At 70.3% G+C, this 114,411-nt stretch carries 104 protein-coding genes and 2 pseudogenes (2 of these 106 running past the window's edge); 64 read left to right on the plus strand and 42 right to left on the minus strand.

Features of this window, described 5'->3' with window-relative positions:
* Positions 1-365 carry the 3' end of an oxidoreductase gene (locus AB5J55_RS27435; RefSeq protein WP_369273186.1) on the plus strand. It extends 466 nt beyond the left edge of the window, so the window shows 365 of its 831 coding nt (coding positions 467-831); its start codon lies off the left edge, out of view; its stop codon occupies positions 363-365.
* Positions 366-613: 248 nt separating this feature from the next.
* Positions 614-2,191, plus strand: a complete 1,578-nt coding sequence (locus tag AB5J55_RS27440; protein ID WP_369273187.1) for a S8 family peptidase — start codon at positions 614-616, stop codon at positions 2,189-2,191.
* A gap of 7 nt (positions 2,192-2,198) precedes the next feature.
* Here AB5J55_RS27440 and AB5J55_RS27445 read toward each other — a convergent pair whose 3' ends face one another.
* The gene (locus AB5J55_RS27445) at positions 2,199-3,410 is read right to left on the minus strand and encodes a serpin family protein (RefSeq protein WP_369273188.1); all 1,212 of its coding nucleotides are present in this window, start codon (positions 3,408-3,410) and stop codon (positions 2,199-2,201) included.
* A gap of 87 nt (positions 3,411-3,497) precedes the next feature.
* Here AB5J55_RS27445 and AB5J55_RS27450 point away from each other — a divergent pair, with 87 nt between their 5' ends.
* The 6 genes from AB5J55_RS27450 (at position 3,498) to AB5J55_RS27475 (ending at position 10,168) form a co-directional block, all read left to right on the plus strand.
* Positions 3,498-4,700 (plus strand): DUF4190 domain-containing protein, encoded by a 1,203-nt coding sequence (locus AB5J55_RS27450; RefSeq protein WP_369273189.1) that lies wholly within the window; start codon positions 3,498-3,500, stop codon positions 4,698-4,700.
* A 147-nt stretch (positions 4,701-4,847) separates the two neighbouring features.
* A complete protein-coding gene (locus AB5J55_RS27455) occupies positions 4,848-5,600 on the plus strand; it encodes a GntR family transcriptional regulator (RefSeq protein ID WP_369273190.1) in 753 nt (250 codons plus the stop codon).
* A 351-nt stretch (positions 5,601-5,951) separates the two neighbouring features.
* On the plus strand, positions 5,952-6,143 hold the full coding sequence (locus AB5J55_RS27460; protein ID WP_328879534.1) for an SPOR domain-containing protein: 192 nt from the start codon (positions 5,952-5,954) through the stop codon (positions 6,141-6,143).
* Positions 6,144-6,174: 31 nt separating this feature from the next.
* Positions 6,175-6,594, plus strand: coding sequence for a (deoxy)nucleoside triphosphate pyrophosphohydrolase (locus tag AB5J55_RS27465; RefSeq protein WP_369273191.1), 420 nt, complete (start codon positions 6,175-6,177; stop codon positions 6,592-6,594).
* 173 nt (positions 6,595-6,767) lie between these two features.
* Entirely contained in the window at positions 6,768-7,199 is a 432-nt protein-coding gene (locus AB5J55_RS27470) for an ATP-binding protein (protein WP_369273192.1), read from the plus strand.
* 260 nt (positions 7,200-7,459) lie between these two features.
* Complete coding sequence (locus tag AB5J55_RS27475; RefSeq protein WP_369273193.1) at positions 7,460-10,168, plus strand: SpoIIE family protein phosphatase; 2,709 nt, start codon at positions 7,460-7,462, stop codon at positions 10,166-10,168.
* Between the two features lie 34 nt (positions 10,169-10,202).
* Here AB5J55_RS27475 and AB5J55_RS27480 read toward each other — a convergent pair whose 3' ends face one another.
* The 5 genes from AB5J55_RS27480 to AB5J55_RS27500 form a co-directional block, all read right to left on the minus strand.
* Entirely contained in the window at positions 10,203-11,894 is a 1,692-nt protein-coding gene (locus AB5J55_RS27480) for a hypothetical protein (protein ID WP_369273194.1), read from the minus strand.
* Between the two features lie 102 nt (positions 11,895-11,996).
* A complete protein-coding gene (locus tag AB5J55_RS27485) occupies positions 11,997-12,767 on the minus strand; it encodes a succinate dehydrogenase/fumarate reductase iron-sulfur subunit (protein ID WP_369273195.1) in 771 nt (256 codons plus the stop codon).
* Positions 12,764-14,707, minus strand: a complete 1,944-nt coding sequence (locus tag AB5J55_RS27490; protein ID WP_369273196.1) for a fumarate reductase/succinate dehydrogenase flavoprotein subunit — start codon at positions 14,705-14,707, stop codon at positions 12,764-12,766. Before AB5J55_RS27490 ends, AB5J55_RS27485 begins: the two co-directional genes overlap by 4 nt.
* Before the next feature lie 20 nt (positions 14,708-14,727).
* Positions 14,728-15,549: a hypothetical protein gene (locus AB5J55_RS27495; RefSeq protein WP_369273197.1), complete on the minus strand. Its 822-nt coding sequence runs from the start codon at positions 15,547-15,549 to the stop codon at positions 14,728-14,730.
* A gap of 31 nt (positions 15,550-15,580) precedes the next feature.
* Positions 15,581-15,871: a hypothetical protein gene (locus tag AB5J55_RS27500; RefSeq protein WP_369273198.1), complete on the minus strand. Its 291-nt coding sequence runs from the start codon at positions 15,869-15,871 to the stop codon at positions 15,581-15,583.
* A 374-nt stretch (positions 15,872-16,245) separates the two neighbouring features.
* On the opposite strand from AB5J55_RS27500, the gene AB5J55_RS27505 reads away from it, so the two are divergent.
* The 7 genes from AB5J55_RS27505 to AB5J55_RS27535 all read left to right on the plus strand — a co-directional run bounded on the left by AB5J55_RS27505 (position 16,246) and on the right by AB5J55_RS27535 (position 27,505).
* Positions 16,246-18,555, plus strand: a complete 2,310-nt coding sequence (locus AB5J55_RS27505; RefSeq protein ID WP_369273199.1) for an ABC transporter substrate-binding protein — start codon at positions 16,246-16,248, stop codon at positions 18,553-18,555.
* Positions 18,556-18,855: 300 nt separating this feature from the next.
* Complete coding sequence (gene typA, locus AB5J55_RS27510) at positions 18,856-20,763, plus strand: translational GTPase TypA (RefSeq protein WP_369273200.1); 1,908 nt, start codon at positions 18,856-18,858, stop codon at positions 20,761-20,763.
* A gap of 436 nt (positions 20,764-21,199) precedes the next feature.
* Positions 21,200-22,234 (plus strand): ABC transporter permease, encoded by a 1,035-nt coding sequence (locus tag AB5J55_RS27515; RefSeq protein WP_369273201.1) that lies wholly within the window; start codon positions 21,200-21,202, stop codon positions 22,232-22,234.
* A 57-nt stretch (positions 22,235-22,291) separates the two neighbouring features.
* Positions 22,292-24,100 carry an ABC transporter substrate-binding protein gene (locus tag AB5J55_RS27520; protein WP_369273202.1) on the plus strand — a complete coding sequence of 603 codons (1,809 nt, stop codon included), beginning with the start codon at positions 22,292-22,294 and terminating at the stop codon, positions 24,098-24,100.
* A gap of 97 nt (positions 24,101-24,197) precedes the next feature.
* Positions 24,198-25,178, plus strand: coding sequence for an ABC transporter permease (locus tag AB5J55_RS27525; RefSeq protein WP_369273203.1), 981 nt, complete (start codon positions 24,198-24,200; stop codon positions 25,176-25,178).
* A 14-nt stretch (positions 25,179-25,192) separates the two neighbouring features.
* Positions 25,193-26,254 carry an ABC transporter ATP-binding protein gene (locus tag AB5J55_RS27530; RefSeq protein WP_369273204.1) on the plus strand — a complete coding sequence of 354 codons (1,062 nt, stop codon included), beginning with the start codon at positions 25,193-25,195 and terminating at the stop codon, positions 26,252-26,254.
* A gap of 132 nt (positions 26,255-26,386) precedes the next feature.
* Positions 26,387-27,505: an ABC transporter ATP-binding protein gene (locus AB5J55_RS27535; RefSeq protein ID WP_369273205.1), complete on the plus strand. Its 1,119-nt coding sequence runs from the start codon at positions 26,387-26,389 to the stop codon at positions 27,503-27,505.
* A gap of 257 nt (positions 27,506-27,762) precedes the next feature.
* On the opposite strand, the gene AB5J55_RS27540 is transcribed toward AB5J55_RS27535, so the two are convergent.
* Both AB5J55_RS27540 and AB5J55_RS27545 read right to left on the minus strand, forming a co-directional pair.
* Complete coding sequence (locus AB5J55_RS27540) at positions 27,763-28,245, minus strand: hypothetical protein (RefSeq protein WP_369273206.1); 483 nt, start codon at positions 28,243-28,245, stop codon at positions 27,763-27,765.
* Positions 28,246-28,318: 73 nt separating this feature from the next.
* Positions 28,319-29,224: a hypothetical protein gene (locus AB5J55_RS27545; RefSeq protein WP_369273207.1), complete on the minus strand. Its 906-nt coding sequence runs from the start codon at positions 29,222-29,224 to the stop codon at positions 28,319-28,321.
* Between the two features lie 245 nt (positions 29,225-29,469).
* Between AB5J55_RS27545 and AB5J55_RS27550 the strand changes: the two are divergent.
* Positions 29,470-29,573: pseudogene (locus AB5J55_RS27550) on the plus strand (IS5/IS1182 family transposase); the annotation flags it as partial.
* Positions 29,574-29,696: 123 nt separating this feature from the next.
* Here AB5J55_RS27550 and AB5J55_RS27555 read toward each other — a convergent pair.
* A pseudogene (locus tag AB5J55_RS27555) lies at positions 29,697-29,857 on the minus strand (transposase); the annotation flags it as partial.
* A 57-nt stretch (positions 29,858-29,914) separates the two neighbouring features.
* Between AB5J55_RS27555 and AB5J55_RS27560 the strand changes: the two are divergent.
* Positions 29,915-30,214: a hypothetical protein gene (locus tag AB5J55_RS27560; protein ID WP_369276494.1), complete on the plus strand. Its 300-nt coding sequence runs from the start codon at positions 29,915-29,917 to the stop codon at positions 30,212-30,214.
* 10 nt (positions 30,215-30,224) lie between these two features.
* On the opposite strand, the gene AB5J55_RS27565 is transcribed toward AB5J55_RS27560, so the two are convergent.
* On the minus strand, positions 30,225-30,965 hold the full coding sequence (locus tag AB5J55_RS27565) for a trans-aconitate 2-methyltransferase (RefSeq protein WP_369273208.1): 741 nt from the start codon (positions 30,963-30,965) through the stop codon (positions 30,225-30,227).
* Positions 30,966-31,015: 50 nt separating this feature from the next.
* On the opposite strand from AB5J55_RS27565, the gene AB5J55_RS27570 reads away from it, so the two are divergent.
* Positions 31,016-31,405, plus strand: coding sequence for a VOC family protein (locus AB5J55_RS27570; RefSeq protein WP_369273209.1), 390 nt, complete (start codon positions 31,016-31,018; stop codon positions 31,403-31,405).
* 34 nt (positions 31,406-31,439) lie between these two features.
* On the opposite strand, the gene AB5J55_RS27575 is transcribed toward AB5J55_RS27570, so the two are convergent.
* From AB5J55_RS27575 to AB5J55_RS27605, 7 genes are all read right to left on the minus strand, one after another.
* Positions 31,440-32,480, minus strand: coding sequence for an amidohydrolase family protein (locus AB5J55_RS27575; protein ID WP_369273210.1), 1,041 nt, complete (start codon positions 32,478-32,480; stop codon positions 31,440-31,442).
* Between the two features lie 53 nt (positions 32,481-32,533).
* Complete coding sequence (locus tag AB5J55_RS27580) at positions 32,534-33,289, minus strand: metallophosphoesterase (RefSeq protein WP_369273211.1); 756 nt, start codon at positions 33,287-33,289, stop codon at positions 32,534-32,536.
* Positions 33,290-33,449: 160 nt separating this feature from the next.
* The gene (locus AB5J55_RS27585) at positions 33,450-34,493 is read right to left on the minus strand and encodes an ABC transporter ATP-binding protein (protein ID WP_369273212.1); all 1,044 of its coding nucleotides are present in this window, start codon (positions 34,491-34,493) and stop codon (positions 33,450-33,452) included.
* 30 nt (positions 34,494-34,523) lie between these two features.
* Entirely contained in the window at positions 34,524-35,558 is a 1,035-nt protein-coding gene (locus tag AB5J55_RS27590; RefSeq protein ID WP_369273213.1) for an ABC transporter ATP-binding protein, read from the minus strand.
* A gap of 52 nt (positions 35,559-35,610) precedes the next feature.
* Entirely contained in the window at positions 35,611-36,591 is a 981-nt protein-coding gene (locus AB5J55_RS27595) for an ABC transporter permease (RefSeq protein ID WP_363034853.1), read from the minus strand.
* A 105-nt stretch (positions 36,592-36,696) separates the two neighbouring features.
* Entirely contained in the window at positions 36,697-38,454 is a 1,758-nt protein-coding gene (locus tag AB5J55_RS27600; protein ID WP_369273214.1) for an ABC transporter substrate-binding protein, read from the minus strand.
* 78 nt (positions 38,455-38,532) lie between these two features.
* On the minus strand, positions 38,533-39,561 hold the full coding sequence (locus AB5J55_RS27605; protein WP_369273215.1) for an ABC transporter permease: 1,029 nt from the start codon (positions 39,559-39,561) through the stop codon (positions 38,533-38,535).
* A 537-nt stretch (positions 39,562-40,098) separates the two neighbouring features.
* On the opposite strand from AB5J55_RS27605, the gene AB5J55_RS27610 reads away from it, so the two are divergent.
* The 5 genes from AB5J55_RS27610 (at position 40,099) to AB5J55_RS27630 (ending at position 45,839) form a co-directional block, all read left to right on the plus strand.
* The gene (locus AB5J55_RS27610; RefSeq protein WP_369273216.1) at positions 40,099-41,721 is read left to right on the plus strand and encodes an ABC transporter substrate-binding protein; all 1,623 of its coding nucleotides are present in this window, start codon (positions 40,099-40,101) and stop codon (positions 41,719-41,721) included.
* A 7-nt stretch (positions 41,722-41,728) separates the two neighbouring features.
* The gene (locus AB5J55_RS27615) at positions 41,729-42,652 is read left to right on the plus strand and encodes an ABC transporter permease (protein WP_369273217.1); all 924 of its coding nucleotides are present in this window, start codon (positions 41,729-41,731) and stop codon (positions 42,650-42,652) included.
* A complete protein-coding gene (locus tag AB5J55_RS27620; RefSeq protein ID WP_369273218.1) occupies positions 42,645-43,682 on the plus strand; it encodes an ABC transporter permease in 1,038 nt (345 codons plus the stop codon). The genes AB5J55_RS27615 and AB5J55_RS27620 overlap by 8 nt, the downstream gene beginning before the upstream one ends.
* A 149-nt stretch (positions 43,683-43,831) precedes the next feature.
* Positions 43,832-44,806, plus strand: coding sequence for an ABC transporter ATP-binding protein (locus tag AB5J55_RS27625; RefSeq protein ID WP_369273219.1), 975 nt, complete (start codon positions 43,832-43,834; stop codon positions 44,804-44,806).
* Positions 44,799-45,839: an ABC transporter ATP-binding protein gene (locus AB5J55_RS27630; RefSeq protein ID WP_369273220.1), complete on the plus strand. Its 1,041-nt coding sequence runs from the start codon at positions 44,799-44,801 to the stop codon at positions 45,837-45,839. Before AB5J55_RS27625 ends, AB5J55_RS27630 begins: the two co-directional genes overlap by 8 nt.
* Positions 45,840-45,967: 128 nt before the next feature.
* Here AB5J55_RS27630 and AB5J55_RS27635 read toward each other — a convergent pair whose 3' ends face one another.
* Entirely contained in the window at positions 45,968-48,082 is a 2,115-nt protein-coding gene (locus AB5J55_RS27635; protein ID WP_369273221.1) for a prolyl oligopeptidase family serine peptidase, read from the minus strand.
* A gap of 175 nt (positions 48,083-48,257) precedes the next feature.
* Here AB5J55_RS27635 and AB5J55_RS27640 point away from each other — a divergent pair, with 175 nt between their 5' ends.
* The 8 genes from AB5J55_RS27640 to AB5J55_RS27675 all read left to right on the plus strand — a co-directional run bounded on the left by AB5J55_RS27640 (position 48,258) and on the right by AB5J55_RS27675 (position 56,074).
* Entirely contained in the window at positions 48,258-48,452 is a 195-nt protein-coding gene (locus tag AB5J55_RS27640; RefSeq protein ID WP_328423806.1) for a hypothetical protein, read from the plus strand.
* Positions 48,453-48,497: 45 nt separating this feature from the next.
* Positions 48,498-49,370: an N-acetyl-1-D-myo-inositol-2-amino-2-deoxy-alpha-D-glucopyranoside deacetylase gene (mshB, locus tag AB5J55_RS27645; RefSeq protein ID WP_369273222.1), complete on the plus strand. Its 873-nt coding sequence runs from the start codon at positions 48,498-48,500 to the stop codon at positions 49,368-49,370.
* On the plus strand, positions 49,367-49,768 hold the full coding sequence (locus AB5J55_RS27650; protein WP_369273223.1) for a DUF6113 family protein: 402 nt from the start codon (positions 49,367-49,369) through the stop codon (positions 49,766-49,768). The genes mshB and AB5J55_RS27650 overlap by 4 nt, the downstream gene beginning before the upstream one ends.
* A gap of 246 nt (positions 49,769-50,014) precedes the next feature.
* Positions 50,015-52,405 (plus strand): hypothetical protein, encoded by a 2,391-nt coding sequence (locus AB5J55_RS27655; protein ID WP_369273224.1) that lies wholly within the window; start codon positions 50,015-50,017, stop codon positions 52,403-52,405.
* A 201-nt stretch (positions 52,406-52,606) separates the two neighbouring features.
* Positions 52,607-53,560 carry an ABC transporter ATP-binding protein gene (locus AB5J55_RS27660; protein ID WP_369273225.1) on the plus strand — a complete coding sequence of 318 codons (954 nt, stop codon included), beginning with the start codon at positions 52,607-52,609 and terminating at the stop codon, positions 53,558-53,560.
* On the plus strand, positions 53,557-54,297 hold the full coding sequence (locus AB5J55_RS27665; protein WP_369273226.1) for an ABC transporter permease: 741 nt from the start codon (positions 53,557-53,559) through the stop codon (positions 54,295-54,297). The genes AB5J55_RS27660 and AB5J55_RS27665 overlap by 4 nt, the downstream gene beginning before the upstream one ends.
* Positions 54,294-55,463 carry a sensor histidine kinase gene (locus AB5J55_RS27670; RefSeq protein WP_369273227.1) on the plus strand — a complete coding sequence of 390 codons (1,170 nt, stop codon included), beginning with the start codon at positions 54,294-54,296 and terminating at the stop codon, positions 55,461-55,463. Before AB5J55_RS27665 ends, AB5J55_RS27670 begins: the two co-directional genes overlap by 4 nt.
* On the plus strand, positions 55,460-56,074 hold the full coding sequence (locus AB5J55_RS27675; protein ID WP_369273228.1) for a response regulator transcription factor: 615 nt from the start codon (positions 55,460-55,462) through the stop codon (positions 56,072-56,074). Before AB5J55_RS27670 ends, AB5J55_RS27675 begins: the two co-directional genes overlap by 4 nt.
* A gap of 35 nt (positions 56,075-56,109) precedes the next feature.
* Here AB5J55_RS27675 and AB5J55_RS27680 read toward each other — a convergent pair whose 3' ends face one another.
* Entirely contained in the window at positions 56,110-56,961 is an 852-nt protein-coding gene (locus tag AB5J55_RS27680; RefSeq protein WP_369273229.1) for a tetratricopeptide repeat protein, read from the minus strand.
* A 39-nt stretch (positions 56,962-57,000) separates the two neighbouring features.
* Entirely contained in the window at positions 57,001-57,993 is a 993-nt protein-coding gene (locus tag AB5J55_RS27685) for a GNAT family N-acetyltransferase (RefSeq protein ID WP_369273230.1), read from the minus strand.
* A 140-nt stretch (positions 57,994-58,133) separates the two neighbouring features.
* On the opposite strand from AB5J55_RS27685, the gene fdxA reads away from it, so the two are divergent.
* Complete coding sequence (gene fdxA / locus AB5J55_RS27690; protein WP_007495984.1) at positions 58,134-58,454, plus strand: ferredoxin; 321 nt, start codon at positions 58,134-58,136, stop codon at positions 58,452-58,454.
* A gap of 118 nt (positions 58,455-58,572) precedes the next feature.
* On the plus strand, positions 58,573-59,667 hold the full coding sequence (locus tag AB5J55_RS27695; protein ID WP_369273231.1) for a bifunctional succinyldiaminopimelate transaminase/glutamate-prephenate aminotransferase: 1,095 nt from the start codon (positions 58,573-58,575) through the stop codon (positions 59,665-59,667).
* A 160-nt stretch (positions 59,668-59,827) separates the two neighbouring features.
* Here the strand turns inward: AB5J55_RS27695 and AB5J55_RS27700 are convergent, their stop codons facing one another.
* Positions 59,828-60,292, minus strand: a complete 465-nt coding sequence (locus tag AB5J55_RS27700; RefSeq protein ID WP_369273232.1) for an ATP-binding protein — start codon at positions 60,290-60,292, stop codon at positions 59,828-59,830.
* 375 nt (positions 60,293-60,667) lie between these two features.
* Complete coding sequence (locus AB5J55_RS27705) at positions 60,668-61,648, minus strand: heavy metal transporter (protein WP_369273233.1); 981 nt, start codon at positions 61,646-61,648, stop codon at positions 60,668-60,670.
* 93 nt (positions 61,649-61,741) lie between these two features.
* Here AB5J55_RS27705 and dapE point away from each other — a divergent pair, with 93 nt between their 5' ends.
* Together dapE and AB5J55_RS27715 are read left to right on the plus strand one after the other, a co-directional pair.
* Complete coding sequence (gene dapE, locus AB5J55_RS27710; RefSeq protein ID WP_369273234.1) at positions 61,742-62,821, plus strand: succinyl-diaminopimelate desuccinylase; 1,080 nt, start codon at positions 61,742-61,744, stop codon at positions 62,819-62,821.
* Positions 62,822-62,994: 173 nt separating this feature from the next.
* Entirely contained in the window at positions 62,995-63,753 is a 759-nt protein-coding gene (locus tag AB5J55_RS27715; protein WP_369273235.1) for a TIGR00730 family Rossman fold protein, read from the plus strand.
* Between the two features lie 125 nt (positions 63,754-63,878).
* On the opposite strand, the gene folP is transcribed toward AB5J55_RS27715, so the two are convergent.
* Complete coding sequence (gene folP, locus AB5J55_RS27720; RefSeq protein WP_369273236.1) at positions 63,879-64,739, minus strand: dihydropteroate synthase; 861 nt, start codon at positions 64,737-64,739, stop codon at positions 63,879-63,881.
* A gap of 145 nt (positions 64,740-64,884) precedes the next feature.
* Here folP and AB5J55_RS27725 point away from each other — a divergent pair, with 145 nt between their 5' ends.
* On the plus strand, positions 64,885-65,235 hold the full coding sequence (locus AB5J55_RS27725; protein ID WP_369276319.1) for a DivIVA domain-containing protein: 351 nt from the start codon (positions 64,885-64,887) through the stop codon (positions 65,233-65,235).
* Positions 65,232-65,819, plus strand: coding sequence for a DNA-3-methyladenine glycosylase I (locus tag AB5J55_RS27730; RefSeq protein WP_369273237.1), 588 nt, complete (start codon positions 65,232-65,234; stop codon positions 65,817-65,819). Before AB5J55_RS27725 ends, AB5J55_RS27730 begins: the two co-directional genes overlap by 4 nt.
* Positions 65,820-65,832: 13 nt before the next feature.
* On the opposite strand, the gene AB5J55_RS27735 is transcribed toward AB5J55_RS27730, so the two are convergent.
* The gene (locus AB5J55_RS27735; protein ID WP_369273238.1) at positions 65,833-66,636 is read right to left on the minus strand and encodes an enoyl-CoA hydratase/isomerase family protein; all 804 of its coding nucleotides are present in this window, start codon (positions 66,634-66,636) and stop codon (positions 65,833-65,835) included.
* A gap of 65 nt (positions 66,637-66,701) precedes the next feature.
* On the opposite strand from AB5J55_RS27735, the gene AB5J55_RS27740 reads away from it, so the two are divergent.
* Both AB5J55_RS27740 and AB5J55_RS27745 read left to right on the plus strand, forming a co-directional pair.
* Positions 66,702-66,866 carry a hypothetical protein gene (locus AB5J55_RS27740; protein WP_369273239.1) on the plus strand — a complete coding sequence of 55 codons (165 nt, stop codon included), beginning with the start codon at positions 66,702-66,704 and terminating at the stop codon, positions 66,864-66,866.
* Positions 66,867-67,012: 146 nt separating this feature from the next.
* Positions 67,013-67,180, plus strand: a complete 168-nt coding sequence (locus tag AB5J55_RS27745; RefSeq protein ID WP_003966491.1) for a DUF3117 domain-containing protein — start codon at positions 67,013-67,015, stop codon at positions 67,178-67,180.
* A 170-nt stretch (positions 67,181-67,350) separates the two neighbouring features.
* Here the strand turns inward: AB5J55_RS27745 and AB5J55_RS27750 are convergent, their stop codons facing one another.
* Complete coding sequence (locus AB5J55_RS27750) at positions 67,351-68,049, minus strand: O-methyltransferase (RefSeq protein ID WP_369276320.1); 699 nt, start codon at positions 68,047-68,049, stop codon at positions 67,351-67,353.
* Positions 68,050-68,284: 235 nt separating this feature from the next.
* Between AB5J55_RS27750 and sigE the strand changes: the two genes are divergently transcribed.
* The 5 genes from sigE to AB5J55_RS27775 all read left to right on the plus strand — a co-directional run bounded on the left by sigE (position 68,285) and on the right by AB5J55_RS27775 (position 74,034).
* A complete protein-coding gene (gene sigE, locus AB5J55_RS27755; RefSeq protein ID WP_369273240.1) occupies positions 68,285-68,983 on the plus strand; it encodes an RNA polymerase sigma factor SigE in 699 nt (232 codons plus the stop codon).
* On the plus strand, positions 68,980-69,951 hold the full coding sequence (locus AB5J55_RS27760; protein ID WP_369273241.1) for an anti-sigma factor: 972 nt from the start codon (positions 68,980-68,982) through the stop codon (positions 69,949-69,951). The genes sigE and AB5J55_RS27760 overlap by 4 nt, the downstream gene beginning before the upstream one ends.
* 426 nt (positions 69,952-70,377) lie before the next feature.
* Complete coding sequence (locus AB5J55_RS27765) at positions 70,378-72,507, plus strand: trypsin-like peptidase domain-containing protein (protein WP_369273242.1); 2,130 nt, start codon at positions 70,378-70,380, stop codon at positions 72,505-72,507.
* A gap of 183 nt (positions 72,508-72,690) precedes the next feature.
* Entirely contained in the window at positions 72,691-73,140 is a 450-nt protein-coding gene (locus tag AB5J55_RS27770) for a sec-independent translocase (RefSeq protein WP_369273243.1), read from the plus strand.
* A 228-nt stretch (positions 73,141-73,368) separates the two neighbouring features.
* Complete coding sequence (locus tag AB5J55_RS27775) at positions 73,369-74,034, plus strand: hypothetical protein (RefSeq protein ID WP_369273244.1); 666 nt, start codon at positions 73,369-73,371, stop codon at positions 74,032-74,034.
* 79 nt (positions 74,035-74,113) lie between these two features.
* Here AB5J55_RS27775 and AB5J55_RS27780 read toward each other — a convergent pair whose 3' ends face one another.
* The 3 genes from AB5J55_RS27780 to AB5J55_RS27790 are packed head-to-tail and all read right to left on the minus strand — an operon-like array spanning position 74,114 to position 77,187.
* Entirely contained in the window at positions 74,114-75,247 is a 1,134-nt protein-coding gene (locus AB5J55_RS27780; protein WP_369273245.1) for an Mrp/NBP35 family ATP-binding protein, read from the minus strand.
* 43 nt (positions 75,248-75,290) lie between these two features.
* Positions 75,291-75,902 (minus strand): DUF1003 domain-containing protein, encoded by a 612-nt coding sequence (locus AB5J55_RS27785; RefSeq protein ID WP_369273246.1) that lies wholly within the window; start codon positions 75,900-75,902, stop codon positions 75,291-75,293.
* A complete protein-coding gene (locus AB5J55_RS27790; RefSeq protein ID WP_369273247.1) occupies positions 75,892-77,187 on the minus strand; it encodes a CBS domain-containing protein in 1,296 nt (431 codons plus the stop codon). Before AB5J55_RS27790 ends, AB5J55_RS27785 begins: the two co-directional genes overlap by 11 nt.
* Before the next feature lie 210 nt (positions 77,188-77,397).
* Between AB5J55_RS27790 and AB5J55_RS27795 the strand changes: the two genes are divergently transcribed.
* A complete protein-coding gene (locus tag AB5J55_RS27795) occupies positions 77,398-78,141 on the plus strand; it encodes a hypothetical protein (protein WP_369273248.1) in 744 nt (247 codons plus the stop codon).
* A gap of 57 nt (positions 78,142-78,198) precedes the next feature.
* Here AB5J55_RS27795 and AB5J55_RS27800 read toward each other — a convergent pair whose 3' ends face one another.
* Positions 78,199-78,711, minus strand: a complete 513-nt coding sequence (locus AB5J55_RS27800) for a hypothetical protein (RefSeq protein ID WP_369273249.1) — start codon at positions 78,709-78,711, stop codon at positions 78,199-78,201.
* A 60-nt stretch (positions 78,712-78,771) separates the two neighbouring features.
* Positions 78,772-79,887, minus strand: coding sequence for a magnesium and cobalt transport protein CorA (locus AB5J55_RS27805; protein ID WP_369273250.1), 1,116 nt, complete (start codon positions 79,885-79,887; stop codon positions 78,772-78,774).
* A 508-nt stretch (positions 79,888-80,395) separates the two neighbouring features.
* On the opposite strand from AB5J55_RS27805, the gene AB5J55_RS27810 reads away from it, so the two are divergent.
* Positions 80,396-80,980 carry a suppressor of fused domain protein gene (locus AB5J55_RS27810; RefSeq protein ID WP_369273251.1) on the plus strand — a complete coding sequence of 195 codons (585 nt, stop codon included), beginning with the start codon at positions 80,396-80,398 and terminating at the stop codon, positions 80,978-80,980.
* A gap of 41 nt (positions 80,981-81,021) precedes the next feature.
* On the opposite strand, the gene AB5J55_RS27815 is transcribed toward AB5J55_RS27810, so the two are convergent.
* Positions 81,022-82,248 carry an MFS transporter gene (locus tag AB5J55_RS27815; RefSeq protein WP_369273252.1) on the minus strand — a complete coding sequence of 409 codons (1,227 nt, stop codon included), beginning with the start codon at positions 82,246-82,248 and terminating at the stop codon, positions 81,022-81,024.
* A gap of 158 nt (positions 82,249-82,406) precedes the next feature.
* Here AB5J55_RS27815 and AB5J55_RS27820 point away from each other — a divergent pair, with 158 nt between their 5' ends.
* The 3 genes from AB5J55_RS27820 to AB5J55_RS27830 all read left to right on the plus strand — a co-directional run bounded on the left by AB5J55_RS27820 (position 82,407) and on the right by AB5J55_RS27830 (position 84,779).
* The gene (locus AB5J55_RS27820; protein WP_369273253.1) at positions 82,407-83,048 is read left to right on the plus strand and encodes a DUF6758 family protein; all 642 of its coding nucleotides are present in this window, start codon (positions 82,407-82,409) and stop codon (positions 83,046-83,048) included.
* Positions 83,049-83,237: 189 nt separating this feature from the next.
* Positions 83,238-84,095 (plus strand): PHP domain-containing protein, encoded by an 858-nt coding sequence (locus AB5J55_RS27825; RefSeq protein ID WP_369273254.1) that lies wholly within the window; start codon positions 83,238-83,240, stop codon positions 84,093-84,095.
* Between the two features lie 78 nt (positions 84,096-84,173).
* Entirely contained in the window at positions 84,174-84,779 is a 606-nt protein-coding gene (locus AB5J55_RS27830) for a MarC family protein (protein ID WP_369273255.1), read from the plus strand.
* 103 nt (positions 84,780-84,882) lie between these two features.
* Here the strand turns inward: AB5J55_RS27830 and AB5J55_RS27835 are convergent, their stop codons facing one another.
* Positions 84,883-85,035: a hypothetical protein gene (locus AB5J55_RS27835; protein WP_093747204.1), complete on the minus strand. Its 153-nt coding sequence runs from the start codon at positions 85,033-85,035 to the stop codon at positions 84,883-84,885.
* A 217-nt stretch (positions 85,036-85,252) separates the two neighbouring features.
* Here AB5J55_RS27835 and AB5J55_RS27840 point away from each other — a divergent pair, with 217 nt between their 5' ends.
* Complete coding sequence (locus tag AB5J55_RS27840; protein ID WP_369273256.1) at positions 85,253-86,146, plus strand: NYN domain-containing protein; 894 nt, start codon at positions 85,253-85,255, stop codon at positions 86,144-86,146.
* Between the two features lie 62 nt (positions 86,147-86,208).
* Here the strand turns inward: AB5J55_RS27840 and AB5J55_RS27845 are convergent, their stop codons facing one another.
* Together AB5J55_RS27845 and AB5J55_RS27850 are read right to left on the minus strand one after the other, a co-directional pair.
* On the minus strand, positions 86,209-87,102 hold the full coding sequence (locus AB5J55_RS27845; protein WP_369273257.1) for an alpha/beta fold hydrolase: 894 nt from the start codon (positions 87,100-87,102) through the stop codon (positions 86,209-86,211).
* Positions 87,103-87,204: 102 nt separating this feature from the next.
* Positions 87,205-89,901, minus strand: coding sequence for a DEAD/DEAH box helicase (locus AB5J55_RS27850; protein ID WP_369273258.1), 2,697 nt, complete (start codon positions 89,899-89,901; stop codon positions 87,205-87,207).
* 300 nt (positions 89,902-90,201) lie between these two features.
* Between AB5J55_RS27850 and AB5J55_RS27855 the strand changes: the two genes are divergently transcribed.
* Positions 90,202-90,984, plus strand: a complete 783-nt coding sequence (locus tag AB5J55_RS27855; RefSeq protein WP_369273259.1) for a ferritin-like fold-containing protein — start codon at positions 90,202-90,204, stop codon at positions 90,982-90,984.
* Positions 90,985-91,168: 184 nt separating this feature from the next.
* Here the strand turns inward: AB5J55_RS27855 and AB5J55_RS27860 are convergent, their stop codons facing one another.
* From AB5J55_RS27860 to AB5J55_RS27875, 4 genes are all read right to left on the minus strand, one after another.
* Positions 91,169-91,438 (minus strand): hypothetical protein, encoded by a 270-nt coding sequence (locus AB5J55_RS27860; RefSeq protein ID WP_328879465.1) that lies wholly within the window; start codon positions 91,436-91,438, stop codon positions 91,169-91,171.
* A 183-nt stretch (positions 91,439-91,621) separates the two neighbouring features.
* Positions 91,622-91,849, minus strand: coding sequence for a DUF3107 domain-containing protein (locus AB5J55_RS27865; RefSeq protein WP_062711803.1), 228 nt, complete (start codon positions 91,847-91,849; stop codon positions 91,622-91,624).
* A gap of 140 nt (positions 91,850-91,989) precedes the next feature.
* A complete protein-coding gene (locus AB5J55_RS27870) occupies positions 91,990-92,631 on the minus strand; it encodes a TetR/AcrR family transcriptional regulator (protein WP_328879464.1) in 642 nt (213 codons plus the stop codon).
* Positions 92,632-92,913: 282 nt separating this feature from the next.
* Positions 92,914-93,138 carry a hypothetical protein gene (locus AB5J55_RS27875; RefSeq protein ID WP_369273260.1) on the minus strand — a complete coding sequence of 75 codons (225 nt, stop codon included), beginning with the start codon at positions 93,136-93,138 and terminating at the stop codon, positions 92,914-92,916.
* Positions 93,139-93,413: 275 nt separating this feature from the next.
* Between AB5J55_RS27875 and AB5J55_RS27880 the strand changes: the two genes are divergently transcribed.
* From AB5J55_RS27880 to moeZ, 12 genes are all read left to right on the plus strand, one after another.
* A complete protein-coding gene (locus AB5J55_RS27880; RefSeq protein ID WP_369273261.1) occupies positions 93,414-94,493 on the plus strand; it encodes an alpha/beta fold hydrolase in 1,080 nt (359 codons plus the stop codon).
* Positions 94,494-94,501: 8 nt separating this feature from the next.
* On the plus strand, positions 94,502-96,142 hold the full coding sequence (locus AB5J55_RS27885) for a DUF3152 domain-containing protein (protein WP_369273262.1): 1,641 nt from the start codon (positions 94,502-94,504) through the stop codon (positions 96,140-96,142).
* Positions 96,143-96,198: 56 nt separating this feature from the next.
* A complete protein-coding gene (locus AB5J55_RS27890) occupies positions 96,199-96,291 on the plus strand; it encodes an Ms4533A family Cys-rich leader peptide (RefSeq protein ID WP_369273263.1) in 93 nt (30 codons plus the stop codon).
* Between the two features lie 192 nt (positions 96,292-96,483).
* Positions 96,484-98,202 (plus strand): ABC transporter substrate-binding protein, encoded by a 1,719-nt coding sequence (locus AB5J55_RS27895; RefSeq protein ID WP_369273264.1) that lies wholly within the window; start codon positions 96,484-96,486, stop codon positions 98,200-98,202.
* A 4-nt stretch (positions 98,203-98,206) separates the two neighbouring features.
* On the plus strand, positions 98,207-99,202 hold the full coding sequence (locus tag AB5J55_RS27900; RefSeq protein WP_369273265.1) for an ABC transporter permease: 996 nt from the start codon (positions 98,207-98,209) through the stop codon (positions 99,200-99,202).
* Complete coding sequence (locus AB5J55_RS27905; RefSeq protein WP_369273266.1) at positions 99,199-100,242, plus strand: ABC transporter permease; 1,044 nt, start codon at positions 99,199-99,201, stop codon at positions 100,240-100,242. Before AB5J55_RS27900 ends, AB5J55_RS27905 begins: the two co-directional genes overlap by 4 nt.
* The gene (locus AB5J55_RS27910; protein WP_369273267.1) at positions 100,239-101,891 is read left to right on the plus strand and encodes a dipeptide ABC transporter ATP-binding protein; all 1,653 of its coding nucleotides are present in this window, start codon (positions 100,239-100,241) and stop codon (positions 101,889-101,891) included. Before AB5J55_RS27905 ends, AB5J55_RS27910 begins: the two co-directional genes overlap by 4 nt.
* A 212-nt stretch (positions 101,892-102,103) precedes the next feature.
* Positions 102,104-103,813, plus strand: a complete 1,710-nt coding sequence (locus AB5J55_RS27915) for a DUF3492 domain-containing protein (protein WP_369273268.1) — start codon at positions 102,104-102,106, stop codon at positions 103,811-103,813.
* Between the two features lie 413 nt (positions 103,814-104,226).
* Positions 104,227-105,393 carry a hypothetical protein gene (locus AB5J55_RS27920; RefSeq protein WP_369276321.1) on the plus strand — a complete coding sequence of 389 codons (1,167 nt, stop codon included), beginning with the start codon at positions 104,227-104,229 and terminating at the stop codon, positions 105,391-105,393.
* 393 nt (positions 105,394-105,786) lie between these two features.
* On the plus strand, positions 105,787-106,818 hold the full coding sequence (locus AB5J55_RS27925; RefSeq protein WP_369273269.1) for an NAD-dependent epimerase/dehydratase family protein: 1,032 nt from the start codon (positions 105,787-105,789) through the stop codon (positions 106,816-106,818).
* Positions 106,806-107,687: a spherulation-specific family 4 protein gene (locus AB5J55_RS27930; protein WP_369273270.1), complete on the plus strand. Its 882-nt coding sequence runs from the start codon at positions 106,806-106,808 to the stop codon at positions 107,685-107,687. The genes AB5J55_RS27925 and AB5J55_RS27930 overlap by 13 nt, the downstream gene beginning before the upstream one ends.
* Positions 107,688-107,750: 63 nt before the next feature.
* Positions 107,751-108,929: an adenylyltransferase/sulfurtransferase MoeZ gene (moeZ, locus tag AB5J55_RS27935; RefSeq protein WP_369273271.1), complete on the plus strand. Its 1,179-nt coding sequence runs from the start codon at positions 107,751-107,753 to the stop codon at positions 108,927-108,929.
* A gap of 175 nt (positions 108,930-109,104) precedes the next feature.
* Here the strand turns inward: moeZ and AB5J55_RS27940 are convergent, their stop codons facing one another.
* Positions 109,105-109,392, minus strand: a complete 288-nt coding sequence (locus AB5J55_RS27940) for a DUF3303 family protein (protein WP_274815459.1) — start codon at positions 109,390-109,392, stop codon at positions 109,105-109,107.
* A 514-nt stretch (positions 109,393-109,906) separates the two neighbouring features.
* On the opposite strand from AB5J55_RS27940, the gene AB5J55_RS27945 reads away from it, so the two are divergent.
* Positions 109,907-110,455: a tyrosine-type recombinase/integrase gene (locus AB5J55_RS27945; protein ID WP_369273272.1), complete on the plus strand. Its 549-nt coding sequence runs from the start codon at positions 109,907-109,909 to the stop codon at positions 110,453-110,455.
* Between the two features lie 201 nt (positions 110,456-110,656).
* Here the strand turns inward: AB5J55_RS27945 and AB5J55_RS27950 are convergent, their stop codons facing one another.
* From AB5J55_RS27950 to AB5J55_RS27960, 3 genes are all read right to left on the minus strand, one after another.
* Entirely contained in the window at positions 110,657-112,207 is a 1,551-nt protein-coding gene (locus AB5J55_RS27950; RefSeq protein ID WP_369273273.1) for an alpha/beta hydrolase, read from the minus strand.
* A gap of 135 nt (positions 112,208-112,342) precedes the next feature.
* The gene (locus AB5J55_RS27955; RefSeq protein ID WP_369273274.1) at positions 112,343-113,890 is read right to left on the minus strand and encodes an alpha/beta hydrolase; all 1,548 of its coding nucleotides are present in this window, start codon (positions 113,888-113,890) and stop codon (positions 112,343-112,345) included.
* Between the two features lie 131 nt (positions 113,891-114,021).
* Positions 114,022-114,411, minus strand: the end of a protein-coding gene (locus AB5J55_RS27960) for a lysylphosphatidylglycerol synthase domain-containing protein (RefSeq protein ID WP_369273275.1). Its footprint extends 2,439 nt past the window's final position; the window shows 390 of its 2,829 coding nt (coding positions 2,440-2,829); the start codon falls outside the window, past its right edge; the stop codon is at positions 114,022-114,024.

Genomic DNA, 114,411 nt, shown 5'->3' on the forward strand with positions numbered 1-114,411 from the left:
AGGGGCTGTCCGAGGGTCTCGCGGACGAGGTCGCCGAGTTCGGCATCAAGGTCCTGATCGTCGAGCCGGGCTCCTTCCGCACCGCGCTGTTCCAGTCGGGCCGGGCCGGGGTCAGCGCGGACAGCGGTCTGTACGCCAAGGTGAGCCAGACCCGCGGCATGGTCTCCGGCGGCGACGGCACCCAGCAGGGCGACCCGGCAAAGGCGGCGGCGCTGATTCTGGCGGCGCTGGAGGCCGAGGACACCCCGCTGCGGCTGCCGTTGGGCGACGACGGGGTCAGTGCCGTGCTCGGCCACCTCGACCAGGTCCGCGACGACGTCCTGACCTGGGAGAAGCGCACGCGCGCCACGGCGTTCGACAACTGACCGGGCTCGCCGGGGAGCAGGATTCGAGGACGGCCGGTCCGTTGGCCGGCCGTCCTCGCCTGCCGCGGCGCGCCCGGCCGAGTTGGCCGTGCACGGCCCTTGTGTAATTCCTGTGGAGCCCTCAATCTTTCGGCTGACGCACAGGTGCGGCAACACGCGGAATTGACATGTCCCTGCCTCTCTCTCGTCACTTCCATGCACCCGTGCACCCCCCACCAGCGCACCACCGATCGAGGAGGACCCCTCAGATGGCAGTGATGCGTAACTCCCGCAGAGACACCCGGCGAAGACTGTCCGCGCTCAGCATGGCGGCCACCGCGGCCCTCGCCGCGAGCCTCGTCTCCGCACTCCCCGCCGCGGCCGCTCCCGAGGGCCGTATCCAGTACGCGGGCGCGGCCAACGCCGTCGCCGACAGCTACATCGTGACCCTCAAGGCGGACCACGCCCGCTCAGGCTCCAAGGCGGGGCGGACCCTCGTCGAGGGGTACGGCGCCGGTATCGAGCGGACGTACAAGAAGGCCCTCAACGGCTACGCCATCGAGGCCTCGGAGGCGGAGGCCAAGGCACTCGCCGCCGACCCGGCGGTCGCCTCGGTCGTCCAGAACCGCACGTTCAGCATCGACGCCACCCAGACCAACCCGCCCTCCTGGGGCCTGGACCGCATCGACCAGAAGAACCTGCCGCTCAACAGCTCGTACACCTACCCGGACTCGGCCGGCCAGGGCGTGACCGCGTACGTCATCGACACCGGCGTCCGCATCACCCACGGCGACTTCGGCGGCCGTGCCTCCTACGGCTACGACGCCATCGACAACGACAACACCGCCCAGGACGGCCACGGCCACGGCACGCACGTCGCCGGCACCGTCGCGGGCAACGCCTACGGTGTCGCCAAGAAGGCCAAGGTCGTCGGCGTCCGCGTGCTGAACAACTCCGGTTCCGGTACGACCGCCCAGGTCGTCGCCGGCATCGACTGGGTCGCCCAGAACGCCGTCAAGCCGGCGGTCGCCAACATGTCCCTCGGCGGCGGCGCCGACACCGCACTCGACACGGCCGTACGCAACGCCATCGCCTCCGGCATCACCTTCGCCGTCGCGGCCGGCAACGAGTCGACCAACGCCTCCACCAGGTCGCCCGCACGCGTCACCGAGGCCATCACGGTCGGTGCGACGACCTCGACGGACGCCAAGGCGAGCTACTCCAACTACGGTTCGGTCCTGGACCTGTTCGCGCCCGGCTCGTCCATCACCTCGGCCTGGAACTCCAGCGACTCGGCGACCAACACCATCTCCGGTACGTCGATGGCGACCCCGCACGTGGCGGGCGCGGTCGCGCTCCACCTCGCCGACAACCCCTCGGCCACCCCGGCCCAGGTCGCCTCGGCGCTGACGTCCGCCGCCACGACCGGCGTCGTCACCAGCCCGGGCACGGGCTCGCCCAACCGGCTCCTGTACGTCGGCGGCGGTACGACCACCCCGCCCGGCCCGCGCTTCGAGAACACCGGTGACTACGCCATCGCCGACAACGCCACGGTCGAGTCCCCGGTGACCGTCTCCGGCGTCTCGGGCAACGCGCCCGCGGCCCTGCCCGTCGAGGTGCACATCGTCCACACGTACATCGGCGACCTCCAGGTCCAGCTGATCGCCCCCGACGGCACGGCGTACACGCTGAAGTCGTACGGCACGGGCGGCAGTTCGGACAACATCAACACCACGTACTCGGTGAACGCCTCCTCGGAAGCAGCGGCCGGCACGTGGAAGCTGCGCGTGAGCGACAACGCGAACTACGACACCGGGCGGATCGACGCCTGGGCGCTGCAGTTCTGATTGCGGATCAGTAGTCCTCCTCGTCCTCGCGGTACGGCTCCGGGTCCGTGACCCAGCCGGCCGCGAGGACGAGCCGTGAGTGACGGTGCAGGGCGAGGAAGCCGAAGGGGCGGTCGTAGACGGCCTTGACGGTGGTGGTCACCCAGCGGACAGGGGGCGGGGCGCCGCCTGCGACGCCGGCGAAGGCCGTCACCGCGGCCGCGCGGAAGCCCAGCTCGCCGAACCTCGCCATCGTGGACTGCCGGGCCGACCCGATGGCCAGGGGAAAGTCGCTGATGCCGGGAAAGTGACCACTGTTCGTGTCCATGGCCATCGCCAGGCCGAACACCCGGTGCAGCTCGAACAGATCGTGGTACGCGTCCATGTCGAACGCCACCGTCTCCACCTCCAGCGTCGGCGGTACGGGTCGGGTGTTCCGCTGCTTCACGACCGACAGTCCCGGCCCCACTTGCCCGTAGGGCAGTCGGGACCCCGGCACCACCGCGTACCTGCGCTGCAGGATGTCCACCCCTGCCCCCAGCACCTCCCCGGCCGTCATCCCCTCCTCGCCGAGCAGCAGATGGACGTCGATCGCGTTGTCGCCCAGGACCTTCAGTTCGGTGACATGGCCCGCCGGCGTGTCGGCGACCCCGACCCGGTCCAGCAGTGTGCTCCTGCGGTGCAGGCCCAGCAGTGTGCGGTCGCTCCAGGGGCCGGCCTCCGGCGCCGTCGGCCAGTCCCTGAAGCGCCGCAGCCACTCCGTACGCAACGCCAGCGCACTCGCCAACACCATTTCGGTGTCCCGGTCCAGCAGCACCGGCATCCCGTCGATCAACCCACCCGTCCGCTTCACCGCCCACGCGTCCAGCGCCGCCCTGTCGGCCTCCGCATTCCCCGTAAGCACCCCGTGCGCCTGCGCGGGAAGCCCCGCCTCCCACCGCTCCCGCAGCTCCAGCGTCCGCTTGGTCCACAACCCGAGCGCCGAGTCCAGCCCCCGCATCGCGCCCATCGCGTCCAGCAACTCCCGCGCCGCGCCCGCGGCTTCGTCCGCCGGCAACCCCACCGCGTCGGCCAGCTCCTCCCGCGCCGGGCCGCCCGCCCCGTCCGCCAGGAAGGCGAGGAGCGGCCACACACCCGCAGCCGAGAACACCGTGCCGCCCTCGGAAGCCGACGCCCACCGAGCCGTCAGCCCGTTGACCGCCCGAACCGTCGCATTCGTGACCCGCACCACGTCCCCCATCGCCGCACCCCACGCTTACGATTCGCCCAGTCGTACGCCAGTTCCCACCACCCGGCACCGCCGCCCGAACGCAGGAGCACGGTACTCGTGTCCACACCTCCGCCTCCCGGACCCCACCAGCCACAGGGGTCCCCCGGGCAGCCCCAAGGGCCGTACGCGCAGGGCCAGTACCCGCCGCCGTACCCCTACGGACCACCCGCTGCCCAGGGGCCGTACCCGTACCACCCCTACGGCACGTACGGCCGCTCCGTGCCTGTCAACGGCGTGGCCATCGGTGCCCTCGTCCTCGGCATCCTCTGCTTCCTGCCGGCTGTGGGACTGGTGCTGGGGCTGATCGCGCTGGTGCAGATCAGGCAGAGCGGCGAGCGCGGCAAGGGCATGGCGGTCGCCGGTTCCGTGCTGTCCTGCGTCGGGCTCGTGCTGTGGTCGCTGCTGGTGTCCACGGGCGCCGCCTCCAACTTCTGGGACGGCTTCAAGGGCGCCGCGAGCGGCGAGGGCACCGCTTTCGCGCTCGCCAGGGGTGACTGCTTCAACTCCTCGACCGGCAGCCTGGAGGGCGAGACCTACGACGTCGACGAAGTGCCCTGCGACGATCAGCACGACGCCGAGGTCGTGGCCGTCGTGAAGGTGCCGGACGGCTCCTTCCCCGGCGACGACGAGCTCGCGGATATCGCGGACGACAAGTGCTACGAGCACGCGGGCCTCTACGCCTTGGACGCCTGGGCCGTCCCGGACGGCGTGGACGTGTACTACCTCGTGCCGACCCGGCAGAGCTGGCGCTTCGGAGACCGTGCCATCACCTGCATGTTCGGCAGCACGGACGGCAAGCCCCTCGCCGAGTCGCTGCGCCGCGACTACATGACCCTCGACGGGTACCAGGTGAGGTTCCTGTCGGCGTCCAACATCATCGACAACGTCCTGTACGAGGAGCCCGAGGCCTACCCCGAGGAGGACCTGGCGGCGAACCGGGCATGGGCGAAGGACGTCCACCGCGTCCTCGGCGAGCAGATCGAGAAGCTGCGCACGCAACCCTGGCCGGAGGACGCCAAGGCGCCCGTCACCGAGTTCCTCGCGGAGATGGGGGACTCCCGCAAGGAATGGGGCAAGGCGGCGGCGGCCGACGACGCGGACACGTTCTACGCCCACTACGAAAAGGCGTACGGCTTTGTCGACGGCGCCACGACCGTCACCGCGCGCAAGGCTCTGGGCCTGGACACGACCGTGCCGACGTACGAGGACGACTCCGACAGCGGCGGCGAGGGCGGGAGTGGGGGCCGCCTCGATGTGTGAGAGCGCCCTATACGGAAAGAAACTGCCTGGGTAAAGCCCACCCCGGGCACAAGTCATCACATCGAGTGATTCTCTGGCCTTTGCTTGCACGGGACAACCCACGGTTGCCACGCTGTTGCTGTCTGTACAACCTGATGGGAGCGGCCAGTGACTTTCGGTGAGCAGCCGGCGTACCTGCGCGTCGCGGGTGATCTCCGCAAGAAGATCGTCGACGGTTCGCTGCCACCGCACACCCGGCTTCCGTCCCAGGCCCGGATCCGTGAGGAGTACGGGGTCTCGGACACCGTCGCCCTCGAGGCGCGCAAGGTGCTGATGGCCGAGGGGCTGGTCGAGGGCCGCTCCGGTTCCGGGACGTACGTCCGCGAGCGTCCCGTGCCCCGCCGGATCTCCCGCTCCGGCTTCCGTCCGCCGACCGGCGCCACGCCCTTCCGCCAGGAGCAGGCCGACGGCGAGACGCGCGGCACCTGGGAGTCCAGCAGCGCCCAGGCCGAGGCCAGCGTCGCCGTCGCCGAGCGCCTCGGCATCCGCCCCGGCGACCGTGTGATGTGCACGAGGTATCTCTTCCGGGACGCCGGTGAGGCGATGATGCTCTCCACCTCCTGGGAGCCGCTCGCCGTCACCGGCCGTACGCCCGTGATGCTGCCCGAGGAGGGCCCGCTCGGCGGCATGGGCGTCGTCGAGCGCATGGCGGCCATCGACGTCGTCGTGGACAACGTGACGGAGGAGGTGGGCGCCCGCCCCGGCCTCGCGGAGGAGCTGCTGACGCTGGGCGGCGTCCCCGGTCATGTCGTCGTGGTCATCCAGCGCACCTACTACGCGTCCGGCCGTCCGGTGGAAACGGCGGACGTGGTCATTCCGGCGGACCGCTACCGCGTCGCTTATCACCTACCGGTGAAGTAGCGCACATGTTCGTGAAGTAGCGCACACCTCCACGGCAGTTGCCCCCGGCAAAGCCTCAACTCCCACCCCATCACCCGCCGTTGCAATCTGGCCGTTTACGCAGGTCGTCGCGGGCGTGTGCAGCATGCCCGCGACCGGATGCATCGACGTCTCCGCACGGCGCATTCGATGCCGTGCGCCCCCTGCGACTTGGCTGGTTGCGTACCTCTTTGTGAAAAGGCGTATTCGCTGCGTAAAGGTTAGGCGTAGGCTCGGGCATATGCGGATTGCGGTTTCCTTAGCGGGCGGGGCACGGCACAGGCCGCGAGCGGGACTCGGGCGGTCGTGGGCGGGAAGGAGCAGTGGAGCGCGATGAACGACAGCACGATCACTCTTCCTTGGCTCGTGGTTCGGCAGGACGACAACGGCAATCGCTACCGCGTGGGCCGGTACGCAACGCGGGCGGAAGCCCAGAAGATCGCGGACAGCCTCGACAGTCGGGGGCACAAACAGCTGTATTGGGTCGAGCGCATCGCTCAGAACGGCGACAGCGGGGACCACTGAACTGCTTCTGCGCTCCCGTAGGCTCCGGCGCATGACGGAACGGATCGTGGTCGGCGCCGCATTGCTGGAGGCGGGACGTCTGCTCGCCGCGCGCCGCAGTGCGCCCGAGGAACTGGCCGGGCGCTGGGAGTTGCCCGGCGGCAAGGTCGAGCCCGGCGAAGCGCCCGAGGCGGCGCTCGTGCGCGAGCTGCGGGAGGAACTCGGCGTGGCCGCCGAGGTGCTCGAGCGGGTGCCGGGGGCATGGCCCCTGAAACCCCCCTACGTCCTGCATGTGTGGACCGCCCGCCTGCTCCCCGGCTCCGGGGACCCCGAGCCCCTCGAGGATCATGACGCGCTGCGCTGGCTGGGCGCGGCGGAACTCTGGGACGTGGACTGGCTGGACCAGGACGTGCCGGCGGTCCGGGAGGTCGCGGGACGGCTGGACGACGGGGCGTGCGAGCCGCAGGTCTGAGTCACCGGCCGAGCGGCCGACCCGAGGTCCCGAAACGGACCTGACAGGCTGACAGGCCGGATCACGAACGCCGTTGAGCGGCGTTGGGAACTCCCCGACGGCCTACCCGCTCGCACGGTACTGCCCTGTGAATATCGGGTATGTGCCAATCAAACCTATGAAACCGGACATGGGTGAGCTCGCTGGCCCGGGATGTGATCGGCGTGATCGACTCCGATGGCGACTGCGCCGAGTGGACCTTCCCCGCGGAGGCGGGTGCCGTCCGCGCGGCCCGCGCCGCCGTACGCGGCCGACTGCGCGAGTGGCGCCTGGACAGCCTCGCCGACGTCACGTCGCTGCTGGTCAGCGAGCTGGTCACCAATTCCCTGCGGCACGCCACCGGCCCCATCGGCGTACGCCTGGTGCGCCCCTCCGGCCTCGACGGGGTCCTCAGGGTCGAGGTCTCCGACCCTCTTCCGGACCCGCCCCGCGAACGGGTCGCCGACCTCGAGGACGAGAGCGGCCGCGGACTTCAGCTCGTGGCGCACTCCTCGCGCCGATGGGGAACCCGACCCGGCCGGAACACGGGCAAGACGGTGTGGTTCGAGCTCGCGGTACCGAAGTGACCCCCCGGCTCCCTCGGGTATGCGCACCCCTGCCTTTCGAACGAATGGTTCAGGCCAGTGGCAGTTGTCGCGATGCGTGATTCGACTGCGTGTCCGCTGGTTAGAAGACTGGAAGTGTTTCCGCTGCCGGGACCGAAAACCATCGGGAACGTGCTGTGATCGTGAACACCGTGTTGTGCGGGGCCGTAGTGCTGGATACTGCGGGCAGCCGCCACCCGGTGACCGGTGCCGGGCGCGGTGAGCTGGAGGGGACGGTTCGCGTGAGCGAGATACCAGCGAGGGCCTCGGGGTCCGACGACCCGTCGGACGGCGCGAGGGCTAAGGCCGCGGGAGAGGGGGCCCACGACACACGGGCCTCCCACAGGACAGGCGTCTCCCGCGACACACAGGGCTCGCAAGCCTCGCCGGACACACAGGCATCTCGCGACACGTTCGCCTCCGACGAGGCCCGCCCCGGTGACCCCGTCTGGCAGAGCAGCCCGCCCGGCTCGATCTACGACTACATCAAGGTCGCGTCCTTCTCCATCGGCCCCGACGGCCTGGTCGACCAGTGGAGCCTGCGCGCCGAGCAGCTCTTCGGCATACCGGCCGAGCGGGCCGTCGGCATGGATCCCATCGAGGCGTTCATCGACCCCGACCTGCGCGAGCAGGGCCAGCGCAAGATGGCCGAGATCCTGGACGGACGGGAGTGGACCGGCGTGGTCCCCTTCCGGATGCCGCAGGACGCCGAGGACCGGCCCGGTCAGGACGGCCTCGCCGAGGTGTACGTCATGCCGACGCGGACCGAGGACGGTGAGAAGGCCGCCGTCTGCATCGTCGTCGATGTCCGCACCCTGCGTCGGATGGAGACCGACCTCGCCGCCTCGCAGGCGATATTCGGTCAATCTCCGTTCGGCTTCCTGCTGATCGACCCCGACCTGCGGGTGCGCCGCGCCAACCAGCGGTTCGCCTCCCTGTTCGGCGGCACGCCCGACGACCATCGCGGCAACGGCGTCCACGACTATCTGCCGCGGCCGGAGGCCGAACGTGTCTCGGCGACCCTGCGCCGAGTCCTGGAGAGCGGCGACTCCATCACGGACATGCACGTCACCGGCTTTCTGCCCGGTTCGGACGAGCGCCGCCACTGGTCCGTCAATCTCTACCGTGTGCGCAGCGGCAGCGGGCGCCCCATCGGCATCGCCTGGCTCGGAACCGACATCACCGCCCGCCGCGCCGCCGCCCGCGAGGCCGCCGCCGCCCGGCGGAACCTGGCCCTTCTGAACGAGGCCGGTGCCCGCATAGGCAACTCCCTCGACCTGGAGACGACGGCCCGCGAACTCCTCGACGTCGTGGTCCCCGGCTTCTGCGACCTGGCCACCGTCGACCTCTACCAGGGCCTGCTGGCCGGCGACGAGACCCCGCCCGGCCTCGCCGACGGCAGCGCTGAGCTGCGCCGGGTCGCCTTCGCCAGCGCGGTCTCCGACGCGCCCTTCGTCGGTGGCGGCACCCCCGTCGCGGTCGGCGCCGTCCACCACTACCCCTTCAACTCGCCCTGCGCGGACGCCCTGCGCACCGCCCGGCCGCAGTACGTGCCCGGTGAGGAGGGCGGCCTCGTGCAGTCCACGCTCGCGGTGCCGATGGTCGCCCACGACACGGTCGTAGGACTGGCGCAGTTCGCCCGTACGAAGGGCAGTGAGCCGTTCGGCGACCGGGACCGCGATCTGGCGGTCGAGCTGGCGGCGCGTGCCGCCGTGTGCATCGACAACGCACGCCTGTACCGGCGCGAGCACGAGCGGGCGCTGATACTGCAACGGTCCCTGCTCCCGCCGGGCGACCCGGTCGCCTCCGGCCTGGACATCGCGTGCCGCTACCTGCCGGGCAACTCGTCCGCCGACCGGCCCAGCGAGGTGGGCGGCGACTGGTTCGACGTCATCGAACTCCCCGGGCACCGCACGGCGTTGGTGGTGGGCGACGTGATGGGCCGCGGGCTGCGTGCCGCCGTCGCGATGGGTGAACTGCGCTCCGCCGTACGGACGCTGGCGTTGCTGGACCTCGAACCGGCCGAGGTGCTCTCGGCGCTGGACGAGATCGCGCGCGGCCTCGGAGCGCCCGGCGGCGTCCAGCAGGCCACCCGAGCGGCCCGCCGCCCCCGGGAGGCGGACCTGTCCGAGGTGTACCTGGCGACCTGCGTCTACGCGGTCTACGACTCCGTCACGCGCCGCTGCACCTTCGCCAACGCCGGGCATCTGCCGCCGGTCCTCGTCGAGCCGGGCGAGGACGCGCTGATGCTGGACGTGCCGCCGGGGATGCCGCTCGGTGTGGGCGGGGAGCCGTTCGAGGAGGTGGAGGTCGAGCTGCCGGAGGGCGCGCTGCTGGCGCTCTACACGGATGGACTCGTGGAGTCCCGCGACCACCCCCTGGACGAGGGCCTCCAGGCCTTCGTCGGCGCACTCACCGACCCCTCGCGCCCCCTGGAGGACGTCTGCGACCACGTCCTCAACACCCTCGACACCCACCACGGCGAGGACGACATCGCGTTGCTGATGGCACGTGTCCAGGGGCTGCCGGCCGACTCGGTCGGCGACTGGACCCTGCCACGCGAGCCGCGCAGCGTGGGCCGCGCCCGCGAGTACGCCCGCGGCCGGCTCCTGTCCTGGGACCTGGAACCCCTGGTCGACACGACGGAACTCCTGGTCAGCGAACTGGTCACCAACGCCCTGCGCTACGGCGAGGGCGAGATCCGACTCCGCCTCCTCCTCGACCGCACCCTGGTCTGCGAGGTCTGGGACTCCGGCCTGGTCCAGCCCCGACGCCGCCGCGCCCGCGACACCGACGAGGGCGGCCGGGGCCTCCAGCTGGTCGGCCTCCTCAGCGCCGCCTGGGGCTCCCGCCGCACACCGCGCGGCAAGACGGTCTGGTTCGAACTGCCCCTGCCGGACGGCGAGAACGGCCTCACGGATCCGGCGGAGGCGTTGCTGAGCCTGTTCTGAGGGGTGCGGGGGCGAGGGGCCTGGCCGAGCGAGCTCACGCCCGGTCCGTGTCGCCCCGGCGCCCTCGGGTGCGTGGACCGCCGAAGGCTGCCGGTGGGGCGGTGCCCGGGTCCCCGCCGAGGAGGACGCCGCCCAGGAGTGCGCCGGCCAGGCCGGTGATGTCGTCGGTGGGGCCCGCGATGGGATTGCCGTGGAGGCGGATGTCCTGTTCGGCGAGGGCTTGGGCCTGTTGGGCCAGGGTGTCGGACGTAAGGAGGTCGGCCGGGGATGGCGGCGGTGTCCGGCCGGTAGGGGTGGACAGCGGGGGAGTGAGCAGTCGCCGGGCCTCCGCCAGGTGGGTGCGGGCCTCGCTGCCGACCGCTGCGCGATGCGTCGCGACGACGTCGTCCGCGTCGGCGACGGCACTGCGTGCGCAGAGCAGGGCGGCGGCCGCGATCACCCCGGCCCGCCCCGCGGCGACGGGCACGACGGCCTGCACGATCCGGCGCAGCACGTCGAGGGGGTCGTACGGCCCGGAGGTCAGCTGTTCTCGTACGAGGGCCAGGACGACGTCGGCGTGCATGACGCGGGCGCGCAGCTCGCCGGGAGGGACGTCCAGATACGGGTCTCGCGGCCCCGTCAGCGACTCCCGCGCCCCGGCGATCTCCACCTCGCCGCCGGTCAGCGCGGCCGGCACCGTGGCCGCGGCCGTGGCGAGGTCCTCGGCGAGCCGTTCCACGCCGTCGATGAAGACGGCGGCCTGGGCGATGGCGCCCTCGGCGGCCCGCAGCCGGCTCGCGGCCCGCTCGTTGTCGCCCGAGTCGGCGGCCTGGCGGGCGTGGTTGAGACGCGTGGTCGCGAACACCAGCCGGTCCTTGGCCTGCTCGACATGCCCCGCGACGGCGTCCGTGGCGGACGGAGCGTACCGCTCGCCCAGCTCGCGCAGGGCCGCGTCGGCACCCCCGGTACGCCCGGTCAGCTCCCGGAACCGGCCCTCGGCGACGACCAGGGCATGCCCCAGCCCTCCGCCCAGGCCCTGCTCCAACCCCCGTTCCTGATCGAGCGCGGCGGCCTGCGCGTCCAGCAACCGCCCCGCCTCCTCACACCGCCCGACGATCCCCGCGAGCGCGTGCCGCCGAGCCGCGGCCTCCCGCGGAACCCCGCCCTCGTACTGCCACCGCATGCGAAAGGCGACCGCCAGCTCGGCCTCGGCGTCCCGGAGGGCCCGAGCGAAGGGTTCGCCCCGTCCGACCTCGTCGACGTCCTCGACGCGCCCGGCGTGCGCGAGATCCTCCAGCTCGAACCGCCCCTCGACGAACCCCAGCTCCTCCCAGCCGACGCGCACCCAGTCGTCGGCCGCCACGAGCAGCGCCCGAGCCCGTTCATCGAGCTCCCCGACCGGCTGCTCGGCCTCGCCCCGACCCGCCGCCCCACCGGGTGTCGTACGCTCCCGCGCCCGCCGTCTGCGCCGCAGGAACCCGTACCCCGCGAGCACCGTCGCGGTGACGACGGCCAGCATCGGCACCACCAGATCCGTGCCCGACGTCCCCTCGTCCTCCCCTTGAGCCACCGCACCGGCGACCGGCCGGTCCGTCCCGCCCGCAACCGGGCCCCCGGCACCGACCGTCATCCCGGGCAGCACCAGCCACACCACCCCGACCAGCCCGCCCACCAGCGCATGCGCGACCCGCACCGATATGTGCGAACCACCGCGCCGCGCCCGGCCCCGGATCGAAGATGACGTCACATTTCGGAGCGTATGAGCAGGAATGCAGGGGCGCGACCGGGGTGCGTCAGGGGTGGGGTGGAGTGACGTGCGAGTTTCCCGGCGGAGCCGAGGGCGGGCACCCTACGAGGACCGCCTCCCGATCTTCGACCCCAGCCACACCAACGGGTCGTACTTGCGGTCGACAGCCCGCTCCTTCAGCGGGATCAGCGCATTGTCCGTGATCTTGATGCCCTCGGGGCAGACCTCCGTGCAGCACTTGGTGATGTTGCAGTAGCCGAGGCCGTGCTCGTCCTGGGCCGTGGCCTTGCGGTCCAGGCCCGTCTCCGCGGCCGCGTCGAGCGGGTGCATGTCGAGTTCCGCGACCCGCATCAGGAACCGCGGGCCCGCGAACACCGGCTTGTTCTCCTCGTGATCGCGGACGACATGGCAGGTGTCCTGGCACAGGAAGCACTCGATGCACTTGCGGAACTCCTGCGAGCGGTCCACGTCCTCCTGCATCATCCGGTACTCGCCGGGGCCCACACCCTCGGGCGGAACGAAGGACGGAACCTCGCGCGCCTTGGTGTAGTTGAAGCCGACGTCCGTGACGAGGTCCCGCACCACCGGGAACGCCCGCAGCGGCGTCACCGTGATCGTTTCCTCCCGGGTGAACACCGACATCCGCGTCATGCACATCAGCCGCGGCCGACCGTTGATCTCCGCGGAGCACGAACCGCACTTGCCGGCCTTGCAGTTCCAGCGGACGGCGAGATCGGGGGCCTGGGTGGCCTGGAGGCGGTGGATGATGTCCAGGACCACCTCGCCGTCGTTCACCTCGACCTCGAAGTCCTCCAGGCCGCCGCCCTGCACATCGCCGCGCCACACCTTGAAGCGGGCCTCGTAGCTGCTCACTGGTAGAGCTCCTCCTCGGCGAGGTACTTGACCAGCTCTTCCTTGTCGAAGAGAGCCAGCAGGTCCGATCGGACGGGGTCGGTGGTCTCCCGCAGCAGGTTGATCTGGCCGCGTTCCGGGTCGGTGGCGGCCAAGCCGCCCGTCGGATCGGCCAGTTGGCACAGCAGGTTGATGTTGCGCCACTTGCGGTCCATCGTCGGATGGTCCTCGCGGGTGTGCCCGCCGCGCGACTCCGTGCGCTCCAGTGCCGCCCGCGCCACGCACTCGCTGACCAGCAGCATGTTGCGCAGGTCCAGGGCGAGGTGCCAGCCGGGGTTGAACTGGCGGTGACCCTCGACACCGGCCCGGCGGGCCCGTACGCGCAGGTCCGCCAGCTTCTCCAGCGCCTGCTCCATCTCGGCCTCGCGGCGGATGATCCCGACGAGGTCGTTCATGGTCTGCTGGAGTTCCTGGTGGAGGGTGTACGGGTTCTCCGGCGGGCGCCCGTCGTCCGCGCCCCCGGTCGGTCCCTCCGCCGAGAACGGCCGCAGCGCCTCCGCGGCCGCCGTGTCCACCTGGAGGTCGCTGACCTCGGGGCGTTCGAAGGCCTGCGCCGCCGCGTACTCGGCGGCGTGCCAGCCGGCCCGGCGGCCGAACACCAGCAGGTCGGACAGCGAGTTGCCGCCGAGCCGGTTCGAACCGTGCATGCCGCCGGCCACCTCACCCGCCGCGAACAGCCCCGGTACCCCGCGCGCCGCCGCCGTGTCCGACTCGACCGCGATACCGCCCATGACGTAGTGGCAGGTCGGCCCGACCTCCATCGCCTCCGCGGTGATGTCCACGTCCGCCAGCTCCTTGAACTGGTGGTACATGGAGGGAAGGCGACGGCGGATGACCTCCGCCGGCATACGGGTGGACACGTCCAGGAAGACCCCGCCGTGCGGGGAGCCCCGCCCCGCCTTCACCTCGGAGTTGATCGCCCGCGCCACCTCGTCGCGAGGCAGCAGCTCAGGAGGTCGCCGGTTGTTGTCCGGGTCCTCGTACCAGCGGTCGCCCTCCTCCTCCGACTGGGCGTACTTCTCCTTGAAGACGTCGGGGATGTAGTCGAACATGAACCGCTTGCCCTCGGAGTTGCGCAGCACCCCTCCGTCGCCGCGCACCGACTCCGTGACCAGGATGCCCTTCACCGACGGCGGCCAGACCATGCCCGTCGGGTGGAACTGCACGAACTCCATGTTGAGCAGCGGCGCGCCCGCCAGCAGCGCCAGCGCGTGGCCGTCGCCGGTGTACTCCCAGGAGTTCGACGTCACCTTGAAGGACTTGCCGATGCCGCCCGTCGCGACGACGACGGCGGGGGCGTCCAGGACGAAGAAGCGGCCCGTCTCGCGGTCGTAGGCGAAGACCCCGGAGACCCGGGAGCCGTCCTTCAGGATCCGGGTGACCGTGCACTCCTGGTAGACCTTGAGCCGGGACTCGTAGTCCCCGGTCTCCTTCTTGTCCTCCTGCTGCAACGACACGATCTTCTGTTGCAGCGTGCGGATCAGTTCCAGTCCGGTGCGGTCGCCGACGTGCGCGAGGCGCGGGTACTCATGGCCGCCGAAGTTGCGCTGGGAGATACGGCCGTCCTTCGTACGGTCGAAGAGCGCGCCCCAGGTCTCCAGCTCCCACACCCGCTCCGGCGCCTCCTGCGCGTGCAGCTCGGCCATCCGCCACTGGTTGAGGAACTTGCCGCCGCGCATGGTGTCGCGGAAGTGGACCTGCCAGTTGTCGTGCTCGTTGGCGTTGGCCATGGCCGCCGCGATGCCGCCCTCGGCCATCACGGTGTGCGCCTTGCCGAACAGCGACTTGCAGATCACGGCGGTACGGGCGCCTCGCTCACGTGCCTCGATCGCCGCACGCAGGCCCGCGCCCCCGGCACCGACCACGACGACGTCCCACTCCTGCCGTTCGACCACGGACATCTGTTCAGTCCCCACTCAATCTAGAAGAAGCGCGGATCGTCGAAGACCCCGGACGCGACGAGATAGACGTAGAAGTCGGCGAGCGCCACGCTCAGCAGCGACGCCCACGCCAGCTGCATGTGCCGGGCGTTGAGCTTCCCGATCCACTGCCACATGCGGTAGCGCACGGGGTGTTTGGAGAAGTGCTTGAGCTTGCCGCCGACGATGTGCCGGCAGGAGTGACAGGACAGGGTGTACGCCCAGATGAGCACGATGTTGGCGAGGAAGACGAGGGTGCCGAGGCCCATGTGGCCCCACTCGTAGTTCTCGTCGCGGAAGGCGAGCACCGTGTCGTACGTCAGGATCCCGGCGACCAGGAGCGCGGCGTAGAAGAAGTACCGGTGGATGTTCTGCAGGATCAGCGGGAAGCGGGTCTCACCGGAGTACTTCTTGTGCGGCTCCGCCACCGCGCAGGCCGGGGGCGACATCCAGAAGCCGCGGTAGTAGGCCTTGCGGTAGTAGTAGCAGGTCAGGCGGAAGCCGAGCGGGAAGATCAGGATGATGATCGCGGGGGAGATGCCCCACCAGCTCCCGAAGAGGTCCCAGTTCGGCCCGGCGCGCATGGGCTCGCAGTTCTCCGCCAGACAGGGCGAGTAGAACGGGGAGACGTAGGGCGCGGCGTAGTAGTCCGCGTTCGCGAAGGCCCGCCAGGTCGAGTACACGATGAACGCCAGCAGACCGGCCGCGGTGGCGGCCGGGGCCAGCCACCAGCGGTCGGTCCGCAGGTGCGGGGCGGTGATCGCGGCGCGCGTACCGGTTCGTACGCCGCCGCTGTTCAGATGGGGTTCCGTACCAGTGGCCAATGCATGACTCCGGTCGGGTCAGGGGGTGGGATCAGGGGGCGCGGCGGTCCCGGGCGCCGAGACCCTCGTCATCCGTGTCGATCCACAGAGAGTCGTCGTACGGCGTGTCGGGGATGGTGACGAGCTCCGGTTTGCGCTGCGTGGCGGGCGTCGCGGCCGCGTCCCGCAGCAGCGCGACGCTCTCGCGCAGATGGTTGGCGTCGGCGCGGACGCGACGCATCTCCAGCCCGCCGGTGCCCAGCTGTTTCTCCAGCCTGCCCACGGACCGGGACAGGTCGTCGAGGCAGCGCTGGACCGCTGTCAGTTCGTCTTGCACGGACATGACGTGACCTCACTTCCGTGGGCTCTTCGGCCCTGGGTGGTGACGTTCATGCGCCTGCGAGTGTTGCGCGTCACACCTATCGCTGTGAAGGGATGTGCAGCGATTGGCGGATTGCGCGCCTCCATTGCACGCCCGCACGCGCTCTGTGCACGCCGGAGAGCCGAAAAAGCGCGGGGAGCGTGATTGCGCCGTACGGAAGTGCATTACTCCGCACGGGTGGCCTTGCACGCCCTGGCCGCCGTGTCGTCTCCGCCTGGCGAACCCTTTCCTCTTCAGTGGGGTGCCTTAGATCTGATCAGCTCCAAAATACCGCCAAACGTGATCAGAACGCACTTAATGTCACCGGCGGGAGCGGCTCCCCGGAGGTACCTCAGATGTCCCACGACGGCTTCGGACCCAGGCCTGGCCGCAACGCGGTCTTGCGCTCGGTGGCCTTCCTGACCGCCGGTGTGCTCGGCCTGCCCGCGCTCGCCGGTTGCAGCGACCCGGACCCCGCCGGCAAGCCGTTGGCCGGGCAGGACATCGCCCCGGCCGCCCGGGACCGGATCGCCGACGGCGGCACACTGCGGTGGGCCGTGGACGCCGTACCCGAGACGCTGAACACCTTCCAGTCGGACGCCGACGCCACCACGACGCGGATCGCGCAGGCCACCCTGCCGTCGATGTTCCGGCTCGACCGGAACGGGCGGCCGGAGCGCAATCCGGACTATCTGGAGTCCGCCAAGGTCGTCGAGACCGAGCCCAAGCAGGTCGTCCTGTACAAGCTCAACCAGCAGGCCGTCTGGAGCGACGGCCGGGAGATCGGCGCCGCCGACTTCGCCGCCCAGTGGCGGGCCCTGTCCGGCAAGGACAGTGCCTACTGGACCGCCCGCAACGCCGGCTACGACCGCATCGAGAGGATCGAGCGCGGCGCCAACGACCTGGAGGTGCGGGTCACCTTCGAGCGGCCGTACGCGGACTGGCAGTCGTTGTTCTCGCCGCTGTACCCGAAGGAGGTCATGGGCACGCCGGACGCGTTCAACGACGGGGCCCGGCGCAAGCTCAAGGTCACCGCGGGGCCGTTCACGGTGAAGAAGATCGACCGCAAGGGCGACGAGGTCGAGCTCACCCGCAATCCCCGCTGGTGGGGGCAGCGCGCCAAGCTGAACGAGATCGTCCTGCGCGCCGTGCCGCGCGACCAGCGGGCCGCCGCGCTGGCCGCGGGACAGCTGGACCTGGCCGAGATCGACACCGCTGCGGCCCGGCGCATCGCGCTCGCCGCGCCGCCTCGGTCCGCGACCGCCAGTGCCTCCGCCCATGGCTCCGCCGGTGCTTCCGGTACGCCGCTGATGGGCCCGGAGCCGGGCGCCAGGCTGACCCTCGAGCAGCGCCGGGACCAGGCGACGTTCCGGGGCTTCGAGGTACGCAAGTCCCTGGAGCCGGCGTACACGCAGCTCGCGCTCAACGGCGGCGACAGTCTGCTCGCCGACGAGCGGGTGCGGCGTGCCGTGGCCCGCGCCATCGACCGCAAGGAACTGGCGAAGCTGGTCCTGGCCCCGCTCGGCCTGCCCACCGAGCCGGTCGGCAGCCACCTTGCCCTGTCCGGCCAGGCCGCGTACGCCGACAACAGCGGGGCGATCGGCGACCAGGACACAGCGGAGGCGCAGGCGCTGCTCGCGGACGCGGGGTGGGTGCCGGGAGGGCCGGTCAAGGAGAAGAAGAAGGGGGACGGGGAGGGCGCTGCGGGGAGCGAAGGGAAGAAGGCGGACAAGAGCGAGAAGGGCGACAAGAGCGAGAAGGGCGAGAAGGGCGAGAAGGAGGCGGGCTCCGGGGACAAGTCCAAGTCCGACTCCGGGGAGAAGTCCAAGGCCAAGTCCGACTCCGACTCCGGCGACGAGTCCAAGTCCAAGGCGAAGTCGGATTCGGAGTCCGAGGACGACGGGACGTACATCGTCGGGGAGGACAACAAGGCGGGCGGGGACGAGCGACACACCGGGAAGGGCGACGGCGAGGAAGGCTCGCGGCATCTCGCCCAGGACGGCAAGCAGTACGGCAACAAGCAGCTGCAGCAGGGCGGTGCGCCCGGCGCGTACGCCCCGCGCGGCACCGCCGCACCGGCGGGCGCCGCGGCCCGGCCGCTGGCCAAGGACGGCGAGCCGCTGGCGCTGCGGTTCGTGGTGCCCTCGGGGGAGGGGTCGCAGACGCTGCGTACGGTGGCGGACCGGATCGGGGTGATGCTGGAGCGGGTAGGCATTCGCACCGACATCGTCAAGGTCTCGGACGAGAGCTACTTCAAGGACCACATCGCGTCCGGCCAGTTCGATCTCGCCCTCTACTCCTGGCCCGCCTCCGCCTACCCGGCGACCGACGCCCGGCCGATCTACGCCAAGCCGGTACCGGCGGCCGACGGCTCGCTGAACGTCGAGCAGAACTACACGCGGGTGGGGACCGACCAGGTCGACCAGCTCTTCGACCAGGCGATCGCCACGCTCGACGAGTCCGAGGCGCGGGCGCTGATCCGCAAGGCCGACTCGCGGATCTGGGCGGCGGCGGGGTCGCTGCCGCTCTTCCAGCGGCCTCAGCTGACGGCGGCGCGGACGAGTGTCGTCAACGCGGGCGCCTTCGGCTTCGGGACGCCGGTGTACCAGGACATGGGCTTCCTGAAGAAGGGCGCCCACCCGGGGCCGAGCGGGTCGTCCAACTGAGGTTTCTCGCCCCCGCCGCCCCTACCCGTCCCGTCCCCGGGGCTGCCGCCCCCGGACCCCCGCTGCCGGCCCTGAACGGGCCTCGTCCTCAAACGCCGGACGGGCTGAGTGCCCGGGCCGGCGTTTGGCGTTTCAGCGGGGTCCAAACAGCCCCCCACCTGCACCGACGTATCCCGGCGAGCCTCAGCGGCAGCGGCCCCGTACCATGGGGTGAGGCCGTGGCGTGTCCAGCCCGGCAGGGCCCGCGTAACACAGACGTACGCGAGAGCCGTCCTCACCACTCCGGGAGTACGCCGCAATATGGCCACGCGCCACGACATCCGCAACGTCGCCATCGTCGCCCACGTCGACCACGGCAAGACCACCATCGTCGACGGCATGCTGAAGCAGGCCGGCGCCTTCGCCGCGCACCAGCTCGAAGGCGTCGACGACCGCATGATGGACTCGAACGACCTGGAGCGTGAGAAGGGCATCACGATCCTGGCCAAGAACACGGCGGTGAAGTACCACCCGAAGGACGGGGGGGACGTCATCACCATCAACATCATCGACACCCCCGGCCACGCCGACTTCGGTGGCGAGGTCGAGCGCGGTCTGTCGATGGTCGACGGTGTCGTCCTGCTCGTCGACGCCTCCGAGGGCCCGCTGCCGCAGACCCGCTTCGTGCTGCGCAAGGCGCTGCAGCAGCGCCTGCCCGTCATCCTGTGCATCAACAAGACGGACCGCCCGGACTCCCGGATCGACGAGGTCGTCAACGAGACGTACGACCTCTTCCTCGACCTGGACGCCGACGAGGAGCAGATCGAGTTCCCGATCGTCTACGCCTGCGGTCGTGACGGCATCGCCTCGCTGACCAAGCCGGAGAACGGCACGGTCCCGGCCGACTCCACCAGCCTGGAGCCGTTCTTCTCCACCATCCTGCAGCACATCCCGGCCCCGACCTACGACGAGGAAGCCCCGCTCCAGGCGCACGTCACCAACCTGGACGCGGACAACTTCCTCGGCCGTATCGCGCTCCTCCGCGTCGAGCAGGGCGAGCTGCGCAAGGGCCAGACCGTCACGTGGATCAAGCGCGACGGCAGCATGTCCAACGTCCGCATCACCGAGCTGCTGATGACCGAGGCGCTCACCCGCAAGCCCGCCGAGGTGGCGGGCCCCGGTGACATCTGCGCCGTCGCCGGTATCGCGGACATCATGATCGGCGAGACCCTCGCCGACCCCGAGAACCCGATCCCGCTCCCGCTGATCACGGTCGACGAGCCCGCGATCTCCATGACCATCGGGACCAACACCTCGCCGCTGGTCGGCCGTGGCGGCACCGGCAAGGGCGCCGACAACAAGGCGGCCGTCAAGGACCGCAAGGTCACCGCCCGTCAGGTCAAGGACCGCCTGGACCGCGAGCTGATCGGTAACGTCTCGCTCCGTGTCATCGACACCGAGCGCCCGGATGCCTGGGAGGTCCAGGGCCGTGGTGAGCTCGCGCTCGCCATCCTGGTCGAGCAGATGCGCCGCGAGGGCTTCGAGCTGACCATCGGCAAGCCGCAGGTCGTGACCAAGGACGTCGACGGCAAGGTCTACGAGCCCGTCGAGCGCATGACGATCGACGTCCCCGAGGAGCACATGGGCGCGGTCACGCAGCTCATGGGCGTCCGCAAGGGCCGTATGGACAACATGTCCAACCACGGCTCGGGCTGGGTGCGCATGGAGTTCGTGGTGCCCTCGCGCGGTCTCATCGGGTTCCGGACCGAGTTCCTGACCCAGACCCGTGGCACCGGCATCGGACACTCCATCCACGAGGGCTTCGAGCCCTGGTTCGGCGCCCTGCAGACCCGCAACAACGGCTCGCTGGTCGCCGACCGCGCCGGTGCCGTCACCGCGTTCGCGATGACGAACCTCCAGGAGCGCGGCGTGCTGTTCACCGACCCCGGCACCGAGGTGTACGAGGGCATGATCGTCGGCGAGAACTCGCGCTCCGACGACATGGACGTGAACATCACCAAGGAGAAGAAGCTCACGAACATGCGGTCCTCCTCGGCCGACTCGTTCGAGGCGATCGTGCCGCCCCGCAAGCTCTCCCTGGAGCAGTCCCTGGAGTTCTGCCGCGACGACGAGTGCGTCGAGGTGACGCCGGAGGCCGTTCGTATCCGCAAGGTGAACCTGGACGCCCGCGAGCGTGCCCGCGCCGCGAGCCGCGCCAAGCACGGCTGAGTACCGGACGCCTGAGCCCCGGCTCCCCCGTCATGGGGGAGCCGGGGCTTTTTGCAACTCGTTTTCCGATGGCCGAGAATCGCCCTCCTGTCCGAAATGCGGAGATCCTCGCCCGATACCCATGTAACACGTCCGTTTCGCGACGTTCTTCGACCCAGCACTTTGTCCGGATTTTGGAAGGTCTTCACGTCAGCTGTGACTGAATTGAGATTTAAAGACGGTGGTCGGTAGTTGGCTCATGGCAGATAGTTAGCCGCAGCGCTCGGGTCAATGGGTCTCGCACTGTGGGGACAGTGCCGACTCACGAGCTACAGGGGGTTGCCTGATCCTCCGTCAGGGGTGTCGGAGGAAGAGGCGCACACCTCCTACGCGCGTCCGGCTGCGGAGTTCCGCACGCCTCGCTTTGGCATACCCATACCAGCGAAACGGGCGAAACGTGACAAGTGGTATCGGCATTGAGGGTGGCGGGACCTCGGTCATCGCGGACGGTGCACCACAACCGGACGTGAAGACCGAGGACGAGCAGCTGATCGGGCGTTCCCCCGGCCAGCTGATGTGGATCCGTTTCAAGCGGGACCGCACCGGGGTGATCTCGGCGTACGTCGTCATCTTCTTCTTCCTGATCGGCCTGCTCGCCCCGGTGATCTCGTGGTTGTACGGCAAGGACCCGTACACCGTGTACGCCGACGAGCGCCCCGAGCTGTTCGACAGCGCGGGCGTGCCGGTGCAGCCCAACGGCGGGATCAGCGGCGAGTTCTGGTTCGGCCTCGAACCCGGCAACGGGTACGACGTCTTCACCAAACTCCTCTACGGCATCCGGACTTCGCTCGGGATCTCGGTCGCGGTCACGATCGCGACCGTGCTCACCGGCATCCTGCTCGGTGTCACGGCCGGCTACCTCGGCGGTCGGACGGACTACTGGATCAGCCGGGTCATCGACTTCCTGCTGGCCTTCCCGTCGCAGCTGTTCTTCATCGCCAGCATGCCGGTCGTGGTCTCACTGTTCGTCAGCCCGCGCGACGAGACCCCGGTCTACGTCCGGGTGGTCGCCCTCATCCTCGTGATGTGGTTCCTCGGCTGGATGAGTCTCGGGCGGATCCTCAGAGGCACCACACTCGCCCTGCGAGAACGGGAGTTCATCGAGGCGGCCAAGGTCAGCGGGGCCCCACCGTGGCGGATCATCCGCAAGGAGATCCTGCCGAACGTGGTCACGCCGATCCTCGTGCAGGGCACGTACATGCTCCCCAACTTCGTGACCGCCGAGGCCGGTCTGTCCTTCCTCGGCGTGGGCATCGTCGAACCGACGCCGGACTGGGGACAGATGTTCTCCAAGGCGTCCACCGAACTAGTGATGCAGAACGACATCACCTACATGTTCTTCCCCGGCATCTCGATGATCATCTTCATCGTGGCGTTCAACCTGCTCGGGGACTCGGTCAGGGACGCCTTCGACCCCAAGACGGCGCGCTGAACCACTGGTTGGCACTTCCTTCGCACTGGTGACACACAGATGGGTGGAAACTGAGTGATGAGTAGGGGCGGACGCCACGTATACGCGGCAATCTCGGTGCTCGCGGCCGGCGCACTCGTGCTGACCGGGTGCAGCGAGGGCGGCAGCAAGGGCAGCGGCAACGACAAGGAACAGAAGGAGAACGCCGAGCGGCAGCAGGCGGCGATCGAGTTCGGGGACGCCGAGGCGTCCAAGGGCCCCGCCGCCGAGGTCCCCGGCGCGAAGCCCGGCGGCACCATCTCGGTGCTGGCCCGCGACAGTTACGCCCACCTCGACCCCGGACAGGTCTACGTCCAGGACGAGATGGCGGTCTCCCAGCTGCTGCACAGAGGGCTGACCGGCTACAAGGCGACCAGCAACGACGGCAGCAAGCACGAGGTCGTCGGCGACCTCGCCACCGACTCCGGTACCACCACGGACGGCGGCAAGACCTGGAAGTTCACGCTCAAGGACGGCATCAAGTTCGAGGACGGCTCCGCGATCACCTCCGCGGACGTCCGGCACACCTTCGAGCGGCAGTTCGCGTCCTTCATCAACCAGGGCCCGCCGTACGTCCAGCAGTGGCTGGCCGACACCCCGGGTGCCGACTACCGCAAGCTGCTGCCGGACGGCCCCTTCAAGGGCAAGCACCTGCCGGACAGCGTGCTGGAGACGCCGGACGACAAGACGGTCGTCTTCAAGTTCAAGAACCCGCACCCCGACCTGCCGTACGCCCTGGCCATGACGGGTTACGCCATCGTGTCCGAGAAGGGCGACACCAAGGAGAAGTACGACAAGGACCCGGTGGTGACCGGGCCGTACAAGATCCAGGAGTTCAAGTCCGGCAAGTCGATGGTGCTCGTCAAGAACGAGAACTGGGACCCGGACACGGACCCGCTGCGGCACCAGTACGTCGACCGGTTCAACATCACCTTCAACCAGCAGTACGAGGACTCCACCAAGGCGCTCCTCGCCGACAGCGGCAGTGACCAGACGGGCGTCAGCTTCAGCAACCAGGTCGACGCGGGCAACCTCACCAAGATCCTCAACGACCCGAAGATGAAGTCCCGCACGGTCTCCGGCTTCCAGCCCTACGTCGGCCAGGTCAACATCAACCTGGCCCACTCGGAGATGAAGGACATCAAGGTCCGCCAGGCCATCGCCTACGCCCTCCCGGTCACGCCGTTCGTGCGTGCCTACGGCGGCACCGACGCGATGGAGGTCGCGGGCGGCATCATCAGCCCGACCGTCACCGGCTACGACCCCGGCTTCGACCCGTGGGGCAAGAAGAAGAAGCCCGCCGGTGACCCGGCCAAGGCCAAGGCGCTCCTGGAGGAGGCCGGCAAGACCGGTCTGAAGCTGACCTTCGGCTACATCAACACGCCCGAGGGCCAGCAGTACTCCACCGCCATGGCGGCGGGCCTGGAGAAGGCCGGCTTCGACGTCCAGCGCCAGGAGATCCCGGCCGAGACCTACTACGACCAGGTCAGCAAGCTGGACAACAACTACGACATCTTCCACACCGCGTGGGGTGCCGACTGGCCGTCCGCCTCGACCGTGATCCCGCCGCTGTACGACGGACGCGCGATCGCCGAGGGCGCCCAGAACTACTCGCAGGTCAACGACTCCAAGGTCAACAGCGAGATCGACCGGATCAACAAGATCACCGACCCGGTCAAGGCCGCTACCGAGTGGAACAAGCTCAACGAGTACCTGGTGAAGGAAGTCGTCAACGTCGTCCCGACCGCGTACTACAAGCAGACCCAGATCGCCGGATCCAAGGTCGGCGGCCTCGTCTACGACGACATCATCGCCGGCGTTGACCCGCGCCGCCTGTACGTCAAGTAACCCCGCCCGCCCGGCACCTGGTGCGTCCGCCCTCCTTCCCCCAGGGGACGGCGCACCGGGTGCCACCCGGCCCGCCGACGTCTGAGAGCTGCTTGCCATGCTGCGCTTCCTGGTCCGCCGGTCCCTCGGCGCCGTCGTCATCCTCTTCCTGCTGAGCATCGTCGCGTTCCTGCTGTTCTTCGGGATGCCGCGCGACCCGGCTCTCCTGATGTGCGGCAAGACGTGCACCCCGGCCAACCTGGAGAACCTGCACCGGGTGCTGGGCCTCGACAAGCCGATCCCCGAGCAGTACTGGATCTTCCTGACCAACCTCGTCATGGGCAGCGACGACTTCGCCCAAGGCCCGTGCCCCGCCCCCTGCTTCGGCTACTCGTACCACTCCAACGAGCAGGTGTGGGGCACCCTCATGGACCGCCTGCCCACCACCCTCTCGCTCACCATGGGCGGGGCGGTCTGCTTCCTGATCGTCGGGCTCGGCACCGGCCTGATCGCCGCGTGGAAGCGCGGCACGCTCATCGACAAGACCTTCACGGCCGGCGCGATGGTGATCAGCTCGATGCAGATCTACTTCCTCGGTCCGCTGGCCCTGGCGATCCTCGTCTACCAGACCCATGTCTTCGACAAGCCCGCCTACAACGAGTTCACCCAGAACCCGGGCGCCTGGTTCACGGGCCTGATCATCCCCTGGGTCGTCCTCTCCACGATCTTCGCCTCGCAGTACACCCGTATGTCCCGCTCGTCGATGATCGAGCAACTCCAGGAGGAACACGTCCGCACCGCCCGGGCCAAGGGCATGTCACGGCGGTACGTCTTCTTCCGCTACGCCTGGCGCGGCTCGCTGATCCCCATCGTCACCATTTTCGGCATCGACCTCGGCTCGCTGCTCGGCGGTGCCATCATCACGGAGTACACCTTCGGTCTTCCGGGGCTCGGCCGGCTGGCGGTGGAGTCGGTGTTCTTCAGTGATCTGCCGCTGCTGCTGGGCGTGATGTTGTTCTCCGCCACCATGATCCTGCTCTGCAACATCGTCGTCGACGCGACGTACGCCTTCATCGACCCGCGCGTGCGGTTGTCCTAGGTAGGAGCACTGACGTGACCACTCTGACCAAGGAGGCCGGCGCCCCGGTCCCGGCCGACGCGGACGCGTTCCTGTCGGTGCGGGACCTGCACGTCAGCTTCAAGACCGAGGACGGCGTCGTACGGGCCGTGGACGGGCTCTCCTTCGACCTGGAGCGCGGCAGCACGCTGGGGATCGTCGGCGAGTCCGGCTCGGGGAAGTCGGTGACGAACCTGACGATCCTCGGTCTGCACAACCCCATGTTCACCACCGTCGAGGGCGAGATCCTCCTGGAGGGCCAGGAGCTCACCACGGCCCGGGAGTCCGAGCTGGAGAAGCTGCGCGGCAACAAGGTCGCCATGATCTTCCAGGACCCGCTCACCGCGCTGTCGCCGTACTACACGGTGGGTCGGCAGATCGCCGAGCCGTACATGAAGCACATGCGCGTCTCCAAGAAGGCCGCCTGGGAGCGGGCGGTGGAGATGCTGGGGAAGGTCGGCATCCCCAACCCGAAGCAGCGGGCGAAGGACTATCCGCACCAGTTCTCCGGCGGTATGCGCCAGCGCGCGATGATCGCGATGTCGCTGGTCTGCGACCCGGACCTGCTGATCGCCGACGAGCCGACCACCGCGCTGGACGTCACGGTCCAGGCGCAGATCCTGGATCTGCTGAAGGACCTGCAGCGGGAGTTCGGCTCGGCGATCATCTTCATCACCCACGACCTCGGGGTGATCGCCGACATGGCCGACGACATCATGGTGATGTACGCGGGCCGGGCGGCGGAGCGCGGCACGGTCAACCAGGTACTGAGGGCGCCGCAACACCCGTACACCTGGGGCCTGCTGAACTCGATGCCGCGCCTGGACTCGGACCCGCACACCCCGCTGGCCCCGATCCCCGGCACTCCGCCGTCCCTGTTGCGCCCGCCCTCCGGCTGCCGCTTCCACCCCCGATGCACCTTCCAGGACCGGGTCGGCGGCACGCGCTGTGTCACCGAGGTTCCGTTGCTGGGCCCGGACCGCTCCTCGGCCTGCCACTTGACGGCGGACCAGAAGCGGACCATTTTCACCGAAGAGATCAAGCCCCGACTGCACTAGGCACTGTCGTTTGGATCAGCTCGGCTGTGAGGATCGGTTCCTCTCGGCGGACCCGAGCCCCGCGACGCCGGGATGATCCAAAAGACAGGGTCCAGGGCCCCCGATCAGCCCCGTCTGAGGAGGACTACGGCTATGACAGAGGACCTCGTCCTCCCCGCACCCCGCGGGGCCGCCACCGACGCGTCCGGCGAACCGCTGCTGGAAGTGGAAGGGCTCGTGAAGCACTTCCCCGTCAAGGGCGGCTTCCCGATCCGGCGGACCGTCGGCCAGGTGCAGGCGGTCGACGGCATCGATCTGACGGTGCATGTCGGCGAGAGCTTCGGGCTGGTGGGGGAGTCGGGCTGCGGCAAGTCGACGACCGGACGGCTGATCACCAAGCTCATGGAGCCGACGAGCGGCCGGATCGCGTACCGGGGCAAGGACATCACCCGGGCCACGCGCAGGCAGCTGGCGCCGATCCGCTCCGAGATCCAGATGATCTTCCAGGACCCGTACTCCTCGCTGAACCCGCGCCAGACGGTCGGCAAGATCATCTCCGGCCCCATGGAGATCAACGGGATCGAGCCGGACGGCGGGCGGGAGAAACGGGTCAGGGAGCTGCTGGAGATCGTCGGTCTGAACCCGGAGCACTACAACCGCTTCCCGCACGAGTTCTCCGGCGGTCAGCGCCAGCGCATCGGCGTGGCACGGGCGTTGGCCCTCGAACCGAAGCTGATCGTGGCCGACGAGCCGGTCTCCGCGCTGGACGTCTCCATCCAGGCACAGGTCGTGAACCTGCTGCAGAAGGTCCAGCAGGAACTGGGCATCGCGTTCCTGTTCATCGCGCACGACCTGGCCGTCGTACGGCACTTCTCGCAACGCGTCGCGGTCATGTACCTCGGCAAGGTCATCGAGGTCGGCGACCGCGACTCCATCTACACCCGCCCCCGGCACCCCTACACCCACGCCCTGCTGTCCGCGGTGCCCGAGGTGAGCGTGGCCGACGAGGACGCTCCTGCGCGCGAACGGATCCGCCTGGCCGGCGACGTACCCTCCCCGATCTCCCCGCCCTCCGGCTGCCGTTTCCGCACCCGCTGCTGGAAAGCCCAGGACAAGTGCGCGGCCGAGGAGCCCCCGCTGATCCAGATCGCGGGCAACCACGACGGTCACCTGACGGCCTGCCACTTCCCGGAGGAGCCGACGATCGAGGCGCGGGACGAGGACATCGTGCTGGATCCGGCGCTGGCGGCGCTGGAGAAGGCGGACGACTAGGGCCTGTCCGGCCGATCACGGACGGGCATTCGAGTCACTCTCCATCGGCAACTTCGATCCCGAAGGGGCTGTGGTCGCACCAGACGGACCCGGACCACGGGTTCGTCGGACATGACACCTTCCGCAAGGCTCGGCCGGAGATCGGGCTGCGGAACGACCTCGCATCAGGGCCCGCCGGGAAACCGACGGGCCCTCGTGCGGCGTCGAACTGAAGGCGATGGTCCTCCCTCTGCGCCGGGATCAGGTACCGCTTCCGGTCAGGTGAGCCAGCTGCCCGCCGCGCACTCGGAGGCGGTGACCCATCGGTGGGACCCGATGCGGTCGTTCACGACCTGCCCGGGCCTGTTGTGGAAGTAGTTGTCCGTGAGGTTGTCGGCCCACTTCTCTCCCGGGGCGAGGCAGACATAGCCGTTCTGGTACTGGTAGTCCTTGTCGTAGTAGAAGGCGACGACGTCCCTACCCCCGACGAACCCGCTGTTCATCACGGAGGACGCCACTATGTTGGCGGGCCTCTGGAACGCGCCGGCGTCATCGCCCCAGCTGCGATCGTCTCCCGGCGTCACGCCGAGAGGCCGATCCCCGTTGCAGCCCCAGTCCACCCAAGCCCGCACATTGCCGTCACGGCCCGGCCATCTCGCCGCGCAGAGGTTGTCGTCCGCCGCCGCGGCGGAGGTGGTCGGTGCCATGAGCCCGAGGGATGCCAGGGCGATGACGATGGCGGCTGCGCCTGATCTGTGCATGACGTACTCCTTGGTGTCTCCGCCTCTGGGTGAGGCATGCGGTTCCACGAACCGTCGTGGAGGTGATGGGTGGTCAGGCCCGGGGGCCGACGATCTTCTTGGCACGGTCGAGCGCTTGGTGCTGCAACCGGAGGTAGGTGTCCAGGGCGTCCCCGTAGCGGTCGCGCAGCTGAGCGACGTAGTGACTCTCGCGCTCCTCGCCGATGGCGCGAAGGCCGGTGTCCCTGGCGCAGGTGGCATCGGTCACGGCGAGCTTCCGCTCGGCCTCGAAGACCTCGGGCTCGGCCGCCCGGTCGGACTGTGCGACCGCCGCCTGACGGGAGGCACCCGGGTCCTTGTAGTCGTAGCCGGACCGCTTCATACACCGCGACCAGGCGTTCTGCGCTGCCGTGAACCGCTGGTCGGCCAGCACCCGGGGCACGTAGAGCGCGCGGAGATGCCCGGCGGTCTTCTCCGTGCGGAACCACTCCCGGGGATCCCCGTACAGCTTCTTCTCGGATTCGGCCACGCAGCCGCCCATCTGTTTGCGCACGCTCCCGCCACCGGGGATCTCGACGGCCATGACGGGCACGTCGACCCCGCCGTCCAGAGCCTCGTCGTAGGCCTGGCGCCGCTTCTCGGAGAGCCGCTTGCGGTAGGCGAGGTTGGGGTTGGCGGCCCGGGCGGCGGCATCCTTGGCCTGGAGGCGGCTGCCGTACCCGTACTTGCGGGCCCAGGCGACATCGTCCAGCACATAGCCGAGCGTGCGGCTTTCCTCCAGGCTGAGCCGCGCGGCCTCCCAGAACTCGAAACCCTGGCGTCTCATGCACGCGCCGATCAGCCGTTGCTGAGCGTCCGAGATGCGCAACTGCTCGGCATCGGTCAGGTGCCGGCCTCCTCCGGCTGACGGAGGTCCCACTTTCGCCGGAGGGTGCTTGGCGCTGTCACAGCCGGTGATGACGGCCGACACAAGGAGCAGGCTGATCACGGCCTTGCGCATGACGTCCTCTCGCGTTGGGTGTGAACGAGGAAGCGGGGAGGGGGAGAGACAGGGGCAGCGGGGAGCGCGTGCGGAGGGATCCTCTGCGAGATCGGGCTGTTCCGGGCTGACAGAGGTGGTGCGCACAGCAACCTAGAGGGCCGCCTGACCCAACGGTCCCTGACAGATGTCAGGGGCCCGCACCGAGACCGATCACCTTCGTGGCCACGACGGGCGGTACGTTGCCGGTGCGTCTCGTTGCAGTGCGTCTCACCGAGTGGCCCGCTGCCCGGGCCTGGGCGAAGCTGCACCGCCTCGTCCTCGACGAACCGGCTTGCGCGCAGACCTGGACTGGTCGTGCTCGGCGATCGCGGTTACCCGCGGCTGGGTGCTCCCCATGAACGGCCCAGGCCCTCACCTCGTGCACCACCTCCACCGACGGAGGAGTCCACCGAGATGTCCCAGCCGATCTCGGCTACGGAATCGGCCGCACCTGGACCTGCTGCAGCAGGCGCTCCCACGTGCCGTCGGCCGACCAGGTCCGATGGCGTTCATCGACGGTCCTCCAGGGGCCGAACCGCTCGGGCAGATCCCGCCACTGCCCGCTGGTCCGCACCCGGTGCAGGATCCCTCGATCACCTGCCGATGATCCCGCCGACGGCCACAACGCCCATTGCTGGGTTTGTCAGTGGCCGAAGGTACGTTGGGCGCATGTCGATATCTGTTGGCCTCAGCCTCGACGTCTCCGGTCTGGGGCAGGGGGCGGAGACGGCGCGGGTCGTCGAGGCACTGACCGCGTTCCTCACCGAGCACGATCTCGAGAGGGACGTGACGGTCGGAGAGGGCGCGTCGTCGGGGCAGGTCTCCGCGTGGAGCGAGTACCCCATCATCGTGACCCGATTCGGCAGTTGGGCCGACAAGATCGAGCAGGCGGCTCACGACACCGTGCGCGCGGTTGCTCCCGCCGCGCAGGTTGACCTCCGGTGGAGTTTCGAGGACGAGGACGACTAGGGCCAGGGCTCTACGAGGCCCGCCGGGCCACGGTGATGATCTCGGGGGCGGCGGGTGTGACCGGCGTCCGTGTCCAGTCGCCGTACTGGTCGGCGACGGTGAGGCCGGCTTCGTGGAGGAAGGCGGACAGGGCGTCGGGGGCGAGGAAGCGGAGGGTGGTGCGGCTGACGGCAGGTGCCGGCCAGCTGTCGCAGGCGTACGTCTCCGTGAAGGTCACCCGGTCTCCGACGCCAGGTCCTTCGACGTCGTGCCATACGCGTACGGCGTCCCCGTCCGCGCCGGTGACCGTGCGGGCCCTTTCGGGCGTCCACGTCTCCCAGGTCCGCGCGGCGGGATTCCGCGTCTCGAACACGAACCGCCCGCCGGGGCGCAGGGCCCGGTGCACGGCGAGCAGCGAGGCCCGCAACTCCTCGTCACACACCAGCACCTGGAACGCATGCCCGGTCATCACGACCAGATCGAACTCCGCGCACCAGTCCCGCGTCCGCAGATCCCCGAGCACCCATTCCACGTCGGTGTCATGCTGCCGCGCCTCCACCAGCATGGCGGCGGCCGGATCGAGCCCCACGAGCCGCCCGTGGTGACCATCGGCACTGGCGCGCCGGAGCAACCGGCCCGTACCGCAGCCGACATCGAGCACCGCGCCGGCGGCACTCACGAGCCCGAGGTAGAAGTCGTCCCCCGGGCCCCAGGGGTTCAGGGTGTCGTACAACGCGGCGAGCACAGGATCCGCGAACGACCGATCGACCACGCGCGGAAGTCTGCCACAACGAACTCGAACACGAGGGAAGGGTGCGGGAGTTGCTGCATCACGTCGAGCTGTGGGTGCCGGACCTCGGGCGTGCGATCACGTCGTGGGGGTGGTTGCTGGAACGGCTGGGCCACGAGCCCCACCAGGACTGGCCGGCCGGCCGCAGTTGGCGCGCGGGGGAGACGTACCTCGTGGTCGAGGAGTCACCGGCACTGCGGGGCGACCGGCACGACCGGCTGCGCCCCGGCCTGAATCACCTGGCCTTCCACGCGCCGGGCGGCCGGGCGGGCCTCGACGCACTGGTCGAGGAGGCGCCGCGGCACGGCTGGAGCCTGCTCTTCCCGGATCGGCATCCCTATGCGGGCGGGCCCGAGCACTACGCCGCCTATCTGGAGAACGGCGACGGCTTCGAGGTGGAGTTGGTGGCGCGCGAGCCCTGACCCCTGACCCCCGAGCCCTGTCGCCGTCGCCCGCTCAGCGGACGACCCGCCCGCGCAGCACGATCCTCCGCGGATGCCGCAGCACACCCGGCTCCACGCGCGGATCCGCGTCGTACACCGTCACGTCGGCAAGCCCGCCCTCCACCAGCCCCGGCAGACCCAGGAAGTCCCGCGCCGTCCAGCTCGCCGCACCCACCGCCACGTCGGTCGGCAGGCCGGCGGCGATGAGGTGTTCGACCTCGGTGGCCACGTTGCCGAAGGGGGCGGAGTCGGTGCCGGCGAGGACACGGACGCCGGCGTCGTGGGCCTCGCGGACCCGGCGGATCATGACGCGGTGGCCTTCGTGCCAGAGGCGCCCGCGGGGGTTGTCCTTGATGTCCGGCACGCGGCGCGCGAACGTCGTGAGGGTGGGGACGTAGACGGTCCCGTGCGTGGCCATCAGCTCGACGCACTCCTCCGGCATGCCCATCCCGTGCTCGATGGAGTCGACGCCGGCCCGCGAGGCGTTCAGCACGCCGCGCGCCGACTGGCAGTGCGCGGCGACCCGCCCCCCGACCGCGTGCACCGCGTCGGTGACGGCACGCAGGATGTCGTACGGCACCGGATCCGACTCGTAGTCCCAGTCGCCCATCAGCTTGCACCAGCCGTCGTGGGTCTTGGTCTGCGCGACGGCGGCGGTGACGAGGTCGTCGGTGACGGTGTGGAAGTCGGCGCTTTTCGACAGTCCCGCCCACGCCAGCCATCGCCCCGCCGTGATCATGCGCGGGGTGTCCGGGGCCTCGCGCACACCCGCGGGGATCTCGCCGAGCAGTCCCGGGAACCGCAACGCCGTCGTCCCCGCGTCCCGGTGCGCGGTGATCTGCTCGGCGAACGCCTCGGGGTCGAAGACGGGTTCGTCCTCGGACGGGGACCCGGGGTGCGTGTGGACGTCGACCAGTCCCGGCAGCAGATAGCCGCCGTCGGCCACAGTCTGCGCCTCGCCGGACGGGCGGTCGAAGGTGATGCGGTCGCCGAGGAGCCAGAGGTCGCGGTGGATGCCGTCCGGGAGGGTGGTGCCGCGCAGGTGGAGAGCCATCTGCCTCAACCTAGGGCATCGGCACGGGAGTTGCCGAGCCCGCCGTACCGTTCTCAGCCTTCGCGACCGTCCCTGCGCGCGAAGGCCGCGAAGGCCTCCGCCTCGGTGGCCCGGGCGTTGAGGAAGTAGTCGGCCCATTCGGCGGCCTGCTCGAAGGCGGAGTCCGCGACGACACGGGCGGCCGAGGCCTCCACGTCCAGCAGCGTGCGCCGCAGCGAGACCCCCGGTCCGAGCAGCGCCCAGTGTGCCCCGAGCCTGCCGTACGGCATCCCGACGCTGCCCGGGTTCACCACGAGCCGGCCGGCGGCGAGGCGGGTGAACGGCATATGGGTGTGGCCGCACACGACGGTGGTGACGGCGGAGTCGACGTCCGCGAAGACCTCCGTCCACCGCTTGGCTCGGGAGTCGACGAGCACGACCTCCTCGTCGTCGCGCGGCGTCGCATGGCAGAAGAGCACCTCGCCGAGGCCGTCCACCGGGAGCGTGAGGGACGTCGGCAACCGCTCGAGGAAGGTGACTTGATCCTCGCGGAGGCTCTCGGCGGCCCACGGCCCGATGGGGTCGGGGATCGAGGTACGCAGTCCGCGCCGGTACTCGACGAGTTCGCGGTCGGCGTTGCCCCGGATCCAGGCCGCCCGCTCTCCCAGGCCCGTCAGGCGGTCCATGACCTGGGCGGGCTGCGGCCCGCAGGCGATGTCTCCGGTGAGCACGATCAGGTCCGCCGCCGCGACCTCCGGTTCCGCCAGCACGGCTTCGAGGGCGGGCAGCACGGCGTGGATGTCGGAGAGCACGGCCACCCGTTTCACCATGGGCTCCAGTATCCGGGGCCCACGGCCGAGAGATGAGGGCCCGTGCGCACCCAAGGGGTGTGCACGGGCCCTCCTTCCCCTGGAACCGGACGCTCATGGGCTCGGGTCAATGGGCCGGTGAAAGTCCGTTCCGGGCACGGCGACTGACGAAAGGGGTGTGTCAGACCGCCGGCTGGGGGTCCTTGGCGAGACGCGGCGCGGGGACCGTGTCGTCCGTCTCCGGGTAGTGGCACGCGGTCAGGTGGCCGGGCTTGTTGCCCTCGACCTGGACCAGCGGCGGGGCCTCGGTCGAGCACTTCTCCGTCGCCTTCCAGCAGCGGGTGCGGAAGCGGCAGCCGGAGGGCGGGTTGATGGGAGAGGGGACATCGCCCTGGAGGCGGATGCGCTCGCGGGGGGTCTCCTCCACCGTCGCCTCGGGCACGGCGGACAGCAGCGCCCGGGTGTACGGGTGGCGCGGGTTGCCGTACAGGTCGTCGCGGTCGGCGATCTCGACGATCTTGCCGAGGTACATGACCGCGACGCGCTGCGAGAAGTGCCGTACGACGGCCAGGTCGTGGGCGATGAAGACGAACGCGATGCCCAGTTCCTGCTGGACCTTCTGCAGCAGGTTCACGACCTGTGCCTGGATGGAGACGTCCAGCGCGGAGACCGGCTCGTCGGCCACGATCAGCTTCGGTTCGAGGGCCAACGCCCGTGCCACGCCGATGCGCTGGCGCTGACCGCCGGAGAACTCGTGCGGGAAGCGGTTGTAGTGCTCCGGGTTCAGGCCGACGATCTCCAGCAGTTCGCGCACGCGCTTCTCGCGGCCGCCCGCCGGGTTGATGTCGTTGATCTCCATCGGGCCGGAGATGATCTTGCCGACCGTCTGGCGCGGGTTCAGGGACGCGTACGGGTCCTGGAAGATCATCTGGATCTCGGAACGGACCGGCGCGAGCTTCTTGCGGCCCGCGTGCGTGATGTCCTGGCCGCGGTACGAGATCTTGCCGCCCGTCGGCTCCAGAAGCCGCGTGATCAGCCGGCCCGTCGTCGACTTGCCGCAGCCCGACTCGCCGACCAGACCGAGGGCCTCGCCCTCGCCCACCTGGAAGTCGAGGCCGTCCACGGCCTTGACGGCTCCGACCGTGCGTTTGATCGGGAAGCCGCCCTTGATCGGGAAGTGCTTGGTCAGACCGCTGACGTCCAGGAGCGGTTGCGCGTTGCTCATGATGGTGAAGTCCCGTCTCGTGTACGTCAGTCAGTGCCGGGATCCGGCGAATTCGGCGAACAGATCCTTGCGCTCCCCCGGCGCCAGGTGGCAGGCGGAGCCCCGGCCGTCCACCACGTCGAGGAGCGGCCGCTCGCTGGAGCACAGCCCGCCCGGGACCTTGTCGGTGAAGGCGCACCGCGGGTGGAAGCGGCAGCCGGTGGGCGGGTTCAGCAGCGATGGAGGCGCGCCCGGGATCGGCGACAGCGGCACGTCGACCGGCCCGTCCAGGCTCGGCATGGAGCTCAGCAGGCCCACGGTGTAGGGGTGCTGCGGGTCGCGCAGCACCTCCTCCTTGGTGCCCCGCTCCACGCACCGGCCGCCGTACATCACCAGCACGTCGTCCGCGATGTCGGCGATGACACCGAGGTCGTGCGTGATGAAGATGATCGCCGTGCCGAACTCCTGCTGCAGGTCCTTGAGCAGGTCCATGATCTGCGCCTGGACGGTCACGTCGAGCGCGGTGGTCGGCTCGTCCGCGATCAGCAGCTCGGGGTCGCAGACCAGCGCCATCGCGATCATCGCGCGCTGGCGCATACCGCCGGAGAACTGGTGCGGGTAGTCGTCCACCCGCATGTCCGGCTGCGGGATCCCGACCCGCCGCAGCATCTCGATCGCCCGCGCCCGGGCCTCCTTCTTGGAGGCACCGGTGTGCTTGCGGTACGTCTCGCCGATCTGCTTACCGATGGTGTGGTACGGCGACAGCGAGGCCAGCGCGTCCTGGAAGATCATGGACATCTTGTTGCCGCGCAGCCGCTCCAGCTCCCGCTCCGAGGCGGTGAGCAGCTCCCTGCCGTCCAGCAGGATCTCGCCGTCGATCTTGGTGCGGAACGGGTCGTGCAGGCCCAGGATCGTCAGGTTGGTGACGGACTTGCCGGATCCCGACTCACCCACGATGCCGAGCGTCTGGCCCTTGGCAAGGTCGAAGGAGAGCCCGTCGACGGCCTTGACGATGCCGTCCTCGGTGGAGAAGTGGACCTGAAGGTCCTTGACGGAGAGGAAGGGCTGCTGATCGGTGCTCGTCACGGGGACGCTCCTGAGGGGGGTGATGCGAGGGGTCGGGAGTGGGGGGCGGAGGTCAGGCGAGCCGGATCCGCGGGTCGATGAGGGCGTAGACGGCGTCCACGATGATGTTGGCGAAGACGATCGCGCCGGCCGCCAGCAGGGTCACACCCAGCAGCATCGGCAGGTCGCTCTGGTCCACGGACTTCACCGCGAGCCGGCCGACGCCCGGGAGGCTGAAGGTCGACTCGGTGATGATGGCACCGCCGATCAGCGTGCCCAGGTCGATGCCGAACACCGTGACGATGGGGCCCATCGCGCCGCGCCAGGCAAACCGGAAGAACACGTTCGACCGGGACAGACCCTTGGCCCGTGCCGTGCGGACGTAGTCCTCGCTGAGTTGCTCCACGAGCTGGGAGCGGGTCATACGCGTGTAGTTGGCCGTGAAGATGATCGCGAGGACCAGCCAGGGCAACAGCAACCCGCCGAACCAGGCGGCCGGGTTCTCGGAGAGCGGGGTCCACTGCGGCTGGTCGAGCCACCCCAGCTGCGCGACGAAGAAGAACATCGCGATGTAGCCGACGAAGTAGATCTGGAGCGAGGAGCCGAGCAGCGAGGCGGAGCTGGCGAACTTGTCCAGGAACTTGCCCTGCTTGAGCGCCGCGAGCATGCCCGCGCCGATACCGAGGATCAGGAAGACGACGGCCGCGCCGAAGGCGAGCGAGAGGGTCGTCGGCAGACGGTCCATGATCGTGTCGAAGACGGGCTCGCGGTTGGCGAAGGAGTACCCGAGGCAGGGTGCGTTGCAGAAGTCGTAGTTGGCGTAGTCGCGCCCGACGAAGACGCCGACCAGCCACAGCCAGTACTGCACCGGGATCGGCTTGTCGATGCCCAGGTTCTGCCGGATCTGCGCCAGGTTCTCGGGCGTGCAGTTCTTGCCGCAGGACATCATCGCGGGGTCACGCGGCACGGCGTAGAAGAGCCAGAATGTGATGGCGCTGATGATCAGCAGAATGACCAGCGCGCCGATGACTCGGCGGACAAGGAAGCGGAACATGAGGCGTGACTTTCCGGACGGGGCGCCGTCGCCGGGGGGAAGTAGAGGGGGGTGGGCCGCAGGGGCGGCCACGTGGAGTGGCCGCCCCCAAGGGGTCGAGCTCGCTTACTTCTTGGCGTAGAGCTTGGTGAGCGCGACGCAGGTGTTGCCGCCGTCCCAGATGACGTTGCCGACCTTGGAGCCGTACAGGTAGTTCCGGATCTTGTGGTAGTCCGGGACGACCGCGGCCAGCTCCATGATCATCTTGTCGACGTTGCCCCAGGCCTTGTTGGCCTCATCCACGTCCGCGATCTTGCCCGCGGCGTCGATGGCCTTGTTGACGCTCGGGTCGTTCAGCTGGGCGTAGTTGCTGCGGCCGTCACCGATGTTCTTGCCGCTCCAGCACGGGTAGAACTGCGAGTAACCGCCCGGCCAGTCCGGGCTCCAGCCGGCGGCGAACAGGTCGAAGTCGTTGTCGATCTTGCCGATCTGGGTGTAGAACGTCGACTTGTCGACCTGCTTGTTGACGACCTGGAAGCCGGCCGCCTCCAGCGCGTTCTTGATGGCGACGGCGGTCTTCACCGCGGTGTCCGACTGCTGGTAGGCGATGACCAGCTTGTAGCCGAGCTTGCCGGCTTCCTTCAGGAGGGCCTTGGCCTTCTCGGGGTCGCCGCCCGGCTTCTTGTCGACGCCGTACAGGTCGAACTTGGTGTAACCGGGCGTCACCGGGGCGAAGATCGTGGTGGCGATCTCCTGGGACGCGGCACCGCCGCCGATGGTCTGGAGCTGCTGGTGCGGCCAGGCGTGGTTGATGGCCTGACGGACCTTGAGGTCCTTGACCCGGGTCATGTTGATCGGCCAGTAGTAGGTGACCGTGTCGACCGCGGTGAGGACGCGCTTCTTCAGCTCGGGCTTGGTGAGGGCCTGGGCGAGGCGCTCGGGAGCGACCTCGTTGAAGATCGGCACCGCGTACTGGTCGTTGCCCTGGTCCGCGATCCAGCGGTCGGTCGACGCCACCAGCTCGTAGCCCATCTGGAAGACGAACTTGTCCGGGTAGGCGTTGCGGATCGGGTCCGTCTTCGGGTCCCAGTGCTCGTTGCGCACGAAGGTCATCGACTTGCCGATGCTACGGCTCTCGATCTTGTACGGGCCGCAGGAGACCGGCTTCTTGTCGTACTTCTCCTTGGTGTCGCCCTTCTTGGGCACCAGGGAGTAACCACGCATCGCGAGCGTGTAGTTGAAGTCGACGCGGGCTTCCTTGAGACGGAAGGTGATGGTCTTGCCGTCGATCTCGATGGAGTCGAGGCTCTTGCCGTCGTACGGGCCGTCGTACTTGTCGCCGCCCTCCAGGAACTCCTGGACGTAGATCGGGCCCTCGGTGATGAAGCTCGCGAAGAGGCGCTCGAAGGTGTGGCGGACGTCGTCCATGGAGAGGTCGGCGCCGTCCTCCCACTTGATGCCGTCCTTGATGGTGAAGGACCAGGTCTTGCCGCCGTCCTTCATCGTGCCGGCGTCGGTCGCGGCGTCGCCGACCAGGGTGGCCCCGCCCTTGTCGTCCAGCTTGTAGCCGGTCAGACCGCGCATGATCGGGACGGTGATGGCGCCCTCGGTCGAGACGTAGATCTGCGCCGGGTCCATGTGGTCCATGTCGAACTGCTGGAGCGAGTAGATCGTCCCGCCCGTCACCGCGCCCTTGACCTCGGGGGCCGGGCCGGTCGAGTCGGCCTTGGTCCCCACGGGGATCTCGGTGGTCTTGGAGCCGGTGACTTTGGGGGCCTGGTCCTGCGAGCCGCCCTCGCTGCCGCTGCTGCAGGCGCTCAGCACCGAGGTCGACGCCGCGGCCACGCCGGTGGCGATCAGGAAGTTTCTACGCGAGAAGGACATCGCATCCTGCCTTGAAGTGGGTTGATGAGAGAGATCCGGCACCCGGCGACTTCGCCGTGGTCCTGAAATGAGCCGGAGTCAGCGCTTGGACTTCGGGTCGAGTGCGTCACGCACCGAGTCACCGAGGAGGTTGAACGCGAGCACGAAGATCACCATGGACATGCCCGGGAAGAGCATGAAGGTGAGGTCCTCCGTGTAGAACTGGGCGCCTCGCTGGATCATGACGCCCCAGTCCGGTGTCGGGTCGATCATGCCGACACCCAGGAAGGCGAGACCCGCCTCAGCGGTGACGAAGGCCGGGAGCATCAGCGTGGACTGAATGATGATCGGAGTCCACAGGTTGGGCAGCAGCTCCTTGAAGACGATACGCCGCGGTGACGCGCCCGTGACCTTGGCCGCTTCGACGAACTCTCGCTCGCGCAGGCCGAGTACCTGGCCGCGCAGCAGTCGGGCGATGGAGGCCCAGCCGAAGGCGGAGAGCACGATGATCAGGCCGGCGGCGCGCAGCCACGTCGGGATGTTCTCGTCGGGGGCGACGAAGAGCCCGTACACGACCGGCATGAAGGCGATGAAGAAGAGGGTGGACGGGAACGACAGCAGGATGTCGATGACCCGGCCCACGAAGTAGTCCGTCCTGCCGCCGAGATAGCCCGCGGTGACGCCGATGACCACGCCGAGGACGACGGTGAGCAAGGTGGCCGCGACGGCGATGCCCAGTGAGGTGCGGATCGCGTAGAGCAGGAAGGTGAAGACGTCACGCCCGAGCTGCGGCTCCACACCGAACCAGAACTCCGAGCTGATGCCGCCGTTCGGACCCGCCGGGTACGCGAAGGCGTTCAGCAGCTCAGGCTGCTGGCTCGCGTACGTCGTGTACGGATCCTTCCCGTACAGCTTCGCAATGAGCGGAGCGGCGAGCGCGATCACGAAGAAGAAGATCACGATGTACGCCGATATGACGCCCGTGTGGTCCCGCTTGAAGCGGGTCCACGCCAGCCGTCCCGGCGAGCGGCTTTCGTTGCCCTTAGGGGTGGAGGGCGAAGGCGACTTGTCGATGCTTTCGTCAGTCGCCTCAAGCGGGGCAGCCGCGGATGGAGTTGGGGGGGTCATGGTGCTCCTGGCCCAAGGGAGGGTCTGATGACTCCGCAGGGCACGCTCCCCTACGGGCTACGCCGGACTTTTTCAACGCAATTCATTCAAGGTCAATAAATTCTCGGCCGACTTGGTTGTCTCTTTACGTTCTTTACCCTGTCTTGACCATTCCGTAGCTACGCGGGTAGCGCAACGTGATTGAGTTGTGCCTTGACTCGGACTAACTGGACCAATCGGGCAACGAGTTCGATATGCGGACGCTCCTGTGTCGAAATGTGTACATCCAGCGGTCGTAATCCAACGGTTCGGCATCGGATGGTGGAGATCCATTGCGTCATAAATCGAAGATCCATTGGGCCGGATGAAAGAAGTCCGTTTCGTCGCCCGCGTGGACGTCGCACGGGCGTCGTACGGACCCCCGCGGATGCCCCGTGGGTGTGGCCCGAGCTCCGGCATCCGGACGGTCTGTTGCTCCATTGGCCGGAGTCCGTGTGCGATATGTGCCTTTTCGCTCGATATTGGCCCGTAACGGATCAGTACCAGAGGAGGCACTCCATGCGTGGAGCCACGTTCGCCGGACGGGCCGCATGTGCGATGGCGGTCGCGCTCGTGGCGACGGCCTGTGGAGGCGGGGGTGACAGCGGAGCCGGCGGCGAGGTGCTGAGCTCGTCGTGGACCGACCCGCAGAACCCGCTTGAGCCCGCCAACACCAATGAGGTGCAGGGCGGCAAGGTGCTCTCCATGATCTTCCGGGGCCTGAAGCAGTACAACCCGAAGACCGGCGAGGCCGAGGACATGCTCGCCGAGCGGATCGAGACCACCGACTCGCGCACCTACACGATCACCGTCAAGGACGGCTGGACCTTCAGCGACGGCGAGAAGGTCACGGCCAAGTCCTTCGTGGACGCCTGGAACTACGGGGCGAGCCTGAAGAACAACCAGAAGAACGCCTACTTCTTCAGCTACATCGACGGCTACGACAAGGTCCATCCCGCCAAGGGCGAGCAGAGCGCCGACACCATGTCCGGGCTGAAGGTGCTCGACGACAGGACGTTCACCGTCCGGCTCAGCCAGAAGTTCTCCAGCTTCCCCGACACCCTCGGCTACAACGCCTTCGTCCCGCTGCCGCGCGCCTTCTACGACGACCACGCCGGCTGGCTCGCCAAGCCCGTCGGCAACGGCCCGTACACCGTGGCGTCGTACACCAAGGGCTCCGAGATGAGCCTCACGAGGTGGGACGCGTACCCGGGTCCGGACGCGGCCCTGAACGGTGGCGTCACCCTCAAGGTCTACACGGACAACAACACGGCCTACACCGACCTGATGGCCGGCAACCTCGACCTCGTCGACGACGTACCGGCCCAGCAGCTGAAGAACGTCCGCAGCGACCTCGGCGACCGCTACCTCAACACCCCGGCCGGCATCATCCAGACCCTGGCGTTCCCTCACTACGACAAGGCCTGGAACAAGCCCGGCTCGGTCAAGGTCCGCCAGGGGCTGTCCCGGGCGATCGACCGCGAGCAGATCACCAAGACCATCTTCCAGGGGACCCGTACGCCCGCGACCGACTGGACCTCACCCGTCCTGGGCGCGGAGGGCGGTTACAAGGAGGGGCTGTGCGGTGAGTGGTGCCAGTACGACGCGGCCGCCGCGAAGAAGCTGATCGAGGAAGGCGGCGGGCTGCCCGGCGGGCAGGTGAAGATCACGTACAACGCGGACACCGGTTCCCACAAGCTGTGGGTGGACGCCGTCTGCAACTCCATCAACAACGCCCTGGGCAACGACCGGGCCTGCGTCGGCAACCCGATCGGCACCTTCGCCGACTTCCGCAGCAAGAGCACGACCCAGAAGCTCTCCGGGCCCTTCCGGGCGGGCTGGCAGATGGACTATCCCCTCACCCAGAACTTCCTCCAGCCGCTCTACTACACCAACGCCTCCTCCAACGACGGCAAGTGGTCGAGCAAGGAGTTCGACAAGCTCGTCGACGAGGCGAACGCCGAGACGGACCCCGCGAAGGCCGTGGAGATGTTCCAGAAGGCCGAGGAGGTCGTCCGGGACAACATGGCGGCCATCCCGCTCTGGTACCAGAACGGCAGCGCCGGCTGGTCGCAGCGGCTGTCGAACGTGGCCCTCAACCCGTTCAGCGTCCCCGTCTACAACGAGATCAAGGTCGGCTGAGCCCGTCATGGGGCGGTACGTCGTCCGGCGCCTGGTGCAGATGGTCCCGGTGTTCATCGGGGCCACCCTGCTGATCTTCCTCATGGTCAACGTGATGGGCGACCCCGTCGCGGGCCTGTGCGGCGACCGGCAGTGCGACGCGGCGACGGCGGCTCAGCTGAGGAAGGAGTTCGGCCTCGACAAGCCCGTGTGGCAGCAGTACCTGACCTACATGGGGAACGTCTTCACCGGAGACTTCGGTACGGCGTTCAACGGCCAGGAAGTCACCGAGCTGATGTCGACGGCCTTCCCGGTCACCATCCGGCTCACGATCGTCGCGATCCTCTTCGAGGTCCTCATCGGCGTCACGCTGGGCGTCGTCACCGGCCTGCGGCGGGGCCGCCCCGTCGACTCCGGCGTCCTGCTCCTGACCCTCGTCGTGATCTCCGTCCCCACCTTCGTCACCGGCCTGCTGCTCCAACTGCTGCTCGGTGTGGAGTGGGGCTGGATCCGCCCGTCGGTCTCCTCCCAGGCCCCCTTCGGCGAGCTGCTGATCCCGGGCCTCGTCCTCGCCTCGGTCTCCCTGGCGTACGTCACCCGGCTGACCCGCACCTCGATCGCGGAGAACCGGCGCTCCGACTACGTCCGTACAGCGATCGCCAAGGGCTTGCCGAGGCACCGAGTGGTCACCCGGCATCTGCTCCGCAACTCCCTCATCCCCGTCGTCACCTTCATCGGCGCCGACATCGGCTTCCTCATGGGCGGCGCGATCGTCACCGAGCGGATCTTCAACATCCACGGCGTCGGCTACCAGCTCTACCAGGGCATCCTGCGCCAGAACACGCAGACCGTCGTCGGCTTCGTGACGGTCCTCGTCCTCGTCTTCCTCGTCTGCAACCTGGTCGTCGACCTGCTGTACGCCGTACTCGACCCGAGGATCCGCTATGCCTGAGCAGCCGTTCCAGTCCGAGGGGGCGATCGCCGGCAGCGGCGCGGGCGGTGCGATGGAGCTGGCCGCGGGCGAGGCGCAGACGCTGGAGCCGCGGCCGCCGGTCGGGCCGGCACCGCGAGGTCCGCAGGGCACGGGACCGCCGGGGCCGGATCCATCAACGGCCCCGGCGGCCTCGGCGGACGACCGTCCGCGCAGCCTCTGGTCCGACGCCCGGCAGGACCTGTGCCGCAACCCCGTCTTCATCGTCTCCGGCCTGATCATCCTGTTCCTGCTCTTCATCTCCCTGTGGCCCTCGGCGATCGCCTCCGGCAGCCCCCTCACCTGCGACCTCGCCAAGGCCCAGCAGGGTTCCGCGCCCGGCCATCCCTTCGGCTACGACGGCCAGGGCTGCGACGTCTACACACGCACGGTCTACGGCGCCCGCACGTCCGTCGCGGTCGGCGTCTGCGCCACGCTCGGGGTCGCGGTCCTCGGCTCGGTGCTCGGGGCGCTGGCCGGCTTCTTCGGTGGCCTGTGGGACTCGTTCCTCTCCCGCATCACCGACGTCTTCTTCGCCATCCCGGTGATCCTCGGGGGCCTGGTCCTGCTGTCCGTGGTCACCAGCAACTCCATCTGGCCGGTCATCGGCTTCATCGTGCTGCTCGGCTGGCCGCAGATCTCCCGCATCGCGCGCGGCGCCGTCATCACCGCCAAACAGCACGACTACGTCCAGGCCGCCCGTGCCCTCGGCGCCTCCAACTCCCGCATCCTGCTGCGCCACATCGCGCCCAACGCCATCGCTCCGGTGATCGTGGTCGCGACCATCGCCCTGGGCACGTACATCGCCCTGGAGGCGACCCTGTCCTACCTGGGCGTCGGGCTGAAACCCCCGAGCGTCTCCTGGGGCATCGACATCTCGGCCGCCTCCCCCTACATCCGCAACGCCCCCCACGCCCTCCTGTGGCCCTCCGGCGCCCTCGCCATCACGGTCCTGGCCTTCATCATGCTGGGCGACGCAGTCCGCGACGCCCTAGACCCGAAGCTGCGGTGAGGGCGCGGTGGCGGTTGCGACGAGGGAGGCGGCCCTGCGAGGCGCCCGCGGTCGCAGGACGCCCGCCGGGGCGGCACCTCCTCCGACCCCCAGCCCTCTCGGCGAAGCCACCCGCAACGTCCCAACCGAAAGTGAGGTGAACCGACGGCATGCTGCTCGAAGTGCGTGATCTGCACGTGGAGTTCCGGACGCGGGACGGAGTCGCCAAGGCGGTCAACGGGGTGAGTTACGGCGTGGACGCGGGGGAGACGCTTGCCGTGCTCGGGGAGTCCGGGTCCGGGAAGTCGGTGACCGCGCAGGCGGTGATGGGGATTCTCGACATGCCGCCCGGGAGGATCACCGGGGGCGAGATCCTCTTCCAGGGGCGGGACCTGCTGAAGCTGAAGGAAGAGCAGCGGCGCAAGGTCCGCGGCGCCGAGATGGCGATGATCTTCCAGGACGCCCTGTCGTCGCTGAACCCCGTACTGACCGTCGGCGACCAGCTCGGCGAGATGTTCGTGGTGCACCGCGGCATGTCGAGGAAGGACGCGCGGGTGAAGGCTGTGGAGCTCATGGACCGGGTGCGCATCCCGGCCGCGCGCGAGCGCGTCAAGCAGTACCCGCACCAGTTCTCCGGCGGCATGCGCCAGCGCATCATGATCGCGATGGCCCTCGCCCTCGAACCCGCGCTCATCATCGCCGACGAGCCCACCACTGCCCTCGACGTCACCGTCCAGGCCCAGGTCATGGACCTGCTGGCGGAGCTCCAGCGCGAGTACCGCATGGGCCTGATCCTCATCACCCACGACCTCGGCGTCGTCGCGGACGTCGCGGACCGGATCGCCGTGATGTACGCGGGCCGCATCGTGGAGTCGGCACCCGTGCACGACATCTACAAGGCGCCCGGCCACCCGTACACGAGGGGCCTGCTGGAGTCGATCCCGCGCCTGGACCAGAAGGGCCAGGAGCTCTACGCCATCAAGGGCCTGCCCCCCAACCTCATGAACATCCCGCAGGGCTGCGCCTTCAACCCCCGCTGCCCGATGGCCCGCGACATGTGCCGCACCGACGTGCCCGAGCTGTACGAGGTCTCCGACGTACGGGGCAGCGCCTGCCACTTCTGGAGGGAGTGCCTGGATGGCTAGTTCCGCGCCGGCCGAGCCGATTCTGGAGGTGAGCGGCCTTGTCAAGCACTACCCGCTCACCCAGGGCATCCTCTTCAGGAAACAGGTCGGCGCGGTCAAGGCCGTCGACGGCGTCGACTTCACCCTCCACCGCGGCGAAACCCTCGGCATCGTCGGCGAGTCCGGCTGCGGCAAGTCGACGGTCGCCAGGATGCTGGTCAACCTGGAACGGCCGACGGCCGGTTCGATCAAGTACAAGGGCGAGGACATCACGGGACTGTCCGGCCGCGCCCTCAAGGCCGTACGCCGCAACATCCAGATGGTCTTCCAGGACCCGTACACCTCCCTCAACCCCCGCATGACGGTGGGCGACATCATCGGGGAGCCGTACGACATCCACCCCGAGGTGGCCCCGAAGGGCGACCGCCGCGGCCGGGTGCGGGACCTGCTGGAGGTGGTCGGCCTCAACCCCGAGCACATCAACCGCTACCCGCACCAGTTCTCCGGCGGCCAGCGCCAACGCATCGGCATCGCACGGGGGCTGGCGCTGCGCCCCGAGGTGATCGTCGCCGACGAACCCGTCTCCGCGCTGGACGTCTCGGTCCAGGCCCAGGTCATCAACCTGATGGACCGCCTGCAGAACGAGTTCGACCTCTCCTACGTCTTCATCGCCCACGACCTGTCGATCGTGCGGCACATCTCGGACCGGGTCGGGGTGATGTACCTCGGACGGATCGTGGAGATCGGCAGGGACGCCGAGATCTACGATCACCCCACGCACCCCTACACCCAGGCGCTGCTCTCCGCGGTCCCCGTACCCGACCCGGAGGCCCGTGAACACCGGGCGCGCATCATCCTCGCGGGCGACGTCCCGTCCCCGACGAACGTCCCGTCCGGCTGCCGCTTCCGCACCCGCTGCTGGAAGGCGGAGGAACGCTGCGCCGAGCAGGTGCCGGCGCTCGCGGTGCCGTCCCGGCTGCGGGACCCGAGCGGGCCCGAGGCGCACGACTCGGCGTGCCATTTCGCGGCGGCGCAAGGCAACGGGCCGGGGTGACATGGCGCACCCCGGCCCGTTTACGGCACCCGCACGGCCGTACGCTGTACAGCCTCCACCGTCCGTATATCGGTACCGCTTCGGTGAAGTTGCCTCGGTGTTAACGCAGTTCGGGCGCCTTTGAGCCGCTATGCCAGGGACCGCTGCAGGAAGTCCAGCTGAAGCAGCAGCAGGTTCTCCGCGACCGCTTCCTGCGGGGTCATGTGCGTGACGCCGGACAGCGGCAGCACCTCGTGCGGACGGCCCGCGGCGAGCAGGGCCGAGGACAGGCGCAGGGAGTGGGCGACGACCACGTTGTCGTCCGCGAGGCCGTGGACGATCATCATCGGGCGGTGTGGTTCGGCCGGGTCCACCAGGCCCGCGTCGTCGATCAGGGAGTTGCGGCGGTAGACCTCCGGCTGCTCGTCGGGGTGTCCGACGTACCGCTCCTGGTAGTGGGTGTCGTACAGGCGCAGATCGGTGACCGGTGCGCCGACCACCGCCGCGTGGAAGACGTCCGGGCGCCGCAGCGCCGCGAGCCCCGCCAGGTAGCCGCCGAAGGACCAGCCCCGGATGGCCACGCGGGTCAGATCGAGCGGGAACCGCTCGGCGAGCGCGTGCAGCGCGTCGACCTGGTCCTGCACCACGATCGCCGCGATGTCGTCCTTGATGGCCTTCTCCCACGCGGGCGAGCGCCCCGGCGTACCGCGCCCGTCCGCGACGATCACCGCGAACCCCTGGTCGGCGAACCACTGCGAGGTGAGGTACGCGTTGTGCGCGGCGACCACCCGGGAGGCGTGCGGACCACCGTAGGGATCCAGCAAAACCGGCAGCGGGGTGTCACCGGCGTAGTCCCGAGGCATAAGCACGGCGCACGGGATGCGGCGTGCGCCCCCTTCGGTGAGGGTCACGCGCGGGGTCAAACCGGGATCTTCGGCATGCGACCCGACCGTCGCCGCGGGCTTCCCGTACCGCAGCACCTGGACCCGAGCCCCGGGCCGGCCAAGGGTGTGCGAGGCCAACACCGTCACGCCCCCGGCGCGCACCGCCGAGTGCACGCCCGGCTCCTGTGAAACGCGCTCCACCCCGAGCTCGTTCACCCGGTACACATGCACTTCGCCGATCTCGGGAACGGCCGCGGCCTCGCCCGCCGACGCCGAGATCAGCACGTCGTCGGACGTGACGTCCAGCACCGCGCGGACGTGCAACTGCGGTCCGGTCAACGGGCGTTCGCCCACCGTGAGGACGCGTGCGCCGCCCTCGTCGGCGATGCGCACGAGATGCCCGGCAGGGCTCCAGCAGGGGACCCCAGGGAAAAGATCCAGCCATTGTGGATCTTCGTCCGCGTGCACCATCCGGGTCGCCCCCGTCGCCGGGTCCACGGCCAGGAACAGCTGGCTGCGCTGGTCGCGCGCCTGTACGAGCAGCAGCGGTGCACCCGCCGCTGACCAGTGCACTCGCGCCAGATACGGGTACCGCGTCCGGTCCCAGGAGACCTCCGTACGCACCCCGTCCAGGCCGATCACGAACAGCCGCACGTCCGCGTTCGGCGTTCCCGCCGCCGGATACGCCACCCGCTGCGGCTCGCGCTCCGGACGCGCCGGATCGGAGATCCACCACCGGCGCACCGGCGTGTCGTCCGCCCGCGCCACCAGCAGCAGGTCCGACTCCGGGCCCCACCAAAAGCCCCGGTGGCGCCCCATCTCCTCGGCGGCGATGAACTCCGCGAGGCCGTAGGTCACACCGTCCGACTCCGGCTCGGCGAGCGCGCGGTCGCCCTCGCCCTCGGCGCCCACCACCCGCAGGGCGCCCTGCGCGACGTACGCGATGTGCCGCCCGTCGGGGGAGGGGCGCGGGTCGATCACCGGCCCGGGGACCGGGAGTTCACGTGCCGTACCGGCTCGCAGTTCGGCCGTGAAAAGCCGTCCTGACAAGGCGAAAGACGCCAACTCGACGGCCGCGTCGGTGGCGTGGGAGACGATGCCGGCGCCGCCCTCCCGGCTGCGCTCACGGCGTGCCCGTTCCTCGGGCGAGAGGTCCTCCGAGGCGCCGCCCAGGAGGGCGCGCGGGTCGGCCGCCACGCGCTCCCCGCCGTCCGTCGTGTCGAGCACCCACAGCGAACTCGCCGGATCCGTACCGGAGGTGGAGCGCAGGAACACGACACGGGAACCGTCGGGCGCCACCGTGAATGCGCGCGGTGCGCCGAACGTGAACCTCTGGGTGCGGGCGTGCCGTCGGGGGAAGGACACAGGCTCGGTCGTCATGCCCTGACCATATTGGCCAGTGCGCCCCCTTGTGCGGCTGTGCGCCGATCGATGCGCACGGACGGATAGTTATGATCACAAGCGCATAGTGGGTATGAACCTGCTGGCTGCTGCATGGATTTATCTGCCCCCATAGTCCGACCCCCGCGCCTGGGATTCTTGGAGGTGAGCCGCCGTGGCACTCTCGATTTCGGCGGTGGTGCTGCTGGCGATCGTCGTCTTCCTGCTGGTCAAGAAATCAGGGCTGAAGGCGGGCCATGCCGTGGTCTGCATGCTGCTCGGCTTCTACCTGGCGTCCTCGACCGTCGCTCCCACCATCAGTGAGCTGACGACGAACATCGCGGGCATGATCGGCAGCATCAAGTTCTGAGCCGTGCCGGGCAGCGCTGTCGGTGTCGCCTCGTAGGGTGGGCCCATGACGGAACTGCCCGACCGGCGTCTGCTCCTGGTGCACGCGCACCCGGACGACGAGTCGATCAACAACGGCGCGACCATGGCCAGGTACGCGGCCGAGGGTGCCCGGGTGACCCTGGTCACCTGCACACTCGGCGAACACGGCGAGGTCATTCCCCCCGAGCTGCGCCACCTGACCGGAGCCGAGCTCGGCGAACACCGCCTGGCCGAGCTCACGGCCGCGATGCGCGAGCTCGGCGTCGAGGACTTCCGTCTCCTCGGCGGCAAGGGCCGCTTCGAGGACTCGGGGATGATGGGCATCGCCGACAACGACGACCCCGCGAGCCTGTGGCAGGCGGACGTCGACGAGGCGGCCCGGCAGCTCGTCGAGGTGATCCTGGAGGTACGCCCCCAGGTCCTCGTCACCTACGACCCCGACGGCGGCTACGGCCACCCCGACCACATCCAGGCCCACCGCGTCGCCATGCGCGGGGCCGAGCTGGCCGCGGACGCCGGGTGGCGGATCCCCAAGATCTACTGGAACCGCGTCCCGCGCACGGTCGCCGAGGAGGCCTTCGCCCGACTTCAGTCGGACCTGCCCGGATTGCCCTTCGCCAAGGCCGCCACCGTGGGCGACGTGCCGGGTGTAGTGGACGACGAGCGGATCACCACCGTGATCGACGGCACCGCCCACGCCCCCGCCAAGGCCGCCGCGATGCGGGCGCACGCCACGCAGATCGACGTGGCCGAGCCGTACTTCGCGCTCTCCAACGAACTCGCACAGCCCCTCTTTACGACCGAGTACTACGAGTTGGTGCGCGGGGAGCGGCCGGCGCGGACGGAGTCCGATCTGTTCGCCGGTGTCGCCGGTGTGGCCGTCGAGGAGGCGTCATGAGTTCGATGCTCGCCCAGCCGCTGAAGCGGCCCTCCGCCCCGCGGGTCCTCGCCCACCTCGGGCTCTTCGTGCTCGGCGCGGTCGTCGGCGTGGCCGGGGCGCTGGTGCAGCCCGCGTGGTTCCCGGGCGGCCTGCTGCTCGCACTCGCGGGCGAGGCCGGGCTCTGCCTGGGCGCCGCCCGCGCGATGGGCACCCGGGCCGCGGCTGTAGCGCCCGCCGGCGGCTGGACGATCACCGTCATCCTGCTCACCGCCAGCCGCCCCGAAGGCGACTTCGTCTTCGGCACAGGCGCCGCCTCCTACCTCTTCCTGCTCGGCGGCATGGCCGTGGCTGTGATCTGCGCCACCCTCGCGCCTGTGCGGCAACCGGGTGGCGACGCCGTCCGACTTGGCAATTGACGTACCACTTCGCCATGCCGCTCTCGTGCGAGTCCCGTGTGGGTTTCCAAGGCGGTCGTGGGATACGCGCCAGAAGTGGCCAGTATGGTGGTGCGCGCCGCCGAGCCGCCCGAAGCAGTGAGGTATGGGCGGCGGAGCCAACCGGGAGAACCTGCCTTGAGTCGTGAAACTGACACTCCGTCCTCCGGGCCCAACGGGCGCGGTGGAGCCGCATACCCCTCGGGCACGCCGCCGTACGGGACCCCCATGGCTTCCGACAGCGGTGCGGACGCGGGCCGTTCGGCCGCGCAGCCGGAGGAACGCAAGACCGAGACCACGCTGACGACGCGGATCCGGATCAATATCCCCGGATCCCGGCCCATTCCGCCGGTCGTCGTGCGCAAGCCCGTCGCGGACGCCGAGAGCTCCGGCACCGTCGATGGTGCGGACGCCGAGACGTCGAAGCCGGCCGCCGCCACCGCCATGTCCACGGGCACCGTCGAGCCCCCGGCCCAGCCCGCGGGGCAGGCGGAGGAGAAGACCAGCGACTGGTTCGCGCCCCGCAAGTCCTCGGGGGGCAAGGGCGGTCAGGGCGGCGCGTCCACCAACGGTGCAGGCCTGCCCGGCGGTTCGGGCCCCGGCACGAGCGGTCCCGCCGGCCCGGGCGCCGGTGCCGGGCGGCCCGGCGGGGTCGTCGGCTCGATGAGCGTGCCGGGCGGCTCGCGCCCCGGCGGTGCGAGCGGCTCCGGGCTCCCCGGTGCGACCGGCGGTCCCGTGGCTCCGGGGCACGGCGGCGGCACCGGTTCCTTCGACGTGACCGAGGCGCTGGCGGCGGGCCCGCTGGGAGGCGGCAACGGCGCGCGCCCCGGCGGCGAGGCGCGCCGCGACGACCTGCCCTACTTCGCGGAGAACGGCAGCGGCGGCCAGGACGGTCAGGGCCCCCCGAACGGCTATGGCGGCCAGGGCGGCCCGAACGGCCCGGGCGGATACGGCGCCCAGGGCGGGCCGGGCGGCTTCGACCCGTCCGCCGACTTCAACGCCCCGAACAGCTTCGACGGCTCCGGCGACTTCGGCGGCCCGAGCGACTTCAACGGCTCGAACGGCCGCGGCGGCCAGGGTGGCCCGCACGGCCCCGCGGGCCCGACGACCGGTCCGGTCACCGGCGACGGCCCTGCGGTGCCGCCGGTCACGGGCGGCGGCCCCGGCGGCCCCGGTGCTGCCGGTCTTCCCGGCGATCCGGGCGGTTCCGGTATTTCCGCCGGCCCGGGCGGCCCGGCTGGTGCCGGTATCTCCGCGGGCCCGGGTCGGCCCGGCGGGCCAAGTGGCCCCGGCAGTGGCCGTGGCGGCCCCTCCGGTCCCGGTGGTCCTCCCGGACCTGGGGGCCCGGGTGGTCCGAACGGCCCCGGCATCTCCGCCGGACCCGGTGGCCCCGGCGCCTCCCCGCACGCCCCGGGCCGCGGCCCCGGCGCCGGGATGAGCGACGACACCGCGATCCTCACCCCGCAGAAGCCGGCCCCCGAGCCCGGCCACCCGAACTACGGCGTCGCCGACAACGTCTCCGGCCACACCGTCACCAGCGGCATCCCGGTCGTCCCCGCCGGCGCCAAGAGCGGGCCGTTCGGGCCGGGCGGCGCCGACGCGCCCGGGCCGCACACGCCCCCGAAGCTGCCGGAACCCGCCGCTTCGCAGACTCAGGCGTCCCGCGCGCCCAAGAAGAAGGGCCGCAGCAAGCTGGCCCTGATCGGCGGCGGCGTGATCGTCCTCGCCGGTGGCGTCTACGGCGCCGGCCTGCTGATGGCCCACTCCGACGTGCCCAAGGGCACCACCGTGCTCGGCGTCGACATCGGCGGCGGCACGCGCGACGAGGCGCTGAAGAAGCTCAACGACGCCTTCGACAAGCAGGTCAACAAGCCGCTGAAGCTGTCGGTGGGCGGCAAGACCGTCACCCTGGAGCCGGACAAGGCCGGGCTGCAGTTCGACATGCAGCAGACGGTCAGCTCGGCCGCGACCAGTGACTACAACCCTGTCTCGGTCATCGGCTCCCTGTTCGGGAACCACCGGGTCGTCGACCCGGTCATGCCCACCGACGAGGAGAAGCTGCAGGCGGCCCTGCAGGACGTCTCCGGCGGTTCCGGCTCGGTGACCGAGGGCACGATCAAGTTCGAGTCCGGCAAGGCCGTCGCCGTCTACGGCAAGGCGGGCAAGGGCATCGACGTCGCCAAGTCCACCGCGGCGGTCCAGGAGGCCTACCGCACCCAGGTGGAGACGGGCGCGTCGTCCGCGGTGCAGGTCGCCACGACCACCCAGCAGCCGACGGTCACGAACGCCGAGGTCGACCGGTTCATGAAGGAGTTCGCCGAACCGGCGATGGCCAACAAGGTCACGATCCAGACGGACGCCGCGCACAGCATCCAGTTCGGCTCCCTTTCACTGCCGAAGATCCTCGGAGCCAAGGCCGTCGACGGCAAGCTCGTGGACACGTACGACCTCAAGGCGCTCAAGGCGGCGTACGGCGCCACCTTCGACGGCGTGCAGATCAACGGCGCGAGCGGCAAGCGCGACGTGCTTCCGGAGGATGTCGCCTCCGCCCTGCGCAAGGCGCTGCGCGCCAAGACGGCGGCGGAGCGCACCGTCACCATCGACACCAACCCGAGCTAGGCGCTCCGCTGTCAGGGCGGGCGTCATGTCGTCTTTCGGCTGCGGCGGCGTCGTGGCTGATCGCGCAGTTCCCAGCGCCCCTTGGGGCGTTGCCGAGCCGTCGTCCGACCCGCTCCCTGGCTGTCGTATGACATCTGTCATCCGGCAGCCAGGACGGCCGGCACTGCCGGGCTCCGGGGCCGCGCGGCCACTCTGGAGTGCATGACAACGACAGCGCTGAACACGGCGACCGCCGTGGTCGGATTCGACCAGGTGAGCAAGAGCTACGGGGACGTACGGGCCGTCGACGGCCTCACGCTCACGCTGCACCCGGGGGAGACCGTGGCCCTGCTGGGCCCGAACGGGGCCGGCAAGTCCACCACGCTCGATCTGCTGCTCGGCCTCAAGCGCCCCGACAGCGGCAGGGTCGGCGTCTTCGGCACCGACCCGCGCGAGGCGATCGTCGCCGGACGGGTGGGGGCCATGCTGCAGAGCGGCGGGCTGATGGGCGAGGTCACGGTCGCCGAGATGGTGCGGCTGGCCTGCGATCTGCATCCGCGGCCGTACCCCGTCTCCGACGTGCTCGCCCGCGCGGGCATCACACAGATCGCCGACCGCAAGGTCGACAAGCTCTCCGGCGGCCAGTCCCAGCGCGTCCGCTTCGCCCTCGCGACCGCGGGCGACAGCGACCTGATCGTCCTCGACGAGCCCACCACCGGCATGGACGTCACCACCCGCCAGGCCTTCTGGGCCACCATGCGCGAACAGGCCGACCAGGGCCGTACGGTCCTGTTCGCCACGCACTACCTGGAAGAGGCGGACGCGATCGCCGACCGGGTGCTGGTCCTGCACCGCGGCCGGCTGCTGGCCGACGGCACGGCGGCCGAGATCAAGGCGAAGGCCGGGGCGCGGCGGATCTCCTTCGACCTGACCGACAGTCCGGTCGACGAGGCCGCCCTGCGCGACCTGCCCTTCCTCACCACGCTCACGGTGTCCAACAGCGGCTCCGCCGCGGGGCCCGGCCGGACCGTCCGCATCCAGTCCTCCGACGCCGACGCGACCGTCCACGCCCTCTACGGACTCGGCCTCTACCCCCGCAACCTCGAAGTCGCCGGGCTCGGACTCGAGCAGGCGTTCGTCGCCATCACCACCGCCGAGGAGGCACGTACGTCATGAAGGCCCTGATCCGGCTGGAACTCACCCGCGCCCTGCGCAACCGCAAGTTCCTGTTCTTCTCGGTGCTCTACCCGTCGATGCTGTTCCTGCTGATCGCGGGCAGCGCCGACAGCACGACCGAGGTCGACGGCACCGGCCTGACCCTGCCGACGTACATGATGGTCTCGATGGCCTCCTTCGGCGCGCTGACGGCCGTCCTGATGGGCAACAGCGAGCGCATCGCCAAGGAGCGCGAGAGCGGCTGGGTGCGGCAGCTGCGGCTGACCACCCTGCCGGGCCGCGGGTATGTGCTGGCCAAGACCGCGAGCGCCGCCGTGGTGAGTCTGCCGTCGATCGTCGTCATCTTCGTCGTCGCCGCCGTCGTGAAGGACGTACGGCTGGACGCCTGGCAGTGGCTCGCGCTCACCGGTGCGATCTGGGCCGGGAGCCTGGTCTTCGCCGCGCTCGGTGTGGCGATCGGGTACTCCGCGACCGGTGACGCGGTACGCCCGATCACGATGATCATCTACTTCGGATTGTCCCTGCTCGGCGGCCTGTGGATGCCCACGACGACCTTCCCGCAGTGGCTCCAGGACATCGCCGCCTGGGTGCCCACGCACGCGTACGCTGCGCTGGGGCAGGCCATCGAGCAGAGCCAGGCCCCGCACGCGAAGGACCTCGTCGTCCTCGTCGTCTCCTTCGCCCTGTTCACGGGCGGCGCGGCCTGGCTGTACCGGAAGGACACGTTGAAGGCGTGAGCGGCACAGGCGTCGGGATCGGGCAGCGCCCCGAGAATCGCAGGCAACGGTTCATCAAGCTCCTGTGGACCGGCATCTGGCTGGTGTACCTGAGCGCGCCGGCCAACGACCTGCTGCACGGCGGTCACAGCACGGGCGTGCGGATCCTCGGCTGGATCGGTCTCGCCGCGTTCGTGACCTGGTACATGCTGCTGCTCTTCCGCACCGGCCGGGGCGAGCGCAACAGCGTCGTGCTCGCCTCGCTCGGCGTCCTCGCCGCCCAGTCCACGGTCCTCGCACTGACCCTGGGGCGGGAGTGGCTGGTGATGTTCGTGTACGTCTCCATCGCGTCCGGCGCGGCCCTGCCGCTGCGCATGGCGCGCTGGACGATCCCGGCCGCGTCCGCGCTGATGACCGTGATCGCCTTCGCGACACCAGGTGGCAAGGCCTTCCTGGCCGGGCTGCTGATCCCGGCCCTGCTGGGCGGCTTCGCCATGACCGGCGTACGCGAACTGATCCGCACGACCGTCGCGCTGCGCGAGGCCCGCGCCACCGTCGCCCAACTGGCCGCCAACGAGGAGAGACTGCGTCTGGCCCGGGACCTGCACGACCTGCTGGGCCACTCCCTCTCCCTGATCACCATCAAGAGCGAACTCGCGGGCCGTATGCTCCCCGGCCACCCCGACAAGGCCGCCCGGCAGGTCGCCGACATCGAGCAGGTCAGCCGTCAGGCCCTGGTCGACGTGCGCGAGGCGGTCTCGGGCTACCGCCGCCCACGCCTCGCGGCGGAACTGGCGGGCGCCAGGGTCGCCCTGACGGCAGCCGGGGTGACGGCCGAACTCCCGGCCGAGCCCGACCTCGCGGGCGTCCCCGAGGACAGCGAGACGGCCCTCGCCTGGGCCCTGCGCGAGGCGGTCACCAACGTCGTACGGCACAGCGGCGCCCAGCGCTGCACGGTCGAGATCCTGCGCCGCCAGACCCTCGACGGCCCCGTCCTCGAACTCTCCGTCGAGGACGACGGCTCCGGCGACCAGGGCAACGGCCCCGGCCACGGCCTGACCGGCCTGACGGAACGCCTGGAGAAGGCGGGCGGCACCCTGGAGGCGGGCGGTACCCGGCAGGGCTTCCGCCTGATCGCCCGCGTCCCGGCCGCCGCGATCTCGGCGGACGTAGGATCCGGTTCATGAGCCGCACGATCAAGGTCCTCCTCGCCGAGGACCAGTCGATGGTCCGCGAGGCCCTGGCCGCCCTGCTCGGCCTGGAGGAGGACATCGAGGTCGTCGCCCAGGTGGCCCGCGGTGACGAGGTCCTGGCGGCGGCCCGCGACCACGACGCGGACGTGGCGCTCCTGGACATCGAGATGCCGGGCGCGACGGGCATCGAGGCGGCGGCACTGCTGCACAAGGAGCTGCCGGCCGTGAAGCTGGTCGTCCTCACGACCTTCGGCCGCCCCGGCTACCTCCGCAGCGCGATGGAGTCCGGCGCCGACGCCTTCCTGGTCAAGGACGCCCCCGCGGCCCAACTGGCCGAGGCGATACGCAAGGTCCTGGCAGGCGAACGGGTCATCGACCCAACCCTGGCGGCGGCGGCCCTGGCGGAGGGCGCCAACCCCTTGACCGACCGCGAGCGAGAGGTCCTCCGAGCAGCGGAGGACGGCTCCACGAACGCCGAACTGGCGGCGTCCCTGCACTTGTCCCAGGGCACGGTCCGCAACTACCTCTCGACGGCCATCCAGAAACTGGCGGTACGCAACAGGGCGGAGGCGGTACGGATCGCGAGGGAGAAGGGCTGGCTGTAGATCGCCGAGCAGGGCAGCGCCTCAAAGGGCGCGGCTCAGTTGAGCAACGCCCGAGCCGCCCGAGCCTGCCCCCGCACCTGCTCCGCCGCCCCCTCGTCCACCGCACCGATCAACTCCGCGTACTCCTCCAACTCCACGGCCCCCTCGACGAAGTCCCCCCGCTGCACCAGCAACTGCGCCCGCTCGAACCGCAGCCGGGCCGGGTGCGACGGCAGCAGCAGCGACAGCTCCACCGCCCACAGCGCCACATCCGACCGCTCGGGTCGAGTCGCCGCCCAGGCCCGAACGTTGTTCAGTATCCGCAGCACCACATCCAGCGGATCGGCCGGCGACAGCATCGACGGATCCAGCGGCGCCCCCGTGGCCCCCGCCACCAGCAGCTCCGCATCGCCCCCCGTCAACACCCGCCCCCCGTCGAACGGATCGGCGAGCACCTGCTCATCGGTCGGCCCGAACCCCACGACGAAGTGCCCGGGCAGCGCGACCCCGTAGACCGGGGCCCCCGCCCGTCGGGCCACCTCCATCCACACCACCGACAACAGGATGGGCAGCCCACGCCGCCGCCGAAGCACCTCGTGCAGCAACGACGACTCCAGCCGCTGATAGTCCGCGGCCGAGCCACGAAGCCCGTACCGCTCCCCGAGCAGCTCCCGCAGGGCCGCGGCCCACGCCGTCGGCCCGCCCGGCCGGAACGGCAGCTGTCCGGCCAGAGCGTCCAGCTCCACCTGCACGGAATCCATCCCGGCCTCGTCCAGCGCCCCGTCCGCCTCGGCTCCCACCAGCAGACACAGCATGGACAGATCGGGCCGCTCGGACCGCGCCTCTTCGGCGAAACGCCGCCGCAGCTCGGCGGAGCGTTCGGGCGGTGGAGGGTAGGGGGGACGCATAGCTGGCTCGTGCCCTTTCGCGGCGATCGGTACCACTGCTCACGGAGATCGATAGTGGTGGTAGGCATGATGCGCGGCGAACCCCATCCCGGCGTACATTTCCTGGGCGCCCACGTTCTCCGCCTCGACCTGCAGCCACGCCGCCGACGCCCCCTCGGCGAGGGCCTGCCGGGCCAGCGCGGCCATCACCCGGGTGGCCAGCCCCTGCCGGCGCAGCGCCGGATCGACCTCCACGGCGGCGAACCCGGCCCACCGCCCGTCCACGACACAGCGCCCGATCGCGGCAGGCGCACCACCCTCCGCACTCGGGACCGTCGCGAACCACACCGACGGGCCGCTCCCCAGCACCTTCAGCGCCACCTCGCTCACCCCCTTGCGCTGATACCGCGCAAGCCAAGCCTCGTCCGCCTGCCGGGCCACCACCACTCCGGCGCCCTCGTCCCGGTCGGCGACAGGCGCGAGCGCCCCGATCCACATCTCGGCAGACACCTCCCGCGCCCACCCGAGCCGCTCCAGCTCCGCGCACAGCAGCTCCTGCGTGCCCTCGGCCCCGGTCGCGGTCTGGACGTAGGCGGGGAGCCCACGGTCGCCGTACCAGCGCCGTACGACGTCCAGCGCGGCCGGCAGCGGTATGCCGGGGTCGCCGAGCGGCAGCACCGAGTTGGCCCGCCGGGTGAACCCGGACGCGGCGCGCAGCTCCCACTCGCCGAGCCGCTCGCTCTCGACGGGCCGCCACGCGCGCGAGGCGACCTGCGCGAGTTCCTCGTACGAGGCGGCGGGCCCCCGGCGCCGCGCGGGAGCGGCGGGCACCACCTTCCCCGCGACCAGCGACGATTCCGCGATGCGGACGGTCTCGCCACTCTTCCGTGTGATCAGCAGCACACCGTCGTCCCATGATGCGAGAACACCCACCGTGTCGGTGAACTTCTCACCCCCGGCCGCAGGATCGTTCAGGCGGCGTACCGAGACCCGTTTGCCCACGTCAGCAGCGGTGATACGGACCTCAAGGCGTCCCGTCGCTGAGATTTCCACAGGTCAGTTCACCCCTCCTGTTCGGATCATGCCCAAGAACGGAGATACTAGGGGCGGGCATCGACGACGCCGCGCTCCCGCGCGCCAGGCGGCGGAGCCTGAGGAGGCCCGCCAGCGCCCTATCGAGGAGGAACGACAGCGTGACCTACGTCATCGCGCAGCCTTGTGTCGACGTCAAGGACAAGGCGTGCATCGAGGAGTGCCCGGTCGACTGCATCTACGAGGGCCAGCGGTCCTTGTACATCCACCCGGACGAATGCGTCGACTGTGGTGCCTGTGAGCCGGTATGCCCGGTCGAGGCGATCTTCTACGAGGACGACACTCCGGAGGAGTGGAAGGACTACTACAAGGCGAACGTCGAGTTCTTCGACGAGCTCGGCTCCCCCGGCGGCGCCAGCAAGCTGGGTCTGATCGAGCGCGACCACCCGTTCGTCGCCGCGCTCCCGCCGCAGGCCGAGTAATCCTCACCGGCGACCCGCACAGCGTGCCGCCTCGGTCCCGCACGGCCTGATCGCCCCGATCGCCGTACGGGACCGAGGCGTTGCCGTATCCGCTGTACCAGAAAGTGAGCGAGATCCCGTGTCCGCAGTCTCCGACCGCCTTCCGGCCTTCCCCTGGGACAAGCTGGAGCCGTACAAGAAGACGGCCGCCGCGCACCCGGACGGCATCGTCGACCTGTCCGTCGGCACGCCGGTCGACCCGGTCCCCGAGCTGATCCAGAAGGCTCTGATCGACGCGGCGGACTCCCCGGGCTATCCGACGGTCTGGGGCACCCCGGCACTGCGTGACGCGATCACGGGCTGGGTGGAGCGCCGCCTGGGCGCCCGTGAGGTCACCCACCGGCACGTCCTGCCGATCGTCGGCTCCAAGGAACTGGTCGCCTGGCTCCCCACCCAGCTGGGCCTCGGCCCCGGCGACAGGGTCGCCTACCCGCGCCTCGCCTACCCGACGTACGAGGTCGGCGCCCGCCTAGCCCGCGCCGACCACGAGGTCTACGACGACCCGACCGAGCTGGACCCGGCCGGTCTGAAGCTCCTGTGGCTGAACTCCCCGTCGAACCCCACGGGCAAGGTCCTGTCCAAGGACGAGCTCACCCGGATCGTGGCGTGGGCCCGCTCGCACGGCATCCTGATCTTCTCCGACGAGTGCTACCTGGAGCTGGGCTGGGAGGCCGACCCGGTCTCGGTCCTGCACCCGGACGTGAACGGCGGCTCGTACGACGGCATCGTCGCGGTCCACAGTCTCTCCAAGCGCTCGAACCTGGCCGGCTACCGCGCCGCGTTCCTGGCCGGCGACCCCGCGGTCCTGTCTCCCCTCCTGCAGATCCGCAAGCACGGCGGCATGATGACGTCGGCCCCGACCCAGGCGGCGGCCGTCGCGGCTCTCGGCGACGACGAACACGTCCGTCTCCAGCGCGACCGCTACGCCGCCCGCCGCACGGCCCTGCGCGAGGCCCTGCTCCGCCACGGCTTCCGCATCGAGCACAGCGAGGCCAGCCTCTACCTCTGGGCCACCAAGGACGAGTCCTGCTGGACGACCGTCTCCACTCTGGCCGACCTGGGCATCCTCGTGGCCCCGGGCGACTTCTACGGCGAGGCGGGCGCCCACCACGTCCGAGTTGCCTTCACGGCAACGGACGAACGCGTGAGGGCAGCGGTCCAGCGCCTGACGTAACCACGGCTGCCGCACCGCTGCTACCACTGTGCCGGGTGCCGTGCGATCACGCCCCGGCCCGGGCGGCCGTATCGACATACCGTCGCGGGCACGCAAAAGCCGACGGGGCCCAGGGAAGCTCCCTGAACCCCGTCGGCTCAAGCCGGACGCAAGCCGACCGTCAGCCGAGCGGAAGCCCCTGCACCGGCAGCGAACCGGTCGCCGGCACGCCACTCCCAGCCGCGTCACCGAGGACGGTCCCGACCGACCCGGCGACACCACCCGCGGTCTCCTGCGCCGCGGGCGTCGCCTTCTTCGTGACCTTGCTGCCGGCCTTGGTGGCCGTCGGCACCGCCTTCTTCGCGGTCTTGCCGCCGGTCTTGGTCACCTTGCCACTGGCCTTCGTCGCGGTCGGCAGCGCGTTGTCGACCGCGTTGTCGACCGCGCCACCCGCGAGCCCGGTGGCGTTCGCGGCCGCGCCGTCGACGACGCTCGCGCCGTCCAGGGCGGTCAGCCCGCCGACCTTGGAGGCGTCGGGCAGTTCGGGGGCCGCGCTGGCGGAGCCGGCCGCACCGACCCCGGCAGCCGCTCCCGCAGCGACGAGCAGCGCGGCACGGGCGATCCGGCGGGTCAGGGGGAGGGACATGATGCTCCTTCGACGGTTATGTCGGATGAGAACGATGAAGTGTCCGACCACGCCCGGCAGTTGACCGACTGGCTGTTGATCTCCGGGCTCGGACGCAGTGACTACCGCTCGAAGCCCGCGAAGGTTGCGGCGGCGCAACGTAAAGAGTTGGCAATGCGTCGCATTATCGCCTGCGGATAAATCGGGGCAAAACTTATGCTGCCCGAAACCCTGCCGAATCCTTACAGCCCTTGATTCTCAAGGCCTTTGACGGATGCGAGGGTGTCCGCGCGGAAACCTGCCCACACCACCGCCGACCGACACCTCGGGTGACCCTCGGGAGTGATCGGCCGAACGCCTGCGCGTAGCAGTCGGCGTGTACTGGTCGGCGGCCGGCTACGGCATGGTCGTGATCCGGACCGAGTCCAGCCCGCTTTGCTGCGCCCCCGACGCGTCCTGCCCCGTGAGCGGACGCCACCGGCTGTCGGTGTTCCCGGCGGTCCACTCCCGCCCGGCGTACGACACCTGCTTGATGTGCAGTTCGGAGGCGTTGGCCACGGCCCAGTGGGCCAACTGCCAGCCGCGCTCGCGGACCCCGCGTCCGGCGCCGGAACCCCCGTCGGCGGTCACGGGCAGCACGACGGTCTGCCCGTCGCTTCCGGACGCGGTCGCGGCGGGCGTGGGTGTGGCGTCCTTGGCGCCGACCTCGGCCGAGGCCGGCTGGAGGGCGTCCCGCCCGAAGTCCCGTACGAGCGCGGCCCGCACGGCGTCCGGGCCCGTGGCTCGCGCGACGCCTGGGCGCCCCTCGCAGGTCAGCGTGGCCGCCGAACGCCCGGTGAGGGCGGCCGCGAGCAGCGTCGCGTCCGGCTCGTGCTTGGCGTACGCGTCCGGGAAGCCGCTGCGCTGGACGTGCTGCGCGGCCACGGTGAGCGGCATCTCCATGTACCCGCGGACCTTGACCAGGTGCTGGTAGAACATGCCCGACGAGTAGATCGGGTCCATGATCTCCTCCTCGGTGCCCCAGCCCATCGAGGGCCGCTGCTGGAACAGGCCCAGCGAGTCGCGGTCGCCGTGGGTGATGTTGCGCAGGGCCGACTCCTGCAGGGCGGTCGCGAGGGCGATCGTCACGGCCCGCTCGGGCAGCCCGCGGCCGGTGCCGACGGCGGCGATCGTCGCCGCGTTCACCGCCTGCTCCGGCGTGAACTCGTACCTCGCCCCGTCACCGTCGCCGGAGGCGACCGCGCAGCCCGGTTCACCCGTGCCGCCGGTGACGTACTGCACCGCGAGATAGCCCGCGACGGCGAGCAGGACCAGGAAGGCCGCCCCGCGACGCAGGAGGCGGCCACGACGTGTGGAGGAGGGGGACGGCTCTGGCACGCCCTACAAGGTAGCTGAGGTTACCGAGGGGTATGGGGCGAGTGAGGAAAGTGGGCGGACGGCCCGACGGTCCGGCGCGTTAGGGTCGGCACCATGGCCGACACCTCCCTTGACCTCACGCAGGACGCCGCGAAGCTCACCGCGCAGCTCGTCGACTTCCCTTCCGTCAGCGGCACGGAACAGCCCCTCGCGGACGCGATCGAGGCCGCCCTGCGCGCGCTGCCGCATCTGACGGTCGACCGGTACGGCAACAACGTCGTGGCGCGGACCAACCTGGGTCGGCCGGAGCGCGTGATCCTCGCCGGCCACATCGACACGGTGCCGATCGCGGACAACGTCCCCTCGCGGCTCGACGAGGACGGCGTCCTGTGGGGCTGCGGCACCTGCGACATGAAGTCGGGCGTCGCCGTCCAGCTCCGCATCGCCGAGACGGTCCTGGCCCCCAACCGCGACCTGACCTTCGTCTTCTACGACAACGAAGAGGTCACCGCGGACCTCAACGGCCTCAAGCACGTGTCCGAGGCCCGCCCGGAGTGGCTGGAGGGCGACTTCGCGGTCCTGCTGGAGCCGTCGGACGGCGAGGTCGAGGGCGGCTGCCAGGGCACGCTCAGGGTGCTCCTCAAGACGAAGGGCGAGCGCGCCCACTCCGCGCGCAGCTGGATGGGCTCGAACGCGATCCACGCGGCGGCCCCGATCCTGGCGCGCCTGGCGTCGTACGAACCCCGTTACCCCCTGATCGACGGCCTGGAGTACCGAGAGGGCCTGAACGCGGTCGGCATCTCGGGCGGTGTGGCGGGCAATGTCATCCCGGACGAATGCGTCGTGACCGTCAACTTCCGCTACGCCCCCGACCGCACCGAGGAGGAGGCCATCGCGCACGTCCGCGAGGTCTTCGCCGACTGCGGGGTCGAGGAGTTCGTTGTGGACGACCACAGCGGCGGCGCGCTCCCCGGCCTCTCCCACCCCGCGGCAGCGGCGTTCATGGCCGCGGTCGGCGGCACCGCGCGCCCCAAGTACGGCTGGACGGACGTCTCCCGTTTCTCCTCCCTCGGCATCCCGGCGGTCAACTACGGCCCCGGCAACCCGCACTTGGCGCACAAGCGGGACGAACGGGTGGAGACGGCGAAGATCCTGGCGGGGGAGGAGCGGCTGAGGGCGTGGCTCACGGCGTAGGAGCCGGGGTGGACGAGGGGTGAGCGCGCGCCTGGGGATCGCCGGAACGGCGCTTCATGGCGGACACGCACACGTCCCCCGTCCGTAACCCGCGTGGATCTACGCTGAGTGGAAAGACCTGCAACATCTGCACGACCTGCAAGTCCGCAGGCCCCGCAGCGGAGGGAGCGTACATGGCTACAGGCAACCCCGAGGGGAAGAAGCAGCCACCGTCGGAGCAGCGTCTGGGACCGGTGATCCGCAGGCGGGATCAGGTGACGGCGAGCACGACCGACCAGCGCCTGCTGGATGCGGGCGGGCCCTCCGACTGGGTCCACACGGACCCCTGGCGAGTCCTGCGCATCCAGTCGGAGTTCATCGAGGGCTTCGGCACCCTCGCCGAACTCCCGCCCGCCATCAGCGTGTTCGGCTCCGCCCGCACACCGGTCGACTCTCCCGAGTACGACGCCGGAGTCCGCCTCGGCCGGGGCCTGGTCGAAGCCGGCTTCGCGGTGATCACCGGCGGTGGACCCGGTGCCATGGAAGCGGCGAACAAGGGTGCCTGCGAGGCGAAGGGCGTCTCGGTCGGCCTCGGCATCGAGCTCCCCTTCGAGCAGGGGCTCAACCCCTACGTCGACATCGGCCTGAACTTCCGGTACTTCTTCGTCCGCAAGATGATGTTCGTCAAGTACGCCCAGGGCTTCGTGGTCCTCCCCGGCGGCCTCGGGACCCTCGACGAACTCTTCGAGGCCCTCACCCTCGTCCAGACCCAGAAGGTCACCCGCTTCCCGATCGTCCTCTTCGGCACCGAGTACTGGGGCGGCCTGGTCGACTGGCTGAAGAACACCCTGGTGGCCCAGGGCAAGGCCTCGGAAAAGGACCTGCTTCTGTTCCACGTCACGGACGACGTGGACGAGGCGGTGGCCCTGGTCTCGAAGGAGGCGGGGCGCTAGCGCCGGGCTTGAGCCGTTGTCCCGGGCGCGTGCGAGTGGGTGGGCAAGGGGCCTTTGCCCACCCACCACCTGTCTCGGTCTCTCGATAGGCGGGACTTGAGGGGTAGGGGGCGGGGCGAAAAACGCTACGCCAGCCCCCGCCGCGCCACCGCCGGAGCCCGCCACCCCGCGATCGACGCCACCATCTCCAACACCTGCCGAGTCTCCGCCACCTCATGCACGCGATACACCTGCGCCCCCAACCACGCCGACACCGCAGTGGTGGCCAACGTCCCCACCACCCGCTCCTTCACCGGCCTGTCCAGCGTCTCCCCGACAAAGTCCTTGTTGGACAGCGACACCAGCACGGGCCACCCCGTCTCCACCATCTCCCCGAGCCGCCGAGTCGCCTCAAGACTGTGCCGCGTGCTCTTCCCGAAGTCGTGCCCCGGATCGATCAGGATCGACTCCCGCGGAACCCCCAGCGCCAACGCCCGCTCGGCCAGCCCCACGGTCACCCGCAGGATGTCGGCCATGACGTCGTCGTACGTCACCCGATGCGGCCGAGTACGAGGCTCCGCACCCCCGGCATGCGTACACACCAGCCCCACCCCGTACCGAGCGGCGACCTCTGCCAGCCCGGGATCCACGCCACCCCACGCGTCGTTCAGCAGGTCCGCCCCCGCCTCGCACGCCGCCGCCCCGACGGAGGCCCGCCAGGTGTCCACGCTGATCACGACATCCGGAAAGCGCCGCCGCACCTCGGCCACGAACCCGACCGTCCGCCGCGCCTCCTCCTCGGCCGTCACCTCTTCGCCGGGCCCGGCCTTGACCCCACCGATGTCGATGATGGCCGCCCCCTCCGCCACGGCCTGCTCCACGCGCGCGAGGGCCGGCTCGTCGCGGAACGTCGCCCCTTGGTCGTAGAAGGAGTCCGGGGTCCGGTTCACGATCGCCATGATCACCGGCTCGTGCGTGTCGAACTCACGCCTGCCCAGCCTGAGCATCCCCTGTGACCTCTCCTTGTGTGTCCTGGTACGTACCGCCCTTTGGGCCGCCTGCGACCCTAACTGTCAGAGTCGCATGGCACGATCGGACACTGACACACTCGACCGCTCGCATAAACCGACCGTGGGGGCCGCAGCGATGGTTATGTTCTTGTTCCTGGTCGTCGCGCTGGCCGTCGTGGTCGCCGCGGTGACACTCGCCGTGGTGGGCGGCGGCGAGAGCGACGGCCCGCTGCCCGAGGCGGCGCCCGAGCGCCTGCAGGATCTGCTGCCGCTGGACCGCCCGGTCGACCGCGCGGACATCGAGACCCTCCGCTTCCCGCTCGCCGCACGCGGCTACCGCATGGCCGATGTCGACGACGCCCTCAGCCGCCTCGGTGCCGAGCTGGCCGAGCGCGACGCCCGCATCGCCGACCTGGAGTCCGCGCTGTCCGGCGCGCGGGCCTCGGCCGGTCAGGTGTCGATGGACAAGCCCGCCCAGGAGGATCAGCAGTGAGCGACGGCACGGCCCTCGCCGGCCCGGACGGCGCCCTGCGCTGCCCCTGGGCCCTGTCCACCCCGGACTACGTGACCTATCACGACGAGGAGTGGGGCCGCCCGGTCCACGGCGACGACGCCCTCTACGAACGCCTCAGCCTGGAGGCCTTCCAGTCGGGTCTGTCCTGGATCACGATCCTGCGCCGCCGCGAGGGTTTCCGAGCCGCCTTCGCGGGCTTCGAGATCGCCAAGGTCGCCACCTTCACGGACATCGACAAGGACCGCCTCCTCACCGACGCGGGCATCATCCGCAACCGGGCGAAGATCGACGCGACCGTCGCCAACGCCCGCGTCCTGGCCGACTGGGCCCCCGGCGACCTGGACGCCCTGATCTGGTCCCACGCCCCGGACCCGACCACGCGCCCGGCCCCGAAGACCCTCGCGGACGTCCCAGCGGTCACCCCGGAGTCGACGGCCCTGTCCAAGGCCCTCAAGAAACAGGGCTTGCGCTTCGTGGGCCCGACGACGGCATACGCCTTGATGCAGGCATGCGGCCTGGTCGACGACCACCTGGAAGCATGCGTCGCCAGGAGCGCCCCCTGAAGGGGGCCCACGGTCACCGGCCCAAGTACTTGGGCTTCTCCTTGTTCACAAAGGCCTGCACCGCAATCGCGTGATCCTCCGAAGACCCCGCCCGCGTCTGCAGCTCGTCCTCCTTCTCCAGGGTCTCCTCAAGCGAGTGCGACAGCCCGAACGCCACCGCCTCCTTGATCGCCCCATAAGCAACCGTCGGCCCCTCGGCGAGCGCCCGCGCAACCTTCTCGGCCTCGGCCCGCAGCTCAGCAGCGGGCACCAGCCGGTTCGCGATCCCCAGCTCGTACGCCTCCTGAGCCTTGATGTTGCGCGGGAAGAGCAGCAGGTCGGCCGCGCGGCCCGGTCCGACGACCCGCGGCAGCGTCCACGAGATCCCGGAGTCCGCGGTCAGCGCGACCCCGGCGAAGGACGTGTTGAAGGCCGCCGTGTCCGCCACCACCCGATAGTCCGCAGCGAGCGCGAAGCCGAAGCCGGCCCCGGCAGCGACGCCGTTCACCCCGGCCACCACCGGCTTCGACATCCCGGCCAGCGCCCGCACGACCGGGTTGTAGTGCTCCCGCACGGTGCTCATCGTCTGCCCCGATCCGGTCTCCCGGTCCGCCACCAGCAGCCCGATGTGCTCCTTGAGGTCCTGCCCCACGCAGAACGCCCGGTCCCCGGCCGCGGTCAGCAGCACGGCGCGTACGGCGTCGTCGCCCGCGGCAGCCTGGACCGCGTCCCGCAGGGCGACCTTGGTCGCGATGTTCAGCGCGTTCATCGCCTCGGGGCGGTTCAGCGTGATCGTCGCGAGCCCGTCGCTCACCTCGTAGAGCACGGTGTCGGCCATGGCGTATCCCCTCCGGTGTGGCGGCTCGGGCGTACTCGTCGGTACGCACCTGTCTGAAGGACAGCATGGCGGAGATCACCGACAACGGCCCCGACCGGACGTGTGACCTGCGTCAAAGAATTCGTGTCCGGTTCCGTTCGGCCGAAGCGCGTGCGGCGGAGCAGTATCGCAGTCACATCGCCGAATTGAGTGGTTTTGCTCGCGCGCGTTGCCCAAGCGATGCCGACTGATGTTGGTCATCGGGTCCTGAGATGCGGGATAATGGCTTGGAAGCAATGTGTTCGATGCCGGTGTCGCGTGTCCCATACCTGACGCGCGTGCCCTCCATGGGGCCGTCGGCTTTGACGATGAGCTGGTTTCAGGAAGGGGAACGAGCATGGCGGCCATGAAGCCGCGGACGGGCGATGGCCCGCTCGAGGTGACCAAGGAGGGGCGGGGCATCGTCATGCGCGTTCCGCTCGAAGGCGGCGGTCGGCTCGTCGTCGAGCTGACCCCGGACGAGGCCGACGCGCTCGGCGATGCCCTCAAGAAGGTCGTCGGCTGACGCGGCAGCGGACCCTACCCTTTCGGCGACCCCGGCATCGCACATGGTGCCGGGGTCGCTGCTTTCCCCGGTACGTCTTGCGATTGTCTGCGGCTCGTCTGCCAGTCTTCCCGGTAGGTCCGTGGCTATTCCCAGCAGGAACATGGCCTGCGTGGCGGGCGCTCAGACGGTCAGCGCTTGACCGCGCACAGCAGCCCGTCGCCCACCGGCAGCAGTGACGGCACCAGCTCCTGGCTCTCGCGCACAGCGCGCAGCAGTTCCCGGATCCGTATGACCTCGGTGGGCTGCGGGCCCGAGTCGACCGTGCGGCCGTTGGCGAACACGCCCTCGAACACGACGAGGCCGCCCGAACGCAGCAGGCGCAACGATTCAGCGAGATAGTCGAGGAACTCCAGCCGGTCGCCGTCACAGAAGACGAGGTCGTAACCGGCGTCGGCGAGGCGGGGCAGGACGTCCAGGGCGCGGCCCGGGATGAAGCGGGCGCGGTTGCTGGCGAAGCCCGCGGCCCGGAAGGCCTGGCGGGCGAACTGCTGGTGCTCGGGCTCGGGGTCGACCGTGGTCAGCACGCCGTCCGGGCGCATACCGTGCAGGAGGTGGATTCCGGAGACGCCGGTACCGGTGCCGATCTCCGCGACCGCCTTGGCGTCCACGGTGGCGGCGAGCATCCGCAGCGCGGCACCCGTGCCGGGCGACACCGAGCGCAGCCCCGCCTCACGGGCCCGGTCACGGGCCCAGCGCAGGAAGTCGTCCTCGGCGACGTAGGCGTCGGCGAACGCCCAGCTCGTCTGCCGGTTGCCGGTAATGACCCTCTCCTGTCCCCGTGGTTGCCTGGGCGTGACTGTATCCGTTGCGGCCGGGAACCCGCAGATGGGACCGCGCGTTTAGAGGGGTGGGAAGACGAGCGGGGGGACACAGTTGGATCACGACGACGAGCAGGGCCGAGAGCAAGTGCTGACGCAGGCGCACCAGCCGTGTCAGCCCAGATCAAATTCTCGTAAAACCGCTTATCCGGAGCTAACGGGCGAGGTGGCTATGGTAGGGGCTCCACTGGACACCACCAGAGCCGATAGGGGAGGTGCGGCTGCGCCTGTGGATCGGGGAGGAGTGCTCCGGCGCTTTCTCGGATCGGCGGGTAGGCCGAAATCCGTGAACGACACCGCTGACCACAGCCACGCCGACGACTACGCCCAGACCGCGACCTTTTCCACCGACGCGGACGGGCAGGCGTGGACTCCGCCCACCTGGGAGGAGATCGTCAGCACGCACAGCGGCCGCGTCTACCGTCTGGCGTACCGCCTCACCGGCAACCAGCACGACGCCGAGGACCTGACGCAGGAGGTCTTCGTCCGCGTCTTCCGCTCCCTGTCGACGTACACGCCGGGCACCTTCGAGGGCTGGCTGCACCGCATCACCACCAACCTCTTCCTTGACATGGTCCGTCGCAAGCAGCGCATCCGCTTCGACGCGCTGGGCGACGACGCCGCCGAGCGGCTGCCCAGCAAGGAGCCCACGCCCCAGCAGGTCTTCAACGACGCGCACTTCGACGCCGACGTCCAGCAGGCCCTCGACACGCTCGCGCCCGAGTTCCGCGCCGCGGTCGTCCTGTGCGACATCGAAGGACTGTCGTACGAGGAGATCGCCGCGACCCTCGGCGTCAAGCTCGGCACCGTCCGCTCCCGTATCCACCGCGGCCGTTCCCAGCTGCGCAAGGCCCTCGCGCACCGTTCGCCGGAGGCGCGCGCCGAGCGCCGCTCCTTCGTGCCGCGCGTGCCTGCACTGGGGGGAGGGGGCGCGACCGCGTGAGTGGCACCCGACCCAACCCCGCCGAACGGCTCCTCGCCGAGCAGCACCTTGGCGACCGACTCTCCGCGCTCGTCGACGGAGAGCTCGGTCATGAGACGCGCGAGCGCGTCCTGGCCCACCTGGCGACCTGCGCCAGGTGCAAGTCGGAGGCCGACGCCCAGCGCCGACTGAAGAACGTCTTCGCGGAAGCGGCCCCGCCGCCTCCCTCCGAGAGTTTCCTGGCCCGTCTTCAGGGCCTCCCCGGGGGAGGTGACCTGGACGGCGGCGGCTCGCCGCTGGGCGGGGGAGGATTCGGCGGACTGTCCGGACGCCCGGGCGCCGGGGCCTTCGGAGTGAAGCGGGAGGACCGCTTCGAGTTCGGATACGTCCCGTCGCGTTCGCACGCCGTCCCGGCGCTCCCCGCCTCCGACCGCGGCTTCCGCACCCACCCCGTGGGCCGTCATGACGCCGATCGTGCGTCCTCCCGTATGCGGTTCGCGTTGGTCGCGGCGGGCGCGGTGTCGCTGGCGGCCATCTCGCTGGGCGGCGTCACGACCAGCGCGCCGACCGACGCGGAAGCGCGCGGCGGCTCGGGGACCGGCAGCAATGTCACGCCGACGCGGACCCAGGGCGCGGGCGCCACGACGGCACCGGAGAACCAGCGTCGCCGTGCCGTGGGCCCCCTCCTCGCGCAGGGTCAGGGTGCACAGATGCCCGACACCCCGGTGGCCCCGACCGAGGTGGCGGCCCCCCTTCTGCCCGGCATGCCGGCCCGGCCCGCCGACGTGGACATACACACCCTCGCCGCGCCCGTGGTGGCCGGCGCGGCCGCCATGTCCCCGCTGATACGCCCGCTCAGTGCGACCCCGCCGCTCGCCCTGGCCTCGTGGGCCACGACCGCAGCGATCACGGCGGCCCCCGACCTGCTCACCGCACCCCTCCCCGACGCGACTTCATCCCCCTCCGCCCCTCCGGCCACCGGCCGCTGACCCGGCCTCTGCGCAGCGGCCCACGAACCTGGTTGAATCCAGGGTGGGCCGCGCGCCGTGCCTTTGGGCCGGGCGCGGAGTGGATGGACTGCGGCCGCCGTTGACGCCGCGTGCCGGATGGGGGGTAGCACGAGGTCGCCGGTTTCCTGGGGGGAACCTGAGTGCGACAGCGCAGAGTCGAGTAGGCATTCGGGCGCCGGGACGTCCCGGTGGCGGCCTGCCGGGAAGCCAGGGATCGCATGCAGCCGCTGCCGTTGGCGCGGCACCGTTCGGGCGGGGTTCCTTGGAAAGCCGGCATTCGGGCTGCGGGGTGGCGACCGATCGGCTGAGGCTGCCCAGCCGGACGCCGGCCGTGTCCGTTCGGATGCGGCCAGGAGCGGAGCGGCCTACTCGAGCATCGGGTCAGCAGTGAGCAGGAAGCAGAGCATGAACGAGGGGAAGCCCGCGAAGGCGAAGTGGTGGAACCGACCTCGACCGCAGGGGCCTTCGGCCGAGCCGGCGGGGGCGGCTCCGACGCCGGACGACTCGGGCGAGCCGACGACACCGGCCGGGGCTGCTGGAGACGCCGGTGCGCGGGGCCACGGTGCCGAGACCGACGGGGACTTCGAGCTGGCGCGGCCTGCGATGAGCGACGGTCGTGGTGGGACTTCGGCCGAGGGCGACTTCGAGCTGGCGCGGCCGGTGGTGGGAGCAGCCGGCGACGGGGCCTCGACCGAGGGGGACTTCGAGCTTCCGCCTGCGGTGAGCGACAGTGGCGATGACGGGACTTCCGCCGACACGGACTTCGTACTGGCCCGGCCGGTTGCGCGCGCGCACGGCGACGGTGACGGCGACGCGGCCTCGGGCGAGGGGGACTTCGAGCTGGCACGGCCGACTGGTGCACCCGTGTCGGTCCCGGAGGCAGACGTGACAGTCACGGCAGTCGGAGCCGCTGACGACGCCGAGCGCCCCAAGCCCCTGCACGACCCCGACCCCTACAGCACCCCGCCCTACGGCGAGCCCGGCCCCTGGGCGCCCGCTCCGCCGGTCCAGCACCCGGCGACCACGCCGGCGCACGGGACGGCCGTACCGACCCCGCCGGCGCACGGCGTGCCGACGCCCGCGCCCGGTGCACCCGCCCCGACGGTCGGCACCGAGGCCGCAGTGCACACCGCGCCCGCGCCACCGGTACCCTCGCCCCCGTCCGCCGCCGACCCCACCCCCGCTCCGCCCCCGGCCCGCAGTGCCACCGTCACGGCGCCGCCCCTTGGGATCCCCACCCAGACACCACCTCCGGCGCCCGGCACAGCCCCTCAGGCCACCCCCCCCCCGGCGGCCCCGGCGGCGGACGCCCCACCCCCCGCCAACCCCTGGCAGAACTACGACCCCTGGTCCCGCACCACCCCCCACGCCACCGCCCCCCTCCAGCAGAACGGCACCGCAGGCGTCACCGGTGAACCGGGCCGCAGGCGCGGAAGGAAGGCGCTCCTCGTCGGTGCCCTGTTGCTCGCGCTCGTGTCCGGTGGGGTCGGTGGTGCCGTGGGGGCGTATCTGGAGCGCAACGGGGGTGTGGGGGACGTGGAGCTGCCGCAGGCCGGCAGCGAGTCCGCCGGGCGGGCGCCGGACAGTGTCGCCGGGATCGCCGCGCGTGCCCTGCCGAGTGTCGTGACGCTGCATGTGAGCGGCAGCGAGGAGCAGGGCACCGGCACCGGGTTCGTGCTCGACGACCGCGGTCACATCCTCACCAACAACCATGTCGTCGAACCCGCGGGCGACGACGGCGAGATATCCGTGACCTTCCACAGCGGGGACATCGCCAAGGCCACCGTCGTCGGCCGCGACGGCGGCTACGACCTCGCCGTCGTCAAGGTCACCGGCGTCAGCGGCCTCGCACCCCTGCCGCTCGGCAACTCCGACAACGTCGAGGTCGGCGACCCGGTCGTCGCCATCGGCGCCCCGTTCGACCTGGCGGGCACGGTCACCTCCGGCATCGTCAGCGCCAAGGAGCGGCCGATCACGGCCGGCGGTGAGAGCGGCGACGGGAGCGACGTGTCGTACGTCGACGCGTTGCAGACCGACGCGCCCATCAACCCCGGCAACTCCGGCGGCCCTCTCCTCGACGCCCAGGGCCGTGTCGTCGGCATCAACTCCGCGATCCGTTCCGCCGACAGCGGCTCCGACCTCGACGGCGGCCAGGCCGGCTCCATCGGCCTCGGCTTCGCCATCCCGGTCAACCAGGCAAAGCGCGTCGCCGAGGAGCTGATCAACACGGGCCGGGCGACCCACCCCGTCATCGGGGTCACCCTCGACATGGACTACACCGGCGACGGAGCCCGCGTCGGCGCCAAGGGCAGCGACGGAGGTCCCGCGGTCACCGGCGGCGGCCCCGGCGCCAAGGCCGGCATCAAGTCGGGCGACGTCATCACCGAGGTCAACGGCCAGCGTGTCCACTCCGGTGAGGAACTCATCGTCAGGACCCGCGCCCACCGCCCCGGCGACCGGCTGGAACTGACCTTGGAGCGTGGCGGAAAAGAGATCTCGATCTCGCTGACGCTGGGCTCGTCGAGCGGAGGCTGAGCGGGGCCGAGACTCACAGAAACCTCACAGCGTGACCCGTGTCACCACCCACACGGGTCCTGATAAGGCAAACAACCCGGAAAACCGCACGCCCACCCGCATTCGGAGGCCTCGGGACAGTACCGGTCGTAGCGGATCGCCGGGTACCGTGGAGCCGACCGAGGACATCGCAAGGAGCTTCAGGTGTTCAATGACATAGGACCGCTCGAGCTGGTGACGCTCATTGTCCTCGCCGTGCTCGTCTTCGGTCCGGACAAGCTCCCGAAGCTCATCCAGGACGCCACGCGGACGATTCGCAAGATCCGCGAGTTCTCGGAGAGCGCCAAGCAGGACATCCGGCAGGAACTGGGCCCGGAGTTCAAGGACTTCGAATTCGAGGACCTCAACCCCAAGACGTTCATCCGCAAGCAGCTGGACAACGACGAGCTGGGGTTGAAGGAGATCCGCAACGGCTTCGACCTGAAGAAGGAAATGGCCGAGGTCACCGACGCCGTCCACGGCCGTGACGCGGAATCGTCCTCGTCGTCGTCCGCCTCGGGGACCTCGGGTTCCGCGGGTGGCGCGATCGACATGACGAAGAAGCCCGAGAACCCCCGCGACGAGCGCCCGCCCTACGACGCGGACGCCACCTGACCCGTACGGACACGCGGGCGGGACACCGCTCGTACGTGATGCTTCTCATACTCCGCTCGGGTCGTGCACGGCCTGAACCCGCCCTCTGTGCGCCCCACGCGCCGGGCGGTTTCACTGCTGTTCGGAGCGGTGTGGCTATGCTGCCGAGTTGTTGTGCGGACCGGACGAGTACGCCCGAAGGGGGGCGGGCCGGGCTGGTCCGGCGAGAACGAGGAGGCGTCCGGGCACATGGAGACGACGAGTCAGACGACGAGTCGGGCAGTCGCGCAGGCGGCCGCGGAGAGCGGACAGCAGGTCCCCTCCACCCGGCGCACGGTCGACGGCTACCTGTTGGCGCCCTTCCCGTGGTACGGCCTCGATGAGGCCTTCACAGGACCGCGCTGGCTGATGCAGGTCGGCATGGCGGCCGACGGGTCCGTGGAACACGGATCGATCGGACACGGCGAAGAGCCCTCCGTACGGAACGAGGCGACGGAGGACCGGGAGAAGTTCGCGGTGGTTGTGACCGTCGCGGCGAACCCGTCCCGGCGCAGCGCCGACGGTACGGGGCTGCTGGAGGCCACGTCGGTGTCCTCGGCGGCGTGGCTCGCGGGGGTGGGGCTGCTGTCCTTCACCTGGCCGGGCCAGATGGACCACTCGCTGCGCGACAACTGGCTGGAGCAGCAGACGGAGACGGCATGGGCCCTCGCGGACGACCTCGAGGGTTCGGACTGGTCGACGCTGTCCCTGCCGGTGGACGGGGTGCCCACGCCCTTCCACTACCGGGAGTCCGAGTTCGGCTGGGTGCTGGCCGGCTCCACTCAGGAGGGCGTGCACGTGGGGGCGTACGGGCGCGGCATGAGCGCGTACGGGTTGGGCTTCGCCATGATCAAGGACATCTCGGCGTACGCCTAGGCCTCGGCCTGCCGTGAGACACGGTTACGACGATGGGGGCGCCGTCCGGTGAGACGGCGCCCCCATCCTCGTACAGGACTCAGAACTTGTTGCGCGGCGTGATCCCCAGCGACATGCCCGAAAGGCCCCGCTGGCGGCCTCCCAGCTTCCCCGCGATCGCGCGCAGGGCCGAGCCCGCCGGGGAGTCCGGGTCCGTCAGGACGACCGGCTTGCCCTCGTCGCCGCCTTCGCGCAGGCGGACGTCGATGGGGATGCTGCCGAGGACCGGGACGTTGGTGCCCGTCGTGCGGGTGAGGCCCTCGGCGACCATCTGGCCGCCGCCCGTGCCGAAGACGTCGACCATCTCGTCGCAGTGCGGGCAGGGCAGGCCGGACATGTTCTCGACCACGCCGACGATCTTCTGGTGGGTCTGGACGGCGATGGAGCCGGCCCGCTCGGCGACCTCGGCGGCCGCCTGCTGAGGCGTGGTGACGACGAGGATCTCCGCGTTCGGGACCAGCTGGGCCACCGAGATCGCGATGTCGCCCGTGCCCGGGGGAAGGTCCAGGAGCAGGACGTCCAGGTCGCCCCAGTACACGTCCGCCAGGAACTGCTGGAGCGCGCGGTGCAGCATCGGGCCGCGCCAGACCACCGGGGCGTTGCCCGGCGTGAACATGCCGATGGAGATGACCTTCACGCCGTTCGCGGACGGCGGCATGATCATGTTCTCGACCTGGGTCGGACGCCCGTCGGCGCCCAGCATGCGCGGGACGCTGTGGCCGTAGATGTCGGCGTCCACGACGCCCACCTTGAGGCCGTCGGCCGCCATCGCCGCCGCCAGATTGACCGTCACGGACGACTTGCCGACGCCGCCCTTGCCGGAGGCGACCGCGTACACGCGGGTCAGCGAGCCCGGCTTGGCGAAGGGGACCTCGCGCTCGGCGGTGCCGCCACGCAGGGCGTTCGCCAGTTCCTTGCGCTGTTCGTCGCTCATGACGTCGAGCGTGACGTCGACGCGGGTGACGCCGTCGACGCGGGAGACGGCGTCCGTCACGCGCTGCGTGATCGTCTCGCGCATCGGGCAGCCGGAGACCGTGAGGTACACCGTGACCGCGACCGCACCGTCCGCACCGATCTCCACCGACTTGACCATCCCCAGTTCGGTGATGGGGCGGTTGATCTCGGGGTCGTTCACCGTCGCCAGCGCTTCGCGCACCGCGTCTTCCGTAGCCATAAGGACGATGGTACGGCGCGGTAGCCATGCCCGGGTAAGCCCGTCAGCGGTCGTCTACGTCACGTCCAGGAGACCGATCTGCCGGGAATACCCCGTGCTCACGGTGACCGCCGTGCCGGTGACCGTTGCCCCGCTCGTCCAGGTCCTTCAGCAGGTCCTGCAGCTCCGAGCGCATCCAGTCGCGGGTGGCCACCTCGCCCAGGCCGATGCGCAGCGCGGCGATCTCGCGGGTCAGGTACTCGGTGTCGGCGATCGACCGCTCGTTCTGCTTGCGGTCCTGCTCCAGGTTGACCCGGTCGCGGTCGTCCTGCCGGTTCTGCGCGAGCAGGATCAGCGGGGCGGCGTAGGAGGCCTGCAGGGACAGGGCCAGCGTCAGGAAGATGAACGGGTACTCGTCGAAGCGCAGATCGCCGGGTGCGGCGATGTTCCACAGCACCCACACGATGATCACGATCGTCATCCAGACGAGGAACCGTCCGGTGCCGATGAAGCGGGCGACGCGCTCCGACAGCCGTCCGAAGGCCTCCGGATCCCACTCGGGCAGGATCCGGCGGCGCGGCGGGCGGGGTTGGTCGAGGCGGGTACGGGGCGCCCGGGTGGTCGCGGTGGCGCCCGACACGACGCGCTCGCGCGTGCCCTCGCGCTCAGGAGCCATGTGCCGTCACCCCCTCGTCCGCGCCCTCGTCCAGGTGGAACTCCGTCTCCCGCCAGTCGTCGGGCAGCATGTGGTCCAGTACGTCGTCCACGGTCACCACGCCCAGCAGCGACCCGGACTCGTCGACGACGGGCGCCGCGACCATGTCGTACGTCGCGAAGAACCCGGCGACGACCGGCAGCTCCGCGTCCGGGTCCAGGGCCTCCAGAGCCTCGTCGACCATCGAGCTGACCAGCGTGTACGGCGGGTCGCGCAGCAGCCGCTGGAAGTGGACCGTACCGAGGTACTTGCCGGTCGGGGTCTCGTCGGGCGGTCGGCACACGTAGACCTGGGCGGCCAGGGCGGGGGACAGGTCGGGGTTGCGGACCCGGGCCAGGGCGTCGGCGACGGTGGCGTCGGGGCGCAGGATGACCGGCTCGGTCGTCATCAGCCCGCCGGCCGTGTGCTCCTCGTACGCCATCAGACGGCGCATGTCGGCCGCGTCCGCGGGCTGCATCAGGCTCAGCAGCCGCTCCTGGTCGTCCTCGGGGAGCTCACCGAGCAGGTCGGCCGCGTCGTCCGGGTCCATGGCCTCCAGGACGTCGGCGGCGCGCTCCTCCTTCAGCTTGCCGAGGATCTCGATCTGGTCGTCCTCGGGGAGCTCTTCGAGGACGTCGGCGAGGCGGTCGTCGTCGAGGGCCGCGGCGACCTCGGCACGGCGCTTGGGGGAGAGGTGGTGCAGGACGTTGGCGAGGTCGGCGGGGCGCAGCTGCTCGAAGGTGGCCAGGAGGCTCTCGGCGCCCTGTCCCTTCTCCTCCAGGGTGAAGCCGGTGACGGCGGACCACTCGACGGTCAGCGACTCGCCCCTGGCCCGCCGGAAGGCGCCGCTGCGCCCGCCCTTGCGGACGAACACCTTGTCGATCTCCCAGTCCCGGCGAGCCGGCAGCTGCCCGACCGACAGATCGAGGACGGTGACCTCCTCGCCGGTCTCGACGAGGGTGACGCGCCGGTCGAGCAGCTCGCCGAAGACGAGGCGCTCGGTGGGGCGCTGCTCGAAGCGTCGGACGTTGAGCACGCCGGTGGTGATGACCTGGCCGGACTCGATGCTGGTGACGCGGGTCATGGGCAGGAAGATGCGGCGCCGGGTGGAGAGTTCGACGACCAGGCCGAGCACGCGTGGCGGGCGCCGGCCGACCCGCAGCATGACGACCAGATCGCGGACCCGGCCCACCTGGTCGCCGTTCGGGTCGAACGCGGCGACGTCGGCGAGGTGCGAGACGAAGATCCGGGGAGCGCCGGCTGCCATTGCTGAGGCTCCTTTGCCTGCTGTTGCGCTTGCCGTTCGTGGACTGTGCCGCTTACCCGAATTGCCCGCTCGGGTGGGCTTCAGGCTAGCCCGTCCGGATCCGATACGCCCTGGTGAGCAGTCCGGACGGACTGGCTCCGCCTGGGCCCTGACACCCCGGTACGCTGCGGTACGCCGCTCGGGTCCCACAACAGAAAGGCAGCCCCACCTGTGCCTGCGATTCCCCAGGGTCGTATTCGCCGGGCCGCGATGCTGAGCGCCGTGTGCGCGCTGGTCGTGTCGGGAGCCGGACTGACGGGATGCAGTAGTGAGGACCCGGACGAGGGCACCAACGGGGTCGGCAAGCTGACGGCCGCCGAGATCCAGCGCAAGACCCGCAAGGCTGCCGACTCCGCCGAAGCGGTCCGCCTCGCCGGGAGCGTGGTCACCAGCGGGCGCACCTACAAGCTCGACATGCAGTTGAAGTCCGACGGCGGGACGGGGTCGGTGACCGCCCAGGGGGCCACCTTCCAGCTGCTGCGGATCGGTGAGCAGCTGTATCTGAAGGCCGACGCCGGGTTCTGGAGCGATGCGGACGGCGCCAAGACCGATGCGGCGGCGGACAAGCTGAACGGCAAGTACGTCAGGGTGCCGGAGGGTGATCCGTCGTACAAGAAGTTCAGCGGCTTCACGGACAAGGGTGTCCTGCTCGACGGCCTGTTGACGCTCCACGGCGCTCTCGCCACCGCCGGGCACCACGAGCAGGAGGGCACCCGCGTCATCCGCATCACCGGCGACAAGGGCGCCGGCGGCACCCTCGACGTCTCCCTGGAGGGCACCCCGTACCCGCTCCGCCTCACCCGTGCGGGCGGCGGGGGCACGTTGACCTTCTCGGCCTGGGGCAATGACTTCGCGCTGGAGAAGCCGGCCAAGGACGAGACGGTGGACTACGGCAAGCAGCTGCCGACGTCCTGACGGCGCTGCTCGGTAACCGCCCTGCCCGGTAGACCCGCCCGGCGGGGTAGCAGCCGCCTAGCGGTGCCGCTTCTTCTTCAGCAGCAGCCGAGGCAGCCCCGCGGGGATCGGCTGACGTGTCGTCGCCGGGGAAGGCAAGGGGGCTTCGGCCAGTGAGCCGTCGGGCAGCGGGGCGGTGCCTCCCGTCGGCACCAGGCGCAGCACCCGGCACTCGCGGGCCCAGCGGGACGGCATGGCCTCACCGTCGGGCGCGTTGAGGCGCTTGCCCTTCAGCTCGGCGACCGTCGCCTCCCACTGCTCGGAGCCCGGCGCCAGTTCCACGACCTTCGCCGACCAGGAGACCAGCCGGCCGCCCTTGTCCTTGCTGCGGACCGTCACCTCGGCCTCGGCGCCGTCGGCCAGCCCCGGCAGCGGCTGCTCGCCCGGCCCGTCGCCGACCACACAAGCCGCACCCGCGTGCCACGCGTGCCACAGCGCCCGGGCCGGGACGCCGGGTCCCCTGACCCAGATGAGGCCGGACTTCTTCGTGGCCTCCTCGACGAGGGCCTGGTCGAGCAGCTCGCTTGTCATGGCCCAAGCCTATCCAGGCGCCTGCGGCCCGGCCGGAGCCGCCGGATGGGCCGCTCCGGCTCAGAGCCAGCCGTTCCGCTTCAGCGTGCGGTGGATGCCCAGGCAGATGGCCACGGTGATGCTCATGATCACCGGGTAGCCGTACTTCCAGTGCGTCTCCGGCATGTAGTCGAAGTTCATGCCGTAGACCCCGCACACCATCGTCGGTACGGCGATGATCGCGGCCCACGAGGTGATCTTCCGCATGTCCTCGTTCTGCGCCACGGACGCCTGCGCGAGGTTGGCCTGGAGGATCGAGTTGAGGAGCTCGTCGAAGCCGATGACCTGCTCGTGCACGCGCGCGACATGGTCGGCGACGTCCCGGAAGTACTTCTGGATGTCCGGGTCGATCAGCCGCATCGGCCGCTCGCTCAGCAACTGCATGGGCCGCAGCAGCGGCGCCACGGCGCGCTTGAACTCAAGGACCTCGCGCTTGAGTTGGTAGATCCGCCCCGCGTCCGTGCCGCGCGGCGTGCCCTTGCGTCCGGGCGAGAAGACCTCGGTCTCCACCTCGTCGATGTCGTCCTGCACCGCGTCGGCGACGGCGATGTACCCGTCGACGACGTGGTCGGCGATCGCGTGCAGCACGGCCGACGGGCCCTTGGCGAGCAGTTCGGGGTCGTCCTGCAGCCGGTGCCGCAGCGCCCGCAGCGAGCCCTGCCCGCCGTGCCGGACGGTGATGAAGAAGTCCCGGCCGGTGAAGCACATGACCTCGCCGGTCTCGACGACCTCGCTGTTGGCGGTGAGTTCGTCGTGCTCGACGTAGTGGATGGTCTTGAAGACGGTGAACAGGGAGTCGTCGTAGCGCTCCAGCTTGGGGCGCTGGTGCGCCTGCACCGCGTCCTCGACGGCCAGCGGGTGCAGCCCGAACTCACTGGCGATACCCGCGAATTCGGCCTCGGTCGGCTCGTGCAGCCCGATCCACACGAACCCTCCGTCCCGCCGCACCCGGCGCATCGCCTCGTGCGGGGTCAGCGGCTGCGGGGTCTCGACGCGGGCGCCGTTGCGGTAGACGGCGCAGTCGACGACGGCTGAGGGCGTCGCGGGGTCGCGGGTGGTGTCGTACGTGCCAGCGTCCTTGCGCAGCGAGACGCGGGACGGGCGGACCACGGCACGCAGGTCGCGGATCATCGACATGAGCAAGCTCCTTCGCAACGGGCAACGAAGCGTGGAGGACCGCGGCACGGTTGGAACTGCCCGGAATGGGGACGTCCTGACTTCAGGATGTTTGGCACGTCCACAAAGCGGGGAGCACCGCACCGTCGCGGTGATGGGCTTCGTTGCTGATTCAGATCGGACAGATCAGGCAAAGCGAAACGAAGTGCTCTTCCGCGTGAGGACGCGAGCGTGAAAGGCGGCGGTCAGCCGGAGGCGGAACAGCCGAATCAGCTACATCAGCGGCGGGAAGAGCGAGTGGTACTGCACGGTCGACTTCGATCCATGACAGCCCCACCTCCTCCGGCCGGTCCCTCGTGAGGGACGATCCATACCCCGTTCGGGGTTCCCCGTAGGGGAGTCTCTATTCGGTGTCAGGACTCGATCGCGAAGCTTCTGCATGCCGTCCCGAACACCGGGCAAGAGTATCAGCCGACTGAAGTGTCAAGGCGCTCCTTTGCCCGGTACTGACGAGTTCTATGCTCGGCGCATGGCTGATGTTCTCCCTCTGGTCGAGGCCCGGTTGCGCTCCGCGCTGGGCGAACCGGACGCACGCGCGGCGGTCACCTTCCTCGGTACGGACCGCATGGAGGTGCTCCGCTTCCAGGAGGGAGACCTCGTGCGCTACGCCACACTCGGCATGTCCGCGCATCCCATGAACGACCCCACCGCGATGGTCGCCGACCCGGTCAAGGGCCCCCGCGCCGAGCTGGTGCTCTCGGTCCGCTCCGGGCTCGCCGACACCGACAAGGTGCTCCGCCCGCTCGCCGTGCTCGCCGCGTCCCCGCAGGTGGAAGGCGTGATCGTGGCTCCGGGCGCCTCGCTGGACGTCGGTGAACCGCTGTGGCCCGGAGCCCCGTTCACCTCGGTCCTGGTAGCCGAGCCGGGTGGCCTGGTCGAGGACCTGGAACTCGACGAGCCGGCCGACCCGGTGCACTTCCTGCCGCTGCTCCCCATGACCCCGAACGAGGCCGCGTGGAAGCGGGTGCACGGCGCCCAGGCCCTCCAGGAGCGCTGGCTGACGAACGGGACGGACCTCCGGGATCCCGCCCGAACGTCAGTCCCGCTGGACTGACCGCCGGGTGAGCAACCTCACCAACCGGTGGCCGAAAAGCGTCAGTTGGCGAACATGGTCACGCTGTCCTCGGTGGCGTGCGCCGGCGCCGGCTCCTCGGCTTCGTGCGCCAGTGACTGCCGCCGCACGACGACCACGAGCGAGCCCAGTACGGCCGTGGCGGCCGCCACCACGAACGGGACGCGGAGGCTGCCGGTCCACTCCTCGATCCTGGGCGCGAAGTAGGGCGCGGCAGCCGCCGCGAACCACCGCACGAAGTTGTAGCCCGCGCTCGCCACGGGGCGGGGCGCGTCGGAGACGCCGAGCGCCAGCTCCGTGTAGACGGTGTTGTTCACGCCGATGAACGCGCCGGACAGGATCGTGCAGACGACGGCGGTGGTGTGGTCGCCGTAGCCGAGGACGAGCACGTCCACGGCCAGCAGTACCAGTGAGCCGCCGAGCACCTTCAGCGAGCCGAACCGCTTCTGCAGGCGCGGCGCCACGATCACCGAGAACACGGCGAGCAGCAGACCCCAGGTGAAGAACACCGCGCCCGACCGGTACGGGCTCATGTTCAGCACGAACGGGGTGAAGGCCAGCACGGTGAAGAACGTGTAGTTGTAGAAGAACGCCGAGACCGCCGCGGACGCGAGGCCGCCGTGGCCGAGGGCCCTGATCGGGTCCAGCAGCGAGGTCTTGCGGGCCGGCTTCGGCTGCTCCTTCAGGAACGCCGCGATGCACAGGAAGCCGACCGCCATCAGGGCGGCCGTACCGAAGAACGGGTAGCGCCAGCTGGCGTCCCCGAGCAGCGCCCCCAGCAGCGGCCCGCATGCCATGCCGAGGCCGAGAGCGGACTCGTACAGCAGGATCGCCGCCGCGCTGCCGCCGGCTGCCGCGCCGACGATGACGGCGAGGGCGGTCGAGACGAAGAGCGCGTTGCCGAGCCCCCAGCCCGCCCGGAACCCGACCAGCTCGCCGACCGATCCGGACGTGCCCGCGAGCCCGGCGAAGACGATCACGAACGCGAGGCCGAGCAGCAGGGTCTTGCGGCCGCCGATGCGGCTGGAGACGAATCCGGTGACCAGCATCGCCACGGCGGTGATGAGGAAGTACGAGGTGAACAGCAGGGAGACCTGGCCGGCGGTGGCGTGCAGGCCGCCGGCGATGGACGGCAGGATCGGGTCGACGAGCCCGATGCCCATGAAGGCCACGACGGAGGCGCCGGCAGTCGCCCACACGGCCCTCGGCTGCCGCAGGATGCTGCCCGCTCCCGCGTCGAAGGGGTCCATTGCGTTCTCCAATCCGGACTGAGGCAGGTGGCCGATACACAGAGTATGTTAGCTAGTCTAATTAATGCAAGCTACATCTATATTTGGTCGACGCGGGTTCCGTCCGGACGGGTGATCGTCCTTGACGTGACGCGGAAGGGGTAGGACCGTGGGGGCCTATGAGGGGCGAACCCAGTTGCCCGAAGTGTGGTGGCCGGGTCAGGGCTCCCGGACTCTTCGCCGACACCTGGCAGTGCGATGTGCACGGCACCGTGCACCCGGTGCAGCCCGTGATCCCGCCCAGCGTCGAGGCCCTCGGTGTGGTCGTGCATCGCACGCACGTGCCGGTGTGGATGCCGTGGCCGCTGCCGATCGGCTGGCTGTTCACCGGCGTCATCAGCGCGGGCGACGACCGCAGTGGCGGCCGTGCGACCGCCGTGGCCTGCTCCGGACCCGGTCCGCTGGGCGGCATGGGTGAGCTGATCCTGGTCGCCGAGGAACTCGGCGTCGGCCTCGGCGCGCGCTATGCGGGCATCGACGGTCCGGACCCGGGGCAGTACATGAACGTCGAGAAGCCACCCCAGGCCAAGGTCCTCGCCGCCGGCCGCCCGACCCCGCTGTGGCATGTCTCCGGCACCCCCGACGACCGCGCCGTCTTCGCCGGTGAGGCGCTCGGGATGTGGCTGTGGGCGGTCGTGTGGCCGGAGCAGTCGGGGTTGCTCATGTACGACGAGCTGGTGCTGACGGATCTGCGGGATGCGGGGGCCGAGGTGGAGCTGGTGCCCTGCGGGGCGTTGTCGCCGCGCTTGCTTGAGCCGTAGCGTCCACCGGGGGGCGGGTGGTGTTGAGCGGGGCCCCGGGTGGCTCATGGCTCGTCGCGCGGTTCCCCGTGCCCCTGAGGGGCGTGCGTGTAGGGGGTGCTTGCACTGTGCGGGTGTGACAGGGGTCGTTGAAAGTGCGGTTATCCTTGAGCGTCCCCTTCCGTGCCATCAGTGACTGGAGTTCGCGTCGTGCGTATCGATCTGCACACCCACTCCACCGCTTCCGACGGCACGGACACCCCCGCCGAGCTGGTGCGCAACGCCGCCGCGGCCGGGCTGGACGTCGTGGCGCTCACCGATCACGACAGCACCCGCGGATACGCCGAGGCCATCGCCGCGCTGGCGGAGGGGCTCACCCTCGTCACCGGCGCCGAGCTGTCCTGCCGTATCGACGGCATCAGCATGCACATGCTGGCCTACCTCTTCGACCCCGAGGAGCCGGCGCTGCTCGCCGAGCGGGAGCTGGTGCGCGACGACCGGGTGCCCCGGGCCCAGGGCATGGTCGCCAAGCTCAATGAGCTGGGCGTGCCCGTCACCTGGGAGCAGGTGCTGCGGATCGCCGGTGAGGGTTCGGTCGGGCGGCCGCACGTCGCCTCCGCGCTGGTCGAGCTCGGAGTCGTACCGACCGTGGGCGACGCCTTCACCGAGGACTGGCTGGCCGACGGCGGCCGGGCCTTCGTGGAGAAGCACGAGACCGACCCGTTCGAGGCGATCCGACTGATCAAGGCCGCGGGCGGCGTCGCCGTCTTCGCGCACCCCGCCGCGAGCAAGCGGGGCCGTACGGTGCCGGAGTCCGCGATCGCGGACCTGGCCGCGGCCGGGCTCGACGGCATCGAGGTCGACCACATGGACCACGACTCCGACACGCGGGCGCGGCTGCGCGGGCTCGCCAAGGAGCTCGGGCTGCTGACGACCGGGTCCAGCGACTACCACGGCAGCCGCAAGACGTGCGTGCTCGGCGAGTACACGACGGACCCCGAGGTGTACGGCGAGATCACGCGGCGGGCCACCGGGGCGTTTCCCGTGCCGGGGACCGGCGGGGTCTGAGGCTCACCCCGTCACCGCTTCACCCCGTCACACCCTCACTCCCGCGTCCCGTTCGCTCCGTTTCTCTGCAAGGCACCCATGTTCGACCTCGCCGTCTTCGGCTCCCTCTTCCTGACCCTCTTCGTCATCATGGATCCCCCCGGGATCACCCCGATCTTCCTCGCGCTCACCTCCGGCCGGCCGGCCAAGGTGCAGAGGCGGATGGCCTTCCAGGCCGTCTGTGTGGCGGGCGGTGTGATCACGGTCTTCGGGCTCCTCGGCCATCAGATCCTCAACTATCTGCACGTCTCCGTCCCCGCGCTGATGATCGCGGGCGGGCTGCTGCTCCTGCTGATCGCGCTCGACCTGCTCACCGGCAAGACGGACGAGCCCAAGCAGACCAAGGACGTGAACGTCGCCCTCGTCCCGCTGGGTATGCCGCTGCTCGCCGGACCGGGTGCGATCGTGTCGGTCATCCTCGCCGTGCAGAAGGCCGACAGCGTCGCCATGCAGGCGTCGGTGTGGACGGCGATCCTCGCCATCCATGTCGTGCTGTGGCTCGTGATGCGGTACTCGCTGCTGATCATCAGGGTCATCAAGGACGGCGGCGTGGTCCTGGTGACGCGGCTCGCGGGCATGATGCTGTCGGCGATCGCGGTGCAGCAGATCATCAACGGCGTCACCCAGGTGATCCAGGGCGCCTGAGCCCCTCGGAAGCGCTGCTCGAAGCGCTGCCGGATGCGCGAAGCCCCCGTACGGCGTCAGTGCCGTACGGGGGCTTCGAAGCTGCTGCGGTGATCCGCGTCTGTTATGAGGCCGTGGTCTCGGCCGGTCGGATCCACAGCCGCTGTCCGGTGGCGGCAGCCTGCTGAACGATCCGGTTGACGGAGGCGGCGTCCACGACGGTGCTGTCCACGGGCGTACCGTCGAACTCGTCGAGGCGCATGATTTCGAAGCGCAAGGGCTTCTCCCTTCGTCTGGTCATCCTCCTGAGGAGAACTGAGGAGAACTACTTGGTTACACACGTATGCAACGTGCTTCGTGTTACAAACATTCCCTACGCTAAAGAAATTTTTCGAACGTCTAACTACTGACCGGTAAACGGTCGTCCAGAGATCAAGGCGGGACTGACCGGGACCGGTTGTGTTCGCAGCGTGACCGCCGGGACAATGGTGGCGATGAACGACGACCTCGCGGCGCTCGGCGCCCGCATCGACCGCACCAACGAGCTGCTGCAACGCATGCTCGCCGAGGTGGCGAAGACGCCCTCGACCCATGCGATCTTCGTCGACGCGGGCTATCTCTACGCGGCCGCGGGACGGCTGGTCGCCGGGACGGAGGACCGCAGGGCCTTCGATGTGGACGCCGAGGGGCTGATCGAGGCGCTCATCGACCGGGCACGCACGATCTTCGCGGACAGCAGGCTGCTGCGGGTCTACTGGTACGACGGCGCCCGGCGCCGCATCCATACCGCGGAACAGCAGTCGATCGCCGAGCTCCCCGACGTGAAGGTGCGGCTGGGGAACCTCAACGCCAACAACCAGCAAAAGGGCGTCGACTCACTGATCAGGACCGACCTGGAGTCCCTGGCCAGGCACCGCGCCATCAGCGACGCGGCCCTGCTCGGCGGTGACGAGGACCTGGTGTCGGCGGTCGAGGCCGCGCAGGGGTACGGGGCGCGGGTGCACCTGTGGGGCATCGAGGCGCCGGAAGGCCGTAACCAGGCCGAGCCCCTGCTCTGGGAGGTCGACAGCCAGCGCACTCTCGACCTCGATTTCTTCAAGCCCTACGTCTCCCGGCGCACGGCCGCCGCATACGAGGCGGCGGGAGCCCGGCCGACGCGGGAGGACGTCCGGTTCGTCGGCGCCCAGATCGCGGCGAAGTGGCTCGCGGCGCGGGGGCGGGAGTCGCTCGTGGAACTGCTGCCCGGGCATCCGTATCTGCCCGGGTCCGTCGACCAGGACCTGCTGGTGGAGGCCGAAGGGCTGTTGCAGTACTCCCTGCGCGGCCAGGCGGATCTGCGGCGGGCGCTGCGGGACGGGTTCTGGGAGCACCTTCAGGCGCAGTACTAGACCAGGGCGGTACCAGGCCAGGCGCGGTACCAGGCCGGGCGCATGCCGGACCAGGCGCCGTACTAGACCCGAGGGCCGGCCCCGTCGACGGTGTCCCAGAAGTCGGCGACGGCCTCGGAGGTGCGCAGGGGCTGGTCGGCGTTGGGGGAGTGCTCGGCGCCGGGGATGACGGTGCGGCGGGCGTTCAGCCGTGCGGCCATGTCGTCGAGGAGCGGGACCGGCCAGGTGTCGTCGCTCGCGCCCGACAGGACATGGAACGGAAGCGGGAGGGCCGCGAGTTCGTCCACGCGGTCCGGCTCCGTGGTCAACTGGCGTCCAGTGGCGAGGAGTTGAGCGGGCTTCGTGCCGAGCCAGCGGCGCCGCAGCAGGTCCGGTCCGCCGATGCCGCGCGCCGGCCCACCGACCTCCTCGGGCGGCCCCATCGCGAGGATCGCCTCCCAGGTCTCGGCCATGGTCATCACCGCGAGCGCGTCCCGCAGCAGCTTCACGCGCTGCTGCTGGGAGTCGGAGATCTGGGCGGGGCCCGACGCCATGAGGGTGAGCGAGCTGAACGGGGTGTGGTCGAGCAGGACGGCCGCGCGGGCGATCTGACCGCCGAGGGAGTGGCCGAAGAGGTGGAGAGGGGCGTCGAGAGTGCCGAGGGCCGCCACCTGGGCGAGGACGTCCCGGGCCAACTCGCCTCGCGCGTACGGCGCTTCGTCGCGCTCCGGACCGTCCGACTCGTGCTGGCCCCGCCCGTCGACGGCGATCGTCCGGTAGCCGCGCGCCGCGAGCGGCTCGTGCATCAGCGTGAAGTCCTCCTTGCTGCCCGTGAACCCGGGAAGCAGCAGGGCGACACCTCGGACCTCGACGCCGGGAGCGGCGGGGGAGTCGACGGCGGCGAAGGTGCCGCGGGAGGTGTGGAGGGGGTAGGCGCGGGCGTTCGGGGGCGGCGTGAAGGCGGGTTGGGTGGTCACGGGGGGAGGGTAGCGGGTGGGCCGTAGGACCCCCACGGGTCGGTCCGGGAAAGCCGACGGCCCGGCCCCGCGCGAGGCGGGACCGGGCCCTCGTACGGGAGATCAGCTCTCCGCGGGCTCCGCGGCGGCCGTGGCCTTGCGGGCACGGCGCACCTTGGGCTTGGCCTCGGCCGCGCCGTCGGCGGCCTCCACGGTGGCCGTGGCCTTGCGGGTACGGCGACGCGGCGCGGGCGCCTCGGTGGCCTTCGGCTCAGCAGTGGCCTTCGGCTCCTGCGTGGCCTGGGCCGGGATCTCGGCGGCCGGGGCGGCCGACGCCGCGGTCTTGCGGGTGCGGCGCGCCTTGGGCTTGGCCTCGGCGGCCTCGGCCGTGTCGACGGCAGCCTCCGCAGCGGCAGTCGCCTTGCGGGTCCGGCGGGGCTTGGCCTCGGCGGCTTCCGGCTCGGTGACGGCCGCGGCAGCCTTGCGCGTACGACGCGGCTTCGCCTCCGTGCCCTCGGCCGTGTCCACGGCGGCCTCGGCGGTGGCGGTGGCCTTGCGGGTGCGACGCGCCTTGGGCTTGGCCTCGACGGCCTCCGCCGTGTCGACGGCGGCCTCCGCAGCGGCGGCGGCTGTCTTGCGGGTGCGGCGCGGCTTGGCCTCGGCGGCCTCCGGCTCCTGGGCGGTCTGGGCCGGGATCTCGGCGGCCGACGCCGCGGTCTTGCGGGTGCGGCGCGCCTTCGGCTTGTCCTCGACGGCCTCGGCCGTGTCGACGACGGCTTCGGCCGCAGCCGTTGCCTTACGGGTCCGGCGGCGCGGCTGGGTCTCCGCTGCCTCCGGGGTCTCCGGCGCAGCCTCGGCCGTGTCCACGGCGGTCTCCGCCGTTGCCTTACGGGTGCGGCGGCGCGGCTTGGTGGCGGGGGCCTCGTCGGCCACCGCGACCTGGTCGGCGGCAGGAGCGGCAGCGGGCTCGGACGCCTGCACGGCCTCCGCGATCTGCGTGGTCTCCGGCTCCGGCGTCACCGCGGCCTGAGCCGAAGTCGCCTTCGGCTCCGCCGACTTGCGGGTCCGACGGCGGCGCGGCTTCGCCGGCGTCTCCTCGGCGGAGTCCAGGGACGGGCCCTGAGCCGTCGTGACGGCCGCCTCTGCGGCGTCCGCGGGCTCGGAGGCCGAGGACGTGGCCGCCACGGCCTGCTCCGGCGTCGCCCCACTGCGGGTGCGGCGACGGCGGCGCGGGGTGCGAGGCTCGGTGACGGACTCCGCCGTGGTGGCCCCGGCGGTCTCCTCCGGAGCACCGGAACCGACGGCGGGCGCCGACGTCTCGTCCAGCGTTGCTCCGCCGCGCGTGCGACGGCGACGACGCGGCGTCCGCGCCGGGCGCTCGCGCTCCGACGAGGACGAGGACGAGCGGGACTCGTCCCGGCCGCCTCGGCCACCGCGACCGCGCGCACCGCGCCCGCCGGTCTCGCCGAGGTCCTCCAGCTCCTCCGCCCCGAGCCCGGCGCGCGTACGCTCCGAGCGCGGCAAAACACCCTTGGTGCCTGCGGGGATGCTCAGTTCCTCGAAGAGGTGCGGGGACGTGGAGTACGTCTCCGGCGGGTCGTTGAAGTTCAGCTCCAGCGCCTTGTTGATCAGCTGCCAGCGCGGGATGTCGTCCCAGTCGACGAGGGTGATCGCGATGCCCTTCGCACCCGCGCGGCCCGTACGGCCGATGCGGTGCAGGTACGTCTTCTCCTCTTCCGGCGACTGGTAGTTGATGACGTGGGTCACGCCCTCGACATCGATACCGCGCGCGGCGACGTCGGTGCAGACGAGGACATCCACCTTGCCGTTGCGGAAGGCGCGCAGTGCCTGCTCGCGGGCGCCCTGGCCGAGGTCGCCGTGGACCGCGCCGGCGGCGAAGCCGCGCTGCTGGAGCTGGTCGGCGAGATCGGCCGCCGTGCGCTTCGTACGGCAGAAGACCATGGCCAGTCCCCGGCCGTCGGCCTGCAGTATGCGCGCGACCATCTCGGGCTTGTCCATGTTGTGCGCGCGGTAGACGAACTGCGCGGTGTTCGCGACCGTCGCGCCCTCGTCGTCCGGCGCGGTGGCGCGGATGTGGGTGGGCTGCGACATGTAGCGGCGCGCGAGGCCGATGACCGCGCCCGGCATGGTCGCCGAGAACAGCATGGTCTGGCGGCGGGCCGGCAGCATGTTGATGATCTTCTCGACGTCGGGCAGGAAGCCCAGGTCGAGCATCTCGTCGGCCTCGTCGAGGACGAGCGCCTTGATGTGCTTGAGGTTGAGTTTCTTCTGGCCCGCGAGGTCCAGCAGTCGGCCCGGGGTGCCGACGATCACGTCGACGCCCTTCTTCAGGGCCTCGACCTGGGGCTCGTAGGCCCGGCCGCCGTAGATCGCGAGGACGCGGACGTTACGCACCTTGCCCGCGGTGAGCAGGTCGTTGGTGACCTGCGTGCACAGCTCGCGGGTGGGGACGACGACGAGCGCCTGCGGGGCGTCGGTGAGGGCCTCGGGCTTGGCGCGCCCGGCCTCCACGTCGGCGGGGACGGTGACGCGCTCGAGGAGCGGGAGACCGAAGCCCAGCGTCTTGCCGGTGCCGGTCTTGGCCTGGCCGATGACGTCCGTGCCGGAGAGGGCGACGGGGAGGGTCATCTCCTGGATGGGGAAGGGGTTGATGATGCCGACGGCCTCAAGGGCCTCGGCGGTCTCGGGAAGGATTCCGAGCTCTCGGAAAGTCGTAGTCAGGGTGCTGCCTCTTCTGTGTACGCGGTGCGAGGCGAGCGCGGGGGTCTTGACGGACCGTGCCGGGACGTCGGCTGCCATACGGCTTGGCCGTAGGACACGGGACCACTGCCGACGCTCTAGCGCTCGTACCGCTGAGGGTGTCCCTCCGGTCGTCGTACGCATCTGTGCCGTACGAGCGGGGAGGGCTGTCGGGTCGGAGCCGATCGGGCCACCGACCGGGCATCCTCATAACGTGCGGCCCGTCGAATACATCAGAGTACTCAGCGGGCGCATTACCACCATACCCTGGAAACGCGCACATGCGATGGCCGAATTGGTCACGTAGTCGGCGTCACAGTGATTGACCAGGGACTTCCGTGGCGTGGAGAGCGGGCTATTGTGCGCTTCATGACGACGCCTGACAACACGCCCGACGCCTCCGACACCGCTGCCTCCGCCGTCGAGACCGGCGGCACCGTCGCACACACCGGGGTCGCCGCCCAGGACTGGGCGCAGGCCTCCGCCGATCCGCAGTACCGGGCCGCCGTCGTGGACCTGCTCGGCGCGCTTGCCTACGGGGAGCTGGCGGCGTTCGAGCGGCTCGCGGAGGACGCCAAGCTGGCGCCGACGCTGGCGGACAAGGCGGAGCTGGCCAAGATGGCGTCGGCCGAGTTCCACCACTACGAGAAGCTGCGGGACCGGCTCACCGAGATCGGCGCCGAGCCCACGCAGGCGATGGAGCCCTTCGTCGCCGCGCTGGACGGCTTCCACAAGCAGACGGCGCCCTCGGACTGGCTGGAGGGGCTGGTCAAGGCGTACGTCGGTGACTCGATCGCCAGTGACTTCTACCGGGAGGTCGCCGCGCGGCTCGACTCGGACTCGCGGGGGCTCGTGCTGGCCGTGCTCGACGACACCGGGCACGCGTCGTTCGCCGTGGAGAAGGTGCGCGCCGCCATCGACGCGGATCCGCGTGTGGGCGGACGGCTCGCGTTGTGGGCCCGGCGTCTGATGGGGGAGGCGCTGTCGCAGTCCCAGCGGGTCGTCGCCGACCGGGACGCGCTGTCCACGATGCTCGTGGGTGGGGTCGCGGACGGGTTCGATCTTGCCGAGGTCGGGAAGATGTTCTCGCGGATCACCGAGGCGCACACCAAGCGGATGGCTGCGCTGGGGTTGGCGGCGTAGGCGCCGCGCCCCGCGTGTTGGGGGCCTGCGGCCCCCAGACACCCGCTTCGGCCCTCGACCGCTTCGGCCCTCGACGGGCCTTGCCTTCATGCGCCGAACGGGCGAACTCTTCCGGCCGGCGCCTGCAAGCGTCCGTCGGCCTTCGGAGGGCGTCAGGAAGTCGGCGGCCGGTCGTCCTCGGAATCTACGCGGTCGCCGAGTGCCGGCTCAGTCTTCCCGCGGGGCGTACCAGCAGGGAGAGAGAGGCGGCGGAGACGACTGCCGCGCCGATGAGGATCACGAAGAGATTGCCGAAGTCCAGCGCGGTGTGCGTGATGAACGCGCCGAAGAGGGCGCCGGCGACGCCCGTCGGCAGGACCAGGGAACTCGTCGGCAGACGGTGCGGCAGGCGGCGGGTGGCAGCCCACGCCAGGGCCAGGCCTAGGATCGCGGCGCTGAGCGCTTCCAAGAGCATGCTGGGGTCCCTCCCACATGGCCGACCTGCTCGAACCCGGTCGTAGCCCGTCATACCCCTGACCTGCGGAATGCAATCCTCCTGTGTGATCGAACTGTGCTCCGAACGTGGAGAGACGGGAGGGGCCCGGCGACCGTGGTCGCCGGGCCCCTCCCGTCACGCCTGTTCTGTCGGCGCCTTCGCTTACAGCGCGCCGAAGCCCACCTTGCGCGGGGCCGGCTCGCCGAGCTCCACGTACGCGAGGCGATCTGCCGGGACCAGGACCTTGCGGCCGTGCTCGTCCACGAGGGTCAGCAGCTGTGACTTTCCGGCCAGCGCCTCGGACACCGCCCGCTCGACCTCCTCGGCACTCTGACCGCTCTCCAGAACGATCTCGCGGGGCGCGTGCTGCACGCCGATCTTGACCTCCACGGCTATGTCCCTCCGACGGTCAGTGAAGTGCGCGTCCTTCCGCGCCGTACCCAGCACACATTAGCCCGGTGAGGGGACCTGCACGCTCCGCCCAAGAACGCCAGGAGCGAACAGGGGGCGGGAACAAATGCCCGACACGCTCAGTGGTGCTCGGTGCCGTGCAGCGGGAAGCCGGCGATGCCGCGCCAGGCGAGGGACGTCAGCAGCTGCACCGCCTGGTCGCGCGGCACGCTGCGGTCGCTGTGCAGCCAGGAGCGGGCCACGACCTGGGCGAGACCGCCGAGGCCGGAGGCGAGCAGCATCGACTCCGCGCGCGAGAGGCCGGTGTCCTCGGCGATGACCTCGCAGATCGCCTCGGCGCACTCGTTCGTGACCTTGTCGACGCGCTCGCGCACGGCCGGCTCGTTGGTCAGGTCCGACTCGAAGACCAGGCGGAACGCGCCGCCGTCGTCCTCGACGTACGCGAAGTACGCGTCCATCGTCGCCCGTACACGCTGCTTGTTGTCGGTCGTCGACGCGAGCGCGTGCCGTACGGACTGGATCAGGGACTCACAGTGCTGGTCCAGCAGCGCGAGGTACAGGTCGAGTTTGCCCGGGAAGTGCTGGTAGAGCACCGGCTTGCTGACGCCGGCGCGCTCGGCGATGTCGTCCATCGCTGCAGCGTGGTAGCCCTGCGCGACGAACACCTCCTGGGCGGCGCCCAGCAGCTGGTTCCGTCGGGCACGGCGCGGCAGGCGAGTGCCCCGCGGGCGTGCCGCCTCTGTCTGCTCGATGGCTGTCACGCCGCCTCCCAATGTCGTCCACATGCGGTGTGCGCCGCGCCGCCATCGTACTTTTCGGTAACCCTGGTGTGCGCGGTGCGAGCGCAGAATTTCACGGACCGGACGGTGACGAAAGTCGCACAGAAGGTTTGAAACCGGGCCGGAACGGGCAGCAAATGGTCTCTTTGCTGTTCACAGCGTTCTCTTCCGTGCCCACCTGTACCTTCGTTCACCTTCGTTCGTGCAGAGGGGCGCCCTGAGCCGGTCCGTGTCACCGGCAGCCGTCGTCGCCGCTGGTCGGCCTCACCGATAGTCGTCCTCGTCGATGGAGACGACGCGTGCCTGTTCGATGAGATCGGCCTCGCTGGCCCGGTCCTGGTCCGCGTCGGTCAGCCGGTCGTCACGGTCGCGGCGGACGTCGGTGTGCTGCTCGGCCGCGTCGGCGGCGGGAGCCTCGACGTCGTACTCCTCGTCCTGCTCGGTGTCGTCGTCCACGAAGGTCTCGGGGTCGGTGGGATCGACGGCCATGGCGGGCTCCCTTCCTAGAACGTCCCCGTGGGGCACAACGTCCCTGGGTGAAGCAGGGGTCCACTTCCGGGTGCCCTGCGTACGAGCCTAGGAGACACCGGATCCGGACGCTATGCGATCGGCGGGGGATCTGCGGGCAATTCGGGCGTGCTCCGAATGGCTTCCGTGAGCACGATGCGTCTGGCGGGTTTCCCGGCCGGGAAGCTGCCATGTACGTGTCGACTTGTGACGGCGAACACATGAACCAGTGCGTGATCGTCTCGTAACATTGCCGCATGTCTTCGACCGAGCTCCCGTCAGCGCCGGCCGCAAATGTGCTCCCCAAGGTGGCGACCGTCAGGGTCGCCGAGGGGGAGCGGCTGCGATCGGTCGGGCTGCCCGGGATCACGCTGACGGTGCGGTCGAGGCCGCCCGCGCGCGAGGGACTGCCGCCCGCGCTGTACGTCCATGGGCTCGGAGGTTCCTCGCAGAACTGGTCGGCGCTGATGGAACTGCTGGAGGGCGAGGTCGACTGCGAGGCCGTCGACCTGCCGGGCTTCGGCGATTCGCCACCGCCGGACGACGGCAACTACTCGATCACCGCGCACGCACGCGCGGTGATCCGCTATCTCGACGCCTCCGACCGCGGCCCGGTACACCTCTTCGGCAACTCGCTCGGCGGCGCGGTCACCACGCGCGTCGCCGCCGTACGTCCGGACCTCGTCCGTACGCTCACCCTCGTGTCGCCCGCCCTGCCCGAGCTCCGCGTCCAGCGCAGCGCCGTGCCCACCGCGCTGCTCTCGGTGCCCGGAGTGACCTCGCTGTTCACCCGGGTCACCAAGCAGTGGTCGGCGGAGCAGCGGGTCCGCGGCGTGATGCACCTCTGTTACGGCGACCCCGACCGGGTGACGCCGGAAGGATTCAGCAACGCCGTCCAGGAGATGGAACGACGGCTGCAACTGCCCTACTTCTGGGACGCGATGACGCGTTCCGCGCGCGGGCTGGTCAACGCCTACACGCTGGGCGGCCAGCACGCGCTGTGGCGCCAGGCCGAGCGTGTACTGGCTCCGACGCTGCTCATCTACGGCGGCCGGGACCAGCTCGTGGGCTACCGCATGCGCAGCAGGGCCTTGCGCGCCTTCCGCGACTCCCGCCTGCTGAGCCTGCCGGATGCCGGGCACGTGGCGATGATGGAGTACCCGGAGGTGGTCGCCCGGGCGTTCGGTGAACTCCTCGCGGAGACGGGGGAGTCGCAGGACGCGGGTGACGCCCTGCGCCGAACGGCGGGCGAGCCCGGGGCCGCGAGACGGCGTGCGGGTGGGGCCGGGGCCGCTGCGAGCGGCGACGGCACCGTGACCGAGAACGCCGGGAGCTGAGGCGCGACGTGGGACGCCACAGCAGGCGCGGGCCCGCCGCCAAGCCCAAGCGCGACAGCGCTGACACAACCGCACGACAGGACTCCCGGGGAGCACAGCCGGAGCCGGGCACGGGCCAGCGGGGGACCCCCGTTCCGGGCGCGGGGCCCGGTAGGGCTCCGGGTGCCCGACCGCCTGGTCCGGCCCCGGCCCCGGGCGCGGGCCCGGGCGGTTGGCCTCAGTCCGGCGGACCTGGCGGCGGTCGCCGCGTGCCGGGGCCGCCGCCCACCAGGCAGGGGATGCCCCCGGGTGGAGCTCCGGCGTACGCAGGACGCGGCTTCCCTGACGGCACACCCGCGCAGGGGGTCCCGAGGCTGCCCGACGGTACGCCCGCACATGGCTTTCCGAGGTTCCCCGACGGCACCCCCGCTCACGGCGTGCCCCGGTTCGCCGACGGCACGCCCGCCCACGGCACCCCCCAGGCCCGTGCCGACCACCCCGAGCAGCGTGAATCCGGCGGTGGCTGGGGCGAGTTGAGGGGTCGCACCGGCGTTGCGCATGGCCCGCCCGCGGCGGCCGGTGCCCCGCCCGCGACCGGCGTTCAGGTCCCGCGGCCCCGGCGGGCGGCGCCGTCCGAAGGGCCCCGGCAGGACTACCTCGAGGCCTTCGAAGGCGACGCAGACGTCGACGTCTTCGCGCCCCGTACGACCGAGACCGCGCACGCCTCCGACCCGTACGCCTCCGTCACCGACTGGGACACCAGGACCGGCGCCGGTGGCGCGGACGGCACCGGAACACGAGTCGGCACCGACGTCGATGACGACGACGCCCCGCCGACCGGCGAGCCCGTGGCGGCAAAGGGCTCCAAGGGCCGCACCTTCTCCGGCATCGCCGCTGCCGCGGTCGTCACCGTGCTGGCCGTCGTCGTCGCCGGCCAGGTGGCGAAGGGGCAGGAGGAAGGCGACGTGCAGTCGCAGTCCGCCACCGACCAGGGGCGGGACGCCCGGGACTCGGCCTCGCGCGGTGACGGGCGGCCGACGCCGGACAGTTCGCCGAGTGTGCCGGCGCCGCTGACGTACGAGCAGAAGATGGGCGAGACGTACGCGCTCGGCGCCAAGCTCAAGGGGGCGGGCAGGTTCGACGCGGTACCGGGGATTGCCAAGGCGCCCGGCAAGGGGCAGAAGTACACCTATCGCGTGGACGTGGAGCAAGGGCTCGGCCTCGACGGCGAGCTGTTCGCCGAGGCCGTGCAGAAGACGCTCAACGACGACCGGAGCTGGGCGCACAACGGCGCCCGCACCTTCGAGCGCATCTACTCCGGCAAGCCGGACTTCGTGATCACGCTGGCCAGCCCGGGTACGACGGCCGACTGGTGTGCCAAGTCCGGTCTCGACACCACCGTCGACAATGTGTCGTGCGACTCCGCCGCCACCGAGCGCGTCATGATCAATGCGTACAGATGGGCGCAGGGGTCGGAGACGTACGGTGACCGCATCCACGAGTACCGGCAGATGCTGATCAACCACGAGGTGGGTCACCGGCTCGGCTACTCCCATGTGACCTGCGACAAGGACGGCGAGCTCGCCCCGGTCATGCAGCAGCAGACCAAGTTCCTCGACCACGACGGGATCCGCTGCCGGGCCAACCCCTGGATGTATCCCGGCAGTTGACGGGTGACTCAGACGTCACATTGACATGTGCAGCGAGTTCATACATATTTCTGCACATGTCGACCCGTCACGCCTCCACTCGCGCCGCCATCGAGCTGGCGCTGATCGGTGTGACCGCCCTGTGCGTGGCCGACATCGACTGTCGCTGACGCCCGCCCCCTGGCGTTCGCGTCGCGATCTTCTTCCTTCACTCCTGTGAGTCGCTGACGGGTTTCGGACCCGTGGCGGGTTCATGGGCTGCCGACGACCCGACGCCGGGGCAGACGTCTGTGCACTCCTGTCTCACTCCGCGTCATTTCGTCTCGATATCCGAGACTCATCATTCCGAGAGGTCGTCTCCGATGCGTCAATCGTCCGTCATAGCGCGCCGCGTGGCCGCGGCATCCGTCAGCCTGGTCGTGGCAGCGGGCGCCGCCGCCTGCGGGCCTGAGGACAACGATGCCAAGAGTGCCGGCGGCGACTCCACGCCCCGCAAGGGCGGCACGCTCACGGTCCTGAACTCCAATCCGCAGCAGGACTTCGACCCGGCCCGCCTGTACACCTCGGGCGGCGGAAACGTCCCTTCCCTCGTCTTCCGAACGCTCACCACCCGCAACCGCGAGAACGGCGAGGCCGGCGCCGAGGTCGTCCCCGACCTCGCCACCGACACCGGGCGCCCGAACAAGGACGCGACCGTGTGGACGTACACCCTCAAGGAGGGCCTCAAGTACGAGGACGGCACCTCGATCACCTCGGCCGACATCAAGTACGGCATCGAGCGCTCCTTCGCCCCCGAACTGTCCGGCGGCGCGCCGTACTTGAGGGACTGGCTGGTCGGCGCGGCCGACTACCAGGGGCCGTACAAGGACAAGAAGGGCCTCCCGGCGATCGAGACGCCGGACGAGCGGACCATCGTCTTCCGTCTGAACAAGCCCGAGGGCGAGTTCCCCTACCTGGCGACGCAGACGCAGTTCACGCCGGTGCCCAAGGACAAGGACACCGGCACGAAGTACGAGGAGCACCCGGTCTCGTCCGGCCCGTACAAGGTCGTGAAGAACGAGAACGACGGTGAGCGGCTCACCCTGGAGCGCAACACCCACTGGTCCGCCTCGACGGACGAGGAGCGCAAGGCCTACCCCGACAAGATCGACGTACGGTCCGGGCTCGACTCCTCGGTGATCAACCAGCGGCTGTCCGCGTCCCAGGGTGCGGACGCGGCCGCGGTCACCACGGACACCAACCTCGGCCCGGCCGAGCTGGCCAAGGTGACCGGGGACAAGGAACTGGCCGCGCGCGTCGGTACCGGGCACTTCGGCTACACCAACTACATCGCGTTCAATCCGAAGATCAAGCCGTTCGACAACGTCAAGGTGCGCCAGGCCGTCTCGTACGCCATCGACCGGTCGTCCGTGGTGAACGCGGCGGGCGGGTCCGCGCTCGCCGAGCCTGCGACCACCTTCCTGCCGAACCAGAAGTCCTTCGGCTACACGGCGTACGACCACTTCCCGGCGGGTGCGGCCGGCGACTCGGCCAAGGCCAAGGAGCTGCTGAAGGAGGCCGGTTACGCGAACGGGCTGACCGTCACCCTGACCCACTCCAACGCCAAGGACTTCGAGACCAGCCCCGAGATCGCGACCGCGATCCAGGACGCGCTCAAGAAGGCCGGCATCACGGTCAAGCTGCAGGGTCTGGAGGAGAACGACTACTCCGACAAGATCCACAACGTGAAGACCGAGCCCGGCTTCTTCCTCGCGCACTGGGGTGCCGACTGGCCGTCCGGCGGTCCCTTCCTCGCCCCGATCTTCGACGGCCGGCAGATCGTCAAGGACGGCGCGAACTTCAACACGGGCCTGCTCAATGACAAGTCGGTCAATACCGAGATCGACGCGATCAACAAGCTGACCGACCTCGACGCCGCCGCCGCGCGGTGGGGCGCGCTGGACAAGAAGATCGGCGAACAGGCGCTGACCGTGCCGTTGTTCCACCCTGTCTACAAGCGGCTGTACGGCGAGGACGTCAAGAACGTCGTGATCAGCGACTGGACCGGCGTGCTGGACATCTCCCAGGTCGCGGTGAAGTAGCGCCGTGAGTGAGGCAGTTCTCGTAACCGAGGCTGCCGAGGCCCCCGGAGCGCCCGCTCCGGGGGCCTCGGCAGCCCGTCAGTTCTGGCGGCGGCTGCGGACGCAGCGCGCTGCCCTCGTCGCGGCGGCCGTCGTCGCGCTCCTCGTCCTGGTCGCGCTCGCCGCGCCACTGCTCACCGCGATCGAGGGCCAGGACCCGACCACCTACCACCCGTCCCTCGTGGACTCCGCGCGCGGGGGCGTGCCCATCGGGTCCTTCGGGGGAGTGAGCGCCGACCACTGGCTCGGCGTCGAACCGCAGACCGGGCGGGACCTTTTCGCGCGGCTCGTCCACGGCGCTCGGGTCTCCCTCGGAGTCGCGCTGGCCGCGACCGTCGTCCAGGTCGCCATCGGCGTCGTGGTGGGCGTCGCGGCCGCGCTCGGCAGCCGTTGGGTCGATCAGCTGCTGAGCCGCTTCACCGACGTCATCGTGGCCATGCCGCTGATGATCATGGCCTTGGCGCTGCTCGCGATCGTGCCGTCGAGCTTCCCTCGGCCGGTCCTGGTCGCCCTCGTCATCGGCCTGATCGCCTGGGGCAACATCGCGAAGATCGTGCGCGCCCAGACGCTCACCCTGAAGGGGCTCGACTACGTCGCCGCCGCCCGGCTCAGCGGTTGGGGCACCTGGCGGATCGCACGCCGGGAACTGCTGCCCGGCATCGCCGCACCGGTCATCACGTACGCGGCCCTGCTGGTCCCGGCCAACATCTCCGTGGAGGCGGCCCTGTCCTTCCTGGGCGTCGGTGTGAAGCCGCCGACGCCGTCCTGGGGACAGATGCTCACCGCTGCCGACGTCTGGTACCAGGCCGCCCCGCAGTACCTGCTGCTGCCCGCCGGCGCGCTCTTCGTGACCGTCCTCGCCCTGACCGTCCTCGGTGACGGCGTGCGCACGGCGCTCGACCCGCGCGCGGCGTCCCGGCTGCGCGTGGGCACGGGCCGCAAGAGGGAGGCCAAGGCATGAGCGGCTTCACCGGTCTCACCAAGCTCAACGGTCTCACCGGCCTCAGCGGTCTCACCGGCTTCGTTCTGCGCCGGACCGTCGGTGTCGTCGTCACCCTGTTCGCCATCTCGGTGATCGTCTACGTCGTCTTCTACGTCACCCCCGGCAACGTCGCCCAGATCACCTGCGGCCCGCGCTGCTCGCCCGTCCAGGTCCAGCAGGTCGCCGAGCAACTGCACCTGAACGACCCGCTGTATACGCGCTACTGGCATTTCCTTCAGGGCCTCGTCGCCGGCCAGGACTACTCGACGGGCGCGTCCGTCCAGCACTGCTCGGCGCCCTGCCTCGGGCTGTCGTACCAGAGCGACCAGCAGGTCACCGAGCTGATCCTGGCGAAGCTGCCGGTCAGTCTTTCGCTTGTGCTCGGCGCGATGGTGCTGTGGCTGATCCTCGGCGTCGGCACGGGCGTCCTGTCCGCATGGCGACGCGGCCGTCTCACCGAGCGGCTGCTGACCGGCGTCACGCTGGCCGGCGTGGCCACGCCGGTCTTCGTCATCGGCCTGGTCCTGATGATCGTCGTCTGCGGACAGCTCCAACTGCTGCCGTTCCCGCAGTACGTCGCCTTCACCGACGATCCCGAACAGTGGGCGTGGAACCTGCTGCTGCCGTGGCTCTCCCTGGCCCTCATCGAGGCGGCGGCGTTCGCCCGTCTCACGCGCGCGTCCATGCTGGAGACACTGGCCGAGGACCACATCCGCACCTTCCGGGCGTACGGCGTCGGCGAGCGGTCGGTCATCGGACGGCACGCGCTGCGCGGGGCCCTCGCGCCGGTCATCGCGCTCAACGCCAACAATTTCGGCGGCGCGGTCGGCGGCGCGGTGCTCACCGAGACGCTCTTCGGCCTGCCCGGCATCGGACAGGAACTGGTCCACGCGGTCAACGTCGTCGACCTCCCGGTCGTCGTCGGCATGGTCCTGGTCATCGGCTTCTTCGTGGTCGTCGCCAACGCCGTCGCGGACGTGCTGTACGCGGTGGCCGACCGACGGGTGGTGCTGGCATGAGCCTCGTGGACGTCACCGACCTGACGGTCGAGTTCGGGTCCCTGCGGGCCGTCGACGGCCTCTCCTTCCGGCTGGAGCAGGGCGCCGCGCTCGCTCTCGTCGGTGAATCCGGCTCGGGGAAGTCCACGGTCGCCTCGGCGTTGCTGGGGCTGCACCGCGGCACGGGCGCACGGGTCGGCGGGTCGGTCGAGGTCGCCGGCGTCGACGTACGGCAGGCGTCGGACGACGAAGTGCGGCGACTGCGCGGCGGGAAGGCGGCCATGGTCTTCCAGGACCCGCTGTCCTCGCTCGACCCGTACTACGCGATCGGCGACCAGATCGCCGAGGTGTACCGCACACACACGCGTGCCTCGCTACGAGCGGCACGCGCGCGTGCGGTCGAGGTGCTGGACCGGGTTGGAATTCCGGACGCACTACGGCGATCCCGTTCCCGCCCGCACGAGTTCAGCGGCGGCATGCGTCAGCGCGCCCTCATCGCCATGGCGTTGGCCTGCGAGCCCGACCTGCTGATCGCCGATGAGCCGACGACCGCGCTCGACGTGACGGTCCAGGCCCAGATCCTCGACCTGCTGCACACACTCCGCGAGGAGACCGGCATGGGCCTCCTCCTGGTCACCCACGACGTCGGCGTCGCCGCCGAGAGCGTCGACGAGGTGCTGGTGATGCGCCACGGGCGGTCGGTGGAACGCGGCCCGGTCGCCGACGTCCTGGGAACCCCCGAGCAGCCGTACACGCGCGAACTGCTGCACGCGGTCCCGCGCGTGGACGCGCCGCGCGCCATCCATGAGGGCGTCAAGGAGCCGGAGGGAGCGACGAACGCCCCGACGGACGTTGTCCCGGCGGACGTTGTCCCGGCGGACGTCGTCATGGAGGCGACAGGCCTGCGGCGTGAATTCGGCCGCGGAAAGCGGGCGTTCACCGCCGTGGACGATGTGACGCTGACGATCCGCCGCGGCGAGACCCTCGGCGTCGTGGGGGAGAGCGGCAGCGGCAAGACGACCCTCGGGCGGATGCTGGTCGGCCTCCTGGAGCCGACGGCGGGCGAGGTGCGTTACGGCGGCCACGCGCGCGTGGGCGTGAACCCCGCGGTGCAGATGGTCTTCCAGGACCCTGTCTCCTCCCTCAACCCCCGCCGCACCGTGGGCGAGTCGATCGCCGACCCGCTCCGCGCGCGGGGCGAGGGCGACGACGGGCGCATCCGGGGGCGTGTACGGGAACTGCTGGAGCGCGTGGGGCTCGAAGCGGCGCACTACGACCGCTATCCCCACGAGTTCAGCGGCGGTCAGCGCCAGCGCGTGGGCATCGCGCGGGCGCTCGCCGCCGACCCGCGCGTCATCGTCTGCGACGAGCCCGTCTCCGCGCTCGACGTCACCACGCAGGCCCAGGTCGTGGCCCTGCTGGGCGAGTTGCAGCGCGAACTGGGGCTCGCGCTCGTCTTCGTCGCGCACGACCTCGCCGTCGTACGCCGGGTAAGCGACCGGGTCGCGGTGATGCGGGGCGGACGGATCGTCGAGGAGGGCCCCGCCGACGAGGTGTACGACAACCCGCAGGACCCGTACACCAAGCAGCTCCTTGCCGCCGTACCCGCGCTCGACCCGCGGATCGCGGCCCAGCGGCGGTCCGCGCGCCGGGAGTTGGCCGCGGTCTGACCGTCCGAGCCGTTCAGGTGTGACGATGCGTGCGCGTTTACTCTCTTAGCGCGACGGAACGCGACCCGCACGGGAAAGTTACGACCGTTCACCCCTTTTGGTGGCGCGATGGACAACCGTCCGTCGCGCCACCGCCTTGTCCGCATACGTTCGTCCCGCTGTGAGCCGCCGGGGGAACGGCGGCTCCCCTAAGGGAGATCGGGGGTGTACTCGTGCGCATCGGACTGATTGCGGAGGGTGGCTATCCGTATGTGAGCGGTGACGCCAGGCTCTGGTGCGACCGGCTCGTGCGCGGGCTCGGACAGCACGAGTTCGACATCTACGCGCTCAGCCGCAGCGAGCGCCAGGAGGACGAGGGCTGGATCCCGCTGCCACCGCAGGTCAGCCGGGTGCGCGCGGCGCCGCTGTGGGCGGCCGAGGACGACGGGGTGGTGTACGGGCGCCGTGCGCGCCGGCGGTTCGCCGACTGCTACGGCGAGTTGGTGGCCGTGCTCTGCGCGGGGGCCACCAAAGACGCCTCCGGAACCCCCGAGGACGCGTCGGCCACCGAGGCGGACCGTTTCGGCAACGCGCTGTACGGCCTTGCCGAACTCGCCCGCGACGAGGGCGGGCTGGTGGGAGCGCTCCGCTCCGAGTCCGCCGTACGCACCCTGGAGCGCGCCTGCCGAGCACGTGGCGCCCTGCGCACGGCGCGCGAGGCGCGCGTCCCCGATCTGCTGGCCGCCGCCGCGCATCTCGAACGCGCCCTGCGCCCCCTCTCGCTCGACTGGTACGAGGACGACGGCCTGGGCTCGGTCGACCTGTGCCACGCCGCGTCCGGCGGCGCCGCGGCCCTGCCCGCCCTGCTCGCCCGCCACTTCCACGGCGTACCGATGCTGCTGACCGAGTACGGCGTCCGGCTGCGCACGCACTACCTGGCCGAAACCGACTCCTCGCCCGCCGTGCGCTCCCTGCTCGCCGCCCTCCACGGCAGGCTCGCCGCCGAGTCCTATGCCCGGGCCGCCCTCATCACACCCGGCAACGGCCACGCCCGCCGCTGGCAGGAACGCTGCGGCGCCGACCGCGCCAAGCTCCGCACGGTCTACCCCGGCATGGACGCCGACCGCTTCGCCGAGGTCGGCGAGGGCCCTGAGCGCTCGGACCCGGACACACTCGTCTGGGTCGGCCGCGTCGAACCGGCCAAGGACCTGGTGTCGTTGCTGCACGCCTTCGCCGAGGTCCGCAAGGAGGAGCCGAAGACCCGCCTGCGGATCGTCGGCACCCCCTCGGGTACCGAGGGTGCCGCCTACCTCGGCCACTGCAAGGTGCTGGCCGCACAGCTCTTCCCCGACGAGGCCGAGGGCCCGCACACGGTCGGCGACAACCCGGTCTCCTTCGAGGAGATCGGCGGCCCGGAGGTCCCGGACCTCGCCGACGCGTACGCCTCAGGCGCCGTGGCCGTCCTGTCCAGCGTCGTGGAGGGCTTCCCGATCGGCCTGGTCGAGGCCATGTTCTGCGGCCGTGCGACGGTGTCCACCGACGTCGGCGCGGTGGTGGAGGTCATCGGCGGCACCGGTCTAGTCGTCCCGCCGCGCAATCCCCGGGCGCTCGCCGAGGTTTGTGTGGCGCTGTTGCGCGACCCCGAGCGCCGCGAGCGCCTGGGCGCGGCGGCACGCGCGCGTGCGCTCGAACTGTTCACCGTCGAGCAGAACGTCACAGCATTTCACGGCATTTACCTGGAGATCGTCTCGCGTACTCCGGTCCGCCGCGTCGTCCTCGACGACTCCGGTGCCCCTCTGCCCTTCGCCGTCCCCGCCGAGGCCCACGTCCCCGGCCGCTGGACCGACCGAACCGCACGCCTGGTCGCCCGCGGCGGCCCCTCCCGGCCGCCAGGAGCCCCCCTACGCGCCACCGCACTGCCCGCGACGGAGGGAGCGCGATGAACGGCCTGGGAGGCCTGGACCGCCCCGGCGCCCCCACCAGCCCCGGAGCATGGGACGGGCGCTCGGAGGAGTGGCTCACGCCGGACGCATACGCGCGGGACGACGCGGCGGGAGTGTCGGATGTCGGGACGGACGCGGCGGCCGAGATGGGCGTAGCCACGGACGCGGCGGCCGAGATGGACGTAGCCACGGACGCGGCGGCCGAGATGGACGTGCGGACAGGCTCGGTGGCAGGCAGGGACGTAGGGGACGGCGCATCGGCAGCGACGGGCGCATGGGGAGCCACACCGGCAGCGACAGACGCATGGGGAGGCACACCGGCAGCGATCGACGCATGGAAAGGCACACCGGCAACGACGGACGCAGGGGAAGGCGCAGCCGACGTGCCGCCCACCACCACCGCCGACGCACGAATCCCCGCCCCCACCCCCGCTCCCACGCGCACCACCGGCACCCGACCAGCGCCCACCGACCCCCTCCCCGCCTCCACCCCCAGCCGTCGCACGGGGGCGGATCCCGTGAAGGCGCTGATGCACCGTCACAGAAACCTGTGCGAACGCGCGGTGGACCCCCTGGACATCGCAGCCGGCCTGGAAGCCCACGGCATCACCGACCGCACCGCCTCCCGCTTCCTGCACCGGGACGTCTTCTCCCTCGCGGAGGAGATGTACGCCCGAGTGCCCCGCGATGCAGAGTCACGCCCGGGCGCCCCGGCCCTCAACACCCCCCGCGCCCGAGCCGACTGGATTCTCCTCACCCTCCTCCCCGGAGCCCTCTGCGCGGCGACGGTGACCGCCCTGCACCTCACCCACGGTCAGTCCCGCGTGATCGCGGCCGCCGCAGGAACCCTGGCCGTGGCCCTCGCCGTACGCGCCGCCCTGGCCCGAGGCCCCCTCGCCGGCAAGGACCGAGCGCATCCCACCACCCCCCGGATCAGTTGGCTCGTCGCCTACGCCCTCCTCGGCGACGGCCTCCTCCAGGCAGCCGCCACCGGTGGCCCGGACGCCCTCCCCACCGGCACCGCCGAAGGCCCTTGGCCCCTCACCACAGCCCCCGTACTGGCCCTCGCGCTCTCCTGCGCCCCGGCGGCCTGGTGCGCCCACCTCTTTGACGTTCGAGCCCGCCGCAAACTCTCGGCGAGCCGAGCCCTGGAGGAGTTCGCCACCTCGGCAAAACCCTTGCTCCTGGGCACGTTCGCCCTCTACCTCTGTGCCCTGGCGGCCCTACTGGCCCTCACGACGACCACCCTCAACGAGCCCCTCGCCTACCCCCAGACCCTCACCCTGGGCGCCCTCCTGCTCCTCTCCCGCCTCCTCACCACCCACGGCTTCACCCACGCCCCCGCACTCGTCCTCACCGCCGCAGGCTCGGCCGAGGCAACGGCCCTGGCCACCCTCTTCGCCGCCCGCCTCCCCGGCTGCGCCTTCCTGGCGACCCCCGTTCAGACGCTCATCGACACATGGGGCCCGGCTGCGATCCCCACCATCGCCTGCGGCGCGGGCGCTCTGACCCTCCTGCTACACGCAATGCGCACGGTGACGAGGGCATCGGCACACGCGAAGGCGGACGACACATGCTGACGCGACAGCCACCACGTCGTGCCCGCACCCGCGCACGGCGGCAAGGGGACGTGCCGGGGGCTGTCCGCCCGCACCGGCGGGCGTCAACGAGCAGCCCTTCTTGTCCCACGGCAACCGCCCGACCGAGGACGGACACCCCCGGGGGCGGCCCCGACCCCCAACGCACCCGCAGGCGCGACGCGAGCCCCCACCCAGCGCCCCAGGCCGCCGCAGGCATACGCCCCCACAGCCACGCCGAACGCCCTCTGCCCCGAAGCCCCCTCCCGCCCGAAGCCCCTCCTGCCCAGAGCCCTCTCCGGCCCGAAAGCCCCTCTGCCTGAAGTCCGCCCCCGAAGGAGAACCCCAAATGATCACCTCCCGACCCGACCACCCCTCGGCCCCGGGAGCCGCCCGATGAGAGTCCTGCTGATCGGAGCCAACGGCTACCTCGGCCGCTTCGTGGCCGACCGCCTCCTCGCCGACCCCGCCGTCCAACTCACCGCGCTGGGCCGCGGCGACGACGCCGACGTCCGCTTCGACCTCGCCTCAGGCAGCCCCGGCGCCCTCACCCGCTTCCTCGACGCGGTCCACCCTGGCGTGGTCATCAACTGCGCCGGCGCCACCAGAGGCGGCGCCCGCGAACTCACCCGCCACAACACCGTCGCCGTCGCCACCGTCTGCGAGGCCCTGCGCCGCAGCGGCTGCGGCGCCCGCCTCGTCCAGATCGGCTGCGGCGCCGAGTACGGCCCGAGCCAGCCCGGCTCCTCCACGGCCGAGGACGCCGTCCCCCGCCCCGGCGGCCCGTACGGCGTCAGCAAACTCGCCGCCACCGAACTGGTCCTGGGCTCCGGCCTGGACGCCGTGGTCCTCCGGGTCTTCTCGCCCGCAGGCCCGGGCACCCCCGCCGGCTCCCCCCTCGGCCGCCTCGCCGAGGCCATGCGCCGCGCCATGCAGTCGGGCGACGGCGAGCTCAAACTCACCGGCCTCGGCGCCCAACGCGACTTCATCGACGTCCGCGACGTGGCCCGCGCGGTCCACGCCGCCTCGCTGTCCGCCGCGCAGGGCGTCATCAACATCGGCTCGGGCCGCGCCGTCCGCCTCCGCGACGCCGCAGCCGTGCTCGCCCGCGTGGCCGGCTATGGCGGCGCGCTCCACGAACTCGACGGCCCGCCCGGCCCGTTGCGGGCATCCATCGGTCACCCGCGCCCGGACTCGGACCACTTGTCCCACGCCGGCCACACCGCCCACGCGACGCACGTGGCCCATGCGGCCCACGCCGCCCAAGCGGGCCAGGTCTCCCCGGCCGCGTACCCGTACCCGGACGGCTGCGGCAGCTGGCAGCAGGCCGACGTACGCACCGCCCGCGACCGCCTCGGCTGGCGCCCACGGATCAACCTCGAAGAGTCCCTGGGCGATATCTGGATGGAGGCGGCATGCCGTATCTGACCGGCGCCACGCCGACCACAGCGAACACCGACTTCCGCACCGGCCTCGGCATCCCCGGGTATGCGCACCCCCTGCTCGCCCCGACCGAGTGGGGCGAACTCACCCGCCCCGGCACCCCCCTGGACTGGGTCGTCCTCAACGTCGCCGACGGCCCCGGCGCCCGCCCCGACCCCCACTGCCTGGAGGCCGCAGGCAGACTCCGCAACGCCGGAGTCCGCGTCCTCGGCCACCTCGACGCGGCACGCCTCGACACAGCCCACATCGGCACGACCCGTCTCGAAAGGGCGCACCTCGACAGAGCTCACCTCGGCACGACCCACGCCGGCAGGCCCCACCGCAGCGCGGCCCGCTCCGACAGCAGCCACCGCGGCACCCACGGCGTCCGCCCCTTCGACGAGCTGATCGCCGAGGCCCACCGCTACCTCGACTGGTACCTCGTCGACGGCTTCTTCCTCGACCGCTGCCCGACCGAACGCGCCGCCCTGCCCGAGGTCCGCCGCACGGTCGGCACGCTCCGCGCCCTGCGTGACGAGGCCCACATCGTCCTCGGCCACGGCACCCACCCGCACCCGGGCTACGCCGAGTGCGCCGACCAACTGGTCACCTTCCGGGGCTCGTGGAGCGACTACCGCTGGTCCCAGGTTGCCGAGTGGACGGCCGACTATCCGCCCGACCGCTTCTGCCACTTCGTCCACGGAGTGCCCCTCGGGCATCTCGACGAAGCACTGCGCATCGCCCGCTGGCAGGGCGCCGCGACCATCTGGTTCACCGACCGCACAGATCGCGGCGGGCGCACCGACCCCTGGGAGACCATGCCCGGCTACTGGGACGAAATCGTCTCGCGGATCGGAACAGGTGTCTCGGAATGAAAAAGGCCATGGCACTGTTACGGGGAGAACAACTGTAGTGATAGACCGACCAACGGAGTCCCCGTGTCGCTGCCACCCCTGGTCGAGCCCGCCCCCGAGCTCACCGTAGACGAGGTTCGCAGGTACTCCCGCCACCTGATCATCCCGGATGTCGGGATGGACGGGCAGAAGCGGCTGAAGAACGCCAAGGTGCTGTGTGTGGGCGCCGGCGGCCTCGGCTCGCCGGCGCTGATGTACCTGGCCGCCGCGGGCGTCGGCACGCTCGGCATCGTGGAGTTCGACGAGGTCGACGAGTCGAACCTGCAGCGCCAGATCATCCACAGCCAGTCCGACATCGGCCGCTCCAAGGCCGAGTCCGCGCGTGACAGCGTCAAGGGCATCAACCCGTACGTGAACGTGATCCTTCACGAGGAGCGGCTCGAGGCCGACAACGTGATGGACATCTTCAGCCAGTACGACCTGATCGTCGACGGCACGGACAACTTCGCGACCCGCTACCTGGTCAACGACGCCTGCGTGCTGCTGAACAAGCCGTACGTCTGGGGTTCGATCTACCGCTTCGACGGCCAGGCCTCCGTCTTCTGGTCCGAGCACGGTCCCTGCTACCGCTGCCTCTACCCGGAGCCCCCGCCCCCGGGCATGGTCCCCTCCTGCGCCGAGGGCGGCGTGCTGGGCGTGCTGTGCGCGTCCATCGGCTCCATCCAGGTCAACGAGGCCATCAAGCTGCTCGCGGGCATCGGTGAGCCGCTGGTCGGCCGCCTGATGATCTACGACGCCCTGGAGATGCAGTACCGCCAGGTCAAGGTCCGCAAGGACCCGAACTGCGCCGTCTGCGGCGAGAACCCGACCGTCACCGAGCTCATCGACTACGAGGCCTTCTGCGGCGTCGTCTCCGAGGAGGCCCAGGAGGCCGCCGCCGGCTCGACGATCACTCCGAAGCAGCTCAAGGAGTGGATCGACGACGGCGAGAACATCGACATCATCGACGTCCGCGAGATCAACGAGTACGAGATCGTCTCGATCCCCGGCGCCCGACTGATCCCGAAGAACGAGTTCCTCATGGGCACGGCCCTGGAGAGCCTCCCGCAGGACAAGAAGATCGTCTTGCACTGCAAGACGGGTGTCCGCAGTGCGGAAGTCCTCGCGGTCCTGAAGTCCGCGGGCTTCTCCGACGCCGTGCACGTCGGCGGCGGCGTGATCGGCTGGGTCAACCAGATCGAGCCGGACAAGCCGGTCTACTAAACAGCGCTCTCGCTGACCAGCGAGGCAAATGAAGCCCACGGCTCTGACCAGCTCAGATGCCGTGGGTTTCTGTCGTTGTCGGTCGGCGTCGGCTGGCCTTGGACGGCCCAGAGACGGCCCAGACACTGCGCCCGGCCGTCGTCAGTCTGGAAGAGGAGACCTCTTCGTCCCGAAGCTACTTCAGGGCAGCAAGGCCCCTCTGCAATTCGTCGAGGTTCATGACCGGCTCAAATGTGACTTCCGCGCCCATCTCTTGGAAGAACGGGTCGGCGATGGAGGGCAACTCTGAGCTGTCCTGCATGTCGAATACGAGAATCATGGAACGCCCGCCCTCGGGAGTGAAGTAGGCGGCCTCCGGCTTCAGCCGCTCGATGGCCGACTTCACGGAGTCAGGCATCGCTCCGCCCTTCGTCACCTGATTCGACATCTGGGTGTCCATGCGGGCCTTCATCATCATCCGCATCGCACGCTCTCCTCGCGCACCGCGACCTGCGCGGTTCCGTCCGCGCTCGCTGGGATCCGGTGCATCCAGCTCAGCTTCACCTCCGTTGATCACCGTCCGCAACAATTACTACGCTCCACGTGATGCCAAGGAGAGATGACGTGGCCACGCGCAGACATCCACGAGGTCGGTGGAGCGGCTTTGGGCGGGAGCTGCCATGGGGCGAGTGATCATGGCCCCGTAAGCTTCCGGCGAGTCGGGCAGTCTGTGGACCTGCCCGTTAAAGCACGACGTTGGGGCCATGATCTTCGAGGCTCGCCCCATGGTGGCTGCCTAAAGCCGTGGAGCCGACCGCCCCAGCCACAGAGGGTGTCTCCCACTTCATGCCCGCAGCCGCCGAGCGCGCCGCAGAGGCGGCGCGCCATGCCGTTCGTCGTCCGTGCGGGCACCGAAGCTCGATGCTCGCCGGGTCGTCCCATGGCCGCGTGAGCGCGTGCTCGCGGTTCGTTCGGCACTGCCGGAGCACCACCGGGTCATGGTGGATCTGGCAGGGGGATGCGGCCTGCGGCAGGGCGAGGTTCTGGGGCTCGCGGTCGAAGACTTGGACTTCATCGAGGGAGTGGTCCACGTGGTCCGCCAGGTCAAGCTGATCCGCAACCGCCCAGTGTTCGCGCCGCCCAAGGGAGCCAAGACACGCACGGTCCCGCTACCCGAGAGCGTTGCTCGCTCGGTCGAGGAGCACATCAGCCAGCACCCGCCCGCGGCTGTGACGCTGCCGTGGCGGGCGGTCGACGGGGCGCCGGTCACGGCATCCGTGCTCTTCCACAGAGATCAGGGGCGACCGGTGAACCGCAACGACTTCAACCGTTGGGCCTGGCATCCGGCTCTCGATGCGGCTGGCGTCTCTCGCGGCCGAGCCAGCGGAATGCACGCGCTGCGGCACTTCTACGCGTCCGTCCTGCTGGACGCGGGGGAGAGCATCAAAGCTCTGTCCGAGTACCTGGGGCACCACGATCCGGGCTTCACGCTGCGCACGTACACGCACCTGATGCCCAGCAGCGAGAAGCGGACCGGGAGGCGGTGAACCGTGCCTTCGCGGACGGCCCGGATACCGATGACGGCCCCACGACGGCCCAGGAGGGGTGAAGATGCAGGAAGTGCGCAGGCCAGCCCTTATGTGGCCTGACTTGCCGGTCTACTGAGCGAACGGCTTCGCCTCCAGGGCGGAACCGGCTCCGGTGGCGGGGGCTGCGCGCACCACGGGTGCTCGAAGCCCCCGCCACCGTCATGAGCAGACCTTGCCGTCCTTGGGCACCGTCCCTTGAAGCAGGTACGCGTTGATCGCCGAGTCGACGCAGTCGCTCCCCTTCCCGTAGGCGGCGTGGCCCTCGCCCTTCCACGTGAGCGTCACGCCCACGCCCTTGCCGAGTTCGTCGGCCATTTTCCGGGTGCCCTCGTAGGGTGTCGCCGGATCGCCGGTGTTGCCGACCAGCAGGATCGGTGCCGCACCCGGCGCGCTCACCTCGGGGGTTTCGTACTGTCCGGCCACCGGCCAGTCGTGACACCAGCCGGCCGTGTCCCAGCCCAGCATGGGTCCGAACACGGGTGAGACCTTCTCGAATCGCGGCAGCAGCTTCCTCGCCTCCGCGGCGGTGGGGCGCTGCTTGTCGTCCAGGCACGATATGACCCGTTGCGAGTGGGTCCCTGTGACGTAGTGCCCTGACGGGTCGCGGTCGTTGTACTCGTCGGCGAGCGCCAGGAGTTCCGAGCCGTCTCCCTGCTCGGCCGCATCGAGCGCACTGGTCAGGGTCGGCCAGCTCGCCTCGCTGTACAGCGGCCTGAGGAGGCCCGTGAGCGCGAGTGCTTCGGTGAGCTTTCGCTCGGATCCGGTCGGGAGCGGGCTCTCATCGATCCGCTTCAGCAGGTCCACGATCTCCTGCGTGCCCTTCTCGGCACCCCGACCGGTGGACTCGAGGTAGTTGTTCAGCGCGCGCTGGAAGCCCCTGGCCTGGTTCTCGACGTGCCCCGACGCGTCGGCGCTCGGGTCGGCGACCGCGTCCAGGATCAGCCGCCCCACGTTCTTCGGGAACAAGTGGGCGTAGACGCCGCCGAGTTCGGTGCCGTAGGAGATGCCGAAGTAGTGCATCCTCGGATCGCCGAGGACCTGGCGCATCAGATCCATGTCGCGGGCGGTGTCGGTGGTCGACACATGTGCCATCAGCTTCCCCGTGGACTTCAGGCAGCCCTTGCCAAAGGCGGCGGCATCCCGGAAGTACGCCGTCTCCTCGACCGGGGTGTCCGGCGTGATGTCCACCGACTCGGCGGCCTGGATCTCCTTGTCGCTGCGGCAGCGGACGCCCTCGCTGGCGCCGACTCCGCGCGGATCCCAGCTCACCAGGTCGTACCGCTCGCCCAGTTCGGACGCGTTGGAGGCGTACCACGGCAGGGTGGAAACTCCTGAGCTGCCGGGGCCGCCGAAGTTGAACAGGAGCGAGCCGATGCGGTCGTCGCCGCCGGCCTTGGCGCGGATCAGGGCGAGGTCGATCGTCCTGCCGTCCGGTTCAGCCCAGTCCAAGGGTGCCTTGAGCGTTGCGCACTGCCACTCGTCGCCCGGCGCGGGGGCGCCGCCGGCGGCCTTGCATCGCCCCCAGTCGAGTTTCTGCGAGGTCAGCGAGGTCGGCAGCGTGGTCGCCGAGCCCGTGGAGGTGCCTGGTGAACTCGCGCCACTCGTCTCCCCGCCGGCCTCCGCGCCGTCCGAAGACGAGCCCCCGCTGCAGCCCGTTGCCAACAGCGCGGCTGCGGCCGTCAGAGCCGTCCACCGTACGAAACGCGCCATGCCACTTCCCCCCTCGCGGGCCCTCCGCACTGTGCCGCGGATGGCGGTCAGGCCATAGTAGGCGGATCACGAAAACGCCGTCGGGGCCTGTGGATAACTCTCTGACCTGCTGTTTTCTGGACTCTCGGTGCGGTCTCAGGAGCAGACGGTCCCGGCCGCCGGCACCTTCCCGTCCAGCAGATATCCGTTCACCGAGTCCTGCACGCACTTGCTCTTGCTGTTGTACGCCCCATGCCCCTGCCCCTTGTACGTCAGCTCGACGCCCACCCCTTCGCCCAGTGCCTCCACCATCCGCCGTGCGCCTTCGTACGGCGTGGCCGGGTCGCCCGTGTTGCCCACGACGAGGATCGGCGCGGAGCCGGGTGCGCTCACGTCGGGATGGTCGGCAGCGCCCGGCACGGCCCAGTCGGTGCAGCTGAGCATGGACCAGGCGAAGGCGTCGCCGAACAGGGGCGAAGCGGCCCGGAACTCGGGCAGCTTTTGCTCCACGTCTGCCGGGGTGTATCGAGGCTTGTCGTCAGCGCAGTTGATCGAGATGTTGGCGGCGGTGATGTTGCTGTACTCGCCGTTCTCGCTGCGCCCGTTCAACGAGTCGGACAACAGCATCAGAATCCTGCCGTCACCGTCGTACGCCTGCTCCAGCCCCTCGGTGAGGTACTGCCAGAGGTCCTGCGAGTACAGCGCCTGCGCGATGCCGTTGGTCGCGGCGCTCTGGGTCAGCTCGCGCGGGAAGACGCCCTGGATCGGCTTGCTGTCGAGGTCCTTCAGCAGCTTCGCCATGCGGTTCTTGACGTCCTCCGGGGTGTCGCCGATCGGACAGTCCTCGGTCTTCGAGGTGCAGTCCTCCGCGAAGTTGTCTAGCGCGAGCTGAAAGCCCTTGACCTGCCCGAGTGAGCCCTGCTCGGAGTTCTGTGTCGGATCGACCACCGCGTCGAAGACCGCGCGGCCCACGTTCTTGGGGAACAAGTGGGCGTAGACACCGCCCAGTTCGGTGCCGTACGAGATGCCGAAGTAGTGCAGTTTGTCGTCGCCGAGCACCTGGCGCATCAGGTCCATGTCGCGCGCCGCGTCGGTGGTGCGCACATGCGGCAGCATCCCGTCGGAGTTCTCCTCGCAGGCGTCGTTGAACTCCTTGGTGCTGTCCACCAGTTCGGTCCGCTCGGCGGCGTCGTCCGGCGTCGTGTCCTGCTGGAAGTAGGCGTCGAGCTGCTGGTCGTTCTCGCACAGCACGGGCGCGCTGCGGCCGACCCCGCGCGGGTCGAAGCTCACCAGGTCGTAGCGAGTGCGCAGCTTCTCGTACCCGTCGCCGAAGGCGGGCAGCGTGGTGACGCCCGAGGCGCCGGGCCCGCCGAAGTTGAAGATCAGCGAGCCGATGCGCCGGTTCGGGTCGCCGCTGGACTGCGCCCGGATCAGCTCGATGTCGATCGTGTCGCCCTTGGGGTCGTCCCAGTCACGGGGCGCCTTCATGGTGGCGCACTGCCATGAGTCGCCGTCCGGCAGAGGCGACGGGCTGCCCGCGCCGCCCTGGGCCTGGGAGGGGGCCGGGCAATCCTTCCAGCTCAGCTCCTGTGCCGCGAGGTCCTCGTCCCCGGAGCCGTCGTCGCTGCAGCCGGCCAGCAAGGAGGACAGCAGCAGGGCGGCGGCGGTCAGGGCAGCGGCGCGCTTCCGGGGAGGGTTCGGCATGGTCCCATCCTGCGGTCGTACATGGTGGGGCGCTCGGGGCGCGGTCCGTACGAGGTACGGCTGCGCCTCACCCGCTTACGTGCCCTTACAACGTACGACTCCCTGGTCCTCGTAGGACAAGTCCGCTCGTGTCATAGCGCGCCCTTACGGGTCAGGTGGTTGAAGGCCAGCCAGCCCGGCAGCACCGGCAGCCACAGTGTCAGCAGCCGGAACAGCAGCACCGAGGGTGCGGCGACCTCGCTCGGCAGGCCCACGGCGATGAGACCGACGGTGAGGGTGGCCTCCACGGCGCCGACGCCGCCCGGCGTCGGGGCCGCGGAGCCGAGGGCGTTGCCCGCGAGGAAGACGACGGCCACGCTGGCGATGCTGATCGAGGTCCCGTCGCTGCCGAACGCCCTGATCGACGCGTCCAGGCACATCACGAAGCAGGCGGTCAGCAGCAGCATGCCGCCGATGCCGGTGACCAGCTTCTGCGGCCGCTGCAGCACATCGAGCATGCGCGGCACGACACCCGCGAACAG

Source organism: Streptomyces sp. R11 (genome assembly GCF_041051905.1).
Classification (GTDB): Bacteria; Actinomycetota; Actinomycetes; order Streptomycetales; family Streptomycetaceae; genus Streptomyces.

What these genes read in the sequence shown, in the direction of transcription:
- AB5J55_RS27810 (WP_369273251.1), top strand. Translation starts at nt 80,396, where the DNA reads ATGGCTGATGTTCTCCCTCTGGTCGAGGCCCGGTTGCGCTCCGCGCTG.
- AB5J55_RS27820 (WP_369273253.1), top strand. Translation starts at nt 82,407, where the DNA reads ATGAGGGGCGAACCCAGTTGCCCGAAGTGTGGTGGCCGGGTCAGGGCT.
- AB5J55_RS27890 (WP_369273263.1), top strand. Translation starts at nt 96,199, where the DNA reads ATGTCGACCCGTCACGCCTCCACTCGCGCCGCCATCGAGCTGGCGCTG.
- AB5J55_RS27700 (WP_369273232.1), bottom strand. Translation starts at nt 60,292, where the DNA reads ATGTCCCTCCCCCTGACCCGCCGGATCGCCCGTGCCGCGCTGCTCGTC.
- folP (WP_369273236.1), bottom strand. Translation starts at nt 64,739, where the DNA reads ATGCTCAGGCTGGGCAGGCGTGAGTTCGACACGCACGAGCCGGTGATC.
- AB5J55_RS27840 (WP_369273256.1), top strand. Translation starts at nt 85,253, where the DNA reads ATGAACGACGACCTCGCGGCGCTCGGCGCCCGCATCGACCGCACCAAC.
- AB5J55_RS27780 (WP_369273245.1), bottom strand. Translation starts at nt 75,247, where the DNA reads ATGGCTACGGAAGACGCGGTGCGCGAAGCGCTGGCGACGGTGAACGAC.
- AB5J55_RS27735 (WP_369273238.1), bottom strand. Translation starts at nt 66,636, where the DNA reads ATGGCCGACACCGTGCTCTACGAGGTGAGCGACGGGCTCGCGACGATC.
- AB5J55_RS27815 (WP_369273252.1), bottom strand. Translation starts at nt 82,248, where the DNA reads ATGGACCCCTTCGACGCGGGAGCGGGCAGCATCCTGCGGCAGCCGAGG.
- AB5J55_RS27955 (WP_369273274.1), bottom strand. Translation starts at nt 113,890, where the DNA reads ATGCCGAACCCTCCCCGGAAGCGCGCCGCTGCCCTGACCGCCGCCGCC.
- AB5J55_RS27445 (WP_369273188.1), bottom strand. Translation starts at nt 3,410, where the DNA reads ATGGGGGACGTGGTGCGGGTCACGAATGCGACGGTTCGGGCGGTCAAC.
- AB5J55_RS27545 (WP_369273207.1), bottom strand. Translation starts at nt 29,224, where the DNA reads ATGCGCAAGGCCGTGATCAGCCTGCTCCTTGTGTCGGCCGTCATCACC.
- AB5J55_RS27660 (WP_369273225.1), top strand. Translation starts at nt 52,607, where the DNA reads ATGACAACGACAGCGCTGAACACGGCGACCGCCGTGGTCGGATTCGAC.
- AB5J55_RS27785 (WP_369273246.1), bottom strand. Translation starts at nt 75,902, where the DNA reads ATGGCTCCTGAGCGCGAGGGCACGCGCGAGCGCGTCGTGTCGGGCGCC.
- AB5J55_RS27830 (WP_369273255.1), top strand. Translation starts at nt 84,174, where the DNA reads ATGTTCGACCTCGCCGTCTTCGGCTCCCTCTTCCTGACCCTCTTCGTC.
- AB5J55_RS27440 (WP_369273187.1), top strand. Translation starts at nt 614, where the DNA reads ATGGCAGTGATGCGTAACTCCCGCAGAGACACCCGGCGAAGACTGTCC.
- AB5J55_RS27505 (WP_369273199.1), top strand. Translation starts at nt 16,246, where the DNA reads ATGTCCCACGACGGCTTCGGACCCAGGCCTGGCCGCAACGCGGTCTTG.
- AB5J55_RS27800 (WP_369273249.1), bottom strand. Translation starts at nt 78,711, where the DNA reads ATGACAAGCGAGCTGCTCGACCAGGCCCTCGTCGAGGAGGCCACGAAG.
- AB5J55_RS27540 (WP_369273206.1), bottom strand. Translation starts at nt 28,245, where the DNA reads ATGCACAGATCAGGCGCAGCCGCCATCGTCATCGCCCTGGCATCCCTC.
- AB5J55_RS27620 (WP_369273218.1), top strand. Translation starts at nt 42,645, where the DNA reads ATGCCTGAGCAGCCGTTCCAGTCCGAGGGGGCGATCGCCGGCAGCGGC.
- AB5J55_RS27520 (WP_369273202.1), top strand. Translation starts at nt 22,292, where the DNA reads ATGAGTAGGGGCGGACGCCACGTATACGCGGCAATCTCGGTGCTCGCG.
- AB5J55_RS27940 (WP_274815459.1), bottom strand. Translation starts at nt 109,392, where the DNA reads ATGCGGATGATGATGAAGGCCCGCATGGACACCCAGATGTCGAATCAG.
- AB5J55_RS27490 (WP_369273196.1), bottom strand. Translation starts at nt 14,707, where the DNA reads ATGTCCGTGGTCGAACGGCAGGAGTGGGACGTCGTCGTGGTCGGTGCC.
- AB5J55_RS27945 (WP_369273272.1), top strand. Translation starts at nt 109,907, where the DNA reads ATGGTGGATCTGGCAGGGGGATGCGGCCTGCGGCAGGGCGAGGTTCTG.
- AB5J55_RS27765 (WP_369273242.1), top strand. Translation starts at nt 70,378, where the DNA reads ATGAACGAGGGGAAGCCCGCGAAGGCGAAGTGGTGGAACCGACCTCGA.
- AB5J55_RS27930 (WP_369273270.1), top strand. Translation starts at nt 106,806, where the DNA reads ATGCCGTATCTGACCGGCGCCACGCCGACCACAGCGAACACCGACTTC.
- AB5J55_RS27790 (WP_369273247.1), bottom strand. Translation starts at nt 77,187, where the DNA reads ATGGCAGCCGGCGCTCCCCGGATCTTCGTCTCGCACCTCGCCGACGTC.
- AB5J55_RS27680 (WP_369273229.1), bottom strand. Translation starts at nt 56,961, where the DNA reads ATGCGTCCCCCCTACCCTCCACCGCCCGAACGCTCCGCCGAGCTGCGG.
- AB5J55_RS27610 (WP_369273216.1), top strand. Translation starts at nt 40,099, where the DNA reads ATGCGTGGAGCCACGTTCGCCGGACGGGCCGCATGTGCGATGGCGGTC.
- AB5J55_RS27860 (WP_328879465.1), bottom strand. Translation starts at nt 91,438, where the DNA reads ATGCTCTTGGAAGCGCTCAGCGCCGCGATCCTAGGCCTGGCCCTGGCG.
- AB5J55_RS27500 (WP_369273198.1), bottom strand. Translation starts at nt 15,871, where the DNA reads ATGTCCGTGCAAGACGAACTGACAGCGGTCCAGCGCTGCCTCGACGAC.
- AB5J55_RS27875 (WP_369273260.1), bottom strand. Translation starts at nt 93,138, where the DNA reads ATGGCCGTCGATCCCACCGACCCCGAGACCTTCGTGGACGACGACACC.
- AB5J55_RS27630 (WP_369273220.1), top strand. Translation starts at nt 44,799, where the DNA reads ATGGCTAGTTCCGCGCCGGCCGAGCCGATTCTGGAGGTGAGCGGCCTT.
- AB5J55_RS27605 (WP_369273215.1), bottom strand. Translation starts at nt 39,561, where the DNA reads ATGACCCCCCCAACTCCATCCGCGGCTGCCCCGCTTGAGGCGACTGAC.
- AB5J55_RS27740 (WP_369273239.1), top strand. Translation starts at nt 66,702, where the DNA reads ATGGCGGAGATCACCGACAACGGCCCCGACCGGACGTGTGACCTGCGT.
- typA (WP_369273200.1), top strand. Translation starts at nt 18,856, where the DNA reads ATGGCCACGCGCCACGACATCCGCAACGTCGCCATCGTCGCCCACGTC.
- AB5J55_RS27625 (WP_369273219.1), top strand. Translation starts at nt 43,832, where the DNA reads ATGCTGCTCGAAGTGCGTGATCTGCACGTGGAGTTCCGGACGCGGGAC.
- AB5J55_RS27575 (WP_369273210.1), bottom strand. Translation starts at nt 32,480, where the DNA reads ATGGCTCTCCACCTGCGCGGCACCACCCTCCCGGACGGCATCCACCGC.
- AB5J55_RS27715 (WP_369273235.1), top strand. Translation starts at nt 62,995, where the DNA reads ATGGCTACAGGCAACCCCGAGGGGAAGAAGCAGCCACCGTCGGAGCAG.
- AB5J55_RS27895 (WP_369273264.1), top strand. Translation starts at nt 96,484, where the DNA reads ATGCGTCAATCGTCCGTCATAGCGCGCCGCGTGGCCGCGGCATCCGTC.
- AB5J55_RS27745 (WP_003966491.1), top strand. Translation starts at nt 67,013, where the DNA reads ATGGCGGCCATGAAGCCGCGGACGGGCGATGGCCCGCTCGAGGTGACC.
- dapE (WP_369273234.1), top strand. Translation starts at nt 61,742, where the DNA reads ATGGCCGACACCTCCCTTGACCTCACGCAGGACGCCGCGAAGCTCACC.
- AB5J55_RS27535 (WP_369273205.1), top strand. Translation starts at nt 26,387, where the DNA reads ATGACAGAGGACCTCGTCCTCCCCGCACCCCGCGGGGCCGCCACCGAC.
- AB5J55_RS27805 (WP_369273250.1), bottom strand. Translation starts at nt 79,887, where the DNA reads ATGTCGATGATCCGCGACCTGCGTGCCGTGGTCCGCCCGTCCCGCGTC.
- AB5J55_RS27905 (WP_369273266.1), top strand. Translation starts at nt 99,199, where the DNA reads ATGAGCGGCTTCACCGGTCTCACCAAGCTCAACGGTCTCACCGGCCTC.
- AB5J55_RS27880 (WP_369273261.1), top strand. Translation starts at nt 93,414, where the DNA reads ATGTCTTCGACCGAGCTCCCGTCAGCGCCGGCCGCAAATGTGCTCCCC.
- AB5J55_RS27465 (WP_369273191.1), top strand. Translation starts at nt 6,175, where the DNA reads ATGACGGAACGGATCGTGGTCGGCGCCGCATTGCTGGAGGCGGGACGT.
- AB5J55_RS27600 (WP_369273214.1), bottom strand. Translation starts at nt 38,454, where the DNA reads ATGTCCTTCTCGCGTAGAAACTTCCTGATCGCCACCGGCGTGGCCGCG.
- AB5J55_RS27910 (WP_369273267.1), top strand. Translation starts at nt 100,239, where the DNA reads ATGAGCCTCGTGGACGTCACCGACCTGACGGTCGAGTTCGGGTCCCTG.
- AB5J55_RS27775 (WP_369273244.1), top strand. Translation starts at nt 73,369, where the DNA reads ATGGAGACGACGAGTCAGACGACGAGTCGGGCAGTCGCGCAGGCGGCC.
- AB5J55_RS27950 (WP_369273273.1), bottom strand. Translation starts at nt 112,207, where the DNA reads ATGGCGCGTTTCGTACGGTGGACGGCTCTGACGGCCGCAGCCGCGCTG.
- AB5J55_RS27850 (WP_369273258.1), bottom strand. Translation starts at nt 89,901, where the DNA reads ATGGCAGCCGACGTCCCGGCACGGTCCGTCAAGACCCCCGCGCTCGCC.
- AB5J55_RS27580 (WP_369273211.1), bottom strand. Translation starts at nt 33,289, where the DNA reads ATGGTGAAACGGGTGGCCGTGCTCTCCGACATCCACGCCGTGCTGCCC.
- AB5J55_RS27665 (WP_369273226.1), top strand. Translation starts at nt 53,557, where the DNA reads ATGAAGGCCCTGATCCGGCTGGAACTCACCCGCGCCCTGCGCAACCGC.
- AB5J55_RS27655 (WP_369273224.1), top strand. Translation starts at nt 50,015, where the DNA reads ATGGCTTCCGACAGCGGTGCGGACGCGGGCCGTTCGGCCGCGCAGCCG.
- AB5J55_RS27595 (WP_363034853.1), bottom strand. Translation starts at nt 36,591, where the DNA reads ATGTTCCGCTTCCTTGTCCGCCGAGTCATCGGCGCGCTGGTCATTCTG.
- AB5J55_RS27925 (WP_369273269.1), top strand. Translation starts at nt 105,787, where the DNA reads ATGAGAGTCCTGCTGATCGGAGCCAACGGCTACCTCGGCCGCTTCGTG.
- mshB (WP_369273222.1), top strand. Translation starts at nt 48,498, where the DNA reads ATGACGGAACTGCCCGACCGGCGTCTGCTCCTGGTGCACGCGCACCCG.
- AB5J55_RS27725 (WP_369276319.1), top strand. Translation starts at nt 64,885, where the DNA reads ATGTTCTTGTTCCTGGTCGTCGCGCTGGCCGTCGTGGTCGCCGCGGTG.
- AB5J55_RS27675 (WP_369273228.1), top strand. Translation starts at nt 55,460, where the DNA reads ATGAGCCGCACGATCAAGGTCCTCCTCGCCGAGGACCAGTCGATGGTC.
- AB5J55_RS27615 (WP_369273217.1), top strand. Translation starts at nt 41,729, where the DNA reads ATGGGGCGGTACGTCGTCCGGCGCCTGGTGCAGATGGTCCCGGTGTTC.
- AB5J55_RS27460 (WP_328879534.1), top strand. Translation starts at nt 5,952, where the DNA reads ATGAACGACAGCACGATCACTCTTCCTTGGCTCGTGGTTCGGCAGGAC.
- AB5J55_RS27635 (WP_369273221.1), bottom strand. Translation starts at nt 48,082, where the DNA reads ATGACGACCGAGCCTGTGTCCTTCCCCCGACGGCACGCCCGCACCCAG.
- AB5J55_RS27560 (WP_369276494.1), top strand. Translation starts at nt 29,915, where the DNA reads ATGTCGATATCTGTTGGCCTCAGCCTCGACGTCTCCGGTCTGGGGCAG.
- AB5J55_RS27585 (WP_369273212.1), bottom strand. Translation starts at nt 34,493, where the DNA reads ATGAGCAACGCGCAACCGCTCCTGGACGTCAGCGGTCTGACCAAGCAC.
- AB5J55_RS27650 (WP_369273223.1), top strand. Translation starts at nt 49,367, where the DNA reads ATGAGTTCGATGCTCGCCCAGCCGCTGAAGCGGCCCTCCGCCCCGCGG.
- AB5J55_RS27525 (WP_369273203.1), top strand. Translation starts at nt 24,198, where the DNA reads ATGCTGCGCTTCCTGGTCCGCCGGTCCCTCGGCGCCGTCGTCATCCTC.